Origin of the sequence: Paenibacillus sp. FSL K6-2859 (genome assembly GCF_038008265.1) — a bacterium.
Classification (GTDB): Bacteria; Bacillota; Bacilli; order Paenibacillales; family Paenibacillaceae; genus Paenibacillus_AQ; species Paenibacillus_AQ nitricinens.
Genome location: NZ_JBBOYU010000001.1, coordinates 4,666,509 through 4,781,851, shown reverse-complemented (window position 1 = coordinate 4,781,851; position 115,343 = coordinate 4,666,509). Strand labels below are relative to the sequence as shown.

Below are 115,343 nucleotides of genomic sequence, written 5' to 3'. Positions count from 1 at the left end.
GCATGGGGTCTTGGACTTGCCGCTGTAATGCTGGTAGTTGATTATTTATTGACTCATATTGTACCTGAAGAAAGTATGGATGACGGGGGAATAAACGACCTATTATTTCGAAATAGGCCCGTATGGCACATTGTTGTAATTGCAGCTATGGTATCAATCTGTGAAGAGCTTCTGTTCAGAGGAGCCATACAGTATTCCATTGGTCCTTATTGGACGAGTATTTTGTTTGCTCTTATTCATGTTCGCTATTTGCGCCACTTTGTACCTACCGGATGGGTTTTCTTAAGCAGCTATGGTCTTGGGTATATATACATTCAATCAGGAAGCCTATGGGCACCTATACTATGTCATTTCTTCATCGACCTTTTCTCTGGTCTGGTGATCCGCTACAGGAGGGAATCATGAGTGAGGAATTGAGCCGGTTGAAGTCTCGTCAGAAAAAGCGCAGTGGCGAAGGCAAAACTTCTGGCAAAAGTAAAAAAACGAATCCGCGATCGGAGGGGGCTCCTAGAAAGAGCAATCCATCCCAGACAACAACGGCAACTTTATCAAGGAAAGCGCGCCGTCCGGCAGCTTCTGCAAAAGGATCTAACGCTGGAAACAATGAGCAGGAAGAATCTGTTCCATCACGTTCGAATACGTATTCATCAGAACGTGTTCGGCTTAGTAAAATGTTTGTTAACTCTCTGATTTTCATTTTTGTAATATTGCTGGTAGCGCTCCTATGGTGGGGAATCGAAGGGGCGCCGCCTTTGAGTACTTTATGGTGATTTTTTGGATTTGTGGATTAGTTGTGGTTGTGCTTTTGATTACGCTAATCATTGCAGTGATTATGTTGAGTAACGCCTTTCGAAATAGAATTATTACCGAGGAAATATTTTTGAAGTCACTCCCAGATGAGTTTGATGGATTTCGTCTCTTATTTATAACCGACATCCATCGCCGCCGCCTTCCAACAGCACTGCTGACTCCGTTAAAGGGAAAGGTGGGTGCTGTATTATTAGGCGGTGATCTGACGGAAAAAAACAGTCCTCTGGATCGACTGACTGATAATATGACTTTAGTTACTTCTATTGCTCCAACCTATGTAGTACATGGCAATCATGATTATCGAGCTGATATTTCACTAGTTGATCAGATTATTCGGAGCAGTGGTGCAAAGCTGTTAATGGATGAGAATGTGCGTATTGAACGTGAGGGGGCTTCTCTTTGGTTAACGGGAGTGGATTTTCCGAAAAAGGGTGGCAACACTTCTTATCGTCCATTACCAGGATTAACGTCACGTGCTTCTTCAATAAATAACACTTGTCGTATCATTCTTGTTCACGATCCGCTCTGGTTGTCCAAACGCCAAAGTGTGCCAGCAGATCTGATATTAGCAGGTCACACGCATGGAGGGCAGGTCATTCTTCCTTTTTTGGGACAAAGGCATGTGGAAAATTTTTATCATAAATATGATGCAGGAATGTTTCATTGGCCAAGAAGAGATGGGACAGGAAGGGATGCGAAGCTGCTGATTAGCAGAGGGTTTGGAACCTCTCACTTGCCAATCCGCTGGGGAAGTCCTGCTGAGATGCACATTCTAACGCTCCGTAAAGAGAAACATTAGAAAGCTGTCCTTCTACATTTGAATGGGTGGACAAAAAAAACAGGTAATCTCCTTTGCATCAAGGGGATTACCTGTTTTTATTTATCCTAAATAGGAATTAGCGCATCTTAAGCTCGATGCTGCGAGGGTCTACGAAGCTATAGCCCTTGCCTTCAAGAGTAGTAAGCAGTTTATCCAACGCTTCAACTGTCCAAGGTAGTTCATGCATCAGAATATTACTGCCAGAATGCAATTGATCCGTCACATTTTTGATTAACTTATCTGTTTTTCCGGTTTCTTTCTCTTTCATTTCCCAGTCCAGTGATCCATTGGACCAGGTCATATACAACATCCCATTCTCAGCGGAAATCTTCTTGCCTACATCTCCGCCAGCACCATGTGGGGGACGGAAAAACTGAGGGACTTCACCGATAATCTCCTTGACCGCATTTTGAACGTCTTCGATTTGCTTTTTGACCTCAGTGTAAGACTTGTCCTTCAACACAATATGATCCCAGCTATGGTTACCGATAATTCCTCCGCGGTTATGAATTAACTCTAGAAGCTCGGGATGGGCTTTAACGCGGTATCCATTTACGAAGAAGATCGCTTTGGCCTGATGTTTGTCCAGAACATCCATTAACGGATTGATCATATCCGCATCTTTGGGACCGTCATCAAAAGTGAGCAACACGACTTTTTTATTTGTAGTTTCCTCATTTGGGACAATGTCGTAATTTTTGTTCATATGGTACAGCAGTGGGATTTTAGCGGAGGCTTCATCCTTACTGGCTGTATTATCACTACCTGTAGTTCCTCCATCTGCTGATGCTTCAGGGGTAGGGCTGGCTGTAACCTCAGGCGAAGGCGCTGTAGTTGCTGCGCTCTGTGTAGCTGCCGCCGTAGGCGTATTCTTTGTGGTGTTTGTATCCTCGGCTGTCTTTCCATTTGCACCGCTGTTGCTACAGGCTGTCAGCAGTAAGGTAGCCAGTAGGAGCACTGATGTCATTTTACCCACTTTTTTCAACTCACTTTCTTCTTATTAGGTTGCATGAGCGGCAATCTTTCCGCGAACACTAAACATGATTTTACCATACAAGGAGGCTGGAAATATGAATACTTCGTCATTTTTATGTGGGGTGCTGATGGGCGTTGCAGCCAGTATGATTATGTCCAAAAAGCGGAATTCTCTAATGTCATCGCTGGGGCAATCGGGCGGTTCCATGAGTGGAGCTGCAGATAAAGCAAAAGAAAAAATAATTGGTATGGCTACGACAGGGTTTGGAAACACTGCTGCTTCAAGCAGCAATGCAAGCAGTAATACAAGCAGCAATGCTCAAAGTAATGGTTCGAACAGCGGAACCTCTGAGCATAAATCGGAATCACCGGTTAAATCAAAAGAATCCAATCTCAAATTACTGAAGGATTTCATTCGTAACAATCCTGAAGTGAAGAGCGAAGTGGAGCAAATTCTTAAAGAAACGCATACTGCCATACCGGGATTGTAACCGTAAAGGACTCCTTCAGAATCATTTTGAGGATGAAATATTCCGCAGAATGATTCTTTTTTATATTCAAGGGCTTGAAAATGGTTTATGAATTAGAATAAGCTCTTCAGTAGTAGCAATGCTTTAAGAGGATTTTATATATTTATTTTCGTGCATTTATCTCTGCAAAATGATAACATACATACATAGTAACCATTTTTGGCTCATTACTCGGGACTCATCATACATTATAATAAATGAGCTTGCAAAAGGAGGATCCTGTCATGAGAATAGAGCGATTAAGTCAAGATAAGATACGGATTTTCCTCACTTTTGACGACCTGAGCGAGCGGGGCATCCAGAAGGAAGACATGTGGCAGGAAGTTCCCAAGGTTCATGACCTGTTTACGGAGATGATGGACCAAGCATATAGTGAACTAGGTTTTGATGCTACCGGTCCGCTTGCCGTAGAAGTTTTCGCATTGCCCGCCCAAGGCATGGTCGTTATAGTGACCCGAGGAAAATATGATCACCATCAGTACGGTGCGTCCGGGGAAGAAGAATTGCCAGAAGAGATTTACGAAATGGAAGTTACTCTTGAACAAAGCGACTCCATTGTATATGCATTCCGCGATTTCGAGGTTCTTGTTGAAGCGGCTCATGTGCTCATTGGTAATATTACTTCCCAGGGGAAACTGTATTCTTATAACAATAAATGGTATCTGTATTTCGATCCTAAGGAATTTGAAGAAACAGCGTTGTCAGGTCTTGTTGGCGTACTAGCTGAGTTTGGAGATTCCTCGCCGGTTACTGAAGCTGTTCTCGATGAATACGGGAAGACAGTAATGCCGGAGAATGCAGTCCAGTTATTGTGCACTCATTTTAAGCGTCAGGATTAAATAACATGATAGGGCTGATATGCATTATTTTAGCTGTTTAGCCCTATTCTTGTTCTTGATGGTATGGCGGTCATTCTTGAATTAAAGCTGTAATCTGCCTTGCTGTAATCAGCAGAATAAGGCGCTAGGGATATAGGGAGGTTATTCGGTGCTCGTGTTATCGGTTATTTCGTCGGCAGTAGCGCCGGGACTTGCTCTGCTGACCTTTTTTTATTTGAAAGATAAGTATGATCAAGAACCGCTTCATATCGTTATTAAGGTGTTCCTGCTAGGCCTTCTGATTGTATTCCCTGTTATGATCATTCAGAGAGGACTAATGCTGGGACTGAATGGCGGTCCTTATGTGGAGTCGTTTCTCATATCTGCTGGCGTGGAAGAATGTTTAAAATGGTTTGTGCTTTACCATATGATTTACAATCACACCGAATTTGACGAGCCATATGATGGGATACTATACGCCGTAGCGATTTCGCTCGGCTTCGCAACAATAGAAAATATAATGTACGCTTGGTATAGCAATGCATCAATCGGTTCCATGTTCCTGAGAGCCTTGCTTCCGGTTTCTGGACACGCTATGTTTGGTGTAATCATGGGCTATCATTTAGGGAGAGCCAAGTTCTCAAAAGGAGCTAAAACAAAAGGGATTCTGTTAATCTCTATCTTGCTGCCATGGTTGTGGCATGGGATTTATGACTTTATTTTGAGTACGACAGCTAACTACTGGATATGGTTTATTGTTCCTCTGATGGCTATTCTATGGTACGGAGGGATGGGGAAAGTGGATAGGGCGAATAGCCGCTCCCCTTTCCGCTTTCTGAAACGAGAAGAAGAGGTTAACCTATAATCGAGATGGACACACTTATATTCAAAGGATTGTTCCTTAGCGGGAGATTCCAGAGAGGAGAGAGGTGTCTTTTTTTGCGTATAAAAGTCCGTATACTTTGCAAACAATGCGGTGAGACCTACATATTAAGAGGGATAAAAGAGCAGGGTGTGATTCAAACCGGCTTTAAGCAATGCCTTTGTAGTAATAGCAGTGGCTTTGAAATTGAAGAGAGAGCATAAGCGCTATGCTATGCAAATTTGGAGTGAAATCCCTCTATCCAAACACTTTGGTCATATTCTGTTACAGAAGGGTGCATAAGACTCCTAGTTTATTGTCAAACTAACGCCAATAAGCTATCGAAAGGAGTCTTGTAGCCCTATGTACAAAAGATTAAGTGCTGTAATGTTCCCGCTGACTGCGCTGCTGTTAATTGGAGCGCTCGTGTGGGGTTATCAGGAGAATCAGGAGAAGAATGCGATCTTAATTAAGGCGGAGAACCAATATCAGCGTGCCTTTCATGATTTGTCTTACCACGTGGAGCGTCTTCATGGAGAGCTGGGAAACACACTAGCTGTTAACTCCGCTTCTAACGGGATGCACCGCAAAGGACTTGTTAATGTGTGGCGGATGACCAGTGAGGCACAAAATGAAATTAATCAGTTGCCACTCACATTACTGCCTTTTAGCAAAACGGAGGAGTTTCTGTCCAAAATCTCAAACTTTTCTTATAAAGCTGGGATTCGTGATTTCACTAAGAAGCCTTTGACAGATGGTGAATTGAGCAATTTAAAAGCATTGTATAAGAGCTCTGGAGAAATCTCAAAAGATTTGCAAGATGTTCAGAATAAAGTGATTGGTAGCCGCTTGCGCTGGATGGATGTTGAAACCGCATTGGCTACAGAGAATAAGGCAGAAGATAATTCGATTATTGACGGCTTCAAGTCGGTGGACAAACGTGTCGAAGGTTACCCTGACCTGGATTGGGGTCCTTCAGTTGCTAGCATTTACGATAAACGCTCTGTAAAAATGCTCGGAGGTACCCCTGTTTCAGTTGAAGATATTAAACGTAAAGCCATTAAGTTTGCTAACGCAGGCTCGAATGCTAAGGTAGACGTTAAAGAAAACGGCAAAAATACGAAGTGGCCTTCTTATACGGCTACAGTCAGTGGTTCGGATAATAAGCAGATGACCAGTATGGATTTCACTAAAAATGGTGGTTTACTGATCTCTTATTACGATAACCGAGAGATAGGACCTGCTAAGGTAACCCTAGAAGAAGCAGTTACCAAGGCGGAGCAGTTTCTTAAGAAAAAAGGATATCCTCATATGACTGCGGTTAATGCTGACCGTTATGATAATATCGGGAATTTAATCTTTGTAACGAGCCAAAATGATGTCTTGATTTATCCTGAGAAAATGACGATCCGTATTGGACTTGATACTGGGACAGCGGTTGGATTTGAGGCTAGCGAATATGTCAATGAGCATAAGGACAATCGCAAGATTCCAAAGCCAAAGCTGACCCTTGCAGAAGCGAAAAAATTTCTGAATTCGGATTTCAATGAGAATTACCATCGCATGGCTTGGATTAAAAATGATGACTCCGTAGAAGTCTTGACTTACGAATTTGGCGGAGAGGTAAATGGTACTCAGTATCGTATTTATCTTAATGCGGACGATGGCATCGAAGAGTCCGTGGAAGAAATCAGGCCTTCTTCAGGCCTAGAACAAAAATGAGCAAACAGGGCGCATCCATTATTTGGATGCGCCCTGTTTGCTTTTTAAAATTCAAAATAATATTTATCTCATTGGGTGATATTCCCATGCTATAATCATTGTTAACTATACTGATTTGGCGGTGACATCTTTGTATCCTAAAATTAATGAATATCTATACATACAGGTTGCTTCCAGTGACGCTGCTGAAGCAGAAGTTGAATATAGATCGAGAATTGCAGAGACGGAGGACGACGCATTCCTCATTGAAATTCCTATGTTGGAGAGTAACGGTCGTCTGAAACGACTTTTTATGGGGGACGAGCTTTCGGTTTATTTTATTACTGAGGGTGGCATTAAAAATTACTTTAATACACATGTTCTGGGGTTTAAAGAAGATGTAATTCGTATGGTCCGGATACAAAAACCAGAGGCGGATTCTATTTTCAAAATTCAGAGACGAAGCTTTTTTCGGGTAAATGCAGATCTTGAATTAGCTGTGAAGGATAACTTTGGAAAAAGATTCCTTGTACGTACAGATGATATCGGTGGCGGAGGAACGTCTTTCTTGGTGGATCACCAAGTGAAGCTCGAGGTGGGAGCGAAATTATCCTGCTGGGTTCTAGTACCTTATCGAAATGGTAGTATTGAGCATGTGGACTTTGAAGGTGAAATAGTTCGGATTAAAAAGCTTGAAAACGGGCGCCAATTGGCCATGCTGAAATTTGTGGCTATTACGGATAATGAGCGTCAGAAAATAATACGTTACTGCTTTGAACGGCAGTTTGATTTCCGCAACCGATAGGCATTTTTCTTAGCTCTATTAAGCGTTCTGATTTTGCACTGAAGTATAAACTGTGGTATAATTTTATAAGTCGCAGGCAATGCCTGCTTTTTTCTTGATAATATCATCAAGCATATCCATTTGTATGTGCTCCTTGATATTGCAGGAACGAACTTGACATCGCTAGATGCTTTTCTTATGAAAGAGTGTTTGAGGAGGAATGCCCCGTTGGATAGGCAGGGTACACATACTTACGACAGAATTAACGTCGCCATCGACGGACCTGCCGGGGCAGGCAAGAGTACTGTAGCCCGATTGGTAGCCCAGAAGTTGTCTTATATTTATGTCGATACAGGCGCAATGTACCGGGCAATCACCTGGTATATGATCCGAGAAGGCATAGAACCGGAAGATCAGAATCAAGTGAACCAGAAAGTTCACGATATGGTTATTGAGCTTATTCCGGAAAAAGACATCCAGAAGGTGCTGATTAATGGGGAAGACGTAACGCCGCATATTCGGAGTCTTCAGGTTAGCGGCCTTGTGTCGCAGTATTCGAAGATCGAAGGTGTAAGGTCCAGACTGAGTCATTTGCAGCGTCAGATGGCGCTTCGCAAAGGCGTTGTAATGGATGGCCGCGATATCGGTACGACCGTGCTGCCCGATGCCGAAGTAAAGATTTTTATGACGGCAAGTGTGGAAGAAAGAGCTCTCCGTCGTTATAAGGAATTGAGAGGCGCGGAATCGGTGACGCTTCAGCAGCTTGAACATGATATTGCACAGCGGGATCGTCTGGATGAAGGACGGGAAATTTCACCGCTGCGCCGTGCGGAAGATGCAATTCTTCTGGACACGACCTTTATGGATATCGATCAAGTTGTGGAGGCCATTGTATCCCATTGTAGATCTCATGTTGACGGGGAGAGAAATCATTTATGATTTATGTATTTTGCCGAGGATTGCTTCGCTTGATTTACGCAATTGTTTTCCCGCTTAAGATTGTGGGGGAAGAGAATGTGCCAAAGGAGGGCGGGGTGCTGCTCTGTGCCAACCATATTAGTTTGCTGGATCCGATGACTATCGGGATTAAGTTAGACCGTCAGGTAAAGTATATGGCTAAGGCAGAACTTTTTAAGGTTCCTGTGCTTGGCTGGCTCATTAACAAATTGGGTGCTTTTCCGGTTAAACGTGGTGGCGTAAGCAAAGAATCCATTAAAACGGCCCTTAACACACTTCGTGGTGGTAATGTCATGGGTATCTTCCCGGAGGGTACGCGTAACTCTGATGCCGGAGTTGCCAAGAAAGGTGCTGCAAGCTTTGCACTTCGAAGCGGTGCTGCAGTTGTTCCAGCCGCAATTGTCGGTGAGTACAAACCCTTTCGACGGATGGTTGTAGTCTATGGGGCTCCTATAGATCTCAGTCAATTTGCCGGTGCAGGAAGTGAATCTCTCGAGGCTGTTACCGATGTCATTATGGAACGCATCAATGAGATGAAGAAGTCGGGTATACCAACCGTTGGTTAAGGGATAAACGGAATCACAAATTTCGTCCTGTGCTATGATTAAATAACGGCATAGTCGCTATTTTTTGGAACATACTATCTTCAAGTGTAATTTGTAATACCAAGCAATGCTTGTTTTGAACTCTGCTATACGCAGGTTTAAATAAATGGGGTTTTGAATCGAGGAGGCTAATCACATGTCTGAAGAAATTAAAAATCAGGAAGCTACGGAGAGTAATGAAACCGTAGAAGCGGTGGAATCCGCTGTGACAGAAAATAACGGAGCTGTAGAAGAAGTTGCTGCCGTTAACGAAGAAGAAGTGACTAACCAAGCTGACTTGGAAATCATTTCTTTGAAAAAAGGCGATACCGTGAAAGGAACAATCGTCAAAATCGAAGATAACCAAGCTTATGTAAGCATTGGATATAAATACGACGGTGTGATTCCAATTCGCGAATTGTCCGCAGTACAACTGGACAACGCTGCTGCAGCAGTAGAAGTTGGACAGGAAGTAGAATGTAAAGTTGTTAGCATCAACGACAACAAGGAAAGCCTTGTTCTTTCCAAACGTGCTGTTGACAGCGAAAAATCATGGGAAGATCTTGAGAAGTACTTTGCTTCCCAAGAAGCTTTCGAAGTTACTGTGGCTGACGTTGTTAAAGGCGGTCTAGTAGCTGATGTTGGAGCACGTGGATTTATTCCAGCTTCCATGGTTGAGCGTCACTTCGTTGAAGATTTCAGCGATTACAAAGGCCGTACCCTTCGCGTTAAAGTGAAAGAACTTGACCGTGAGAACAGCAAAGTAATCTTGTCCGCTAAAGAAGTTCTCGAAGAAGAGTTCGAAGCTAACAAGCTTAAAATTATGGCTGAACTGTCTGAAGGTCAAATCATTGAAGGTACTGTACAACGTCTGACCCAATTCGGCGCATTTGTTGATGTTGGCGGAGTTGACGGTCTTGTGCACGTATCCGAAATCGCCTGGAATCACGTAGAGAAGCCTTCTGATGTAGTTTCTGAAGGTGATAAAGTACGTGTTAAAGTACTTAAGGTTGATCCTGAAAAAGGAAAAATCAGCCTGAGCATTAAAGCTGCTGCTCCAGGTCCTTGGGACTCTGCTGCTGGCGAAATCAACATCGGTGATGTTGTAACAGGCGTTGTAAAACGTCTTGTGAACTTCGGAGCATTCGTTGAATTGCTTCCAGGTGTGGAAGGTCTTGTGCACATTTCACAAATCTCCCACAAACACATTGCTACTCCACACGAAGTATTGAAAGAAGGACAAGAAGTACAAGTGAAAGTACTGGACTTCAATCCATCCGAGAAACGTGTTAGCCTGAGCATCAAAGAAACTGAAGAAGCTCCAGCACCTACTGCTAGACCTGAACGCAGCAACAGCAGAGACAGAGCTCCTAAAGAAGTATTGAATAACCCTAACGTTTCTCTAAGTAACGAAGGCCTTAGCTTTACGCTTGCTGAACGTTTTGGAGACAAGTTGGACAAATTCAAGGGTAATAACTAATCCTGCTTTTTGAATATACGGGTAAAGTAATCGGCGAGCCCTCGATACGGGGGTTCGCCGATTCTCTTTTTCCAGCGACAGAAAGATTTATTGGAACTAACATGAGTGTTAGCCAATTTTAATGTTTTTTGCTATGATGAGTATCGTAAGGATGACAGGAGGAATGAATATGGCAAGACCCGTTGTGGCAATCGTTGGGAGGCCTAACGTCGGGAAATCGACGATTTTTAATCGGCTGATTGGCGATAGATTGGCCATTGTAGAAGATAAACCGGGGATTACACGTGACCGGATTTATGGTATTTCAGATTGGAACGGTAAGTCGTTCAGTGTGATTGATACCGGAGGTATTGAAATTGATGGAGATGACACGATTCTGAAATCCATCCGCGTTCAAGCGGAGCTGGCGATTGAAGAAGCAGATGTTATTGTATTTATGTGTGAGGCGAAGAGTGGTGTGACGAATTCAGATGAAGAGGTAGCTCAGATTCTGTTCCGTTCAGGTAAACCGATCGTTCTTGCCATCAATAAAGTGGATAATATGAAGCGTGCAGATGATATTTATGAGTTCTATAGCCTGGGCTTTGGAGATCCAATCGGAATTTCCGGTAGTCATGGTACAGGACTCGGTGACTTATTGGACGCTGTTGTAGAACGTCTGCCGGAAAAAATAGATGATGAGTATGATGATGATGTCATTCGTGTAGCTTTGATTGGCCGTCCGAATGTAGGTAAATCCTCTTTAGTTAACGCAATTCTGGGTGAAGAACGCGTTATTGTTAGTGATATTGCAGGTACTACTCGAGATGCTATTGATACGCCTTTTGAACGTGATGGACAACGTTATGTGCTTATCGATACTGCAGGTATGCGCAAAAAAGGCAAGGTATATGAGAACATTGAGAAATACAGTGTTATGCGTGCTATGCGGGCGATTGAACGGGCTGATGTGGTTCTCGTTGTAATTAACGGTGAAGAGGGCATTATCGACCAGGACAAGCATATTGCTGGTTATGCACATGAAGCTGGTAAAGCATCTATTTTTGTTGTGAATAAATGGGATGCCATTGAGAAAGACGACAAGACTATGCAAAACTTCGAGTCTAAGATTCGTGACCATTTCTTGTTTATGAGTTACGCACCGGTTGTCTTCTTGTCGGCTTTAACTAAACAGCGCCTGCAAAAACTGCTTCCAGTGGTTCAGCATGTATCTCAACAACATGCACTACGCATTACTACGCATCTGGTGAACGATGTTGTATCGGATGCCATTGCAATTAACCCTCCTCCAACTGACAAAGGCCGCCGCTTACGTATTAACTACGTAACGCAGGTTGCGGTGAAGCCACCGACGATCGTGGTGTTCGTAAATGACCCATCGCTGATGCACTTCTCCTATGAACGTTACTTGGAGAATAAAATCCGCGCGGCGTTTAATTTCGAGGGAACGCCAATCCGTCTCTTTACACGGCGCAAATCCGAAAACGAAGGTTAGGGGAGAAGAAGTGTGGCGCTTGAACTTCTGGTTATCGTTGTAAGCTATTTGCTTGGTTCTGTCAGCTTTAGTGTGCTGTTCGCCAAGCTGCTAAAGGGAATTGATATCCGTCAATATGGGAGCGGCAATGCGGGGGCTACCAATACACTGCGTGTACTGGGAAAAGGCCCTGCGATAGCTGTGCTAGTTCTGGATGTACTGAAGGGTGTTGCCGCAGTTTGGTTAGGAACTTGGGTAGGCGGCTGGGGAACCTGGGTTGCTGCTCTTTGCGGAATCGCTGCCATTGTCGGACATAACTGGCCGCTTTACTTTCGTTTCCGTGGGGGAAAGGGCATCGCTACTACGATCGGTGTTATGGCCACACTGTGTTTATGGCCTGCACTGCTCGCTGGTGCTATCGCCATAGGATCTATCTTTATCACTCGTTACGTATCACTTGGCTCGTTGATTTTTGTCGCGCTGACACCAGTCTTTCTATTGTTGACAGGATTTACACAGCCTGTGCTCTGGACCAGTATTATCATCGCGGTTTTTGCCTTCTGGCGGCACCGGACGAACATTGTTAAGATTGTAGAGGGCCGTGAGAACAAGATAGGCTCAAAAGTAAAAGGAGGGAATCGTGTTGTCTGATAAAGTAACCGTACTAGTAGCGGGGAGCTGGGGAACTGCGCTGGCAAGTGTGCTGGCTGCGAATCACTCGGAAGTTTATCTGTGGACACGTAACTCTGATCAAGCTGCCGAGATCAATGGTTCTCATATCAATAATAAGTATTTACCTGGGATTTCCCTGCCCGCAAACATCATTGCAACCACCGATATGGAGACCGCAGTTTCCGGTTCTAAAGCGGTTGTAATTGTAGCCCCATCTTCAGGTATGCGACAGGTTGCTCGCAGTCTGAAGCCGTTCTGGAAGGATGAAATGCTATGCGTTCATGCTACGAAGGGCTTTGAGACTGAAAGCAAGAAACGGATGTCGATCGTTATTGCTGAAGAACTCGGCTGTGACGAAGGGCAGATTGTCGTTCTCTCCGGACCGAGTCATGCAGAGGAAGTAGTTCGCCTGTGTCCTACTACAGTTGTTGTGGCTTCACCTGATGATAAGCGTACTGCTGAAGCACAGGAATTGTTCATAAACAATGATTTTCGTGTATATACGAACCGTGATCAGGTAGGAGTAGAGCTTGCCGGCGCACTAAAGAATATTATTGCACTCGGTGCAGGTCTATCCGATGGTCTTGGATTTGGGGATAACGCTAAGGCGGCGCTTCTGACACGTGGTCTGGCCGAGATTTCCCGGGTAGGAGTCGAGCTTGGAGCGAATCCATTGACCTTTGCAGGGCTTGCAGGTGTTGGCGATCTTGTAGTGACTGCTACGAGCCAGCACAGCCGTAACTGGCGTGCTGGCTTTATGCTCGGGCAAGGAAAACCACTGGATGAGGTGCTGGAGTCGATGGGAATGGTTGTCGAAGGTATTCGTACCACGGAGGCTGCTTATGCCATTTCCATCAAGCTAGGGGTCCAAATGCCTATTACAGATCAAATTTATCATGTTCTTTTTAAAGGTAGAAGTCCACGTAGTGCTGTTGAAGCTCTGATGGGCCGTGATCGTAAACCTGAGCTTGAGGCGATTTCTCAGGAAACTTGGGAGCAGTGGCATTCCTGATCCTGTTCACCTTTTTCCGCAAATTCTCATATGTTGTATTGGGGATTGACGGAGGAGGGATGAAAAGTGAGCAGAGATTTTTCCAAGGATGCATTGAACGCCATTAACAAAAAGGCGGGCAAGAACATTACGGAAAGTGCCGTCAAAAAGCTAGCCAGTACGGTCAAACCAGGAACTACGCAGAATGAAGCCCAGCTCCGCCAGTTAATTAAGCAGGTGTCATCGATGGCGAAAGTGCCGGTCAGTGAAGCTACTGTGCAGGAAATTGTTAATGCCGTCAAAAAAGGCGGTGCAGGTTCCGGCACAATGGAGTCTTTAATGAAAATGATGCTTAAAAAATAGCTTTAGGTTGGGTGAGCAAAAGATTCAGAATCCATGAGATTCTGTTATCTTTTGCTCTTTTTTTATTTATTGGTAAACTCTCACAGCTAAAATATCTTAATAATAATATATAAAAAATGATGTTTTTTTACAGAATAGGATAAGGTCATGATATAATAATCCCTAATATATTACAGGCGAATGGGGGCTTTGACCTTGGATCCGATGACAAAAATGTGGTTGTCCCTGATTGCAATGCTGATTATGGGACTGTCTGTATTTCTAATAACTTTTGCTCGGAGCAAAACAAAGGGACTGCTTAAAGCACTGCTGTCTATCCTTGCGTTTATCATCATGTTAGTTGGCCTATTGGGCGGAGTTGTTTCGATTATGTAAGCAGTTACATAATGTTAAGGAAGGAAGTAACATCATGAAATCGCAAAATGGCGTCACCGTTATATTTCAACCTGAAGGTCGTAAAGCTGTGGTAAATCGCGGTATCTCGTTACTGGAAGCAGCTCGTAAAGCCGGAGTGACGATAACCACACGCTGTGGAGGAAAAGCAGGCTGTCTGATGTGCAAGGTTAAAATTGCGAATGAAGAGGCCACAGCGCTGAGACCGCCAGGAGATATTGAACGACGTAAGCTTGGAACTACGTTAGAAGAAGGAGTGCGTCTGGCCTGTCAGGCTACCGTATGGAGCGATGTGACCGTTCAGGTGCCAGAAGATCCACTTAAGGCTGCTGTACGCCGTAAGCTTGAAGCTGCGCGGCGTGGGGAAGAAGATGAGCTGTGGTAGTGTTAGATTGTCACCGTGGGAGGGACTCGGTTGGAGTTTATACGCAGAAAGAAGAAACTAAAGGCAGGAGCAAGACTTTTTCTAGTAGTGGTGTCAATCACTCTTACTCTTTCGGGATGTCTGTATCCCGGAGAAGAAAAGCGTGCTAGCGTTAATTATCGAGAAAGTGTTAAGCGGATACAAGCCGCCGTTGATGATTTTCAACAGGAGGAAGGTGTGCTTCCGATCCTTAATGCGGATGAAGCCACTCCAAGATATGAGAAGTTCCGGATAGACCTAGGCAAGCTGAACAATAAGGGATATTTGGATGATATTCCGGCTACGGCTTTTGAACAGGGCGGAAGTGCTTATTTTCTTATATTGAATGAGGAAAGCGATCCTGTTGTTAAAGTTATGGATCTTGTTACCGTCCAGAAGGTGAATGATGTGCAGCGTCAGATAAATCGTTATAAATCAGCTCATGACGGCTCTTTGCCCGTACTTGATGAGCTATATCCAGGAGTTTACACCATTGATCATAAGAAGGCAGGTACAAGCTCCATATCATTAACTAGCGTCTATTCCGGTCAGAATCTTGATTTCATTATGGATAAGGCTGGAACGGTCTACGTAGATTATGTCTTTGATATTATAGCTGCCATCGAAAAGAATGGTGGAGAACATGACGAGAAAAAGGACCTGCGACTGGATTTGGAGGAAGCTTCGTATTACGTGCCCGTGAAGTCTTTACCGTATCTATGGATTAACAATCAGCCGGTTCCGCAGCCTCCTAGCTAAAGTTAAAGAACGCCTAATACTTCGGATATTTTCGGAAGTATTAGGCGTTTTTTTGTGTCTTAACAGAAGCTTAACGGTCTGTTATAAATCGCAGATGGAATTAAGGCTAAGTTCAATAGCACGTAAGACTCGAATGCTAGAATGAAGGTAAGAAAGGAGATTCAGTTCAGGCTAGAGATCAATCATGAAAAATTCGTAATCATTCAAAATTAGTGAAAAAGGATGTTGATGACATGAAAAAAAGATTCATATGGACGCTTTCAGCGGCATTACTCCTGACCCAGCTTATTCCAATAGGCGCGATGGCTTCCAACAGCGTAGTTGCGGTTTCTTCTAAACCGCTAGAGAAGCTCGCTTCTGAGAAAGCAGCGCTTCTAACTGAACAATATGGGATAACCAGCGTGCAGTATGCCTTGATCGACAATGGAGTGATCAAAGTATCGGGACAATCAGGAATTAACGACATAGAAGGAAAAATCCCTTTAACGAAGGAAACCATCTATGGTATTGGCTCTACGAGCAAAATGTTTACCGCCTCAGCAGTCATGAAATTAGTGGATGAAGGTAAAATCAATCTCGATACACCCGTTGTACAATATATTACGGATTTCGTGATGGAAGATGATCGTTACAAAAAGATTACTCCGCGCATGTTGTTGAATCATTCATCAGGTTTTCAAGGTTCGACTTTAGCTAGTGCATTTCTATTTGATGATCCAGATACTTACGTACACGATACGCTGCTAGAGCACTTGTCTACACAGAAATTAAAGGCAGAACCGGGAGCTTTTTCAGTGTATTGCAATGATGGGTTTACCCTCGCAGAAATTCTTGTAGAAAGAGTCAGTAAAATGACTTTCACGGAATTCATTCATCATAATTTTGCTGTACCTATGGGTATGAACCATACCATGACGCCACAAGACAAGGTAGATTCAAGCAAATTTGCAGGTCTTTACTCTCCTGCCTTCGAGGGCCAGCTCCCGACGGAGACGACCAATGCTATTGGTACAGGCGGAATCTACTCTACTGCTGAGGATTTAGTCCGATTCTCGGAAATCTTTACTGGGAAGCGAGCAGATGTACTCTCAACCAAATCAGTACAGGCCATGGAGCAAGAAGAGTATAGAAAGGGATTTTGGCCCAAAGATGACGGGGATAATTCTGCTGACTACGGACTTGGTTGGGACAGTGTACGATTATTCCCTTTTAACGATTATGGTATAAAAGCCCTTGTTAAAGGAGGAGACACACAGATGTATCATTCCTCCCTCGTCGTGCTTCCAGAACAGAATATGGCTGCAGCAGTCATTTCCTCGGGGGGGAGCTCCGTAATTAATCAGCTGCTGGCAAGTGAACTGCTCCTTCAGGCGATGAAAGAGAAGGGCGCAATTAAAGAAATCAAGCCAGATAAATCATTTGGCAAGCCAGTTAAGGCTGACATGCCAAAAGACCTTGTGAAGTTCGCAGGTTATTACAGTGCGCTTAGCAGCCAATGGAAGGTAACTATTAAAAACGGGGAACTTTTTTTATCAGGAACGACTGCCCCGGAACAAAAATTTATTTACACCACAGATGGAACTTTTGTTGATGAGGAAGGCAGCACAAAGATTAATTTTGTTAAGGAAAGTAACGGACGGACTTATTTGTGGATGAGTCAGTATATTTCGGTTCCTGAATTAGGCCAGCTTGCATTTTCTGAATACAAGGCGGAGAAATTGGAAGTTGCAGCACTGAATAAAGAAACCGCAGATGCGTGGGCAAAAAGAGAAGGTAAGTCATACTATCCAGTCAGTGAGAAATTCAGTTCCATCACCTATATGAACATGATTAGGCCAACAATACAGACAAGCGAAGGTTATTTCAGAGATATGAAGATAACAGGTCCAAATACGGCTCAGAGCCAGCACCAAATTCCTGGCATCGCGGGCCGAGATACATTGGATATTCTTTTCTATGCAAAAGAAGGCACAGAGTACTTTAATGCGGCTGGAACCTTGTATATGAGTGAGGACGGCGTGAAGCCGCTGTATAAAGGCAAATCGTCGATAACTACGATACAGGCGGATGGTTATGCTAGATGGTTCAGCGTTCCTGAAACAGCAGCTGGAAAGAAAATGGTAGTCAAGATGCCAGCAAAAGGGGCTTTTACGGTATACGATGAAAAGGGTGCCCTCGTAAATAACACGGTCATAAGCAGTAAAAATGAAGTTGTACTGCCTGTGAAGGGCTATATTGTATTTGCCGGGAATGCCGGATCTTCTTTTGGTATTACCCTAGTGAAGTAGTGAGTAGAATGAAAGCATTCTAAGCTTCCAAATATTCTATAATTTTCTTCATGCATATCCACTAAAATAGTTCTATCAATGAATCCTACCTCATATGATGAATGAGTAAGCTTCCGGGCGTCCGACGCCTTGCGGCGCGCACACTTAACTTTTTTGAAATTACATTGCAAATTGCGCGATTATGGGTCATAAATTCGTTCCGGATACATATGATGATACTAGTCCAAATGCATGTCCGAGCATTCGGAGTTTAGCGCGGGGCCAGTACGTCCCGGTCGAAAGCAGCTAGGCTTCGGGCGGGCATACGATAAGTCCGGTGGATGTCCTGCAAGGGTCAGATTACCGGCGGAACGCGAAGTCGATGCTCTTCAGGCATTTTTTCTTCGGAGTAATATGAGGAGGGGATCTCTTTTGGAAAAAGTGGATATTTTCAAGGACATTGCCGAGCGTACCGGCGGAGACATTTATCTTGGCGTCGTCGGCGCGGTTCGCACGGGGAAATCGACATTTATCAAGCGCTTCATGGAAACAATTGTCCTGCCTAACATCACGAATGAGGCAGATCGGGTAAGAGCTGTGGATGAGCTTCCGCAAAGCGCAGCAGGCAAAACAATTATGACCACTGAACCTAAGTTCGTGCCTAACAGCGCAGTCCAAATCAAGGTTGCGGAAGGGCTTGAGGTTAATGTTCGACTGGTAGACTGTGTGGGTTACGCTGTAGAAGGCGCTAAAGGCTACGAGGATGAGAATGGACCAAGAATGATCTCTACACCTTGGTTTGAGGAGCCAATTCCTTTTCAGGAAGCGGCAGAGATCGGGACCCGTAAGGTCATCCAGGAGCATTCAACGCTTGGTGTTGTAGTAACAACAGATGGTACGATTGCAGAAATTCCGCGGAACTCGTACGTGGACTCTGAAGAACGCGTCATTGCAGAGCTGAAGGAAGTGGGTAAGCCATTTGTGCTGGTCATTAACTCGACTCGGCCGCGCAGTGAGGAAGCACAGCAGCTCCGCAGTGAGCTAGCCATCAAATACGATATCCCTGTCATGACGCTCAGCGCAGCAAACATGACTGAAGAGGACGTAACCGGTGTACTTCGTGAAGTATTATACGAATTCCCTGTTCATGAAGTGAATGTGAACTTGCCGAGCTGGGTCATGGTGCTTGGAGAGAATCATTGGCTGCGTAGTAGCTATGAAAACTCCGTTCGCGATACGGTAAAAGACATTCGCCGCTTGCGGGATGTTGACCGGCTCGTATCTCAGTTCACAGAGTATGATTTTATCGATAAAGCTGGCCTAAGTGGTATGAACATGGGTCAGGGTGTAGCAGAGATCGATCTGTATGCCCCAGAAGAGCTGTATGATCAGGTTCTGATGGAGGTAGTAGGGGTTGAAATCCGCGGTAAGGATCACTTGCTCCAGCTGATGCAGGAATTCTCACACGCGAAAAGAGAGTACGACCGTTTCTCGGAAGCTTTAGAAATGGTCAAGACTACCGGTTATGGTATTGCTGCTCCTTCGCTAGCTGAAATGGCGCTAGATGAACCAGAGCTGATTCGTCAAGGCTCTCGCTTCGGGGTTCGCTTAAAGGCCACCGCGCCATCAATTCATATGATTCGTGTTGATGTTGAATCTGAATTCTCACCAATCATTGGTACAGAGAAACAAAGTGAAGAGTTGGTTCGTTATCTGATGCAGGATTTCGAGAACGACCCGATTAAGATTTGGGAATCCGATATTTTTGGGCGCTCCTTGCATTCCATTGTGAGGGAAGGTATACAAGGCAAGATCGCGATGATGCCGGATAATGCACGCTACAAATTGCAAGAAACGCTTGGCCGGATCATCAATGAAGGCTCAGGCGGGCTTATTGCAATTATTCTCTAACTTAAATTTAAGCAGATTGGAAGAGTGGGAGAGATCCCACTCTTTTTATGTGTAAAAATAATGAAACTTGATTCCTAGTTCCTATAATAACGGTGAATCTGACTCAATTTATTTCTGAAAAGAAGAATTAACCTGGTCTTATAGGTCTATAAAATTAGATAGCAATTGGATGTTTATGCAAGTGTAGATGATAATTTCTACTCCTTTTTTGTCTAACTGCTTGAATTTATGGATGGGCTGTATTACTATAAGTTTGTTGCGCTTCAAGGTCTATGGGCGCCAGTGTTCAGTAATAAACGGGATTATCACGTATATTTTACGTTTAAACGGAAACAGTGTATGATACCGGAAATTTACTCAGGGAGGTGAGAAAACATGAATAAATCTGATTTGATCAATGTAGTTACAGAAGCAACTGAACTTCCCAAGAAGGATGCTACTAAAGCTGTAGATGCGGTTTTCGAAGCAATTACAGAAGCGCTGCAAAGCGGTGATAAAGTACAACTGGTTGGATTCGGAAACTTTGAAGTGCGCGAACGTTCCGCACGTAAAGGCCGTAACCCACAAACTGGTGAAGAAATCGAAATTCCTGCAAGCAAGGTACCGGCATTCAAACCTGGTAAAGCGCTGAAAGACGGAATCAAATAAAGATTTCTACATATCAATCCCATAGTCTTTTTAAGTAACAACTATGCCGCCCTCCAAGGCGGCATTTGTTTTTTGGAATAGCATGGGTTGTACATTAGGTTTAGAGGAGGATCAGCGATGACGGATAAAAATACGAGCGAAAATCCGCTTCCGACAGGTAGCGACTATATTGTGGTGAAGGCTAAAGAAAATGGCGTTCAAGTCATTGGGCTAACTAGAGGTACGGATACACGCTTTCATCATACAGAGAAGCTAGACAAGGGTGAGGTGTTGATTGCCCAGTTTACCGATCATACCTCAGCAATGAAAATTCGCGGAAAAGCTGAGATTTTAACGAAACACGGACAATTGGAAAGCGAAAGCTGAAAAGCAGGCATAGCCTGCTTTTTTTCAAAATATAGTAAGGGTGAATGATCATATCCACAAAAAAGTGGGTACTATGGATAAGGGGGGCGTGTCCATGAACAAAGCCTGGTTGATTGGTGCCGTATTACTCTTGACTGCGACCTCTGCTATTATTTTGCCGAAACTGGCAGACTTAGACTCATCCGTACAGCAGAGAAATGGGACAGTGGAGACTTTTACCGGCAACCATAACACAGTGCTTGACAACGACAATCTTGTTGATGTTCTGGGCGCTCTTCCGTTGACCTTACCCATAGATAGCGTAGGCTGGGAAGATCATGTTCTGTCACTGGATCTGAAAGTGAGCGGGAACGATCATGAACCTGAGGAACTCTATCAAAATATGGCTCAGGCTATATCCTTTGCCATTCAAGAAACCTCGAATGTGGATCAACTTCTACTTCGCATTGTGGTAGAAGATAAATGGCTTGGTAGCCGCCGGCTGCTGTTAGCCGGGGATATCAGACGTTCTGAGTGGTCTTATACGCTGCAAGATGAACTTCAGTCTGCGGGTAATCATCCTATATCGGATCGTCTCAAAACGGACTTCCGCATTAGTGAAACCGAGCTCTGGAAGAAACAGTTCATTTATCCTTGAATGGATTAAAAGAAACTCAGGCGTACCACAGTGCGTGACAAAAAAACATGTGATATAATAGACAAGATTGTGAACAAAATGAATTATTATTATGTCAATGGCTTCGGAGGCTGAAATGAAACCGTACTGCATACCGCAACTGGCTAAACCCTACACCGACTACGACATGATTCAGAAGCATACGGATTTGCCGCCGTTTTCTGATGGCCGGGGTCATTTGTTATATATTTTTCTAAATCATGCTTCTTCTGCAAAAGGAAGTGCCGGAGAGTTGTACACGCTTGTGACAGCGCTTGTTCAACTAGGTCTGGATACGCATGAGGTCATTGACCGTTCGAATGATAGACGGGGGGGAGACCCTATGCGTTCCCGTCAATTGAAGGTACTGGCTGGCGATTACTTCAGTAGCTGGTTTTACCATTTGCTTGCAAAGAGTGATCAGATCGAGATGATTGGAATCTTGAGTAAGGCGATTGCAGATTACAATGTCTTGAAAGCGAATCTCTACGTGAAGATGAGAGGCATACGTCTTTCGGCTGAACAATACTTGCGGCACATGGTACAGCTGAATATGCGGCTGTTCCTTTCTTTTACGCCTATGATTGAGAACTCCTTAGTGGAGTTGTGGGAGAAACTGCTGGCAGAATTCAGTCAGTGTGAGACCGTTGCTATTGAGCTTCTTCGTAGTGATAATCCTGCGAATGCAGGGAATGGTTATTGCTACTGGAAGATGATGGAGACTGCAACGGAGGAAGAACGCAAGCAACTTCAAGACCTGAACCTTGATCAGAAGGAATGGAAGATGCTGAAAATGAAATATAAATGTGATTCGCAACTGACGGACAAGCTTCATCAATCGCTTCAGTCTATTCAGGGACTATTGCAAAGCGTTAATGACGAGAGTTTACTTAGAGAGCTAGAGATCGCGCTGGATCGTTTTCTCCTGCAGATGAAGGTCACAGGACAAGCAGCCGTGGAGGGTTAAGGGATGACTATGGAAAAAACGACAACTGCTGTAGGTGACAACAGCAAACCAAAAGAGCAGTTTGTACATTCCGTATTTGAGAGTATTGCTGGAAAATACGATTTGATGAATGACATCCTAAGCTTTCGCCGCCACAAGGCATGGCGTAAATTCACGATGAAGAAGATGGGGATGAAGCGCGGGGATTCGGCCGTTGACCTATGTTGTGGAACCTGTGATTGGAGCATCGCTTTGGCGGAAGCCTCGCAGACTGGCAATGTAATCGGACTGGATTTCAGCGCAGGTATGCTTGAAGTAGGTCGCCGCAAAGTGGAAGAGCGCAAGCTTCAGGATCGTATTTCCCTGGTGCAGGGCAATGCTATGGAACTGCCTTTTGAAGACAATGCATTTGATTATGCAACGATTGGATTCGGACTACGCAATGTGCCAGATCCTGTTCAAGTGCTTAACGAAATGAAGCGGGTAGTAAAACCTGGTGGAATGGTTGTATGTTTGGAGCTATCCAAGCCGATGAAACAGCCGTTTAAAGGTGTATATTTCTTTTATTTCCAGCGTGTGCTTCCATTGCTTGGTAAGTTATTCGCGAAAAGGTACGAGCAATACAAATGGCTGCCAGAATCGTTGGCAATGTTCCCAGACCGGGAGCAACTGGCCACTATTTTCCGTGAAACCGGACTTCAAAAAGTGGAATCCTTTCCCTTGACCGGAGGCATCGCGGCATTACATATTGGGCTCAAGGAGAACGGGAATGTTTAAGAAAATCGGTATCTTTTTACAAATGATTAAGTTTGAACATACGGTATTTGCTTTACCCTTTGCCTTTATGGGTGCTTTACTGGGATCCGTTGTCATGAATGATAGCCTCCCATCCTGGAGTCAAATTGGCTGGATTGTAATCGCTATGTTTGGAGCACGCAGTGCAGCTATGGGATTGAATCGATTGATAGACCGAATCAGTGATGCCAAGAATCCACGCACAGCGGGAAGAGCGATTCCTGCGGGGTTACTTAAGATCGGTGAAGTTGTCATTTTTATAGGCATTTCGTTTTTCTTGCTCTTTTGGGCAGCCTTTAAATTAAATCCTTTGTCAGCTAAACTGTTACCTATCGCTGTATTTCTTCTTGTTATCTATTCATTCACTAAGCGCTTTACATGGGCATGCCATCTTATCCTCGGCCTCACCATTGCGCTTGCACCGCTGGGCGGCTGGGTAGCTGTGACCGGTAGTGTGAATTGGACTTCAATGGTATTTTACTTCACAATAGTGTTTTGGACGGCTGGTTTTGATGTTATATACTCTTGTCAGGATGTTGAGTTTGATCTTAAAGAGGGCTTGAAATCCATTCCGGTGCGGTTTGGGGTTCAGGGCGCGCTAGTTATTGCTCGCGTGTTTCACATTCTCACGGCGATTGGATTCGTATCGCTGTTGTTTTTGACGGATTTAAGCTGGTGGTATGTAGCAGGTATGATCCTCGCTTATATTATTCTTTTTTATGAGCATTATATCGTATCTCCGAGTGATCTCAGTCGGTTACAGACAGCTTTTTTCACTATGAACGGCGTGCTGAGCATCGTGGTGTTCTCTTTCACTTTGATTGACTTGGTGGTGCATTTCAAAAAATGACGCTTACTAAACCGAAAAACTTCGTGGTTGGAATTACAGGGGCAAGCGGTGCTATCTATGGTATTCGTCTGATCGAAACGTTGCTATCGCTGGGCTACTCCGTTCATTTGGTCGTAAGTAATGCGGGCTGGCGCGTTTTTAAAGAAGAACTAGGTTATATCGCATCAGACCGGGAAGGCTTTTTGAACGAAAAGTTCAAAGGCTATCCCGGTTCTCTACTTTATCATCCTGTCGCTGATATCGGTGCGTCTATTGCAAGCGGTTCGTTTCGTGTGGAAGGGATGATTATTATGCCTTGTTCCATGGGAACATTGTCTGCGGTTGCTAATGGAACCTCCGACAATCTGATGACTCGTGCTGCTGATGTTATGCTTAAGGAAGGGCGTCCGCTGGTCCTTGTTCCTCGTGAGACACCTCTGCATGCTATTCATCTTGAGAATATGTTGAAGCTGTCCCGTCTGGGGGTTCGGATCATTCCGGCAATGCCGGCGTTTTACTTTGGGCCACAAAGTATGGATGATCTGATTAATTTCATGGTGGGTAAAGTGCTTGACAGCTTTAATATTGAACATCAATTATTTCGCAGATGGGGGGATTGAAAGGATGGAGAATAACAGCCACACCATCATAGGCAAAATCAGCTATACTAACTCATGGCCGGTATTTCACAATTTTCATCCCTCTGCACTGAAATATCCGGCAGAGATGGTGAGTGAGGTACCTGCCATTCTTAATCAGGGGATGAGTCGTGGAACGATTCATGTGGGTGCATTATCCTCTTTTGCGTATGCTGAAGCCAGCGATAAGTTATTGCTGTTACCTGATTTATCGGTAAGTGCGGACGGTCCTGTGAGGTCAATATTTCTTTTTTCTCGGGTGCCTCTTGCACAGATAGGTTCCGGCACGATGGCTGTTACGAACACTTCTGCAACATCGGTAAATTTGCTGAAAATTTTAATGGAAAAGGCTTTTGGCAATAAACCAGAATATATTAGTGCTAATCCTGATTTGAATGCCATGATGCATCAAGCAGATGCCTGCTTACTCATTGGTGATCATGCGATTAAAGCCTCTTGGCAGGATCAAGGGTATATCGTTACGGATCTGGCGGAGCTTTGGAAAGAATGGACGGGCTTAGGGATGACCTTTGCAGTCTGGGCAGTGAATCGAAAAGCTGCGAATGATAAACCGGAAGCCATTGCGGAGATTGCAGAAGCTTTTGCTGAGAGTAAACTGCGGGGGCTAAGTGATTTAGATCCTATAGTACTTGCAGCCTGTACGACAATTGGAGGGACTAAGTCTTATTGGGAAGGGTACTTTCGCAATTTATGCTATGATTTTGGAGAAAGGCAGCAGAAAGGTCTGAACCTCTATTTCCGCTATGCCTATGAGATGGGTCTGCTGCCGCAGGCAGTGAAGATGGAGATTTGGAGTCATAAACTGTTGACACGGGTGAAAGAATGAAACGACTGCAAATATTCGGATTACTGAACAGAGACATGGATCAGATTGAAAAAGATTTGTACCGTAGCGTACAGGGTGATGACGACCTACTAACTGAGACTTCTCTGCATTTATTAAAAGCTGGCGGTAAAAGATTGCGTCCCGTATTCGTTTTGATGGGTGGGAAATTTGGTAAGTATGATCTTGAGAAGCTGAAACGTGTGGCGATACCGCTAGAACTCATTCATAGCGCTTCACTAGTTCACGATGATGTCATTGACGATGCAGAACTGCGCCGAGGTGAACTTACTGTTAAGGCCAAATGGGGCGATAAAATTGCCATGTACACCGGTGACTACATATATGCGAAAGCACTGGTGATGACGACGGAGCTGAAGAATCCGCGAATTCATCAGATTTTGTCCAAGGCCATGATTGAAATGTCGATCGGAGAGATGGAGCAGATTCGTGACTTCTTCAACAGTGAGCAAAGTGTGCGTCATTACCTGCGGCGGATTCGCCGCAAAACAGCGCTGTTGATTGCAGTCAGCTGCCAATTGGGTGCACTTGCTGCTGAAGCTGAACCAGAGGTGGCTCGTCTACTTTATAATTATGGATATAATGTAGGGATGGCCTTCCAGATTCGGGATGATTTACTTGACCTCTCAGGCACCGAGAAGCAAATCGGTAAACCTCCAGGTAGTGATATGCGGCAAGGGAACATCACCCTCCCTGTCATTTATAGCCTGGAAGATGAAAGATTGCGAGCTCCGCTTCTTGAGGAGTTGAAGTCTATTCGTGAAGGGCACAGTACAGTAGGGCGTGCTATTGATCTTATTCTTTCTGGAGACGGAATTGCCCGTTCTGAGGAGTTGGCTTCGCGTTATATCGCGAAGGCACTTGCTGCGCTAGATCAGTTGCCTAACAACAAGACTAAGCGTAATCTGCGCGATATTGCCTTTTTTGTAACAGGCAGAGCTTATTAGTATTTTGGTGATCGTGAAATTAAACGTTTCCAGAAGGCGCGGTTTCTGTTAAGATAGCGTCAAAACAACCCAGCTAATGGGAAATTGGAGAGTGCCTCTATGGAAAAGACGTATCTGATGGTCAAACCGGATGGAGTACAACGTGGATTAATTGGGCGTATTGTCTCACGCTTTGAAGATAAGGGCTTTAAGCTGGTCGCTGCAAAGCTGATTACAGTCAGTGAAGACCAAGCAAAAAGACATTATGCGGAGCATGCTGGCAAGGACTTTTTTGCAGAGTTGGTTTCTTTTATAACTTCAGGTCCTGTGTTTGCAATGGTATGGGAAGGTGATGATGTTGTAGCATTATCCCGTACGCTCATTGGTAAGACGAAGGTAGGAGAAGCCTTGCCGGGTACGATTCGAGGCGACTTTGCCAGCCATACACCGCTTAATTTAATTCATGGATCTGACTCGCCTGAAAGTGCAGAACGAGAAATTGCTAATTTCTTTACTCCAGATGAATTGAATCTTTATAACAAAGAGATCGCAGTCTGGATGTAGGAGCCAAGCGGGAGGCGGGGGATTAACATGTCTGATCGTAATGTTGCAGCATTAACAGCAGATTCAGATTACATCGGGTTTATTCATCATGTTAAGCAAAGCACCGGAATTGATCTGGCTCAGTATAAAGAAGCGCAGATGAAGCGGCGTTTAACGACTCTTCGTGTGAAGAATGGATATCAAACCTTTAGTGATTTTTTTGCCGCAATGATGAAGGACAAGGAATTATTTTATGAATTTTTGGACCGAATGACGATTAATGTTTCCGAGTTTTGGCGGAATCCGAATCGGTGGGAAGTACTGCGAGATATCATTCTTCCTGATTTGCAACAATCTGGCCGCAGATTGAAACTGTGGAGCGCTGCATGTTCCACTGGAGAAGAGCCCTATACGCTGGCTATGATTTTATCGGATAAGAATTTATTGGGACAGACTGGCATTCTGGCTACGGATATTGACGACGGTGCGCTTTCTAAAGCAAAGCAAGGTTTGTATCTGGAACGTTCTTTGAAGGATGTGCCTAATGATGTTGCTGCGCGTTATTTTAAACCCGAGGGTCCATTATTCAAGGTTAGCGACACACTTAAGAAAAACATAGATTTCCGTAAACAGAACCTACTGCTGGACAAGTTCGATGAGGGTTTTGATCTTATCATTTGTCGCAATGTAATGATCTATTTTACTGAAGAGGCGAAGAATAAGCTCTACCATAAGTTTTCGGCTAGTTTACGTCCAGGCGGGTATTTGTTTGTAGGCAGTACAGAGCAGATCTTTACGCCAGCGCAATATGGCTTTGAATCGACGGAAACCTTTTTCTATCGTAAAAAATAAATACTTCTTGCTCCTTCATCTGTGTACTTTTTTAGGTATACTTTCGCTATCGTTCAGTGATACTGGGTAGTAGAATCTGTAAGCTAAGCGAAAGGATCGTTAAACTGATGGACAAAAGCAAGGTCATTGCCGCGTACAAACGAGGCTTTATTACCGTTCGTGAGTGCGGGCAAATTCTCGGTGTAGAAGAAATGCAATTGAAGCGCCTTCTGCAACTGGAAGAGCGTAAGTCTACATTTCCTTCAACAAGTCAGCGGATCGGAAGCTAACAATTGCCGGACCGAGCCGAGGAGCGCCATTTATACTCTATTGAGTATGAATGGCGCTTTTTCTTTAAGTCAAAGCGCATTCATTTTGCCGCGAATGGAGTCATTTTGGGAAGATCCCTTTCTTGTCAAAGAGGATTGCCTATACTATAATGAGCAAAGATCATTAGGATTTTAGCGGTTTACAGTTTAAAAGTATAAAAGGGGGAACGCAGCATGAGTTTGCGCTATTTAACAGCGGGGGAAACGCACGGCCCCCAGCTTACGGCCATTATTGAGGGATTGCCAAGTAATTTGACATTGGATTTTGAAGAGCTTAATTTTCAATTACAGCGTCGACAAAAGGGTTATGGACGCGGACGTCGCATGCAGATTGAGAAAGATACGGCACAAATTGTAGGTGGAGTGCGTCATGGCTATACTACAGGTGCTCCAGTAGCCTTGATAGTAGAGAATAAAGACTGGACTCACTGGAAGAACATCATGAATATCGAGCCTATTCCTGGCAGTGACGAAGAAAAACGCCGCGTAAATCGGCCGCGTCCTGGCCATGCAGACCTGAATGGCGGATTGAAGTACAACCATACGGATCTTCGTAACGTACTGGAACGCTCCAGTGCTCGCGAAACAGCAGCCAGAGTCGCATGTGGCGCTGTAGCGAGACAGCTGCTTGCAGCTTTTGGCGTGAAGGTAGCAGGGCAAGTTATTCGTATCGGTGAAATTGAAGCGCCTGCTAACGATCTGCCTATCGATGAGCTGATTGAGCGGACAGAACAGTCCTCTGTCAGAGTTGTCGACAAAGAAACAGAACAGAAGATGGAGGCTTACATAGATCAGATTAAGGAAGAGGGCGACTCCATCGGTGGAATCGTTGAATGTATCGTCGAAGGACTTCCTGTCGGACTTGGCAGTTATGTACAGTCTGACCGGAAGCTTGACGGAGCAATCGCTGGGGCGGTAATGTCGATTAATGCATTCAAAGGCGTTGAAATTGGCATTGGGTTTGAAGCTGGCAAATTGCGTGGATCGCAAGTCCATGATGAAATTATGTATGAAGCTTCTAAAGGATACTACCGTGCAAGTAATCGCTTAGGTGGTTTTGAAGGTGGTATGACTAACGGCATGCCTGTTGTAGTTCGCGGTGTCATGAAGCCGATCCCTACCCTTTATAAACCGCTTCAAAGTGTGGATATCGACACCAAAGAACCATTTACAGCGCAAGTCGAGCGTTCGGACGCTTGTGCGGTTCCAGCGGCATGTGTTGTTCTGGAGAACGTAGTGGCTTGGGAAATCGCAAAAGCATTCCTTGATAAGTTCGGTGGCGACTCCCTGGAAGAAATTAAAGCGAACTATGAAAATTACCTATCACAGCTGGAGAGTTACTAATTATGCGTACAATTAATGTAGATTTAGGTGACCGTTCGTATCCTATTCTTATCGGTAGTGGATTACTAAAGGACATTGCCCATTATTGTGCTGAGGCCGGATTTTCGGAGCGTAGTCCACTGTTAGTAGTGAGTGATACTGAAGTAGCACCAAGGTACCTGCCAGCTCTTGAAGAAGCTTTGCGTTCTCACGGTTATACAGTGGTTAGTCACATAATGACGGCAGGTGAAGCCTCTAAATCATTAGCCGTGTATGAAGAAGTTATGACAACCGCGATTCAAGCTGGATTAGACCGCAATTCAGCGGTTTTAGCTTTAGGCGGCGGAGTGGTTGGCGATTTAGCAGGATTTGTAGCAGCAACCTATATGCGTGGAATCGGGTTTTTGCAAATTCCGACGACGATTCTAGCTCATGATAGTAGTGTGGGTGGTAAAGTGGCTGTCAATCATCCATTAGCCAAAAATATGATAGGGGCCTTCTATCAACCGTCAATGGTACTCTACGATTTGGACACACTACGTACTCTTCCAGCACGGCAAGTTTCATCAGGTCTGGCTGAAGTGGTAAAGCACGGTCTCCTCGTGGACAAAGAGTTCGCCTATTGGTGTCGTGATCATGCCGAAGAGCTGCTAGCGCTGAATGTCGAAGCCTTAGGTTATGCTTTAGAGCGTGGCTGTGCAATTAAGGCAGATGTAGTGGCGAATGATGAGCGTGAGCATGGACTTCGGGCGATATTGAACCTTGGACATACGATCGGACATGCCATTGAAGCCGTTGGTGGGTACGGTGTGTTTCTGCATGGAGAAGCGATTGCGATTGGGATGGCGGGTTCAGCGCTATTGGCTGCGAAGCTTGGGCGGGATGCTTCTATTTATGAGGATACTGTATCTATGCTGACCGCGTTGTCACTGCCTGTACGGCTTCCTTCCGAGTATGATGAAGATGAACTGATGGACGCTATGATGCATGATAAGAAATTCAAGGAAGGCAAGATGACCTTTATCGTGCCTGATGCCATAGGCTCTGTAAGCATTGTGAACGATGTGCAGGAGTCGCTTGTGCGAGAGGTTCTCGCAGAGCTTAAGAAGGAGGGAAGACCGTGGTAAACCGAGGAATTCGCGGAGCAACAACCGTGACTAAGAACGAAGAGGCAGAGATTTTACGTGAGACCGTTATACTGCTGCGGGAGATCGTAGAACGTAATGATGTTATCGCTGAGAATATAAGCAATGTCTGGATTACGATGACCAATGATCTGGATGCTACATTTCCTGCAAGAGCTATTCGTGAGATTGAGGGCTGGGAAATGGTTCCACTTATGTGTTCAACGGAAATCCCGGTTAAAGGAAGCTTGCCGATGTGTATCCGGTTGATGGTACAGATTAATACAGATAAATCGCAGCGTGAGATTCGCCACGTTTATCTGAATGAGGCTCAGAAGCTACGTCCGGATTTATCAGAGAGTAAGTCTTAAATTGTAGTTGTGGGTTGTCAATGACCCTTGTCATCATGTATAGTGTAGTTAGCCGAGTATAGAAGAGTTTAGTTTAGTTGAGATGAGTATAGTTGAGCAGAGTGCGAGAATTTTTTTTAGATTAGCATGTACCGTGTAAGCAGAGTCTTTATTTTGATATGCACTGAAGTCATTTATCATCAGTGAAATATCTTATTTAGGGATAAGTCTGTAGACACTACATAATAATGCTGATCTATGCTCAAAAACATATACTTACTAACACAAACCCTCTACTTCGGTAGAGGGTTTTTTTGTATTTCGGAACCATTCATATATCTAAGGGGGCATCTAACAATGACGAATCCAAGTGTTCAAGAGGTGATAAAGCTATCGCGGGATTATAATCTGATTCCTGTTGTAAAGCGACTGCTCGCGGATATGGAAACACCTATCCGGTTATTCCAACGTTTCGCTGAACGTGATCGCGCGTTCTTGCTCGAAAGTGTAGAGGGTGGAAAACAATGGGCACGGTATTCGTTCATCGGTAGCGATCCCTTTTTGATGATATCCGGTAAAAAGGGTGCAATTAACGTAGAAGTCGGCGGAGAGAAGAAGCAACTATACGGAAAGCCGATTGAGGAGCTTAAAGCGTTACTCCGTTCATACCGTAGTCCTAAGCTTGACGAAATGCCTCCATTTACTGGAGGGGCTATCGGATTTTTCGGATATGATCTGCTTCAGTATTATGAGAAGTTACCTCAGCATCCTGTGGATGATCTCCAAATGGATGATATAAGATTTATGTTTTGCGATCGGATCATTGTTTTTGACCATGTGAAGCAACAGATTCTGCTTGTTGGTAACCTGCATGTAAAAGACGGAGATACAGATTCGGATATCCGATCCAATTATGAAAGCCTGAGTCGTAAGCTGGAGGCAATGGCCGAAGATCTGCAAAAAGAAGGCCCTAAGGAAAATGTGAATCGCCGCAGCATTCCGCAGGATATCGAGCTTGGAGAGATTCATTCTAACCTCACTAAAGAGCAGTACATCAACAATGTAGAACAGGCGAAAGAATATATTCGCTCAGGCGATATTTTTCAAGTGGTATTGTCACAGCGGTTGCATATTGAAACGGAAGTTTCTCCATTGCATGTATACCGGATGCTCAGAACTCTTAACCCCTCTCCTTATATGTACTATTTGAAAATGGACGAGGAGATTATTGTTGGCACATCACCTGAAGCGCTCGTAAAGGTGGATGGAAATCGTGTGGAAACAAGGCCGATTGCTGGAACTAGACCAAGGGGTGACAGTGAAGCATCAGACCGGGCGTATGCTGCCGAGCTCTTGGAGGATGAAAAAGAACGTGCGGAACATTTGATGCTTGTTGATCTGGGTCGTAATGATCTAGGGAGAGTATCCAAATTTGGTTCAGTAAAATGTGATTCCTTTATGGAGATTGAAAGATACTCCCATGTCATGCACATGGTCTCGAATGTGTCAGGCACGCTCAGTGAGGATAAAGATTTCTTTGATGCTTTCCTCTCCTGTCTGCCAGCCGGTACCGTCTCAGGTGCTCCTAAGCTGCGGGCCATGGAGATTATCGCTGAACTTGAACAAGAGGCACGTGGTGCTTACGCTGGGGCTATTGGCTATCTGGGATTCTCAGGAAATATGGATTCATGTATCACCATTCGTACCATCATCTTCCGGAAAGGTCGTGCGTACGTACAGGCCGGAGCAGGTATCGTTTGGGATTCGGTTCCCGAGAAAGAGTATGAAGAAACGGTGAATAAGGCGAAGGGCATGCTGAAAGCTATTCGTATGGCAGAAGCTATGTTTCCATCCGAAGTGAAAGAGAAACAAGTTATCAACCAAGATTATATGTACGAATATACCCCTGAACAAGTGGTTTGATTTATATAGTAACTCATTAAGGCTGGGAGGAAGAACATTATGGATAGAGCGAAATTAATTCAATCAGGAATCGCCGGACTAATCGAAGGCAAGAATCTTACACGTACAGAAGCACGGGATATAATGGGTGCTATAATGCAAGGAGATGCTTCACAAGCGCAAATCGGTTCACTGCTGACCGCTTTACGAATTAAAGGAGAAACCGTGGAGGAGATTACGGGTTTTGCAGAAGCTATGAGAGGGTTCGGCACATCCGTACTGACTGATCGCGCACGCTTGTTAGATACTTGTGGTACGGGCGGTTCCGGCATCCATAAATTTAATATTTCAACCGCCTCAGCGATTATTTCATCAGCGGCTTCTGTAAGAGTTGCCAAGCATGGAAATCGCTCTGCTTCAGGCAGAGCGGGAAGTGCGGATGTACTTGAAGCCCTTGGCGTAAACATTCATCTGAATGCAGACCAAGCCCGGGAATGTCTGGACCGTATCGGGATTTGCTTTTTATTCGCCCAAATTTATCATCCTTCGATGCGGCATGCCGCAGCTCCTCGTAAAGAGCTTGGTGTACGTACGATCTTCAATATGCTGGGTCCTCTTACGAACCCCGCTGGAGCTGACCGTCAGCTCCTAGGGATTTATGACCGGAATAAGACGGAGACGGTGGCGAATGTACTGAAGGAGCTGGGTTCCAAGCGTGCAATGGTTGTAAGCAGTTCGGATGGTCTGGACGAGATCAGCATCTCAGCCTCTACATTAGTGTCTGAACTAAAAGAGGGTGTAGTGACCACTTATGAAATTACTCCGGAGGGATTAGGTCTTAACAGACATCCACTTGAAGCTATTTTGGGTGGAGATGCAGCTGAGAACGCAGCAATTATTACCTCTGTGCTCCAAGGTGAGATCAATCCCTACCGAGATATCGTGTTAGCTAATGCAGGAGCATGTATATATGTTGCGGGTCTGGCAGATACCATGGCCGAAGGCGTCGAGAAAGCTAAAGAAGTAGTGGATTCGGGTAAGGCATTATCCAAGCTGAAACAGCTTGTTGTGATGACGGAGGAGCTTAATTATGTATCTTGATAAAATTGTCGCTACAAAGATCAAAGAGGTGGAGGCGCTCAGTGATAGTTTTTCTCTAGCTCAAGCTGAACGTGATATAGCAGCACTCCCTCAGACTAGAGGCTTTCGTAAGGCTCTGACCCAAGGGAAGAACAGGGATTTGGGTTTGATTGCAGAGGTAAAGAAGGCATCCCCTTCAAAAGGGCTGATTCGTGAAGATTTCGATCCTGTTTCCATTGCAAAAGGTTATGAAGCAGGTGGCGCTGATTGTTTATCTGTTTTGACGGATACGGATTATTTTCAGGGCAGCGCTGCTTACTTGCAGCAAGTGAAGGAAGCTGTAAATCTGCCGCTGCTTCGTAAAGATTTTATTATCGATGAGAAACAGATTTATGAAGCGCGTATTCTTGGAGCAGATGCGGTGTTGTTAATCGTTGCTATTTTGACACCGGATAAACTGTCTCATTTCATAGAAATAGCTACTGGGCTTGGAATGGATGTATTAATCGAAGTCCATGACCGGAATGAGCTTGCGGTGGTATTAAGTACAGACAAGATAACACATCCTAATATTCTGCTGGGTATTAATAATCGTAATCTGCGTACCTTTGAGACATCCCTAGAGACAACGGCAGAGCTGGCAGCGCTAGTACCTCAAGGGGTTCCTGTGATCAGTGAAAGCGGAATTGCAGGGCCAAGTGATATTGACTACTTAAGAACGACTGGCGCTCACGGGGTACTCGTAGGGGAATATTTAATGCGTCAAGCAAATGTAGAAGAAGCGGTAAATGGATTGCTAGGAATGCTTCCAAATGGAAAGGACCGTGTCCGGCATGGCTGAGACATTGGTAAAAATCTGTGGACTTCAGGACGTTGAAGTGCTAAAATCTATGTTACACTTACCACTAGATTATATTGGATTTGTATTCGCTCCTAGTCGTCGCAGGGTTACTCTGGAGCGTGCTTCCGTACTGATCGCTGAACTTCCGCAATGGAAGACTAGTGAAAAACCTAAAGCTGCTGGGGTTTTTGTTAATCCAGAGCTGGATGAGCTGAGCGAACTGCTCTCTGTTGTGTCACTAGATGTCATTCAGCTACATGGAGAGGAAAGTCCAGCCTTTTGTCAAAAGGTTCGGCAAGCTTTCCCACAGGTTCAGGTGTGGAAGGCATTGTCTGTTGCTGATAAAGAGCGTGATGACGCTGATAACAAATATACATTGGAACAATACGCAGGCTTCGTTGATGCTGTATTGTTAGATACTTATGATCCTCAGCAGAGCGGCGGCTCAGGGCGCACGTTCGCTTGGGAGAGGTTGCCTCATTATCAGGAAATCGCACTACGAAATGGTTTGCCGTTATTTGTGGCTGGCGGACTTCATCCTAATAACGTAGGAGAGTTGCTAGATACTTATTCTCCGTACGGAGTAGACGTATCTAGTGGAGTAGAGAGTGAAGGCGATAAAGATATTATTAAAATGACAGCTTTTGTGGAAAGGGTGAAGCAATCATGACACAAGTACCGGACCAGCATGGACGTTTCGGTTCATTCGGAGGGCGCTTCGTGCCCGAAACTTTGATGACTGCATTGATTGAGCTGGAGGAAGCCTATGAGAAGTATTCGGCAGACCCTGCTTTTCAAGAAGAAATAGATTATCTTTTAAAGCAATATTCCGGACGGGAGACCCCACTGTATTATGCGGAGCGCCTAAGTAAACATCTGGGAGAAGCAAAAATATATTTGAAGCGTGAAGATTTGAATCATACGGGTGCTCATAAGATTAACAATGCCATTGGTCAGGGAATTCTGGCTAAAATGATGGGTAAAACCAAGGTGATCGCTGAGACTGGAGCTGGTCAGCATGGTGTAGCTACGGCTACGGTTGCAGCCCTACTTGGTATGGAATGTAAGGTGTTTATGGGGGAAGAGGATACTCGTCGCCAGGCACTCAATGTATTCCGTATGAAGCTGCTTGGTGCTGAAGTGATTCCGGTTACATCCGGATCGCGCACCTTAAAAGATGCCGGCAACGAAGCGCTTCGCTACTGGGTTAGCAATGTGGAAGATACTTTTTACATTCTCGGTTCTGCCGTAGGCCCACATCCTTATCCGATGATGGTTCGTAACTTTCAGCGGGTTATTGGTGATGAAACGCGGCGCCAGATTCTGGAGGCTGAAGGAAGACTGCCGGATGTGCTTGTTGCTGCTGTAGGTGGCGGCAGTAATGCTATCGGTATGTTCTATCCATTCGTAGAGGATAAAGGCGTCGGTATGATTGGTGTTGAGGCAGCAGGCAAAGGAATTGATACACCATTTCATGCGGCGACGATGAGTAAAGGGACTCATGGCGTATTCCAGGGTTCGATGAGTTATCTACTACAGGATGAGCATGGTCAAGTAACAGAGGCTCATTCCATCTCCGCAGGTCTGGATTATCCTGGTGTAGGTCCTGAACACTCCTATTTAAAAGATATCGAACGCGCAAAATATGTTCCGATTACGGATGCAGAGGCGCTCGATGCACTGAAGCTGCTATGTGTAACGGAAGGTATTATTCCAGCTTTGGAGTCTGCACATGCGATAGCCCATGTTGTGAAGATGGGTCCAACCCTTACCAAGGATGATATTGTTGTTATCTGCCTGTCAGGCCGGGGAGACAAAGATGTGGAATCGATCATGGCGTACACAGAAGGGAAGGGAAACGAATGACAACCGAAACTACAAACCGAATGGATTTGGTATTCCGGAAGCTTAAAGCTGAAGAGCGGACGGCATTAATTCCTTTTCTGACGGTTGGAGACCCTGATCTGGAGACTACGCTTGCCATCATCGCAGAACTGGAGACGGCAGGTGCAGATATTCTGGAGCTAGGAGTACCTTACTCTGATCCGCTAGCAGATGGTCCTGTTATTCAGCGAGCGTCTGCACGAGCTCTGCGGGGGGAGGTTCACCTGCGTACCTGTATGGAGACCGCGTTAAAAGCTCGTCAAGCCGGAAGCGGCTTGCCCTTTATTTTGTTTTCCTATTACAATCCTATCCTGCAAATGGGGCTGGATACATTTTTCGCAGAACTGAATGCTCATGAGATTAGTGGACTTATTATTCCAGATCTTCCTGTCGAGGAATCAGAGGAGATGCGCCGCCGCAGTAGTGAGGTTGGCGTTAATCTCATTCCACTAGTTGCACCGACCTCAAGTGAACGTATTGCGAAGATTGTCTCAGGTGCGAGTGGGTTTATCTATTGTGTATCCTCGTTAGGTGTGACAGGGGAACGATCCACTTTCCATGCTGATGTAGAGGCATTTATAGACTCCGTGCGTCAAGCAACGGATCTGCCAGTAGCTGTAGGATTTGGGATCTCAACTGGCGAACAGGTTGCCCGTTTTGCTCAGATTTGCGATGGTGTGGTGGTAGGTAGTGCCATTGTTCGCAAAATAGAAGAGGTCATTCCGTTGCTCGATAATCCCGCTACACGGAATGAAGGGCTGTTGCAAATTCGAGAATTTGTGGCACAATTAAAAAGACCATAACAGTGTCATTTTGACCTGTGTATAGTGGAGTAATCAACTATGGAGAGCGAGGACTATTCATGAATCCAAAACCGAATATAGTTAATCTCCCTGTCTACAAACCAGGGAAACCTATAGACGAAGTTAAGAAAGAGCTCGGCTTAAGTGAGGTTATTAAGCTTGCATCCAATGAGAACCCGTATGGAGCTTCCCCGAGTGCTAAAGAGGCTATTCTAGCAGAGCTTGATAATCTTTATCTATATCCAGATGGATCGGCCGTTGAGTTGACGGCAGCACTTGCCAGCCGTCTTGGTGTGAATAGCGATAATATTATTTTTGGCTGTGGCTCTGATGAGATTATTGCACTTATTGCTCGCGCCTTCTTCTTGCCGGGTGATGAGACACTCATGGCTGATCAGACCTTCTCTGTTTATAAGAGTAACGCAGATATCGAAGGTGCCGTGTCCATCGAGGTACCACTTGTAAAGGGTACACATGATCTGGATGGGATGCTGGCCCGTATTACGGACCGTACGAAGGTTATCTGGATCTGTAATCCAAATAACCCAACGGGTACAATTGTACCCGAGGAAGCCTTGATTTCTTTCCTTGATGCTGTTCCTTCCCATGTAATGGTTGTCCTTGATGAAGCGTACTGTGAGTACGTAACAGATCTTTCTTACTCAAACGGTATCCAATTATTAAATCGTTATGCGAATCTGGTTGTGCTTCGTACATTCTCCAAAATTTATGGCTTAGCTGCATTGCGTATTGGTTATGGTGTTGCTAGTCCTGAAATTATTTCATTGATCAACAAGGTACGCGAGCCTTTCAATACCTCTCGTCTTGCGCAAGCGGCGGCTCTGGCTGCCTTGAATGACCAAGAATACGTAGAGGAATGCCGTCGCCTTAATAGCGCGGGTATTGTCCAATTACAAGCTGAATTCAAACGTCTGGGCCTAGAATCCTTCCCTGCACACGGGAACTTCATTATGGTAGATGTTCGTAAGCCAGCTACAGAGGTTTTCGATGCTTTGATGCGTAAAGGAATCATAGTAAGAGCAGGTCATCAAGTTTACCCTACTTATATTCGTGTTACTGTTGGGTCGGCAGAGCAGAATACAGCGTTTATAACCGCTCTGGAACAAATTCTTATAGAGTATGGTGTGCGCGCCTAGTAGTAAACAGCATGACTAGACTAAAAAAGGCAGGTAGTTCAAAGAACATGACGACAAAAATAGCTATATTCGGTGTCGGTCTGATCGGAGGCTCACTGGCCCTTTGCTTTAAAGGCAAGGAGGGCCTGACCGTCGTAGGGCATGCCCACCGTCCTGAATTCGTAAGTAAATATATAAGCAGAGGTGTGGTAGACCATGCCACGCTTTCTGTTGAAGAAGCAGCACTTGATGCTGATTTCATTTTTTTGTGTGTACCGGTAGGGATGTTAGAGGATTATCTGCAGCAATTAAGTAAATTGCCTCTAAAACCCGGCTGCATTATTACAGATGTAGGAAGCACGAAAGCTAGTATTGCCGCATGTGCGGTCTCCTTAGAAATTCCTGGAGTACATTTTATCGGCGGACACCCAATGGCAGGATCAGAGCGATCAGGTGTTGAGGCAGCTTCATCATTGCTATTTGAGAATGCCTATTATGTGTTGACGCCTCCTCCAGGCGTACCAGACGAGGCTTATCATGCACTGGAGTCTTTACTACACCACACAAGAGCGCAGATTGTACGCCTTGATCCAGAACGCCATGATGAGATTGTAGGTGCCATTAGTCATTTACCGCATATTATTGCTGTTGCTTTGGTAAATCAAATTCGTGCCTATGACGATACTGACTCCTTATATAGTACGCTAGCTGCAGGAGGCTTTCGGGATATCACTCGGATTGCTTCCAGTGATCCTATAATTTGGCGAGACATTTTGCTGAACAATCGTTCCGTAATGCTTCGTTTATTGAAGGATTGGAACGAGGAAGTTTCTTCTTTTGTTCGTCTACTGGAAAGTGAAGATGGCGTAGGAATTGAAGAGGCCTTCCAAGAAGCGAATGGCTTCCGCAGTCAGTTGCCTGAACGGCGTAAAGGCATGATAGCACCTTTATTTGACCTACATATTGATGTACCGGATCATCCGGGGATTATCGGACGTATTGCTACTGAGCTGGGGGACCAAGGCATTAACCTTAGCAACGTACAAATCATCGAGAGTCGTGAAGATGTGCCGGGTATTATGCGCCTATCTTTTCGTCAGGAGCACGATATGGAACGTGCGAAGGTGCTTCTGCAGCAGCACGATTATACCGTATATGTGTAGTATTAAGGTTCGCTCCGGGTCATTTTCAAATCGTAATAAACAGCAAAAACAGCGATTCTCATGTTATTAGAGAATCGCTGTTTTGTTATTCTGGCTTGTTGGTTGCTAGCTTCAACATGCCGCCGTCAGTATCGTCATCAGTACCACCTTTGAGGCAGTCTTTCGGACTCCACTGACGCTATTTCATTTGGAGAGGTTAATATTGGGTGTTTTTCTTGCCAATTGCTATGCGGTCCGTTAACATCCCAAAAGTGGAATAATGCTGCGCTGAAGGTCAACTGTGTCCGATAGCGTCTTCGTACGTGCCAAATGTTATTGGATCAACGATGAAAAGAAAGGGGTATTAGCCAATGTAACTTGAGTTTATTTCGTCGTAACTATTTCGGCTATCTACAAAACGATTTCTTGCTGCTCCTATACCGACTAAAAAGAGAAAGACCGAAGCTCCAATTAGAATGAAAAGAGGCAGGTTCCAACTATTTGTCGCATCATGGAGATATCCTATAAGGGCAGGGCCGATTGCGGCAAGCAGATATCCGATCGATTGTGCCATACCAGACAGTTCCGCCGCTTGCTGCGCATTTTTAGTACGTAAACCGAAAAACATCATGGACAAGCTAAAGGCGCAGCCTCCACCAATTCCGAGTATGATGATCCACAACAGAATGATATTGGAGCTTCCGTAAAGCAGTCCGAGCGTTCCCGTCAAAAGCAAAAGGGTTGTGATGACCACTAACGAACGTTGACTTGACATTCGCCCAGCAATAACGGGGACAATAAAGGTAAAGGGAAGTAGCGCTAACTGCATTATTGAGAGATACCATCCTGATTGGCTGGAGTCAATGCCTTGCTGCTTTAAAATTTCAGGCAACCATGCGATCAGCACATAGAAAATCATGGACTGCATACCCATAAACAAGGTTACTTGCCAGGCGAGAGGGGAACGCCAAACATTAACATTATTGCAGGCCATCTGTTGACTCGTCGAGGTTGTTTGCTTCGTATGTTTCCTTAATTGAGGCAACCAGCAGAGGATCGATACAAAGCTTAGGATCCCCCATATTCCCAACGCTCCCTGCCATTTTATACCTACGTTTGCGGCTAGCGGTACACTAATTCCCGATGCGATCGCTCCAGATAAACTCATAGAAATTCCAAAGATACCAGTCATGGCACCGATTTTATTAGGAAAATCACGTTTGATTAAACTTGGCATTAATACATTACAAACGGCAATTGCAAATCCAAGAATTGCAGTTCCAATATACAGATTTGCAGCGCCAGATAAAGAACGTATTACAATACCAACAGTCAAAAAGATCAGGGCAAACAAAATTAAAAGTTCTACTCCATACCTGCGTCCTAGTTTTGGTACTACAGGCGATAATAAAGCAAAGGTAAGTAAAGGGACCGTTGTTATCAGGCCTGCAAAAGTATTGGAGATATGAACGTCTTCCCTTATAAGACCCACTAAAGGACCGACCGAGGTTAAGGGAGCACGTAAATTTGCGGCAATAATAATAATGCCGAGTATTAGCAGCCCTATTGATGATGATAAGATTTTTTTATTCGGCATTCTTCATTTCCCCTTCCAGAATTAATGTGTACTATTGGTTTTCTGCTGATTGGAAAGCTATGAAATAATATCCGCGCGGACAAAGAAAGTATATTATAGTATACTAAAATTAACAATAAGTATTTTATAGTTAACTTTATGAAGAGTATCCTATCACTTGAAGTGCTTATATTAGTAAAAAAAACAACTCTGAGTTTCCATAAATAATGGAAACTCAGAGTTGCATTTTATAAGTAAAATTTTTGGCTTTTAGAAACCATATTTTAAGGAGATATGGAGCACTGTTTCGCTATTCGTATGATTGGTATAAGAGTGAGGGCGATCAGCACGAAAACTGATCGTATCATATTGATTCAATATGTACATCTCACCATTGACTTGAATTTCAATGGAACCAGTCATTACTGTCGCAATTTCAGTTGTATTCACATGATGACCTTCAGGGTGATATGAACTATTTGGCTGTAAGTAAGCCCGACACATTTCAATATCGTTGCTTACGTTTTTAAAGACGGGTTCAATGATCCAATTCTTTTGATCATTAGAAAACCGAAGACCTTCGCCTGCTCGATACAAACTAACAGGGTCTTCAGATTTGAACAAAGCTAATAGGGGTAAAGATAGGCCTTTTGAAATTTTCCATATAATCGCCAAAGTTGGATTTGTCTCACCGCGTTCGATATTCCCCAGAGTAAGTTTACTTACGCCCGTTAATTCTGCTAAGTCATCTAAGTTCATGTTTTTTTCTTTTCTGTACTTTTTCAAGGCACCGCCGATTTGTAGTACAAGTTGTTTTGATTCATCGATTTCATTCATTTCATATTCACCTCAACAAATAACTTTATAGCTAGTATATTGTTTATCTTGACTCTTTTCCATACTTCTTCAAGTGGACGCAGACGGGGTAATAGATGACTGTGGGGATTTGTGGAAGCTAATTCGCTGGCTATAGTAAATAACCTATTATAGATCATCTAACAAAAGGTAGAGCGCTTTCAGAACAAAAAAAGACCGCTTACAAAGTAAGCGGCTACAGTTCACAATAAATTGGAACCGTCTAGTATTTGGATAGGAGTGGAGAGAAACCATACTGTACTTTTATTATATGTATACGTTTACATTTTGTCAACAGTTTATTAAAAAGAGATTAAAGTCATATTACAGTGATCAAAGTCTTATTGACGGAGTTAATGTTCGTTTATAATCTGTTGTCAGGTCTTGCTGACGAGATTACTGCTCTGAAGTCTATTAATGTCATCCTATGAGAATCTGTGATACAATAGATCTGGTATATTTCTAGATTCGTTATAAAATTTATATGCTCTAAGAAATATGCCATTTTTCTTTTTATATTCATCACAATCATCATGCCTTAATTATTGGGTGTTTGAATATACATAGGTGTATTTCAAAATTGAAGAACGGATAAGTTGCACGTCATATATTTTCCCTAAAATTCCCACAAGGAACGTTTGTCTTACATAAAAGGTCGACAATATCGTTTCTTCTTGTAATAAACTAAAAAGTTGCAGTAAACCAGCGCAACTTTTAAAGCCCAAACCGGTATAATAAGTACGGACCGGACGGGAAAAGACGTGCAAGGGCGAGGAGGGCCAATCTCACCATGACGGATTCCCAGTTGATCCAGGAAATCAAACAAGGTAACACAGAATTATATTCAGAATTAATGCGTCGTTATCAACGAAAAATATTGGCATTTGTATATCATATGCTTAGAAACTCACAAATGGAGCTAATTGCAGAGGACCTTTGTTCGGAGACTTTCTACAAGGCATTCCGTAGCTTGCATTCCTTTCGAGAGGTAGATGCTTCCTTTTCAACGTGGTTGTACACTATTGCTCGTAATACCGTGCTAAGTGAGCTTCGTAAGAATCGTGCCGGAAATGTATCCCTAGAAGAGAGTGGATATACTCCAGTTGCACCGTTTGAAGTAGCGCCTGAGCAGGCTGCATTGCGTAAAGAACGGATGAACTTGGTTCGTGAGGCAATTAATAATCTTCCGGAGAAACAACGCTCTGCGCTAATCCTGCGTGAATACGATCAGATGGATTATCAAGAAATTGCAGAAATTTTAGATCAGAGTGTAAGCTCCGTGAAATCATTGTTGTTTCGTGCCAGAAGTAGTGTGAAGCTTCAACTCGAATCCTATTTCAATGAGCCTGAAGTTGAAGAGCAGGTTGAGAGGGTGTAAGGCGAATGAATTGCAGGGAAGCGCAAGAATGTATTCCGCTCTTGTGGGACGCTCCCCCCACACATCCTAGGCGGATTTTGCTCGAACAACATATTGCAACTTGTCCTTACTGCGCTGCTGAGTGGTCTCTGTGGCAAGAGAGTAGCCAGCTTATGCATGATTTGAAAGAAGAGATTAGTGAAGAGCGTGCAGAAGTTATAAATGTTAAAGTTATGGAGCGGATTTATCTAGAGAGTCCTTGGTTAATGCCAGGGGATGGGAAATCCGCAGGGACATCTGCCATTGTTCGTCATAGGCTTAGTCTCTGGATCGCTTGCTTCCTGGCGGTATTTTTGTCCAGTGTTCTTTACTTTACTATGTTTAGAACACCTGCTGATATCACTGTGGCTCAAAGTGGAATTGTAGAGACAGGCGTTGCTGGCTCTATGGAATGGACATCCACTTATCCCATTTTAGGCTCTGAAGGTGGGATTATTGAACCGCTTGTGGTAAATATGGGACCTACTCATCCTCAATATTGGATGATGTTATCCATGCTTGGCGTGGGTTTTGCAGTGTTTTCATTAACCCGGCTGAATCGATATCGCAGATCATAAAGGGTCTATTGATGTATGACTTAGCTATTGCAGTATATAATAGTGTTAAGAACGATGTAGGAGTCCCTTTATGTAAAGATAAGGGGATTTTTTGTATTATAATACGCATAAAAGAAGACTTTTTATTTCATCCATGTTACATTAAGAGACAAATACTTGGGTGAAAAGGGGGAGGCAATATGCTAATCGGCTTGATACGCCATGGATTGACGGACTGGAACGCAATTGGAAAGATACAGGGGCAAAGTGATATTCCGCTTAATGATGAAGGACGGATGCAAGCTGCTATGCTTGCTGACCGCTTATTACAAGAGCCGTATCGCTGGGATTATTGCATTACAAGTAACCTTTCCCGGGCAGCAGAGACAGGTAGGATTATCGCAGATAAATTAAATGTACCGTTACTTGATCCGGATGATCGGATCCGGGAACGTGCCTACGGACAGGTTGAAGGACTTACTGCCGCTGAGCGTGAAGAGAAGTGGGGGAAAGATTGGAGTCAGCTTTCGCTTGGTCAAGAAACTGACGAACAGCTTCAAGCGCGTGCACTTGCCTTTATGGAGGATATTTCTGCGCAGCATCCCAATCGCAACATACTAGTCATATCTCATGGAGGGTTCCTCGCTCAACTGTATACTGCATTTTACAAAGATAAGTATTCTGAGCGGATTGGGAATTTGTCCCTGACGATTTTGGAGAAGAAAGAACGGGAATGGAACCCTATTCTTTATAATTGTACTCGCCATATCCTGCAAAATCAGCGTTAACCCGTGCATCGGGTTATTTTTTTTGCGCAAAGGGGAATAAAAAGGGCTGTATTTCCCATAATGGTAGTAAAACGGTGAGGCGATAAAACATGAATCTGGCGGATATGCTCACTTATGCAGATATTGGACAGCTGACCGCCATAGCGGGACGCTACCGGTGTGAATGCAAGCAGAATTCCAAACATGACTTGATCCAGAGTATTTTGATTATGCTTGGAAGCAGAAGTTTTATGGAGTCTCATATCCGGGAATGTGCTCCGGAGGATCTACGGTTTCTGAATACATTACTTTTTGATGAACGCAGCTACTTTAGTCTGGAAGATTTGTTGGCAGTAGCTAGGCAAGCTTCTTTTGATACCCAAGAAGGAAAGACCGGGGGTATCCGAGAAATGGTTTCTCGTTTCAAAAGCGGAGGCTGGCTCTTTAGCGGTTCTTCCCAGCAAACGAGATATTTGTTCCAAGTGCCCAAAGACTTGAAAGAGCGCTTTCGTGAGACGATGAGCGCACATATCAAGGATAAGGTTACGGTTAGCTCTGAACCAGCCATGTATCGAAATGAAGGAGAATTGTTATTAAGTGATCTGGTTATGCTTCTGAGATATATCAAGGAAAATGAGCCAGAGCTTAATCAGGAAGGGGCAATGTATAGGCGGTATCAGCAAGGAGTGATGAATGCACTTCATATTCCGGAGGATCTGCTTAGCAAAGGCGGCTGGAGATTTGGTTATGGTAGGGCATGTGAGCATTATCCACCTAGATTAGCGCTCCTGTATGATTATGTTCGTCACCGCCGCTGGATCACTGAAGAAGGTTTTCGGTTAAGGCTCACGGCGACAGGAGAGGCAGTGTTGGCCGATGGGAAATGTGACTCGTTGATGCAGATATTCTCTTTTTGGTTAAAACTATATAAGGGGGCTGTACCAAACCTGCCTTCACTGGTGTATTGGGTAAGCATTAGTGCTGGGAATTGGGTGAGCGTACCTTCATTAGTGGATGGTATAGGGTGGTTAATTAAACCTTTCTATTATGACAATGCTGCCTCTATTCTGGAGCAACGAATTATTAGGATGATGGTGCACCTTGGGATGCTGAAATTAGGGGAGACCACCACTGGTCTCGCTGTGATGATGACGCCGTGGGGGATGGAGATAGCCGTGCCTAAACATCTATAGCAGTATGGAGGCATCAAGCCAATGCTTATGGGGATTACATATGTAGATGTGGACTGTACTTTGGTTGTTGATAGGACAATAAATGAAGTATTGATCAGAATGGGTAAATATGTAGAACGTAGACAGGATTGTTGAATATGATTTAGTAGGTGCCGTCACTTTTGAAAACGAAAACAAAATCATCTTGATGGATATCAAAATATTAAAGCAATAAGGATCTCTTAAACAGCGGAGGTGTATCGAATGGACAAAATGAAGGCTACGTACGAAGTGATGCTAGGACTTGCGGCAGAAATGGTGTGGGATGAAGCGCTGCGAAAGCGTCGCTCCGACATCTTGCACCGTGAGATTGACACGGCGCTGGCTACAGGAGATAAATTAGCTTTCCGAAATCTTACAGAAGAACTTAAAAGTTTGGCATAAAGAAATGCGCTTAGCGCATTTCTTTTTTTATGTGCGCCCAGCATGGGCGCTATCTATAGGGTTGAAGTCCCGAATGGCGAAGGCAGTAGTAGCCATTAGTCTAAGGCAAGGGTGTCCACCGTGAGGTGGAATCTGAAGGAATCCGGCGGCAAATCTCCGGTCTGAGGAACACGAACTTCATACAAGGCTAACGTAGGCTGGATGAGGTTGCATAACAAACCAAAGTCCATACTGTCAAAGGCATACGAGAGTAAATGAAGCAGATAGATGGAGAGGAAGATAGCGTCCTTACCTGGGGAGATCTGTGCGGTAGGCGAAGCCACTTCGTAACCCTGCTTGTGAGAGCAGGCTGAACGCACAGAAGTCAGCAGACGCCATAGTACGCAAGCTGTTGCAACAGCTGCGGAAGGGCTGAACATGAAGTAGGTATTTGTACATCAAGGCGTTCAAGATGAGTATTGAAAGCAGAAAAAAAATCCGAAAGGACCTGACTGAGGAAGGGAGCGGTGAATCCCGTGAGGAGCTTCGGCAGGGCAGAATTCATCTCTGGCACAAGAGGAAGATACAAATCACGTAAAGAGAGGTAAAAAAATGTTGGAGCAACTGTTGTCACGGGAAAATCTTCTGCAAGCCTTAAAGCGTGTTGAAGCGAATAAAGGAAGTCATGGCGTAGATGGGATGTCCGTAAAATCCTTACGAGAACACATCGTACAAAACTGGCAAACCTTGCGGCAATCGATAGAAGAAGGAACCTATGAACCGAGCCCTGTGCGCCGAGTCGAAATCCCGAAACCCGGTGGCGGAGGCGTTAGGTTATTAGGAATACCTACCGTGACAGACCGAATGATTCAACAAGCAATCGCTCAGGTACTAACCCCATTATTTGATCCAGAGTTTTCTGACCACAGTTATGGATTTCGTCCGGGAAGGCGAGGACATGAGGCGGTAAGGAAAGCTAGAGAATTCATGAAAGAAGGCTATCGATACGTCGTTGACCTGGACTTGGAGAAATTCTTTGATCGCGTCAACCATGACTGACTGATGATGAAGATTTCGGCTAAAGTGAAGGACAAGAAAGTTCTCCTGCTGATTCGAAAATATCTTCAGTCAGGAGTGATGGAGAACGGGTTAGTAAAACCGACAACAGAAGGGACACCGCAAGGTGGTCCACTCAGTCCGTTATTATCTAACATCGTCTTGGATGAGCTCGACAAGGAACTCGAGAAACGTGGACACCGCTTCGTTCGTTATGCGGATGATTGCAATATTTACGTGAAAACGCCAAGAGCAGGAGAACGAGTGAAGGCATCTGTCACCGTATTTATCGAGACGAGGCTAAAACTAAAGGTGAACCAAGCGAAGAGTGCGGTGGACCGCCCCTGGAGACGAAAATTTCTTGGGTTTAGCTTTAGTCACGATAAAGAGCCCAAGGTGAGGATAGCGAAGCAGTCCTTGCAGAGAGCGAAAACTCGAATTCGGGAGATCACGTCCCGGAAGAAAGCGATGCGAATGGAAGAGAGAATCCAGGAGCTCAATCGATACTTGATGGGATGGCAGGGATATTTCTGTCTGGCGGATACGCCAAGTGTCTTAAAAGCGATGGATATGTGGATTCGAAGGAGATTGCGAATGTGTCTCTGGAAGCAATGGAAGAACCCGAGAACCAAGGTCAAAAGGCTTATATCTTTAGGCGTGCCTAAGGACATAGCATATGAGTGGGGAAATACTCGGAAAGGGTACTGGCGAATTGCAGGGAGTCCAATTCTGCAACGTGCATTGAATAACCAATATTGGGAATCCAATGGATTAAAGAGTGTATTGGACAGATACAACTCCTTACGGAATATTTCATGAACCGCCGTATACCGAACGGTACGTACGGTGGTGTGAGAGGCCGGGGGCTCGCCGCCCCCTCCTACTCGATTGTTTAGGAAATTATACAATACAAAAAAATGTGGATAACTCCGAAGAAAGAGGGGAGTGATGAACGTGAAGAAGCAGGAGACTGGAAAAAACGAGAGTCGCCGTCAGATTCTAAAAAACCGAGCGGACCTTATATCCTCCGAAATGCATGTTTTAGTCGAGCTTACGGACAAATGTATGCAAAAAACCGAATACAATGTGCCACCGGTAACGTAAACGAGCCAAATGTATGCGAAAAACCGAATGCAATGTGCCATCGGTAACGTAAACAGCTAAATGTATGCGAAAAAACGAATACAATGTGTCACCGGTAACGCAAACGAGCCAAATATATGCGAAAAACCGAATACAATGTGTCACCGGTAACGTAAACGAGCCAAATGTATGCGAAAAACCGAATACAATGTGTCACCGGTAACGTAAACGAGCCAAATGTATGCGAAAAACCGAATACAATGTGCAATTGGTAACGTAAACGAGCCAGCGCTGTTATTCGCACCAAATCACCCGGGAAGGGGCTTGTTATTAGGGAATAAGTGCAATACGGTCCGTCCCTAATATATGTGCTCATTTAATCGAAATTAAGGCCATACGGTCCGTTAGCGGAACCTCACTACGAAGGTGTATATAGAACGTGTATGGAATTACGGATGTACTCAGCTTGTAACTCTACCTCCAAGAACGCGACCAGGCGTCTTTCTTGTTATACGCTGTGATTTTTCTAATGGAGTAATGAAGCTTTCTGTATCAATTAGAGGTGAAGGAAAACCTATGAAAATCTAAATATAGACGTTCGTCCCCCTCTTTCAATATAATGGGATTTATAACTTCGGGCAAATTTGTGAAATGTGAAAGTAACGAAGGATCGTAAATAAGGAGATGGACATAAATGAAATTCAGTGATTTTGAAGTTGAGCAGTGGAAAGAAAATCGAAAGTTCTATGATACATGTCTCATACCTTTTACAGGATTAAGCGGGGCTGAAAGTCCTCCTGAGACGGTTCAAGCTTTAGAAAGATTACGTGATTTTATGGATTTGGTGGAAATACCGTTTAAGGGACGGATTGTAACTTATCCAGCGATTCAGTATGGAGGGGAAGGATATGTTGACCTAATTAATGAGGTTTGCCAAAAAGTCAAATCCAGTGGTTTCCAGTATGCTGTGGTGTTGACAGCAGATAGAGCACTTCTGGAACAAGAAATTTTTGAAAGCGATTTAGTACTCTCTCTGCCTATCATTGAGGGTTCTCTGGAAGGTAAGATTAATAGTGATATTGGTATGAAAATTCAAGAGATGTGGCGACGGTGAGTCCCTTTTAAATGTGACAGAAAATCAACAATTATAAGTTAAAATCACTTTTTGGCCTGTCACAAATTAGACAATATTCTTGACGGGTTTTGGTGCCTAAGCTATTATTAGGTTGAATCGAAATGGTATGTGATGTATTTCATTGAAAAGATTTGAAAACGGATTATTTATAGTAAGGCATCTCTGATCGGACACCTTAGATACTTTCTTATATCTTGAGAAGGGGGTTATATAACAGTATGAGCAGCCATAATGATCAACAGGATATTTGGCCTGAACAACCACCCAGCCGTAAAGAGATGTCGCGCAGGCAATTTTTGACCTACACGCTAGGTGGCGCTACTGCTTTTATGGGGGCAGGTACAATTCTCCCAATGGTCCGTTTTGTCGTGGACCCAATATTACATAAGAAGGGCGCGGGTGATTTTATAAAGGTTGCTGAAATTAGCAAAATCACCGAAGAGCCCCAAGAGTTTACGTTTGAATTGAAACAGAAAGACGGATGGTACGACAGCACAGCGACGCTGACTGCGTGGATCCGTAAAGACGCAAAGGGTGATATTTATGCGCTTTCACCCATTTGTAAACATTTAGGATGTACGGTCGGATGGAACAATGATAAGGCATATCCGGACGAGTATCACTGTCCTTGCCACGGTGCACGTTATACCAAACTCGGCAAAAATCTCGAAGTAGCTCCAAAACCGCTGGACCAGTATAAAACGAAATTTGATAACGGGTGGGTTCTTTTGGGTGATATTGTGCCTAATACAGTAGCTAGTGAGGAGGCGTAGGTTCTAATGTTTAAAAATGTCTATAACTGGATTGACGAACGTTTGGATGTTACGCCAATTTGGAGAGACGTGGCCGACCACGAGGTTCCTGAGCATGTTAACCCGGCCCATCACTTCTCTGCGTTTGTGTATTGTTTTGGCGGACTGACCTTTTTTATTACAGTGATTCAGATCTTATCGGGTATGTTCTTAACGATGTATTATGTTCCAGATATTATCAATGCTTATGCAAGTGTTGAGTATTTACAATCTAGTGTTGCCTTTGGACAAATCGTTCGCGGAATGCATCACTGGGGTGCTAGTCTTGTCATTGTTATGATGTTCCTTCATACGATGCGCGTCTTCTTTACAGGCTCTTATAAAGCTCCACGTGAGATGAACTGGGTAGTTGGAATGCTCATCTTCTTCGTAATGTTGGGGCTCGGTTTAACGGGTTACTTATTGCCTTGGGACAATAAAGCTTACTTTGCGACTAAGGTAACACTCGAAATTGCTAACTCGGTTCCAGTGATGGGACCCGTATTGAAAGAACTTATGCAAGGCGGTACGATTGTTGGTGCAGAAACGTTGACTCGGTTCTTCGCACTACATGTATTCTTCCTCCCAGCGGTGCTTCTTAGTCTGCTCGTAGGACACTTTATTATGATCCGCAGACAAGGGATTTCTGGACCGTTGTAAGTTAATCTGAGAGAGGAGGAATATGGATGGCACATGGAAACAATTCTAAGGAAAAGGTTGTATATGTCGGTGATACCAGAGTTCGTAAAGGCAATGGATTTATCACACCTCCAGACTATTCAGCCTATCCTGGTAAATCGGAAGCCTTTATCCCTAACTTTCTACTAAAAGAATGGATGGTTGGCGTCGTTGTACTTGTAGGAATATTAGTGCTTACTATTTCAGAGCCAGCGCCGCTAGGGTTTCCAGCGAATGCGAGTGCTACGGTTATCCCAATTCCTGACTGGTATTTCTTGTTTCTCTATCAGTATTTGAAGCTTCCTTATGCTTCAGGTGATTATATCGTACTGGGTACATTAGGAGTAACCGGTGTAGCTTTTGGTTCACTTCTTTTAGCTCCATTTCTTGACACGGGCAGAGAACGTCGCTTCTACCGTAGACCGATCGCTTCATCTTTGATGTTCTTATCGCTAGCGGCGATTGTGTACCTAACAAATACCGCTTGGACTGAATACAAACATGAAATGGCTGAAACTGGTCAAATTCCTGAAGATGTTCAACGGGAAGAGAAGGCGGCAGAGAATAGGGCGAAGGGGCTTCCAACCTCTAGTGCAGTTAAGGCGAAGGAAGTAGCGATTGTAGATAAGGATGATCCAGCTATGGGGCTATTTAAGCAAGCTACTTGCATCTCTTGTCATGCAGCGGATTTGAAAGGGGCAGGCGGACCTTCACTTCGCGGCGTTGGGGACACCCATGATAAAGAAGCAATCCTTACTATTATAAAAGAGGGTCAAGGGCAGATGCCGAAGATGTATGATACTGCTCTGGGAGCAGGGCTTTCTGATCAAGACATTGATGCCTTGGCAGACTGGCTTGCCAAACAAAAAAGCGAACAGTAAAATAATAATAACGCAAAACCTGATCGAAACTGCGGTCAGGTTTTTGTATGTCTAAATGTAAAGTTGCCACTACTTGGGAGGTTAATGATCTGTATGTCCGTTCTTGATAAACTGTTTAAGCACCGAGGAATCATTTGGTTGTTATTCATTGTGAATCTTCTCGGTACCATTTATGGCTACATATGGTATGGCAATCAATTGGAGTTCACGGCGGCTAACTTTCCGCTTTGGTTGCTCCCGTTTGTTCCAGATAGTCCAACCGCGAGCTTGTTCTTTACCTTGGCGCTGTTGCTAATGCTCTTTCCTCCAAAAGGCTATACGGGAAACAATGTAAGGGAGCTTATTGAGGCGTTAGCGGTTGTGACGTCTGTGAAGTATGGGATTTGGGCAGTAAGTATGATTTTTGCTGGAGGTTATCAAGGAGATATTCTAGTCTGGAAAGATTGGATGCTGGTGATCTCTCATTTGGGGATGGCAGTAGAAGCTTTGATCTATGCACGATTCTTTTCTTTCCGCAAAATGATTCCGCTAGCGCTGTTCTGGACCCTTGCAAATGATATGCTGGACTATTCCTACGGAATATACCCGTGGCTACCTTCTGTACTGAATGATGATGTCACACAGGTGCAATATTTCACGATGGCGCTTACAGTGTTTAGTGTGATTGTTGCTTGGTTGTTTAGTAGTAGACAAAGACCAGTAGACTCTATCTATCAATTTAAGAATAGGTTCTAGTAAGCAGTTCTAACCCTTGTCCCCCTGCCATACATTTAGAATTATAAGAAGTATGAGTTTTATACTATGCTTAATCCTTATAATTTTACGAGAAACGAATATCGTCTTTAAAAGATGACAACGTCGTTTCTTCTTAAGTAGGAGGGGGTATTTCATGCTCCGAGGGAGATATTATGTGTTGGTTATTCTAGTATTTTGCTGGTTGCTGACCAGCATGAATGTTGAAAAAGCTTCGGCAGCGCAAGGGAATGCTGGTGAAGGCTCTGGCAAGGCTTCGAAGCAAAGCGCCGACGTTAGTTCGGGCAACGGCTTGACAGTGATGAGCGGAAAGACCGGAGCACAGTTGCTAGAACAAGCCGCTGAGGCATTGTATGGGTATGTCTTGGAAGGGGATGTGATGAAGGTCCGACAAGAGACTGAAGAGATCTCTAGGATCATAGTGTCCTCTTCTTTTGAAGGAATGACCTCTGTAGAGGGCATTAATGCTTTATCAGGGGTCATTATGGACCTGAAGGCTGCTGTGGCAAGCGCAAAAGTATCTCAGCAGCAATTGGAGGCTACAGCGGCCAAATTACGGTTAGCTGCCAATAGTCTAAATCAACCCGGACAACCCATTTGGCTTCAGTATTATAAGCTAATCCGCGAGGATTTAAATGCGATGGAGCAAAGTGGTGCTACAAATGATCTGGCGGGATGGAAAACGGCTGTAGAGAGGCTACAGGGCAGGTACGAAAATATCCGGCCAGCGGTGATCGTCTCTCGGCAACCTGAAGTTGTAAATGCTTTTGATTCCTGGCTCTCTTATGCCGCAGGCATTTCTTCTTCCTCACAAAAAATCGAACGGGCCCGGTTGCTTGAAATTGTGTCTTATGGTCAGGATACTGTGCGGGTAATGTTCGGAAAAGAGAAGGATGAGCCGGCTTTGTCAGTACCCTTGGCCTCACAAGAATTTGGGATTTGGGGAGGACTAGCCGCAGGTTTTATTATCGCTGTATTAGCTTATGCGGGTTATCGTAAGTACCGTGGAGAGAATCAGAACTTCAAACCCATTTAGTGGAATGTTTATATAACCAAAAGGAGCGGGGAAGAGTCCCCCGCTCCTATTTTTAACGAATTAGAAATTATTTATTTGGGGCCCCCGCAAAGTACCTGAGTACGCATCGAAGCAAGGCCACACTTTGTGGGGATATTTTATGTTTCTCTGAATCCCTCGCCTTGTACGTCGTGCACATCGCTAATAATTACAAACGCATGCGGATCAATCGATTTAACCAGTAAACTAAGACGGCGAATTTCCTGCCTTGAAACTACACAATACACCATATGTTTGGCTTGCTTAGAATACGCACCGATTGCAGGAATGAGTGTTACCCCTCGTTCTAGTTCAGCAGTGATTAGATCAGCAATTTGTGGTGCCTCATCACTAATGATTGTAAAAGCTTTGGCGGCATAAGCGCCCTCCTGGATAAAATCGATGACACGCGATGCGATGAACACAGCAACGAGTGTGTATAGAATTTTTTCTTTGGGGATATAGAAGATGGAAGAGCCGATAATGAAAATGTCGATGGCCAGAATAATCTGCCCCATGCTCCAGCCGAAATTCCGTCCCAGAATTCTTGCCACAATGTCTACGCCACCTGTAGTGCCACCAAAACGGAACACAATCCCAAGCCCGGTTCCGAGTGTTACCCCTGCGTATAGCGCAGCAAGAATAAAGTCATGTTCGGTACTGAAAGGAACAATCCATCCAGCAGAGATCAATCTTTCGAAGATCCACAAGAAAAGGGACAAAGATCCGATTCCTACACCTGTGTATACAATTTGGCGGCCGCCTAGGACTTTCCAACCGAGCAGAAACAATGGGAGATTGATTAGCAGTGTTGTTAAAAAGATTGGAATGTCAAAGGCATAATTAAGCAGCAGTGTGATTCCCGTTACGCCGCCTTCCATGAGTTGACTGGGAATGATGAAATACAGTAGTCCGAATGCATATACTGCGGTTCCGAGCATGATAGGGGCAACTGTTTTGCTGATTGAAATTACCTTGTTTGAATTCATGGAATCCCTCGTTAGGCCTTGTTAAGGCAGTTTTTCTTTTCCTATAATAAGTATACCTTTTCTTACAGGTGTTAAAATATTCAAAAAAGATTTGTCTTCAAAACGTCTTTACGATAACATAGGGGCAAACAGAAGGCAAGATATACAGAGGGGGCTAAGATACATTTTATGGACAAAAGTCTTGGTGACATTCAGCGTGAAGTAGACGCTTATATATCGCAATTTAAAGAAGGATACTTCAGTCCGCTGTCTATGTTAGCCCGCATGTCCGAGGAAGTCGGAGAGTTGGCGCGGGAAGTCAATCATGAATTCGGTGAGAAGCCGAAGAAATCTGATGAAGCAGAGAATTCTATAGAGCTTGAACTGGGAGATATTTTGTTTATTACCGTTTGTTTTGCAAATTCTCTTGGGATTGATCTGACTGAAGCACATAATAAGGTCATGCATAAGTTTAATACCCGAGATGCTGGGCGCTGGACACCAAAAGACACCGATTAGGCCTCTATAACATATGCTGTACCAAACGAACGGGATTTAGCCGTGAGGATGGTGAGGATATGGATCAAAGGGATTATGTAAGAGAAGCCTACCGCTCAATATTGCGTAGTGACTTTGCGGAAGCTATTGTTTGCTTTGAGGCTGCGATTGCAGCAAGTCCTGCTGATGCTGAAGTCAGATATCGTTGTTCCATAACATATGCCCGCAGTGGTATGCTAGATAAAGCTTTAGTTCATGCTCAGGCGGCTATGAAGTTAGATGGCAGCAAACCTGAGTATAGTCTGCATCTACAGCATCTTCAAGCTATGATGCATGTACAGGAAGCTAAGCGGTTGATAGAAGATGAAGAAAACAAAACTCGTAACCCGTACCATCCGATTACGCTACTTAAAGAGGCCATCGCCTTGGATCCATTATACGGGGATGCTTATGTATGGCTTGCCATCGCACATAGTCGGGTGAATGAACATATGCAGGCTATGGCCGCCTTAAAAGAAGTGATTTCTTTACATCCGGATGATTCTGGCTTGCGAGAATTGATGGTAGACCTTCAGAAATCCATACAATCGTATATGCAATAACTATATAACTAGTGAAAGCGAGGATGAAAAGATATGAGCAACAAGATCAGAGTTATCGTATCCGGCGCAGGCGGGAGAATGGGTAAAGAGGTTGTTAAACTTGTGCTGCAAGACGAAGAGTTGGAGCTAGCGGCTGCGGTAGATCGTTCATCGATGGATATAGATGCAGGCCGTCTAGTAGGTCTGGAAGACTCAGGAATTATTGTAACTTCAGATTTTGAGGCTGCTCTCGCAGGAAGCAACGGAGATGTTGTGGTCGATTTCACTACACCGCAATCAGCGTATACGAATACAGTGTTAGCCATTAAATATGGCGTGCGTCCGGTTATCGGTACAACCGGATTCACACCGGAGCAAATTGTGGAACTGGACAAGCAGTGTCAAGACCAGGGGATAGGTGGACTTATTGCTCCGAACTTCTCCATAGGGGCTATTCTGTTGATGAGATTTGCGGCTCAAGCTTCAAAATACTTTCCACATCTGGAGATTATCGAGTATCATGGTGACCAAAAACTGGATGCTCCATCCGGAACTGCAGTCAAAACAGCAGAGATGATTTCAGAAGTCCGGGAAGAGCTTCGTCAAGGAAACCCTAAAGAAGAAGAAACGATTGAGGGTGCGCGTGGGGGTTACTATAATGGATTCCGGATACATAGTGTCCGTCTTCCTGGTGTGTTTGCCCAAGAAGAAGTGATTTTTGGTGGGTTCGGACAATCCTTAAAAATCCGGCATGATTCTTATGAGCGAGCAGGCTATATGCCAGGCGTTAAGATGGGTATTCAAAAGGTAATGGGATACACTGGCTTGATCTATGGATTTGAGCACTTTATAGAATAGACAGGGGAGAACACCATGTTAAAGATCGCATTTATTGCACATGATCGTAAAAAAGATGAAATCGTAAATTTTGTATTAGCCTATGAGCATGTATTTGTAGGTCATGAACTATTTTCTACGGGGACTACTGGCCAACGGATCATGGATGTGACTAGCTTGAAGATTCATCGCTATATGTCAGGACCATTGGGTGGAGATCAGCAAATTGGGGCAATGGTAGCCCAAGATGAATTGGATCTTATTATTTTCTTGCGCGACCCATTAATGGCACAGCCACATGAACCAGATATTACAGCTTTACTTCGTCTATGTGACGTATATGGTATCCCTGTAGCAACGAATATCGCAACAGCTGAGGTGCTTGTGAAGGCGATTGATCGTGGTGACTTTGCTTGGCGAGAACTCGTCCATAAATACAAACCAGGTGTTGATGAATGAAGCTGGACATTCTTGTATTTGGGGCTCATGCGGATGATGCGGAGATCGGAATGGCAGGTACGATTGCGAAGCATACCGCTGCAGGACTAAAAGTAGGTCTGTGCGATTTAACAGCTGCGGAAATGTCCTCGAACGGTACTGTAGAGCTACGCAAGGAAGAGGCACAGCTAGCTGCTGATCTACTTGGCGTGTCTGTGCGGACGAATTTGGGCTTATCTGACAGAGGGCTGTTTATAACAGAAGAGCATGTGGCCGCTGTGACAGCAGAAATTCGCCGGTTTGCTCCTGCGATTGTTTTTGCTCCTTATTGGGAAGATCGTCATCCGGATCATATTGCGTGCAGTAAGCTGGTAGAGGAAGCTGTGTTTAATGCCAAACTACGTAAATACATGTCGGACAAGCCGGCAGTTCCGGCTCCACAGCTGTTTTTTTATTTTATAAATGATCTAGGACGTACGGATCTTATTGTAGATGTTACTAAACAATATGGGCTGAAAGAACAGGCGTTGTCCTGCTATCGCTCCCAGTTCACCAAGCCGCTCGGTGCCGATGCTGTATCCACACCGCTGACAGAAGGTTACATTGAACGTGTTCGTTCCAGAGACATGTTGCTTGGACAGCGGAGACTCATTCCCTATGCGGAAGGGTTTGCAACAAAAGTGCCTTATGCAGTAGATTTGTTTACTGCAGGGGATCAAACTATATAAGGTATAGAAGGGGACGGAATATGGATCGTTTGAAAATAGGCATCACTTGTTATCCGTCTCTTGGCGGCTCAGGCGTAGTAGCGACTGAATTAGGAAAACTCTTGGCCGAAAAGGGACATGAAGTTCATTTTATTACACACAGCATTCCGTTTCGGTTAGGGAAATTCCAGAAAAATATATTTTACCATGAGGTAGAGGTTAATGATTATTATGTATTCAAATATCCTCCTTATGATTTAGCGCTCGCTACGAAAATGGCTCAGGTTGCCAAAATGCAGAATTTGGATTTGTTTCATGTTCATTACGCTGTTCCGCATGCTGTTTGTGCTTTCCTTGCTAAGCAGATGCTTGGTAATGATATAAAAGTTGTAACGACCTTGCATGGTACGGATATCACGGTACTTGGACAAGATGAATCTCTAAAAGATCTAATCCGTCTTGGGATTAATGAAAGTGATGCAGTAACAGCTGTATCGAAGGATCTCATTAGAGAAACTCGAGAAGTGCTGGATATCACGCGCGAGATCGACCTTACTTATAATTTTGTTGACCATCGTGTCTATTACCCACGGGATGTTTCGAATCTACGGGATGATTTTGCTTCCCCTGAGGAGAAGATCTTGATGCACATCAGTAACTTCCGCCCAGTTAAAAGGGTAAGTGATGTTGTGGATATCTTTGCTAAAGTGAATCGTGAAATCCCTTCACGTTTGCTGCTTGTTGGCGAAGGGCCAGATCTTCCTAAGATTCAAGCTAAGATTAGTGAAATGGGTCTGGATGATAAAGTCCGCTTCTTAGGAAGACAGGATGAGATTGCTCAAGTTATATCGTTGGCTGATCTTCTTCTGTTACCTTCTGAAAAGGAAAGCTTTGGACTGGTGGCTCTGGAAGCGATGGCATGTGGCGTTCCGACTATAGGTTCTCAAACCGGAGGCATTCCAGAGCTCATAGAACACGGCAAGACAGGATTCATTGCTCCAATTGGGGATACAGAAACTATGGCGAAATATGCAATCAAACTCCTTTCGGATGATCGCATGGTGGAGCAGTTCAGACAAGCTTGTCTGGAAACGGCCTGCAAAGACTTCTGTAAGGATTCGATTACAAGTCAGTATGAGGATATATATTACCGTGTGCTCGGGCGCAAGGTCCCTAGACTGGATACAGTCAGGGGGTAAGGAGTTCGTAATGAAATGGAAAATGGCGCCATCTGCTATGGCTGTTGCAGCGGAAAATGTAGTTTCTGAGCTAACTCAAAACGGCTATGAGGCTTTTTGGGTCGGAGGCTGCATTCGCGATGAGCTATTGGGTAGGCCAGTGCATGATATGGATATTACAACTTCAGCAGTGCCGGAGGAAGTAATAGCCATCTTCGCACGCAGTATTCCAACAGGGCTAGCACATGGGACGGTCACCGTGCTTCAGGATGGGCATGGATTTGAGGTGACGACATATCGAACTGAAAGCGGCTATGTCGATCACCGTCGTCCGGACCATGTTGAATTTGTTAGCGATGTGAAGGAAGATCTTCGTCGTCGTGATTTTACGATTAATGCGATATGCTGCGGGCTGGGTGGAGATTTGATTGATCCCTTCGGAGGCGAGAAGGATCTGGCTCTCCGTGTGATCCGCTGTGTGGGTGATGCAGAGGAACGGTTCGATGAGGATGCGCTTCGCATGCTTCGCTGCATTCGTTTCGCATCGGTGTTAGATTTCTCCATCGCTAAGAATACGTGGAGGGGGCTACTGCGCCAGCGAGATAAGCTGGCGCATATTGCTGTGGAGCGTGTCCGCGCGGAGCTGGACCGCATCATAGAGGGGCCGCATCCTCGGCGCGGCCTTGCTATGCTAGCGCGCTGTGAGCTGCTAGCGCGCGGCAAAGCCCCGTTCCCCTGGACCGGAACCGATATGGCGGCAGCTGCCGCCTTAACGGCTGGGATAGGGGAACTGAGAGCGCCCACCTGCGGTGGGCGCTTCTCCTCCATGCCCTGAAGCAGTCGGCCCAGGAGGCCGACGAGCTGCTGCGGGCATGGACGTTCTCTGGGGCGACGCGCGTAAGCGTCGTCCGGGTGCTGCGGGTCCGCGAAGCTTGGACCGCTGCCCTTGAGGCAGTGCCGCCGGGGGAAGTGGGCGGCACGGATCTACTGCGGCGGCGCTGGATCGCCGCCGTGCTGACCTTCGGCGTAGAAGCCGCCGAAGGTTGGCTCTCGCTGCTGGCGAGCTTGCCAGCAGCAGCCCTTCCCGCTGCGAGCTTGCCAGCGGGCTCGAAAGACTCGCGCGCTGTCACTACTCCAGCGGCGCCAGATCTTGTAAATGGTCTGATCTATTTACAAGCTGCAAGAGAGTGGATCGCACAAATGCCGCTGCAGAGCCTCTCAGAGCTTGCTGTTACAGGGAATGAGTTGGCGGAAGCGCTTGAGAAACGTCCGGGGCCTTGGCTGGGTAATATGCTTAGTGCTCTGCTGCAAGCGACTGCTGCGGGTGATCTGTTAAACAATAAACGAGAATTGTTGCTTGAAGCAAAAAGGATGGATGGACATGAGCTATGATAAGGCATTGTCTCTAACCGAATTGAAGCAGGAAGCTTCTGATTCGAATTGGATAGACAGCGTTCAGCTCCTGGAGTCTGTCGCATCTACTCAGGAGGAAGCCAAACGATTGGCAGAAAGCGGTGCGCCAGAGGGAACAACCGTAATCGCTGAAGAACAAACCGGAGGTAGAGGCAGAATAGGTAGGAAATGGTACTCACCGCGTGGCAAAGGGATTTGGATGAGTATAGTACTGCGGCCGAATTTACCCCTGTTACAGACCCCTCAGTTAACACTGCTTGCTGGAGTTGCTGTTTGTAAGGCCATTCGCCAGGTAACCGGAGTAGATGCCGGGATTAAATGGCCGAATGATCTGCTTGCGGGCGATCGTAAGATATGCGGGATTTTGCTTGAGTCTTCTCTAAGAGAAGGAGAGCTTCATTATTGCATCGCCGGGATTGGAATTTCTGCGAACATGACTGAAGACGATTATCCTGATCATCTGAAAGAAGTAGCGACCTCCCTGCGAATTCAGCGGGGCGGTGTCCCTGTTGACCGTTCCGAGCTGGTAAGAGCTGTAATGGATGAGCTGGAGAGGCATTACATTCTATACATGAATCAAGGGTTTAAACCTATCAAAGAGCTGTGGGAGTCGATGTCAGTTACTTTGGGGCGCCAAATCGCTCTGAATAGCCCTCAGGGACGCTCTGAAGGAGTTGTAGTAGGTCTGGATGAATTAGGTGGACTACTACTTAAAAATAGTTCTGGAGAGATTTCTAGCGTGTGCTCTGGTGAAATCGAGCTTTTATAAATCCTTTGTGAGTCTTTTCAATATGGCAGGGTGTCATCCCCTGTCATATTTTTTTCGTGTATTTCCGTGTCCTTTTTGTTATACTATGGGGCAGAGGCGGTATCGTTTTGCGAACTGTACTCTTGATTTGATGAACTTATAATGGTTTTATTATTGGAATCACCTTCATAACTGCGTTAGACGGTTACGTTGGATTCTGCTCTGAGCCGTAAGGACCGAGACAGAAGGGACGATCGCGAGTGACTCTTTTTTGCCCTTCGGACCTTTTTAGCAAATTATTGCTAAAGGGTTTTTTTGTTGCGATTTTTACGGGGATGTAATTTCAAAAAGGAGGACGAAGAGAGAAATGGCAAACAAACAAGCACTTAATATTGTGAAAATGAAAAAAATGAAAGCAGATGGGGTGCGGTTAAGTATGTTGACCGCTTATGATTACCCGTCGGCATTACTTGCTGAAGAAGCCGGTATCGACCTTATCCTGGTGGGTGACTCCTTAGGAAACGTGGTACTTGGATATGATACAACTTTACCTGTTACAATTGAAGATATGGTTTATCACACTCGTTCAGTAACCCGGGGTGCACAGAATACGTTCATTGTGGCAGATATGCCATTTATGACCTATCACGGAAGTATAGATGAAACTCTGCGTGGTGTGCGCAGACTAATGCAGGAAGGGCGGGCTCATGCCGTCAAAATGGAAGGTGGTATCGAAATTTGTGAGACAGTCACTGCGGTTGTAGCTGCAGGCGTTCCTGTGCTCGGACATATTGGGCTTACACCACAATCGGTCAATATGATTGGTGGCTACCGTATTCAAGGTAAGGATGCCAAAGATGCAAAACGTCTGATGGATGAGGCTAAAGCGCTTGAAGCCGCCGGTGCTTTTGCAGTGGTACTGGAACTAGTGACTGAAGAAGTAGCACAAGCGATTTCTGAGGCACTGAGCATACCGACCATTGGGATTGGTGCAGGTCGTTATTGTGATGGACAGGTATTGGTTTTCCATGATTTGTTGCGTTATGCCTCACCCTACCGTGAGAAACGTTTTGTCAAAACTTACGCGGATGTGGGTAGTCTGATTCGTGAGGGTATCAGTCAATATGTGAAAGAAGTGAAGGATCGCTCGTACCCAGATGAAGGTCATGTTTTTAAAGCGGATGAAACCGTTCTGGAATCTTTATACGGCAGTGCCGGAAAGGATGGGGAATAAGATGAGAGTCGTCAGAAGCATTAAGCAACTGCGCGAAGCTTTGGAATATATGAGACAAGGTGGGCACACTCCAATTGGGTTTGTTCCAACGATGGGATACCTGCATGAAGGACATGCCAGTCTGCTTCGGCGGGCAGGCGAAATGAGCAACACGGTCGTTATGAGCATATTTGTGAACCCGCTGCAGTTCGGACCGAATGAGGATTATGATTCCTATCCGCGCGATGAAGAGCGTGATTTGGAGCTTGCGGAACGCGAAGGAGTCGATATTGTATTTATCCCCAGTGTGGAAGAAATGTATCCGCAGCCTACCCGGACTACAGTCTCGGTATCTGAGCTTACCACTCGACTCTGTGGGGCATCACGTCCAGGACATTTTAATGGGGTAACGACAGTCGTTAATAAACTATTCAATATTGTACAGCCTGATTATGCCTTCTTCGGACTAAAGGATGCTCAGCAAGTAGCAGTGCTCCGCCGAATGGTGTCTGATCTAAATATGAATGTTGAAATTGTTCCTTGCCCTATCGTTCGTGAAGGAGATGGACTTGCACTTAGCTCACGTAACGTATTCCTATCTCCGGAGGAACGTAGCCAGGCTCTGGTGTTATCTCGTTCCCTGCGTGAAGCGCGTGAGGCCATCGAAGAAGGAAAGGTAAGAACTATAGCTGAAGTTCGGGATTTGTTGACATCCGTTATTTCTAGCTCACCTTTGGCGGTTATTGATTATGCGGAAATCCTGACCTTTCCTAATCTGGAAGGCTTGCGGAACGAAGTTGTATTAACGGATGTAGATGGGGAAATGATTATAGCGCTTGCCGTGAAGTTTGGCAGAACGCGCTTAATTGACAATAATGTATTTATTCCAAAGGAGGTTGCCGCTCTTGTTTAGACATATGATGAAGTCCAAAATTCACCGCGCGACGGTGACAGAAGCGAATTTGAATTATGTAGGAAGTATTACCATTGATGAGAACTTAATGGAAGCGGCAGATATTCTTGAGAATGAAAAAGTGCAGATCGTCGATAACAATAATGGTTCCCGGTTAGAAACTTATGTTATTCCTGGGCCTCGCGGCAGTGGTGTGATCTGTCTGAATGGTGCAGCTGCTCGTCTGGTTCAGCCGGGAGATACAGTAATTATCATTTCGTATGCAATGCTGTCCTCAGAAGAATTGGAGTCGCATAAGCCAACAGTGGTATTCGTGGATGAGAACAACAAACCCGTGAAGCTGGCCGATCACGAACTGCATGCTACAATCGCTTAAAGGATGGACTTACGCCATGTAATGAATGGCAGGGATGAAAGACCCCGATCTCGCAGAAAATGAAGTCAGGCAAGCTGAACTGATTTCATCTTCAGTAAGGGGGGATAGCCCATGTTTCAACATTTGTTTGCTGAAATGAACAAGGTGCTTCAGGAGATCGTTACAGATTACCCTACAGCGGAGGGTGCCCGCCGGAATGAGCTTTTATGCAATTATAATATGCTGCATCGACTTAGCGATAAAGTCATGGATGAATGGCTGGCCTTTGCAGAGAAGCTAAGCCACTTTCGTGAAAGTGTAGATTTTACGACTGTGGTCGAAGAGGAAGTGCCAGAGCAGGAAGCACCCGAGCTGTGCATGGATACTTTTGTCAGAGGTCAGGGGTATTATAAGCTCTTGATGTATGGAAAATGTATTGAGCAGTTTAAGGAAGTTATTGTGCAATATCCGGATAGCCTGGCTGCTCGATTATATTTAGCCATCTCTTACCTGCAAGAAGGGGAAGGGGAGGCTGCTTGGAGTCATCTGAACCATATGCTCGGTTTGATAAGGGAAACCAAGCTCAAAGCCATGGTGTATAATGCTTTAGGCTGTATCCGGGCCTCACAGGAACGTTTCAATGAAGCGCAGGAGCTGTTTGGCCTTTCTTTGCAACTTGACCCGGCTCTTCCTGAACCGACTGTGAATTTGGAGGTTTGCCGCCGTAGAGGAGGTAAGCTTCATTTCGGAAATCAGCTTGTTTCATTATTGTAAATTATTACGTTTACGGTTTATTATTCCGCATTTTCATTCAAGCGATGCATCCCCTGAACCAGTGGTGTGCATCGCCTTTTTTCGCAACTTCTGTTATGCTGATTAAGAGTCTCAATTGAAAGGGAATAGAATTATAATGAAATTTGCCGTGCTTGATTTTGAAACAACGGGAACCCAATCCGTGGGTGAAATCATCCAGGTTGGCCTTGCAATTATAGAAGAAGACCGGTCCATCTCCCGGGTATATGGTTCCTACGTCAAGCCCGGAACGCCGATACCTCCTTTTATAACTGGTCTAACGGGGATTACCGACGATGATGTAAAGGATGCACCTGAGCTGGATGAGATGATGATGGAGCTTGTTCCACTCTTGGATGATGTTGTGCTTGTAGGGCATAATGTCGCATTCGATTTCCATTTTTTGCAAAATGCTTTAGACCGATGTGGGTATTTACCATTTCAAGGACGGATTTTAGATACGATTGATTTTCTGAAAATCTGCTTTCCTTCCCTCACATCCTATCAACTAGGATCAGTTAGTGCACATTTTGGTGTGACGCATGAGCGTCCGCATCAGGCAGACAGTGATGCACTCGCAACTGCTCTTGTATTGCTGAAATGTCTGGAGGAGCTCTACGATTTGCCTCTGCTGACGATCCAGAGACTCTGTGAGCTGTTTACGGAAGAGGATAGTGATCTTGGTTGGTATTTCGATGGTCTGCTGCGTGAACGGGAAGCGGAGACGCTTCAGCCCGAAGGTGATCTGACTTTTTATCGTCAATTAGCGCTTGCTGTAGGAGACTGGAACGAATTAGCTCCACCTCGAGACGAGCATGCTGAGAATCCGCTACAGAATTTATCTTTTACAGATTATATGGATGAAGTAACGAAACGACTTAAAGAAACTTTGCCGCAGTATGAAAGCCGAGAAGCTCAGGATATTATGATCAATGAGGTGATGACGGCACTTGCCGAAGACAAACATCTATTGATCGAAGCAGGGACAGGAACCGGCAAATCACTTGGTTATTTGTTGCCTGCCATATACCAAAGCGTTCGCACGAATGAAAAAGTTATGGTCAGCACTCATACTATTAATCTGCAGGATCAATTGCGTGAGCGGGATATTCCTTTATTAACACAGGTAGTTCCATTTCCATTTAAAGCTTCAATTTTTAAGGGCAGAGGGCATTATTTGTGTCTTCGTAAGTTCGAACATAAAATTAATAAAAAAGACTTTGTCAGTCCGAGGGAAGATGCGCTTACTGCGGCTCAGATGATCGTTTGGCTGACGCAAAGCGAATCAGGAGATGACGAAGAGCTCAACTTAAGCGGTCGTGGAGGAGATTTCTGGGAGACGGTGGCTAGCGATACCGATTCTTGTCTGGGGCGCTCCTGTCCTTGGTTCCGTAAGTGTTATTACCATCGGGCAAAGCATGAAGCTGGTATTGCAGACGTAGTCATTACGAACCACTCTAAGCTTTTCGCAGATGTTAAGGCTGGGCACCAGCTACTTCCGGCTTATGAACATCTTGTAATTGATGAGGCCCATCATCTGGAGGACGTGGCTGGCAAGCATTTAGGCATGCATATGAAGCATTTCACGGTGGCACATACACTATCGCGTCTTTATAAGGATAGTCGAAATGGCCAACTTCCTACGCTTCGCCAAATGCTTCAGTCATCAGGCAGTGAGGAAGCTTCTGAATGGAGCGGAGTGATCGATAGAATCTATCCGGACCTGCTTACCATAAAAGAAACCTGGGATCTGCTTAGTGATAAACTATTCAGCCTCTTGCCGGAACGCAGCGATGCAGCAGCGGGAGAAGCTGGCCAGTTAGTCATGCGGCTACTTCCTACCCGTAAACCGAAAGATTGGGATGAATTGGTTGCTTTAGAGAATACTATGAATCTGACATTAAGCGAAATTATCCGTAAAGGTGATAAAATGCTTAATGAAATGCGAGATCAAGAAGGTCAATCTTCCTCAGATAGTCTAGTTACCGATATTAGCGGCTTATTTAAGGATTTAGCTTCAATACGTGAGCAAGTACGGTTTTTTATGGGATTAAACGATGAGAATGTAGTATATTGGCTGGAGGCGAATGGAAATTATCGCAGTAAATCGCTACAGCTGTATGCCGTTCCTGTTGATGTCAGTACTCAGCTTAAGGAGCTGTTTTTCGACAAAAAGAAAAGTATCGTGCTAACTTCGGCGACACTCTCTGTTGATAAATCGTTCCAGTTTATGATTGATAATCTCGGACTTAATGAAGCTGCGGAAGAGGGGCGTCTGATGACATCACTCCTGCCTTCTCCTTTTAAGTATCGGGAGCAGGCGCTGTTAGTTATTCCACGGGATTTCCCTAGTGTGAAGGGCAGTGTGGGCGATGCCCGATTTGTTGATACACTCGTACAATCACTAGCAGAAGCAGCGACTACAACACGCGGGCGGATGCTTGTCCTGTTTACTTCTTACAAGATGCTACGCCAGGTTTACGATCCTTTGAAAGAGGCTCTAGCCTCACAAGAGATCACGGTGCTGGGTCAAGGCGTGGAGGGGGGCAGCCGTAGCAAGCTGATCCGCCGTTTTCAGGACAGTGCAGCCTCTGTACTGTTAGGAACAAGCAGTTTTTGGGAGGGTGTTGATATTCCGGGTGAAGCATTAACATGCTTGGCCATCGTGAGGCTCCCGTTTCAACCGCCAAACCATCCCCTAGCGGAAGCGAAGTCTGAGTTATTACAAGCCCAGAAAAAGAATCCGTTCATGAAGTTGTCTGTTCCTCAGGCGGTTATTCGCTTTAAGCAAGGATTTGGAAGGCTGGTGCGGACAGCGCAAGATCGGGGTATTGTTATTGTGTATGACACCAGGGTGATCGAATCTCACTATGGGAAATATTTCCTCTATTCGTTGCCTGGCCCAAAAATGGAGCATATGCTTACGGATCAAATGGTTCCTCGTATAGCGGAGTGGTTGGAAGACGGAGGCGTTTCTTAAAAAGAACGTCATCGATCATATTAATCACTCTACAATGAAGGGCGGTATAAGAATACCGCTCTTCATTGAGACGAGGTACACGAATTAGTATAAGGTTAGTAAAGAATATTACTTACATTAGGAGGTAAATTATGAAATCGGAAAAAATATCAGAAGCCGTTGTTCGCAGACTTCCTGTGTACTTACGTTTCCTAAATGATCTACAGAAACGTGAAATATTAACCGTTTCCTCTCAAGAGCTAGGACAGAAACTTGATTTGAATCCCGCTCAAATTCGCAAAGATTTAGCTTATTTTGGAGATTTCGGCAGAAAAGGTATCGGGTATGACGTAACTTATCTTATTGAGAAAATCCGTCATATTCTGAAGCTGGATCAACAACTGAATGTGGCTTTAGTGGGTGCCGGTAACCTTGGACATGCATTATCTAATTATAATGCTTATTTGAAAGATACTATGAAGATTACCGCTATATTTGATTCCTATGCGCCTAAGGTAGGGCGGAAAATCAACTCACTTACCGTTCAACCGATGGAGGAGCTTGGTCAGACGGTTCGTGAGCAAGGTATTCGAATTGGGATAATTACAGTACCTGATTCAGAAGCGCAGAATGTAGCGGATATTCTCATTGAGTCTGGCATTGAGGCGATTTTAAATTTTGCACCAGTGATTCTAAAAACACCATCGAATATCCGGGTTCATGCTGCTGATTTTACAACAGATTTGCAAAGCCTTGCTTATTATTTGAAGGATGGAAAGGAAGAAAGCAGAAATGAAGAGCAATAAAACGATTATCAAGGGCGGGCGTTTTCTTACTCCGGGAACGGATGAGCCGGTTCTTAGTGGATATATGACTATTGAAGATGATTTGATCACTTACATAGGAAAAGAAGAGCCTTTAATAGAAGACGATGTGCAAGTTGTTGATGGCAGTCGTCTGTTGTTTATGCCAGGTCTGGTAAACACGCATGGCCATGCCGCAATGTCATTGCTTCGTGGTTATGGAGATGACTTAGCGCTTCAGGTGTGGCTTCAGGAGAAGATGTGGCCGATGGAAGAGAAGTTCACCGGAGAAGATGTATACTGGGGAACCTCCTTGTCTGTACTTGAAATGCTGAAAGGTGGCACTACAACCTTCCTGGATATGTATGATCATATGGACCGAGTAGCGGAGGTCGTCGAATTATCAGGTATTCGTTCCGTATTAATGAGAGGCGTAATCGGTCTATGTCCAGAAGAAGTACAAAATCAGAAGCTTGCGGAAGCGGTTTCTTTTGCGCGTAACTGGCATGGTAAGGCTGAAGGTAGAATTACGACAATGATCTCGCCACATGCCCCATATACATGCCCACCAGACTTCTTTGTTAAGTTTGTGCAGGCGGCTCATGATTTGAATTTACCGATGCATACCCATATGTCCGAAACGAAACGCGAAGTGGAGCAGAATGTGGTGGATTACGGACTGCGGCCAGTAGCGCATTTAGAGAAGCTTGGAATGTTCACACGTCCGTCTATAATCGCTCATGGTGTTCATTTGAATGATGAAGAGATCGAGATACTGGCTCGTCATGATGTAGGTGTATCCCATAACCCTGGAAGCAATCTTAAGCTGGCTAGTGGAGTTGCTCGAGTTACGGATCTTCTAAAGGCCGGAGTGAAGGTGTCACTGGGTACAGATGGAGCGGCAAGTAATAATAATTTGGATATGTTTGAAGAAATGCGTCTTGCAGCACTCATCCATAAAGGTGTAAGTGGTGATCCTACGGCTGTTCCGGCTCCGGAAGCTCTACGTATGGCTACGGAGTATGGCGCGAAGTCTATCTTTTTAAATGATGTGGGTAGACTCGCTGTAGGTATGAAAGCTGACTTTATTGCTATTGATATAGACCAGCCGCATTTGCTCCCACACACAGATCTGTTGTCTCACGCTGTTTATTCTGCCAGTGCCAAGGATGTTGAGCATGTATGGGTGAATGGTAAACAGGTTGTTAAACATGGACAATGTGTAACGCTAGATGAGGAAGCCATCCGTCGTAAGGCGCAAGAAGCCTTTGATGGACTGCTAAAACGATAGTCTAAATCATAACAAATAACTGAAAGGCTGTGACTTTCTGCAATTGCAAAGTTACAGCCTTTTGTGTTTCTGATCATTAGATCATTGAACGAGATATGAAACTTTGGATAAACACACGGGTGTGTTATATAATCAAAAAAGATATATTACTAGAAAGGGAGCTGTACCTTGAAGAAAAGGAAAAAATGGATCCTCCTGGGGTCAGTTCTGATTCTGCTCCTTCTGTTCGGACTCATCCAGTTCTATGCTTATATTATGAAAGATCAATGGAACGAGCGAGATATCGCTAAGGATGTCGCCAAAACCAGCGCGGGTCTAACAGAGGTAACTAAAGCACAGAAATCCGTGTGGGATGAAAATGCAGTCTACTGGGTCTTAACAGGGAAGAATGAATCCGGGACTGAGTTGATGGTTTGGGTACGCTTTACTGTAGATGGGAAGTTTGCCGAAGGCGCCGACGCAGTATTCGCCGAGGAACTAAGTAAAGGGACCTCTGAAGAAAAAATGCGTAGTCTTATAAAAGCCGATCTCCCGGATATTAGCATTGAACGGTTGTTACCGGGGGTGTATAACGGAGAGTATGCTTGGCAGCTTTTTTATAAACAAAGCGGTCGGTATTATTATCAATTTTATCGGTTCTCAGATGGGGCTCGAATGGGTGAAGGATACAGTTTACCTAGCCGCTAAGTTAAACAAAATTACTTTAGGAGAAACAAGCGGACTATTTATGGTTCGCTTGTTTTTATATAACATATTAGATTGATACACTAAAAGTATACGTAATGTGATATACTATAAGAGTAGTTTTTTTATATTGTCGTCAAAGCCGCATACGAAAATAGGCCTGTTCATTAGAGATAAAGGCCTGTTTTTGTCGAAATAAATCAATATTTTTGATGAAATGGAAATATTTAAAAAATAAAATTTTAAATATATTCACACTTTTTATCATTTTCGTATATACACCTGTGATATACTACTGTTTGTAATTAGAAGAGTAGTAGTAGAACGTTAGGCTCTGATGAGCATTAACGGCTGTGATTTTGGATCATCCTGTTTATCGTTTTGTCATCTTTGAGAGGAGGACGTTTCTTGAAATTACGTCTTGTACCTGTACTGATAACGTCTCTACTGTCCGCTACGCTATTATTCGGAGGATTCTTTTTATATCGTCAGTTTGCTTTACAGGAACCACTCCAAAAGATAGTATCAGGCTATGAAGGAGTGAATACTTCACATATTAGTATTAACCGTGATGAGGTCACTTTGAAACTTGAATTACAGCCGGGCACGAATTTACGTGATCTGGTATCGTATGTTTCCAAAGAAGGAAAATCAGTGATTGAGGGACGTAAACTTAAACTGGATGTGGAGCAAAACTCCAGTGAATTATTGGATAATTACTGGGATAAAGCGTTGTTCTCTGTAGCTGAAGCGATGGAGAGCCGTAAATATACTCTTATACCTGCTGAACTTGATAGATTGAAAGAGCAGAATACCGACTATAAAGATGTGATAGCAACAACTGAAATCGACGACACAAACGTGTATGTAAGCTTGAGCAACGGGAAAGAAAGCAAATTTATAATTTTACCACGCAAACCTGCGACCTTGGGGGTATGGAATAATGCCTAAATACCTTAAAGAAATTTTAATCGGATTTATTCCTGTACTGTTTATTTTCATGGCTTTTTTAGGTATTAATATATTCCCTATAGTTATAGCAGCTGGGATGCTTACTGCACTACTTATCATTGCTCATTTACGTGGCGGGCTTACGGTGAACGCCGGTGCTGGAAAGAAACGCAAGAAGGAAGGACCTTCAAAACTCACTTTTGAAGAAATTGGTGGGCAAGACAATGCAAAGCAGGAGCTCCGTGAAGCACTCGATTTCTTGATCCGGCATGAGGAAATCAGTAAATTTGGGATTCGTCCTTTGAAAGGGATTCTGCTTACAGGCCCTCCAGGAACAGGTAAGACCCTTATGGCTAGAGCGGCAGCCCATTATACAAACTCAGTATTCGTAGCTGCATCAGGCAGTGAATTTGTGGAAATGTATGTAGGTGTCGGTGCTGGCCGTATTCGTGACTTGTTTAAGGATGCACGTACCCGTGCTGCTAAAGAGAACAAACAAAGCGCTATTATTTTCATAGACGAAATTGACGTAATTGGCGGTAAGCGTGAAGGTGGGCAGCAGCGTGAATATGATCAGACCTTAAATCAACTGCTGACCGAGATGGATGGTATTTATAATAACGAAACACCGCGTATTTTACTGGTAGCTGCAACAAACCGTAAAGAGATGCTGGATTCGGCATTGCTACGTCCAGGACGGTTTGATCGTCATATACAAGTGGATATGCCTGACAAGAAGGGCCGCAAATCGATTCTAGAATTGCATGCTAAGAATAAACCTCTTCATGAAGAAGTGAGTCTCGACAAAATCGCAGAAGAAGCCTATGGCTTTTCCGGCGCTCAGCTTGAAAGTGTCATGAATGAGGCTGCGATTTATATGATGCGAGAGGAATTGACGAAAGTTGAGCAGCGGCATCTGTCGATGGCGATTGACAAGGTAATGATGGGTGAAAAAACGGATCGAGAAACCAATCACGAAGAGAAAAAGCGGGTCGCCATTCATGAATTGGGACATGCCATTATGGCAGAGCTCCTGCGTCCCGGAAGCGTCAGTCAGGTTACATTGACTCCGCGTGGACAAGCCCTTGGATATGTGCGACACAATCCTCAGCAAGAGCAGTATTTGTACACCAAAGATTATTTGGAAGATCAGATTATGATAGCACTTGGTGGAGCTGCGGCTGAAGAGATGTATTATGGCGGTCGAAGCACAGGTTCACGGGGCGATTTCGATCAGGCCCTAAATATTGTGGAAACGATGATGAAGTCAGGGTTAACTTCACTCGGTATCGCTAAGATGGAAATGGTTACCATTGAAGAGCTTATGAAGGAAAATAGTAAGATATTGGATGAACTGATGGTTCGTACTCATGAGCACCTTGAAAAGCAACGAAATGTATTTGATTACTCTCTTGACATTTTAATGAAGGAAGAAGTACTCTCTGGAGAGCAATTTCGATGTCAATTTCGTGACAGCGTCCTTTTACCAGCATAAATATTTATGCTGGTTATTTTTTTTTACTTTTCAGGCATGCTAAGATATCATTATATGTCGGGCTTTATAAATTTTTGCGACAGACAAGGTACAATACAAAAGTATAGATACCTGAAAGGATGGAGACTTTTTTATGAATTTCAAAAAAATAGGTGTCATCGGCGGTGGCACAATGGGACAAGGTATTGCTGAAATGTTAGCAGCCAAAGGCCTGGATGTATTGCTGGTGGAGAAAACCGCAGAGAAACTGGACTACTCTTACGAAATGATCGAGACAAGTCTAGATAAGCAACTGGAGAAATGGGCGATCACTCAAGCTGAGAAGAAGTTGATTCTTAGCCGCATTCAAAAAGTGACACATTTCGCGGAGCTTAGCTCTTGTGACATGGTTATCGAAACAATCGTTGAGGATTTGGAAGAAAAGAAAAAGATTTTGAATCAACTGGATCAAGTATGTCCAAACCACATTATTCTTGCCAGCAATACGTCAACACTTAGCTTGACTGAACTTGCAAGTTCTACAATGTATCCGGAACGCGTTATCGGTATGCATTTCATATATCCTGTAGCTAAAGTAGATCTTGTTGAAATTGTACGCGGTCTGAAAACCTCAGATGCTACTTTTGAAGATACAAAAGCCTTTGTTGATGAGATTGTTGAGAAAAAAGGTGTAATGATTTATGAATCCCCAGGATTTGTAACATCACGCCTCATTTGCTTGTTCATCAATGAAGCTATGCATGTGCTGCAAGAAGGCGTTGCCTCTGCACAGGATATTGACGATGCTATGCGTATTGGTTATCAATTCCAATATGGACCGCTTGAAATGGCTGACAGATTCGGCCTGGATTCGGTACTTGCTGCACTCGAAAATATGTTCCGTGAATACGGAGAACTGAAATACCGTCCTTCTACTATTCTTAAAAAGATGGTACGTGCAGGACAACTGGGTATGAAATCAGGAGAAGGCTTCTTCAAGTACGACAAGGATGGTGACCGTGTATGAATATTCTAGTTATTAACTCAGGTAGTTCTTCATTGAAATATCAGCTGTATAACATGACTGATGAATCGGTTTTGGCTAAAGGTCTGGTTGAACGTATTGGAATGGATTCCTCCATTCTGAATCATAAACCGACTGGCAAAGCGGAAGTGACAGAAGTAAGCGAAATTCTGGAACATAATACTGCAATCCGTAAAGTCATTGCCTGTCTTACAGACAAAGAGCATGGTGTTATTGAATCCATTAAAGAAATTGATGCTGTAGGTCACCGTGTAGTGCATGGTGGTGAGTTCTTCAAGGCCTCCGCTCTTGTGGATGCTGACGCAAAAACGAAAATTCGTCAATTGTTTGACCTTGCACCACTGCATAACCCGGCAGCAATGATGGGGATTACGGCTTCTGAAGTAAATATGCCGGGTGTACCGCAGGTTGTTGTATTCGATACTGCATTCCACCAAACTATGCCTGAAAAAGCTTATATGTACGCTATTCCTAGAGTACTGTACAATAAATATAAAGTTCGTCGTTATGGCGCACACGGTACATCACACGACTTCGTAAGCAAGGCTGCTGCGGAGTACTTGGAGCGTCCGCTGGAAGATCTGAAGATCATTACTTGTCATATTGGTAACGGCGGTAGTGTAACTGCAGTTCAAGGTGGAGTGTCCGTGGATACTTCCATGGGTATGACCCCTCTGGAAGGTTTGATGATGGGTACTCGTAGTGGTGATCTTGACCCAGCAATTGTCCCTTACGTGATGAACAAGGAAGAATTGTCCGTAGGTGAAGTGAACTCCATGTTGAATAAACATAGTGGTCTCTTAGCCATTTCGGGCGTAAGCAGTGACATGCGTGATATTATTGATGGTATGGAAAAAGGTGAGCCTAATTCCACGCTAGCTTTTGAAATGTATGAGTACCGCTTGCGCAAGTATATCGGTTCATATACGGCTGCGATGAACGGTGTAGATGCGATCATATTTACTGCCGGTGTTGGTGAAAATGCTTCATTGCTTCGTGAGAAACTGCTAAATAACCTTACTTTCTTGGGTATTGAGTTGGATGCTGAAGCTAACAAAGTTCGTTCCGGCGATCCACGTCGTATCTCTACGGTAGATTCTAAGGTACAAGTGCTAGTAGTTCCGACAAACGAAGAACTTGTCATTGCACGTGATACACACCGTATTGTGCAAGGAATTAACGGCTAAATTAGAGGAGAGATTGAAGGCATGGCTAACAAGAGTGTAATTAAGAACGTGAATGAACATGTTGGAGAGAGTGTTGTTATCGGTTGTTGGGTAAACAACAAGCGCTCCAGTGGTAAAATTCAGTTCCTGCAGCTTCGTGATGGTACAGGTTATATTCAGGGAGTTGTAGTGAAATCTGAAGTACCTGAAGAGGTATGGGATGCAGCTAAGAGCCTTACACAAGAAAGTTCTTTGTATGTGACCGGAATTATTCGCGAGGAACCTCGCAGTCAATCAGGTTTTGAAATGACTGTAACTGGAATTGAAGTCCTGCATCTTACAGAGAATTATCCAATTACTCCGAAAGAGCATGGCGTAGATTTCTTGATGGATCACCGTCACCTCTGGCTACGTGCCTCGAAGCAACGGGCTGTTCTGGTAATTCGCGCGGAAATTATTCGTGCAATTCAACAGTTCTTCAACGAGAGTGGATTTACAAAGGTGGATCCTCCGATTCTGACGCCAACGTCAGCAGAAGGAACTACTAACTTGTTCCACACGAAGTACTTCGATGAGGATGCCTATCTAACACAAAGCGGACAGTTGTATATGGAAGCTGCGGCAATGGCCCTGGGCCGTGTCTATTCCTTTGGACCCACTTTCCGTGCGGAGAAATCAAAGACTCGCCGCCACTTAATCGAGTTCTGGATGATCGAGCCAGAAATGGCTTTTACAGATCACGAAGAAAGCTTGAAAGTTCAGGAAGAGTTCATTAGCTTCGTAGTGCAATCCGTATTGAAGAATTGCCGTGCAGAGTTGGAAACGGTAGGTCGCGATATTTCCAAACTGGAGAATATTAAAGCCCCATTCCCACGTATTACTTACGACGATGCAATTAAGTTCTTGAACGATAAAGGCTTTGAAGATATCGCTTGGGGCGATGATTTCGGTGCACCACACGAAACAGCAATCGCAGAAGCATACGATAAACCTGTATTTATCACTCATTACCCTGCTTCTTTCAAAGCGTTCTACATGAAGCCAGATCCAAATCGTCCGGAAGTCGTGCTGTGTGCGGATATGATCGCTCCAGAAGGCTACGGTGAGATTATTGGTGGTTCTCAGCGGATCGATGATCCTGCACTGCTTGAAGAGCGTTATAAAGAGCATAACTTGTCAATGGACTCTTACAAATGGTACATGGATCTGCGTACTTACGGATCAGTACCTCACTCTGGTTTTGGACTTGGACTTGAGCGTACTGTAGCATGGATCTGTGGTCTTGACCATGTACGTGAGACTATTCCATTCCCGCGTACACTGTACCGTCTCTACCCATAATTTATATTTAAAGGGGGACGTTCATGGACGGCAAAGGATGGACTACCTGGGGCGAAGGCGTCTCCTTCGGTCTGGAGAACGGAATGGCCGTCATACCTTACGCATTACTGAAGTATTACCGGAAGCTCAATTTAAGCGGAAGTGAAGCGATGCTGCTGATACATCTGCTTTCTTTCAGGCAGGTGGAAGGGATTGATTTCCCTTCTCTTGAGGAGCTTCAGGTTGTAACAGGCCGTAGCATTTCTGTTCTAGCAGGAGAATTGCAGAAGCTTATGAAGGAAGGTTTTATTAGCATCGATGGAGACAACGATGAGCTAAGAGACATCCATTATGAACGCTACAATTTCTCAGGGTTATACGGAAAGCTTGGTGCTTATCTAGCGACAGTTGTTCAAGAACATGAGCAAGATAAGCACGCAGGTGGCTATGCAACGTCGGCACCGCGGGCTGCTTCAGGGGGCGGATTCGGAACGCCTCCCTCATCTCCTTCTCAACTTGGAGCTGAAGAGGAAAGCCGAAATCTGTTCAGTATTTTCGAAAAGGAATTCGGTCGTCCGTTATCTCCGATGGAGTGTGAGACGATATCTAGTTGGGTGGATCAAGACCGGTATCCCGAGGAGCTGATTCTGTTAGCACTGAAGGAATCTGTATTTGCTGGAAAGGTTCATTTCCGTTATATTGATCGAATATTGCTGGAATGGGCCCGTAACCGGGTCAAGAACGCTCAGGATGTTAAGGACTATACACAAAAGTTCCGCAATGGCGGAAGATAGATCATTTTGGAGAGAACCGTATTGCTTTAGCCCATCGCTAAAGTCAGTACGGTTCTTTTTAATATTTTATAAAAAAAGTGCAGGGGTAGTTATAATTGAGAGCGTCTATTGCTGTGGGAAGGAGGGGAGAGTCATTGAAGATGAGTTATTGATCAAGCGAATTTGCCAAGGAGACGAAGAGGCCTTCCGCCAATTTGTGAATACATACAGTCAGCAAATATACAAAGTTACTTATTCTGTATTACGCGATGTCAGGATGGCTGAAGATGCTGCTCAGGAAGCTTTTTTACAGATGTACAAATCTCTCCCTGACTACCGTTATCAAGGCTTGAAGTCATGGATTACACGGATCGCCTTAAATAAGGCAATAGATGCTAAGCGTAAACGAGATCGACTCAGAGAACTACCCGTTGACTATGAGCTTGTACTGAGCCAGACCGCTTCCAACGAGGAGGATGTGTTGTCAGGTGTTATACGCCGTGATCGGATGGATCGGCTGCTCGGTGAAATCAATAGCCTGCCTGAAACTCATCGTGAAATTATGGTGGCTTATTATCTGGAACATAAAAAATATGATCAGATTGCTGCAGAGCAGGGAATTAGCCTGAAGACGGTAGAGTCCAGATTATATAGGGCAAGACAATGGATTCGAAATCATTGGAAGGAGGACGAATGGCTATGATGAAGCATGGAGACGATCCAATCCAACGGGAACAAGCAAAAGCTTATATTGAAGGTCATATGGAAGAGGCGGTGAGAGAAGATTGGGAACAGCTACTGCTGGAAGATGAAGAAAGTCTTACTTCATATATGGAAATGTTGGATGAGCTACAAGAGGAACTGCCTTTATTGGAGAATTCGTCTGCTTTTACAGAGAGAGTGATGGGAGATTGGGCTAAAATGGCGGAATCTTCAGCAGCTTTCGAACAGGTGGCAGTTGAAGAAGGGGGCCGGCGGTATCGCTGGTATGAAAAAACAATCTTTCATTATGCTGTTGCCGCGTCACTTACGCTGTTGATCATGTCTTCTGGCATGTTTGATAAGCTGCACACAGGTCAAATGGAGCTTATGATCCCTAAAAAAGATAGTTCACCGTCATTTAGCGAGCAAGTCATACAGGCAACTAGCGGATGGTTGGATCAGCTAATGGGCAGCAGAAAGTGATGAGAGGAGAAATGAAATATGCAACAGCAGCGTAGTAGAATAAAGGCGCTTTTTCTTAATTTAATTCCTGGAGCAGGTCATTATTATATGGGAAAACGACCTCAAGGCATTGTTTATCTTCTGTTAAGCTTTGGCATCTTATTTATGTCCTTCTTAATAGCCGTGGCTGAAGGTGCTGAGGAGTTTCTAATAGTAGGTGTGATAGGGTTCTTTCTCATTTGGATGATTTCGATGGTGCATTTGGTAGTTAAAATGCTACAGATGCCTGCTCCGAGCATAGCTCCTGATGGATCGAGCATTGTTTTTTCTTCGGTGCCCGTTAAAACAGAGGATAATGAGCGTGTCCATGTAATCTTATTATCGTTCATTCCAGGCTTGGGTCATTTTCATATGGGACTGATGCAGCGAGGGCTATCCTTCCTCATTTCTTTCTTCGGTTTCATGACCGTGATGTTATTCTTGGCTGGGATTACGTCAAGTGACGCTTTCCTTCTCTTGTTTGGCGTCTTACCCGTCATCTGGTTGTATTGCATGTTTGATGCGGTTCAGTTAATCCATCGCAAGCAAGCTGGAGGAGAGATGGTAGATCGGACTTTATTCGAAGAGATGGAGGCGGGTCGTGAGGAGGGGCGCCGCAGCAAAGTTTTGGCAACGCTGCTTTCTGCTTTTCCAGGTGCTGGACAAATGTATCTAGGGCTGCAAAAAAGAGGTTTACAGCTCATGCTGCTATTCCTGGGAAGTATTTATGTCATGGATCTACTGCGATTAACATTGCTCTTCTTCCTGATCCCAGTCATTTGGTTCTACAGTTTGTTCGATGGCTTACAGCTTGTCAGCCGACATGGTCGGGAGCCCTTGCAGGATAAGCCAGTTATCGAAGGATTCTTAAATCATCAAGGGTGGCTTGGAGCTGCATTATTGTGTCTAGGATTGTATTACATTGTAGTGAATGTCGCAGTTCCTGCGCTTGATATCAGATTTCCTGAATGGCATTTGGAGTATATAGTCAATGAATATTTCAGAACCATTATCGTATCTGTGCTATTAATTGGCGGTGGTTTGAAGCTGATGGCGGGAAGTAAGAACAATAAAGGGAGAAAAGGGACAGGTGGTCATTCTTGAATAATCCGACTGAATTACAGCAGGGAGTCATTGTTCCAAGCGAGCGTCCAGTCACTGAAGATAAATCAAGACGCTGGCGTGTAGGGACATTATCGATGGGACTGAGCCTTTTATTTCTGGGGGCTTTAATTATGGTCTCGCAGTGGAAGGGAGCGGAAGTGTTTGAGACGACGCTTGCTTGGTGGCCGGTCATTTTTATATTGTTAGGTTTGGAAATAGTGATATACACTTTATGGTTTCGTGGAAAAGGAAAAATGTATTATGACGTGTTAAGTATTCTTTTCGTAGGGTTTATATCTGTATGTTGTCTGATTTTTGCGGGATTTAGTTCCTTAGGATTAACTCAGGAATTTCGCCGTACCGTCTCAGCTGTGGAGGAAAGTTATACATTACCTGATTGGCAGGGAACCGTTCCAGACGGCGTTAGTACCATCATTGTCCAAGCTGCCGAGCCTTACGGGATTAAAGTGGATCAAACGGGTGGGCACGAGCTGAATGTATTTGGAAGTTATTCTACAAATAAAGGGAAGCTAAAAGAAGCACAAGAGCAACAGCTGCTTCAGACTAAGCATGTCGGGAATACGCTATACATCATTTTAGGGGAAACTCCTAGAGATTTGCTATTTGATAATTCTGGGAACAACCTTGACGTGACTGTTGGGGCTCCGGCTAATGTTAAAGTGATTGTTCGAGATACTTATGGAAATGTTGTATCGGGCAAATCCTAGCTTAACTTCAAAAAAAGATCGCTTCCTGACCAAGTTGGTCTGGGAAGCGATCTTTTTTGAAAGATAAGGAATTTTAGGTTACGAATGCAGCTCTTTTTCAAGCGCCGCGCCCATTTCGCGGGAACGTTCGGCACATCGGTTGACTGCCGCAATGACAGTTTCAAAGAATTCTCCGTGCTCCAGCACTTCTATTGCTGCTTGTGTAGAGCCATTCGGGGATGTGACCTTCTTACGAAGTGCAGCTGGCTCCTCACCCGTTTGTTGTACCATTCTGGCAGCGCCTAGCACTGTTTGGACAGTTAGCTGTGTGCTTTGTTCAAGCGGCAATCCACCACGGATACCTGCGGCGATCATTGCTTCCATCATGTAATAAATATAGGCAGGTCCACTGCCGGAGATACCTGTCAAGGTTTCCATGCGTTCTTCATCAATGACGGTTGTAAGTCCAACAGCTTCAAAGATGTTGAGTGCAAGGCGTCGGCCTTTCTCATCAACTTCTTTGGAGAAGGCTATGCCAGTGGCCCCGAGACCAATGGAACTGGAAGTATTCGGCATTGTACGGACGATAGGTTGCTCTTTGCCAAGCAGTCCTTGCATCGTTCGAATAGACAATCCAGCGATTACAGAGACTATGATCTGATCAGGAGAAAGAAGAGGACCTATTCCTCGTAGCGCTTCTGCAGCGTCTTTTGGTTTCATAGCTAACACGATTACTGGTGAATTCTTTAGATAATCTATTTTTTGCTCAGGATCATTTGTACCCATTACACCGTATCGGCTTCTTAATTCTGCCAGGCGTTCACTACTGCTGCGATTAAGCATAATAACATGATCGGATTTCACGATACTGCGGCTAATCATCCCGCGAACGATGGCTTCTGCCATGGAGCCTGCGCCATAAAATACAATATTATGATTCATAAGTGGAATGGAAGGTTGCTGACACATGGCTAAAATCCTCCTAAAAGTTGTGAGATTGAAAACAGAAGCGTGGACACTAACCCCGAATTTGACCTGTTCCGTAAATCTTATACTTAGTTGAAGTAAGGGCAGGCAGACCCATCGGTCCACGGGCATGTAGTTTCTGTGTACTAATGCCGATCTCTGCACCGAATCCAAATTCAAAGCCATCTGTGAAACGGGTTGAGGCATTGTGATAAACAGCCGCAGCATCAATTTCTTGTAAGAAGCGTGCAGCATTTCCTTGATCTTCTGTTACGATACATTCCGAATGTTTTGTTCCATACTTAGCAACATGCAACATGGCTTCGTCCAAATTGCTGACAATTTTGATATTCAAGATATAATCGTTATATTCTGTGGCATAGTCTTCTAAGGTTGCAGGTAATGCCCATGGGACAAAGGATAATGTTTCCTGGCAGCCACGCAATTCAACATTAACATCACGGAAAGCTTCGGCCAAAGAAAGCAGATACTCGTTTGCGTAATCCCGATGAACGAGCAGTGTCTCCATAGAATTACATACTGAAGGTCGCTGTGCTTTGGCATTCAAGCTTATGTTCTTTGCCATTTCTGGCAAGGCACTTGCATCGAGATAGGTATGGCAGATGCCTGCTCCCGTTTCAATGACGGGTACTGTTGCGTTAAGCACTACATTTTGAATAAGTGAGCTGCCTCCGCGTGGAATGATCACATCCAAAAGTCCGTTCAGCTTTAGCATTTCATCTACCGAAGAACGATTAGGGTCTTCAATCAGCTGAAGGGCATTAGGTGGCATTGAGGTCTCAGCAAGAGCGCTGTGCAGAACCTCGACAATCTTACGGTTGGAGGATAGGGCAGAGGAGCCACCGCGCAGCACTACGGCGTTGCCTGTCTTGAGACATAGACCAGCAGCATCTACAGTCACATTTGGACGTGCTTCATAGATAATGCCGATCACACCAAGCGGAACGCGAAGCTTCTGGATGCTAAGGCCGTTAGGGCGTTCTATGCTTTCTAGTGTATCACCGATAGGATCAGGTAATACTGCGATTTGTTGCAGACCTTCAGCAATGCCGTTAATTCGGCTTACATCTAACGCGAGACGGTCAAGCATGGACTCAGGGGTCCCGTTAAGTCTTCCTTGTTCCAGATCCTCCACGTTGGCTTCGATAATGGCGGGAGCTTCACGGCGTAGTGCATCAGCCATAATTAGGAGTGCTTCATTTTTTTGGCCAGTTGTTAGACTAGCTAATATTCCGGTGGTTTCTTTGGCTAATTTTGCTTTATTAACAACTTCACTCATGACGATTCCTCCTTAAATTTATATGGACAAGATTTCTTACCTCAGGGTAATCCATTCGTCACGGTGAATGACCTCCAGCCGGTGAACTTCGCCCAGCTTCGGTACAATCTGACCGCTTGGCAAACCTTGAATACTGCGCAGCTGAGCATCATCGTAATTCACAATCCCGCGTCCAAGTAATTTGGAGTCTGGACCTAGAACCTCTACAACATCACCTGCATGAAAGTTACCTTCGGTCTGCTTGACGCCGACAGGCAGTAGACTATGGCCGCCATGGAGCAGCGCTTCAACAGCTCCTTCGTCTATATACAGAGAGCCCAGTGGGGTGGACATGAAGCCAAGCCATTGCTTTTTGACTGGGAGTGACGATAACTTGGTTGCAAAATAAGTACCTCTACCAGTTCCAGCGGCCGCGAGCTGCAAATCTCCCGGTTCGGTAGCTCTCCCAACAAAGACAGGTACACCGCCTCGCGTAGCGATCTTGGCAGCATCGATTTTTGAACGCATGCCACCTGTTCCCACGCTAGATCCAGCACCACCAGCAATCGCGTAAATCTCCGGCGTAATATCATCTACGAACTGATAGCGAACAGCATCGGGATGTTTCCGAGGATCTCCACTATACAAGCCATCCATGTCAGTTAAGACGAGCAATCTAGACGCTTTTAGCAGGTTAGCCACAAGCGCGGACAACGTATCGTTATCGCCGAATTTCAACTCATCTACGGAGACGGTATCATTCTCGTTAAATACGGGCACCGCTCCTTGACGAAGCAGCTCTTCTACCGTCATCATAGCGTTGTTCATCGCTCTGCGACTACAAAAGTCGGTACGGGTTAGCAGGATTTGTGCTGTGGTTATTCCATGCTCGGCAAAAGCTTCCTGATACGCCTGCATGAGCAGTACTTGGCCTACAGCTGCTGCTGCTTGCTTCTCATGCAGCAGCTTCGGACGTGTAGGATAACCGATACTGCGAAAGCCTGCGGCTACAGCACCGGAGGTTACTAATAACACCTCGCAGCCGTTTCTCTTCAATTCGGCAATCTCTGAAGCAAAGAAGGACACGGCTTCGCGATTCAATCCGCCTTCCGTTCCAGTCAGTGAGCTGCTGCCTATTTTGACTACGATTCGTGCCGTCATATCTGTTCACTTCCTCAGTATTTTTATAGATGCTGAAAACGACAAAAAGCCCCCATCCTTAGACTTAGCAAAGGACGAAAGCTTGTAAACTTCCGCGGTACCACCTTCATTGATGAGGGATCATCCGACTTCATTCTCGTAACGGGAGGATCCGTCCTGCTTAGCACAGGCCGCTCGGGGGTAGGATTCGGAACGAAAACCGCGGTAAATTCTTTCAGCCTGTCGGAATTCACTCTCTAGGCGCGGTTTGACTCATTCTTACTGGTCCCGTCTGCACGTTTCACTTATTTTCAATAGAATACCATGGAGATGGTTGCTTTGCAAAGGAAAAACAAAGGAACTATTTCACCCATTAGAAAGCTTTGATTATTCTGTTTAACCTCTAAGCAAGGGGTCGGAATACTTATAATCTGTTGCCAAGAGGTGGATTTAATTGACGAAAGACAACAATCCTGAGCAGATGCAGAATCAAGACCTAAACGAAAAAGCAGAGATCCAGAATAGTGTGACTCGGGAATTTTTGGGATATCATACTGGGAATCCGAACAATAATAGGCCAGTTAATGAAAGTGCGGCTCGGGTGTCAGATGATCAGAACAGCCTTCCACGGGTCTATTCTTCGGTTAATTCAGATACCGTAGATTTAAAGGTTTCAACAAAAGCCTTAGCGGCTTTAGATAAATAACGTCCACGTCGATAGGCTACGACAAGTGTTCGGCTAGGGGCAGGATCAGTGAGCGGTAAGTAGACAGGGACGAATTCACTCCGCGGTGCACGGGCAATAAAATGAGGCACAAGAGTTACACCCATTCCAGTGGCGACCAGAGACTGAACTGTTTCCATGTTATTGCTCTCAAAAACAATTTTTGGCTCGAAGCCAGCGTTTCGGCAAAGATCCATAGTCATTTTACGGAAGCCTTGACCTTCTTTAAGTACGATAAATGGCTCGTCCTTTAGTTCTTCCAAAGAGGTCTTAGTTCCATCTAAGCTACGTTTAGCTAGCGGGTGTTCGGGTGGAACTGCAAGATCGATCCTTTCCTCACCCAGTTCTTCGTAAGCAAGAGCCGGGATTTCGAGCGGCAATGAGAGCAGACTTAAATCAGTCTGACCACTCGCAGTGAGCTTTTCTAGGTTCATGGAGGAGTCTTCGAGCAGTGTGATTTCTACTTCCGGGTAATTTTGTTTAAAAACCGGAAGCACATGCGGTAGTAAATGTGCACCAGTGATCGGCATACTGCCTACAACGACGCGCCCGGTACGCAGTTCAGAAATATCAGACATTTCTTGTCGCAGCAGTTCTACGCCATCAATGATGATTTGGGCTTGCTCTACAAATTTAGATCCAGCATAAGTCAGTTCAACAGAGCTGGTGTTTCGCTGGAACAGCATTACACCGAGCTCTTTTTCCAGCTTGGAAAGCTGCTGGCTGAGTGATGGTTGGGCAATGTGCAGCTTGTCCGCTGCACGGGAGAAGTTTTTTTCGGCTGCGATCTGCAGTACATATTGTAGTTGTCTCAGTTCCATGTATAAACTCCTTTGGGAGATTGTTTTTACTTATAAGTATAACCTATGAAACTGGAGTTTTATATAGGTTTGAATGTAAGTTCGTACACGAACGCACTGACCGGCAAATAGGAAGGTGTGGTTTACCAGTATCCGCTGGAGTCCTTTATGTTTGCCGGTCTAATTTCGATGCTACCCTATTACGTCTTACTATACTTTGCGGGCTGGAGAGATGCTTTGAGGGTTGTTAAATATATTTCCCGGGTCATATTTAGCTTTGACTCTCCGTAATCTAGGATAGTTCGCTCCATAATATACTGGTCCGGAATTTTTAATTCCCTGGTCTGGAACGTTGATGTAGCTCCCCACGATAAATGGCTGCAGCTTCCGACGTGTATTTCGTACTAGGAATATATTTCTGGCAGCTTCCGATTTCTTGATCCATGAGCTATTCCACTCTACATAAAATTTCGCTTTACGCCAGTAAAAGGCTGTTGATTTGGGTGACTTACGGCTCACAGCTCCACCCCAGTTGAGGAAAAAGAAACCTGCGAACTCTCCCTCCACTTTTTCTAAAAATTCACGCATGGACTTAATTGCCTTGTCCGGGAAGGGTTTTCTTACGAAACCGCTGGAGAACTGGTTGCTGACTCTTTGAGTTAGCACTGGATCGGGCGCTAACATAAAACTCACTACTTTTGTATAGGGCAAAGAGCGGATGATTTGATTCGTAGGCGTTCCAATGCTCGTAACGGGCTTTAAGAGGCGGGAAGCCTCTGCTTTTGACCCGAGGAACAGCCCCGTCATAGTGACATTACCGCCTTTTTTCGGACCAATGGATAATTCACTGCCCAATTTGGTATTCACGGAAGGAGCCCAGAGTTGCCAAGCTTTGAATACCTTCTCGAACTGATTCCAAGGCCAGGTGATACGAAAAACGGTAGCCGAAGCTGGAGCTGGACGTACTTTGAATTTGTAACTGGTGTAAACTCCGAAATTACCCCCGCCACCTCCGCGGGAAGCCCAGAGAAGATCAGAGTTACTATTCTTATTGGCATGAATAATTCTCCCTTTGGCATCAACCATTTCGAGTCCGATTAGATTATCACTAACAAGGCCCACGGTTCGCTGGAGCGGCCCGATACCCCCGCCTAGGGTGATGCCTCCGATTCCAACCGTAGGGCTATCGCCGAATGGAGCCATATATCCTCGCCCAGCAAGCGTGTGTGCAATTCTCCCCACTGTATTTCCGGTACCTACAACAACAGTTCCAGATTTTTTATTTAGTTTGATTTCCTTCATTTCACTCACATCGATGACAATACCTCCGGTGATTTGTGAAAGATTAACCTCCAAAGAATGTCTGCCGCTTCTTGCACGGATGGGGACTTTATTCTCGTTAGCCCATTTTATGGCGTTCGCAACATCTTGTGTTTTTTGTGCAAAGACAAACACTTTCGGGAATTTGTCAGTATGCGGATCCCAATTCTTGCGTGCCGTTTCATACCCTTGATCACCTTTGAAAATAACTCGCCCGGTAAGTCTCGTTCCTGACTTCAATTGTTCCAACTCCTTCTGAGATAACAAATGCACTGCATTTCAACAACCAGGACCCGATATAGTATGAAGGACATTCGTCTAAGGAGTGGGCTGACTAGGGTCTCAGCAAAAAAATCGTCTTCAATCTTATAGGTTAAACCTATCAGTTCTATAGATATCATATCTTGGAATTATAAAGACGGTGATGTTATATTTAGATCATTCAAGAGAGACTCCACGCTCTCTTCCAATGAACGATTCTATTAATGAGGTGAAATTATGAGCAACAAGACAATGTTTGAGAAGATTTGGGATAATCATGTTATTCATCAAGAGGAAGGTAAACCTAGCATTATTTATATCGATCTGCATTTGGTTCATGAAGTAACTTCTCCACAAGCTTTCGAAGGACTTCGCCTTAGTAATCGGAAGGTTCGCCGTCCTGAGCTGACTTTCGCTACAATGGATCACAACGTTCCTACCAAGGATCGTTTTAACATTAAAGATCCAATTTCCAAACAACAAATTGATACACTTTCTAAAAACTGTGCTGATTTTGGTGTTAGATTGTTCGACCTGAATGATATCGATCAAGGCGTTGTACACGTAATGGGACCTGAGATCGGCTTGACGCATCCTGGTAAAACTATCGTTTGCGGCGACAGCCATACCTCCACACATGGAGCATTTGGTGCGCTGGCTTTTGGTATCGGAACTAGTGAAGTTGAACATGTAATGGCTACCCAATGTTTGCAGCAATCCAAAGCTAAGACTATGGAAGTTCGTTTCACAGGTAAACGCAATCCTGGTGTAACAGCAAAGGATATGATCCTTGGTGTTATTGCTAAGTATGGTACTGATTTTGCCACAGGTTATGTAATTGAGTACACAGGTGAAGCTATTCGTGAGCTGTCGATGGAAGAACGTATGACCGTCTGCAACATGTCGATCGAAGGCGGAGCAAGAGCAGGCTTGATCGCTCCTGACGAAACTACTTTTAACTATCTGCGTGGACGTCAATATGTGCCGCAAGGGGAAGCTTATGACGCTGCTGTTGAAGGATGGAAGAGTCTTGTTAGTGATGAAGGTGCTCTGTATGATACGGTAGTTGAATTCGATGTGGAGACATTGATTCCACAAGTGACTTGGGGCACTAGCCCGGGCATGGGTACAGATATCAACTCTAGCGTGCCAAATCCGGCTGACTTCACCACTGAAAATGAACGCAAAGCTGCTGAAAAAGCACTTGAATATATGGATTTGACTCCTGGAACACTTATTTCTGAAATTCCAATCGATTATGTATTTATCGGATCTTGTACTAACGGACGGATCGAGGATTTGAGAGCAGCAGCTGTGGTAGCAAAAGGCCATAAGGTCTCTGACAAGGTTACTGCCATTGTTGTTCCTGGATCTGGTCGTGTTAAAATGCAGGCTGAGAAGGAAGGGCTTGATAAAGTCTTTACTGACGCGGGTTTTGAATGGCGCGAAGCGGGATGCAGCATGTGCCTTGCAATGAACCCTGATGTACTGCAACCTGGGCAACGCTGTGCATCTACCTCGAACCGTAACTTTGAAGGACGGCAAGGTCGCGGTGGACGCACGCATCTGGTATCCCCAGCTATGGCTGCTGCAGCTGCGATAAAAGGCCGTTTCACTGATGTACGTGATTGGAACTATAAGACGGAAGCTGTCAGCTCATAGAACTAGAGAGAACACGGGAGGATAAAACTATGGATGCTTTTAAAAAATTAACAGGAATTGTTGCACCAGTAGATCGGGTGAATGTAGATACGGATGCAATTATCCCAAAGCAGTTCTTGAAACGGATTGAACGGACGGGATTTGGACAATTTTTGTTCTATGAATGGCGTTTTGATGAAGCGGGTAACGATAACGCAGCTTTTGAAATGAATAAACCACGCTATCAAGGTGCTTCTGTCTTGATTTCACGTGCTAACTTTGGATGCGGTTCTTCACGGGAGCATGCACCTTGGGCGATTATGGATTATGGGTTTAAAGTTGTCATTGCACCTTCCTATGCAGATATCTTCTACAATAATTGCTTTAAGAACGGCATTTTGCCAATCAAGCTATCGGAAGAGCAAGTGGATGAACTGTTCAACCGGACAGCACAGCACGATGGCTACCAGTTGACTGTAGATCTGGAGAGCAACACACTCCATGATGAATATGGACTGAGCATCAGCTTTGAGCTGGATGAGCACCGTCGACAGTTCTTGCTGCAAGGTCTGGATGATATCGGATTAACCCTTCAGCATGCAGATGAAATTGCTGCGTATGAAGAGCGTCATGCAGCTAAGTTATTCTCTTAATAATAGGATATAAGTGGTTTCATTCTTAAATTTTACAAAAAATACGCAAAACTTCTATTTCCGGGTGTCGGAAATAGAAGTTTTTTTGCTATAATCGAAATATTGATTGGTGATAAAGGAAACATTTGGTGATTTCTGTCGTCTTAGTATTTATCTAGATCTATTACTTGCAGAAGGAGCGGGAAAATGAGAAGAGTTGGGTATCGAAAGTTGCTGCTATTGTTGCTGCCATTATTATTACTATCCTTTACTGGACGTGAAGCTGCCGCGGCTGGTAGCAGCTCAGGCAGAATTATTATGGACAATCAAGAACTTGCTTTACCAAAAGGAATTAAACTTGAGAACGTCAATGGTAGCGTTATGATTCCCGTCAGAGTGGTAGTGGAGAATCTTGGATTTGAGGTATTATGGGAGCAGCAGGCCCGCAAAGTAACGGTTCACCAAGATGGAAAAAGCATTGAGCTGGCTGTAGGAAAAAAAACAGCTGATGCGGATGGAGTAACGTTTGATTTAAACGCAGCACCCAAGCAAAGCGGTGGTACAGTTCTCGTTCCGATCCGTTTCGTAAGTGAGCAGTTCGGTCTAAAGGTTGGCTGGGATAATAGCGATAAAACGGTCTATTTGACGGGTGGACAAGCTTCGGTGGCTACACCTGAGGGAACCGTTACTAGTCCAACAGCAACAAGTACACCTTCTCCAACTCCAATGACTACACCCGGCATGGATAATGGCACAAGCGCTGGAAGTGTTTTACCCTCTCAGACACCACAATCATCCTCAGTACCAGGAAGCACTGGTGTGAATGCAGCAGGTCCGCTTGTAAATGGGGCAGTCTTTACTGAGAATCGATTAATCATCGCTGTTTCTGGAGCTCTTAAACCTAGCATCACAAAAATGAGTAGTCCAGATCGAATCGTTGTAGATTTTCCCGGTGCAGCTTTTGCTCCTGATTTCGTAGGCGGCCTACCGAGTATTACCACAAACGGAACTCCGCAAGGCAAGCTGGATGTTACTGGTTACCCTCTAGTTTCTGAGATCCGGTATGCGTTGTTCAGTGTAAGTCCTTCTACTGTTAGGTTCGTGATTCAAACGATCGGTAGCCAGCCTTATCAATTAAGTACGGATGAAAGTACTGGACTGGTGACACTAGATTTGAATGTTACAGGCAGTGAAGGGAACCCCTCAGGTGGTAGTGGAATGACAGGAAAGCCAGTTGTAGTTCTCGACGCGGGTCATGGAGGGACGCAATCAGGAGCAGTCAGTCTCACGGGTAAGCTGGAAAAAGACTTCAATCTGGCAGTTATCCGTAAAGTACAAACACTACTTATGCAGGAAGCTTTAGTTGACGTTGTATTTACTAGAACTGAAGATATTACGCTGGGACTTCAGGATCGAGTAAATATCGCAGAAGCGGCAAAGGCTAATCTATTTATCTCAGTGCATGGAAATTCACTGGAGCTGGGTTATCCGAATAGAGACAAAATAAATGGCAGTGAAACGTACTATTCGCGTAGTGGGAGTCTGCCGCTTGCTCAGATCATGCACAAACATCTGATTGCAGGTACTGGATTTAAGGACAACGGAGTAAGAACGAAAAGTCTGCATGTGACAAGAGAAACTAGTATGCCTGCAGTGCTTCTGGAAGTGGGGTATCTTACTAATTCAGGAAATGAATCAGGGATGTATAATGAGCAGCTTCAAGACAAATTAGCGAGGGAAATTGTAGCCGGTATTAAGGAATATCTAGGCCTTTAATGCTTGATGTTGGTGAGATTTCTCAATTTTTATGGAATATATTCGCAACCTTTATAGATTATTAGCGTCTAATAGAGGTCTGAGGTTGACGTAGACAGGCCATCACGATCGCCATTCACAGGCGAATACTAGATTTAGAGGTGAAGAATGAAGAAATTCAGTTTGATGTTGTTTTTGTTGCTCTTAGTATTTGTTTTGCCTGAAAACGGACATGCTGCTGCCGGAAATAGCAAGATTTATCTGGACGGCAAGGAGCTGACCGCAGGGCAAAATGTCCCGGTTGAAAATGTGAATGATACAATCATGGTGCCGTTAAGGTTGATCTCTGAAAGCCTTGGATATAACGTGGGTTGGGATCAGAAGAGCAAGACGGTAACGATTGAACAGCAAGGAAAGGTCATCAAACTGGTTGTGAATCAAAAGATAGCCTCCGTTGATGACAAGACAGTAACACTTACCACAGCACCTGTCCTTCGTAGTAATACGACACTTGTACCGATTCGGTTCATTAGTGAACAGTTTGGATTAAATGTCTCGTGGGACAACGTGAAGAAGAGTGTGTATCTTATTACCCCAGGATCCTCAAATGATAACGGTAGTTCAGGTGGAAATACTGAAAATGGTGGATCTGAGGTTGTACCGCCGGTAGATCCTTCTAAGAATTTAACGATGGTAAATGGTGTGAGCTTTAGTGAAAATCGTTTGAGCATTGCCATGGAGGGTAGTTCAGTACCAAAAGTGACAGTGATGACTGGGCCGAATCGGTTAGTTGTTGATTTACCTAATGCCACCTTCTCAGACCTATTTGGCACAGGACAGATCCTTGATCCTGACCTAAACGGTAGCTTGGAAGTGAAAGATTATCCCGATGTATCAGGAGTACGTTACTCCCTTTATAGCACGAATCCTTATACAGTACGTTTTGTAATCGATTTGAACTATGCTAAGAATTACAACGTTACCGTAACTGGAGACGATTCTAAGCTGGTTGTAATCGATCTAAATGCGGAAAGTACTGATGATACTACAACACAACCGGGGAATAACGGCAGAAAGCTAGTAGTATTAGATGCAGGGCATGGAGCTAAAGATTCGGGAGCAGTGGGTGTTACAGGTAAATACGAGAAGAATTTTAATTTGGCCATCGTACTTAAGACAGCTGAATTGCTGAAAAAAGAAAGCAATATTGACGTTGTGCTGACACGTAGTAATGATACTTTCTTGGAGCTCAAGGATAGAGCAGCTATGGCTAATAATCTAAAAGCTGATATATTCATATCTGTACACGCCAATAGCTCAGGATCCTCTGCGGCTAGTGGAACAGAAACGTATTATCAACGGGAAGCCAGTAAAGCTTTGGCGAACGTGATGCATAAATATCTTGTTCAAGCTACAGGACTTAGCGATCGCGGTGTACGTTATGGGAATTTCCATGTTATCCGCGAAACGAAAATGCCTGCAGTATTACTTGAAGTGGGATACCTTAGCAATAAAAAAGATGAGGCATTGCTTTTTACAGATGCACTTCAAAACAAAGTTGCGGCTTCAATAGTGAGTGGGATTAAGGAATATTTGGGTATAAAATAACAGACCAGTGGCAGACGAGCGCCGCAAAGTCAGCTTTCTGCTTTTATTTTAAAAGGCAAGAAGTGGTTTTGCGGTACCTGTCTGCCCGTATTCATCTAGAGGAGGCGTTTATTAATGATGAAACAAAAATGGAGTACAATTGGAATCGCTACACTGCTTCTGCTAGTGATTGCTGGCTGTGGAGACAAGCCTACTGCGGCTCCAGCAAATGGTGTGGAGCAAGAACCTTCAAATGTTGTAAGTGGTGCGGGAGAAAGTACACCGGCTCCAAGCGATGAATCAGGAAACGAAGTGGCTAGCACTCCGCAACCGACAGCAGATAACAGCAACACAGAAACTCAGGCAACTGCAAAGCCAGTAGCAGATGAGAAACAAAAACAGAGCCAGAGTATCGATGCATATTATACGGATTCACAAGTTATGGATTTGATTCCTGCTAAGACTAGCATCAGCTTCTCTGACGATGCCCAGAAATATACAGAGACGTTCAAAGCATTGCAGAGCAACGAGAATACGGACCTTGTATCGTTATGGGGCAAGATTGAACTGAAATCGTTAAAGTTTGTTGATGGTCAAATTGTAATGGATATTCATAAACCGGATGAAGCACAGCTGGGTGCTGGTGGGGAGTCCTTAGCGATTTCATCACTTGCCAAAACCTATTTTCAATTTGAAGAAGTAAAAAGCATCGAAGTTTTGGTGGATGGTGAAAAGGTTGAAAGCTTGATGGGTCATGTTGACCTAATGCATCCTATGACTAGAGATAATAGCTAATTGTTATTACAACAAAGGATAAAAGCATCTAACTGACGAACTTTAAACTATACTATTTATTTGAGTCATAGAGAGGGGAATAATCTATTGTCCGCGCAAAAAAGGTCAAAACGTCCATTGAAGGCTTATTCTACTAAAGCAGTATCGGCTGTTATGGCTGGAACCATGATTTTTAGTGGCGCAAGCGCAGTGTTTGCAGATACAGCAGCTACAGCAGCAACAACTACTACACAATCTGTTGGCATCTTTAGCGATGTGAAGACAGGCTTTTGGGCTGAAAAGCATATTTATAAATTAGCATCACAAGGAATTGTAGTTGGTAATAATGGTTTGTTCCGCCCTGGGGATTCTGTCACTCAACAGGAAGCTGTGCTTATGGCATTACGTTTTATGAAGTTGCAGGATAAAGTGGATACTTCTTCAACGGTTGCCTTACCTAATGATTTTAAGGTTACGAATTATTACAAGGATTATGTAGTGTTGGCCTTTCAACAAGGCCTACTTGATAAGGCAACTGAAATGGCTCCAGATAATCTGAAGACTTCTTGGGGAGAGCGTAAAGCCTCCCGCGAATGGATTTCTGAACTCTTAATTCGTGCACTAGGAAAAAGTGCAGATGCTGCTGTAGCAGCTAGTGCGCCGACAGGCTTTGCGGATGATGCTAAAGTGTCTGCAAACAAAAGAGGGTATATCAACGTTGCTGTTGATCTGAAATTAGCTAATGGTCTTGACGGTAATCGCTTTGATCCACAAGGGGCTGTGACCCGTGCTCAATTGGCGACTTTTTTCAGCCGTGCGGAAGCACACAATACGGTTGAATACGACAACACGGTATCAGGAACAATCAGTCAATTAGCAGATGGGAAACTATCCGTTTATAACAATGGCAAGACTTCTACATATACCCTGGGAGCGAGCACCGCTTATTACACAAGCGCTTCTGAAAGTAGAATAAATCTAAGTGATGTCCAACCTTATACAAAGGTTACTGTAATTGGAGCGACATATAACGCAGCCTATGTTGAAGTGACTGATCCTACACAACAAGTGGAGAGCCTTTCCGGAAGCTTCGCAATGGTAGCACCTGGTAATAAGCTATGGCTCAAATCAGCTACTGGGTTCACTGAGTATTATTATGATGAAACGACTACCTTTGTAGATGCAAACGGGACATCAATTGAACCTGCTTCCCTGGTAGCAGACAGTGTAGTTACTTTGCAACGTGAGACTTACAGTGGATCACACAGAGTGGTCAGTGTTCAAGTGACTTCAGGGGTAGTTAACAAAACGACAACAGGTACCGTTCAAAGCATAGATCTTACCGGGAAAAGCATTACGTTTAAAAATGCTGCTGGTACGGTGGAAACCTTTAAATGGGAAGATGGAACTTCATTATTCAGCTCGCAATCATCAGTGCTGCAGCCAGCAGATTTAAAGACAGGTGCTGCTGTTAAATATACGATTAAGGAAAATGTGATACGTACTGTAGAAGTGACAGAAGGTGTTGAACGGACAGTTCAAGGTGTACTTACCGAACTGAGCAATTCAACAGTTGTGTATAAAAAAACGGACGGAACACGTGAAGTTAAACTGTTAGGCACGAAGCCGGTGATTGTTATTCCTAATATGAATAGCGCTGTGGCTGATGACCTTATAGCTGATGCAATAGGTGGGGACAAAATTCAGCTTACGTTGAACAGCAGTGATCAAGTCATAAAGATTGAAGTGTTAAGCCGTCAAATTGAGCAGTATAGTGGAGCGACGGTTATTGACTATAATAATAAAACGCAACTATTGACAGTTATGGATACTGATAAAAAGGCACATGTCGTTCAGTTGGATGAAAAAACAAAATTGTTGATTGAAGGCGTACTCCCTAATTTAAGTAATGTCGGTACGAAACTTGTTGAGAACCGTAAAGTGAATTTAACGGCAATAGGTCAACGGGCTCTGTCTTTGGAAATTGTCACAAAGTATGAAGGAACCCTGTCTGCTGTTAATTCTTCTTTTAAAACAATTGTATTGAAGCTTAAGGACAGTGGGCAAACTATAACAATGCCTTATCCACAATTAGTTGATTTTTTTGGGAAGACTAATCCAACCTTAAGTGATGTTCCTGTTGGTAGTAATGTGACAGCCTCACTGACAACTAGTCAGGATCTAATAGCAGTATTGAAAGTAAAGACCGTTCTTCAGGTTGAAGCAGCAACCGTTAATTCTGGAACAAACCGTATAAGTATTAAATGGAATGGGGGGACCAGTGAGATTAATACTGCGGCGCTCCCAATAACAAATGAAGCCGGTGAGAGCATTAAGCTAACCGCTTTGAAATCGGGAGATTATCTGAATGTGACTTTTGATGGAAGCACACCGCTCGCTATTCAGGCAGTTAAGCTTACAACGGGTCAGATTAGTTCAGTAGGAGCAGCAACGAATAGCTTAATTGTGAAGGAGTATGCTGGAGCAGCACAAAACTTTACTGTAAGCGGTGGGGTTAGAATCATACGTGATGGCGCCACAACAACTGCTCTTAGTAACTTAACAACAGCGGACAGAGTGGAGATTCGTAAAGACACGGATGGAGTTACAGTCATTCGTGTGTTACCACAGTTAACTCGTTCATTCTCTCGCTATGACAGTTCGACGAACTCATTGGTGACTAAGAGAGCTAATCTGAACGATAAGTATCAGTTCACGCTTGCTTCAAATGTATATATTCATCAAGGAGATACGACATTGTCCGTGCAATCTCTGAAAGAAAATGATAATATTATAATGTATTTCAATAATGATATCGTGGTTGAAATTGTGAAACAATAGTAGCAATGGTGGATTTCTGAGTGAATCACCGTCTTGACACAGGAGCTTTGCCTGCGTCAAGACGTTTTTTTTGAAATATAAGAAAGTATAAGAGTTGTATTTTCTTGAAATGTATGAAACCATACGTTATAATACAGACTTTGCTTATATTTCTTTACATTAGAGAGGACACGCTCATGTGAGTTTTAATGAGCGTAATCGCTCCGTGGAGGGGACACTATGAAAGTTGCAGAGGTCCGCCACATTTTGGATACGATTGGAGACTTGTTCCCTGATGCTCATTGCGAGTTAAATCATAGTAACGCTTTTGAATTAACGATAGCGGTACTGTTATCAGCCCAATGTACGGATGCAACGGTGAACAAAGTGACCGTGGACCTGTTCCAAAAGTACAAAGCCCCCATCGATTATATTTCTGTACCGCTGGAGGAATTGGAGGGGGATATCCGGCGCATCGGCCTATATCGTAACAAAGCTAAGCATATCCAAAGCCTATGCTCTATACTCATAGAACAGTATGGTGGCGAGGTGCCTGAGGCTCATGACTTGCTTGTAACTTTACCCGGTGTAGGTCGTAAAACTGCAAATGTAGTAGTATCCAATGCTTTTGGAGTTCCTGCCATTGCAGTGGACACGCATGTGGAGAGGGTTGCTAAACGACTTGCATTAGCAGGCTGGAAAGATTCTGTGCTGGAAGTGGAAAAGAAGCTGATGAAGGCTGTGCCACGTGACGAATGGACGATCACTCATCACCGGCTTATCTTTTTCGGACGATATCACTGCAAGGCACAGAACCCAAAATGTCAAGTTTGCCCGCTCCTTGATGTATGTCGAGAGGGCAAAAAACGTATGAAAACAGCTGTTGTCAGGAAAGCTAAAGGTCATACGCCAAAAAGTTAGAGTTGAAGAAGAGGATGGGATAGAGATGAAATGCATTTCTGTATACACAGATAATTTTGAAGTGTTCTCGGATATTTTTGACCGCGTAGTGGAAAGCCCACTCGAAGAGAACGAAGAGCAAGAAGTAGAAGGAATCACGATCAGTCATTCCGGTGACGTTCCTGAACACTATTTTGAGCGTATGTCAGTGAAACCTGAAGTTGTTGTAATGAGAGATAAATCTCGTGGTTTGACTATTCTGCAACACGGAAAAGTATTCGAAATTCTGTTGCCTGTTTCGGAAACTGCATAAATTTAGAAGTGATAAAAGGAGTCGGCCCTAGGGCTGGCTCCTTTTTTGCTTCTGACTTTTCTAGCGATAATAGCAGAAAGATGTTTGAATAACCTCATTTCGTAAGAGATGATAGGTTATTTTGTAAGTAGTGTGTATTTAATTTGTGTCAAACTGGTGATAAACTGTAATTATTATTTATAAAAAAAGGTTCTGCGTGACATCAAAGAAATTACACCTGTATAAACATTGCATAAGCATAAACGTCTACGGATCAAAGCATGATTAGATGGTAACAGTGGAGGTGGAGAGTCAGTGAGAGCGGAACAGGTTAGAATCGAGAAAGAGACATTAAGTGAAACGGCATCGCTGCTTTTCCAGTTGCGTGGATTAATGCATCGCTGGGGTGATGAAGGCTCTGAACGTATATATGAAGATTTACAACATAAAGAGGGTGGGAATGAGCTGACCCTTGCTTTTTGCGGACATTTTTCGGCAGGGAAATCCAGTATGATCAATCTTCTTTGCGGCAGTTCAGTGCTGCCTTATGGACCTGTGCCGACTAGTGCGAATATTGTCTCTATTCGCAGTGGAGTACCACGAGTGCTTATTTATCCTAGAGTTGAAGGAAGTAAAAATGATCCTGCTCCTATAGAGACAACTCCAGAAAGATTACAGGAATACTGTCGGAATGGTGGTGAATATTCCGCAATTGAAGTGTGGAATGAGATACCATTGCTAGGCAAGGATGGCGTACTATTGGATACACCTGGTGTAGATTCGACGGATGATGGTCATCAGGCGGCGACCCGCTCCGCGCTGCATTTAGCTGATGTCGTATTTTATGTAATGGATTATAACCATGTACAGTCAGAGAATAATTTGGCCTTTGCCAAAAATCTTAGTGACTGGGGTAAACCTTTGTATCTGATTGTGAATCAGATCGACAAGCACAGGGAACAAGAGATTTCCATTGAGGAATATAAACGTCAGCTTGAAAATGCTTTTGAACAATGGGGGATTCATTGTGCGGGAATTCTATTCACCTCTCTCAAAAAGAAAGAGCATCCTCTTAATCATTGGGATCAGCTACTCAGCCTTATAACCGAACTGTTGGAACAAAAGGAACAGCTACTTCAATATAGCTTGTCTCGCTCTATTCATCATACAGCGGATTCTTCTCTAACTGCATTCCGTGAAGATCAGCAGGAGGAAAGAGCGGCTCTCCTTGAAGAACTAGAAGGTACGAATGCAGAGACTGTGACGAATGAACTGAAGTCACTCGAAGAAGAGAAGGAACGACTTGAGGCGTTGCCTCAGAAGTCACGGGCGAGCTTGCGAACTGGCCTAGACACCTTACTTAATAATGCTAATCTAATGCCTGCAGATGTAAGAGAGGCGTCGGGAAGCTACATGGAAAGTGCCAGCCCTACGTTTCGGTTAGGGTTATTCTCTACGGCTGCACGGCGGGAGAAGGAACAAAGTAAACGACTGGCAGTCTGGCAAGGACTGTTGACCCGAGAGGTTTCCGCCCAGCTGGAATGGCATTTGATTCAACTGGTACGTGATTGGGCGGAGAATCTCGGGCTGTGGAAGGAGGAGGCGGAGACGACTCTGAAGCAAGGGTTCCCGGCGGTGAGCCAGGAGTGGCTGGCGGCTGCAGTTAAGCCGGGAACGGGGTATAGCGGCGAGGCGCTGCTCAATTTCTGCCGCACACTTGCGGCTGATATTAAGAGCCAGTTCCGCCGTGCCGCGTTAGCGGTGAGCGATGATCTGTTAGCGAAGCTGCCACCGCTCATGGATGAGCAGCGTGCCGAACTCCAGCGCCGCGAACAGGCGCTTTCGCGGCAGTCGCGCGCCGTTGACGCGCTAGCTGCGCTGGACCGCGCGGCAGACGCCCGCGCGCACGAGCTCGCGGCGCTGCTGCCGCCGCGCCGGCCCCTCACCCCCGGCATCCTGCCGGAGGTGAGGGTCACCTCGCGTGCGGCTGCGCAGAGCGCCGCACCGCGGGAGGCTCAGCCGCTGCAAAGCGTCGCGGCTGGAAGTGCCGCCGCCGCAAGCTGGGCGGCGGGCACGGCTTCGCCGGCGGGAGGCCGCCGCCGGCTATCGGCAGCCGCTGACGCGCTGGCGGCTGCGGCAGAGCTGCTGCGCCGCGAGCCAGCGATGGCATCGGCGGCGCGGAGCTTGGCCGCACGGGCGGAGGATCTCGCCGGCGGCCGTTTTACCCTTGCGCTGTTCGGTGCATTCAGCGCGGGTAAATCTTCCTTCGCCAACGCTTTGCTCGGCGAAGAAGTGCTGCCCGTGTCTCCACATCCCGCCACGGCTGCGGTCAACCGCATATTGGCGCCGGAAGGTGACTTCCGCCATGCCACCGCGGTTGTCACAATGAAGACCATGGCAGATTTCTGGGATGACATCTGCCATTCCTTCAGTGTGCTGCAACTAGGCGAACCACAGCAAAACTCATGGACAACAGTTCTGGCAAGTTTGCCAGCACGGGGAGTTCATCCCTCTGCGTTGCCACACGCTGGATTTCTAAGAGCAGCAGCGGCTGGCTGGGCAGAAGCTGAGCCCTTGCTGGGAACGGTGCGAACTGTTGATTTAGAAGAATACCGGGGCCTTGTAGCGGAGGAGACCCGGGCCTGTTTTGTGCAGGGGATTGATTTGTATTATGCCTGTCCATTGACCGAAAGCGGAATTGTACTCGTGGATACACCAGGAGCCGACTCATTGCATGCTCGTCATACCGGCGTAACCTTTAATTACATGAAAAATGCAGACGCGATTTGTTTTGTTACCTATTACAACCACGCCTTTTCAAAAGCAGACCGAGGTCTGCTTGCGCAGCTGGGGCGAATTAAAGATAGCTTTGCACTTGATAAAATGTTCTTTATTATCAATGCTTCCGATCTTGCTTCAGGCGAAGATGAACTGGAAGAGGTTCGAGAGCATGTTGCTCAAAATTTACGTGCAGGTGGCTTACGCTCGCCGAGAATTTATGCACTCTCTAGCTTGCTTGCTTTGGAAGGCAAAACTCAGCATGATTATGATCGCTATGAGGCTTCCCGTTTCCATCATTTTGAGCAAGCCTTATCAAGTTTTGCGGGAGATGAACTTCCTCAGCTTTCACTTAACGCAGCAGCAGAGAGCATCGCATCTGTTCGCCGCAGGGCGGAAGAGTGGCAGAATCTCGCTTCCATGGCGGCAAACGAGCGTGAAGCAGGATTAAAAGAAATGCAAGAACGTCGTCAGCTAGCTATGAAGAGACTTTCCCTATTAGAGACAGAAGAACGTCCTAGCAGAGATCTTGTTCATGAAGGTGAGGAGCTGATCTATCATGTCTGTCAACGGATTAGCTTCTCCTTCACCAGAAATTTTCAGGAATCTTTCCACCCCTCATCATTACGTGAGGACGCAGGGAATTTAAAAGCTATCTTCGCTGCGTGTGGTGCAGAGCTGATGCGTACCACTAAGCGTGAATTGGAGCAAGAGCTATGGGCGACAACGCTGCGACTAGAAAGTACCGGGCGCAGACTTGTTCATGAAGCGGCTGAAGCGGCGGCTACTGAGCTGTTTTTCTCTACTCAAGAGTTTCATCTGACGGAGAATGAAGAAGCAGCATGGCCTTCTCCTAGTGAGCTGGAATGCCAGCTTCAGGGCGTGGAATGGTCAACCTTATGGGGACATTTCAAATCTCCTCGCTATTTCTTTGAGGGGGCCGGTCGGGAGCAAGTCAAAGGTGCGGCCGAGCCTCTTGTGAAAGAAGCTGTTAATGTTGCGGCGGCAGAGCAGAAGAAAAAATTGCTTGCGCATTATGTCGATTGCATAGCCAGAGAATTAAAGGTTGCTGCAGTTCGCCTACAAGAAGGGTTAGCGGAGCAAGAGAAAGCGATGTTAGATCTCCTTAAAGGGGGTGAATCCGCAGATCATTGGGGTCAACTAGGTCACCAATTATCTATCTTGGAACAATCTTTCGTTGATAGATTAGACAAAAATCTTTGAAATTTGTAGGAAATTGTCGAAGAACACTTGCAATCTGGCGTATGATGGATGAAAATAAAGAAGCCTGAAAATATACAATGAAACTGTTTTGTTTTCAGAAATTTATGGAAACGAGATAGTCAATTTGCCGAAAGAGGTTGAAATCGACAATGTGGGGAGCTCCTTTTTCAGCTCAAAGCCGCAAGCTGCTGCTACTGGGCAGCGGGGAACTGGGTAAGGAAGTCATAATCGAAGCTCAACGTCTTGGCGTAGAGACCGTAGCTGTAGACCGTTATAGCGATGCACCAGCGATGGGTGTAGCTCATCGTTCACATGTTATTGATATGCTGGATGCAGAAGCGCTTAAAACGCTTATTCGCTCAGAGAAACCGGATGTTATTGTTCCGGAGATTGAAGCAATCGCTACTCATGCCCTTCAAGAGCTTGAAGAGGAAGGTTTCTTCGTTGTTCCGACCGCACGAGCGGCTCGTTTAACCATGGACAGAGAAGGCATTCGCCGACTTGCTGCTGAAGAACTTGGATTGCCAACAGCGGATTATCGTTTTGCAGATAGTCTGGAAGAACTTCGTCAAGCCGTTGCAGAACTAGGTACTCCTTGTGTCATCAAGCCGATTATGAGTTCTTCCGGCAAAGGTCAGAGTGTTTGCAAAAGACCGGAGGATGCGGAAGAATGCTGGAACACTGCTTTGGATGGAGCGAGAGCTAAAGGGACTCGTGTTATCGTAGAGGCATTCGTTACCTTTGAAAGCGAGATTACACTTTTGACGGTGCGGTCCGTGGCTGGCACGATATTTTGTCCACCTATTGGGCATATTCAGAAGGATGGGGATTATGTCGAATCATGGCAGCCTCACTTTATGAAGGCGGAACTTCTTGATGAAGCTCAGTCTATTGCCAAAGCAGTTACCGATCAGCTCGGAGGTTTCGGTATTTTTGGAGTGGAGCTTTTCTTGACGGATCGAGGCGTATTGTTTAGTGAAGTGTCCCCTAGGCCTCATGATACGGGGATGGTAACGATGGCCACGCAGGATTTATCTCAATTTGCAGTGCATGTCAGAGCTATTCTTGGTTTTCCAGTCCAGTCAGTACAATTATTGACACCAGGTGCCTCAGCTACGCTGAAGGCTGAAGGAGAAGGACGAGCTTTTGTTGTGACCGGAATTGGTGAAGCTTTGGAACTACCTAGGACTCAGGTTCGGGTGTTTGGTAAACCAGAAGTCCGTCCAGGGCGGCGGATGGCTGTAGCGTTAAGTGCGGCGGAAAATGTGGAAATCGCGCGGACGGTAGCCAAGCAGGCAGCGTCTATGCTAAAAGTGGAGGTAAATGAGGATGAACAGTAGTACCATGGCACCTGTACTGGAAATTCGCAAATGCGGCTTGAATGATCTGGAGAGAGTGACAGCGCTTCTGCGTGAATTCGGCTATCCAACAACGCTTAGCGTGATGAAAGAGAGACTTGAAAGCATGGAGAATAACCATCTCCAATGCACGCTTGTTGCAGAACTAAACAATGAAGTTGTGGGAATGGTCGGTCTTAGACAGGTAATCTCGTATTACAAACAGACAGATTGTATCACTGAGATTACTGCACTTATCGTATCAGAAGAACTCAGAGGAAACGGACTCGGTAAAAGACTTGTGGCCGCAGCTGAAGAATGGGCACGTGAGCAAGGTTGCTGTCAGCTCTTCTTGAGAAGTGGTAACCGCGTAGAGCGCGCACCGGCACATTCCTTTTATCGTCATCTAGGTTTCGAAAAGACAGCAGGCTATCGCTTTAACAAAGCGTTGCTATAATACTTATAGGTTCCGATCATCCCCATCCCAGCTACGGCGGGATGGTTTTTTTTATGTAAATATAAGGAACGATCAAGGATATGAGCCGAGAACATAATCCCTCTAATCTTCATACCCAGTATTTATATCCATACGACGCTATCTTTCATGTCGCTTTTATTCCGGATTTCCGCGCTCTTATACTCCGAATTTTATAATCCTCTGACTGCCTTATGCAGTTAATAGACCAATTCTTTTAATTTATAATAAATCGATCTAAATAACTAACCATAGATGGAATAGTTTGAATCATATAGAATGAATTTTATGACAGTTAAATAAATCGTTTTCAAAGAGGGATGAGAGATGTACAAGTTAATTCTTGCTGAAGATGAAGAAGATGTAAGGGAAGGGGTCATCAGTCAGATTGATTGGGAGCACTTTGGCTTCGAAATTGTAGAACAGGCGGAGAATGGACGAGAGGCAGCGGATGCGATAGATCGTTTGCTCCCGGATGTAGTGGTGACTGATATTCAAATGCCTTTTATGAACGGGCTGCAGCTGGCGGAATGGATTCGCGAGCGGCATCCTAATACCAAGATCATTATTTTGACAGGGTATGATGAATTTGAATATGCACAGAAGGCGATTAAACTGCAAATCGATGAATATATTTTGAAACCGTTTTCTTCACAGGAGTTGATTGATGTTCTGCTAAAGGTCAGGGGCACTATAGAGGCTGAAATCGCAGAGAAAGAGAATGTTTTTGTACTCAGTGAGCATTATCGAAAAAGTCTGCCTGTGCTGCGTGAGCAGTTTTTATCTTCACTAGTTTCACGCAAGTTACGAATGAATGAAATAAACGAGAAAAGTTCGGAATACGGAATAGATCTACATGGGAAATGGTTCCAAGCCTCGGTAATTAGTGTGGATTATATTCGTCCAGAACGGGAAACCGTTAACCTTACCGGAGGTAAGCAAATTTCTTTGCGAGATACGGGAGAGAGAAATTTACAGCTCTTCGCTGTGCTGAATATTGCGGAAGAATTATGTAATAAGCATAATTTGGGCAGGGTGTTTATCCATCGTGATGAGGTAGTGCTTCTTTCCATTTGTGATGCAGGAGAAGAAACTGAAATCACGGGGAGAACTTTTGAAATTCTAGAAGAAATCCGCCACAATGTGCAGCGGTTTCTTAAGCTAACGGTTACCGCTGGTTCTGGAACGGTTTGTCACTCGCCTGCTATGCTATTTAACTCCTTTGGAGATGCCATGCAAGCGTTAGATTATCGCCTCATTCTTGGCAATAACAGAGTCATTTGGATCGAGGATGTGGAGTCACGTTCGAATACACTCTTGGCCTATGATGAATTGACCCAGCAGTCCTTAATCCGAACGATTAAGATGGGAACCGTACAGGAGCTTAAGGAGGTCGTGGAGGAGTTATTTGGCGGATTGAATGCTGAGCAGGTATCTACTCAGGATTATCAGATTTTTTTGCTGGAGATTATTACATCTATCCTGCGTGTAGCCAAAGAGTCCGGTAGTGATGCTGCTAAGTTCGTTGGATCTGGCATTTCCTCATTAACTGAGATGAATAAATTCAATAGTATGAGTGAAGCCAAGCAGTGGATTATTACCATCTGCAGCCGGCTAATGGACTCCATTGCTTTAGAACGCCAATCTAGCTATAAGCTGCTCATTGATGAAGCTAAAGATTACATCCGTAGCCATTATGAGGAATCGGATATTTCTATCGGAAAGGTCTGTCAGCATTTACATATCAGTACAGGCTATTTTAGCAGCATTTTTAAGAAGGAAATGAAGATGACTTTTGTTAGTTATCTCTTGCAAATCCGATTAGAGGCAGCAAAGGAACTTTTACGCTCCACGGAACTTAAGGCTTTTGAAATCGCCGAGAAAATTGGCTTTGCTGATCCTAACTATTTCAGCTTCTGCTTCCGTAAAAAATATGGTCAGTCTCCCAAAGAGTATAAAAATAGCTCCAGAGGAGGGTAGTTATGCGGCAAGAAAAGCCCTATTCTTTTCGACTGCGGCCGCAGCATTCAAAAGGGGGGAAACGTCGATTGTCCTCTAAGCTGCGTAGTATTCAAGTAACGATTACGCTCACTTTTACATCCGTTGCCGTTCTTGTAGCCGTCGTTGTCAGCCTTATGCTGTATAACAAGTTTGCGAAGACAGCAGAAGAGAATGCCAATATGAATATGCAGCAGATTATTGAGCAAGTGAACTACAATTTGGAGCTTTATGTTAAAGGAATGCGAAATATTTTTGAAACTGCAGAAGATCAAATTACGAATAGTCCCTCTGTAGACTCTGCTTTATTGATGGAAAGAATGGCCATGTTAATGGGAAGTAGAGAGGATCTGGTTTCTGCAGCGGTTTTTACACCACAGGGGAAATACGTCGTGGGTACAGCAGGACAGAAACTGCGCAGCAACACACAGTTAGAAACCCAGAGCTGGTTTACAACGGCCAAAAGAACATCTGAGATCTCCTATTCGGCGCCCCATATTCAGAACTTGTTTAAAGGTCAATATATTTGGGTCGTGTCGATCAGTAAACTCATTCAATATCAGGAGAAGGGAGTACTAAAAACGGGTATCCTTCTTATGGATTTTAACTTTCGCACTATAGATGAGCTGAGTAAGCAGGTTAAGCTTGGTAAAAGAGGATACGCTTACATCCTCGATCAATTAGGCAACATCGTGTATCATCCGCAGCAGCAGCTTATTTATGCTGGTTTAAAGTATGAGAATGTGGAGCCGGTATTGGAATATGCTTATCGTAGTTATTTGGATGAATCTACAGGTGAAAAACGATTTATTACAGTACGAACGCTAAAACAGACTGGGTGGAAAATAGTAGGTGTTGCTTATTATGACGAGATCGTGACCACCAAGCGTGATCTGAACACCTTTTTATCCTGGTTCTTAGCGGTAGTTATTTTATGTGTAATTATCGTATCTGTCTTTTTGTCTGCGCGGATTGCCCGCCCGATCCGTAAGCTGGAACGGACACTTCAGCAGGTAGGAGAAGGGGATCTTAATACTCGAATCGATGTAAGTGGCGCCTATGAGGTAGAACAGTTGTCTAAACGCTTTAACCTCATGCTGCAGCGTATTCGTCAATTGATGGATCAAATTATTTATGAACAAGAGACGAAACGTAAGGGTGAGCTTGAAGTTCTGCAATCCCAGATTAATCCACACTTTTTGTACAATACCTTGAACTCTGTGATCCGGCTTGCTGAGCGTGGTAAGACGGAGGAGGTCGTTACAATGATTCAGTCTTTATCTAAGTTTTTCCGGATTAGTCTAAGCAAAGGGAATAATATGATTACCGTGCAGGAAGAGCTTGATCATATTCGTCATTATCTCGTCATTCAGAGCTTTCGTTTTAAAAATAAATTCCGCTACGAGATCATTGCACAGGATGAGGTACTGCAGTGTCAGACGATTAAGCTGATTTTGCAGCCTATTGTAGAGAATGCCTTGTATCACGGAATAGAAATGATGCCTGATGAAGGTTTTATCTCTATCCAAGCAGAACTGAAGGACAATCTTGTCATCATACGGATTAGTGATAATGGATTAGGAATGTCCAAGGAGACTATGAAGGTTATTTTGACAGGCGGCAGTAAGAGTATGAGTGGTTCCGGGGTAGGCGTAAGAAATGTGAACGAGCGTATTGAGTTGTACTATGGCCGTGAATATGGACTTTCTTTTGAAAGTGAAATTGAAGAAGGCACTACGGTTACCTTTATCTTCCCGGCATTAGCAAAAGTCGAAGGCAGTGAAGGGCTTAAGGAGGATGAGACATCGTCATGAAAACCTTTCGTTTTTGGCTAACTTTGTTAATGTGTGCGGTGTTATGGACTACAGTTACCTCTTGTTTTAATTCAGCACCCAATTACATCAATACAAATAAGACCCGTAATATTCATCTCATTGTGAAAATGAACAGGGGCGATTACTGGAATACGGTTAAATTGGGAGCAGAAGCTGCAGCACAGGAATTCAACGTTAAATTAACCTTTAAAGCCCCGGACTCTGAGAGTGACATCACAGAACAGGTGAAAATGGTGCAGGACTCCATTAAAGAAAAAGCAGACGTGATTATTTTAGCTGCAAGTAGTTACATGGGGCTTGCTCAGGTTGTAGATCAGGCTGCTTATTCTAAAATCCCTGTGATATCCGTAGATGCGGAAGTAGGTTCAGCAAGAGTAAGGACATATATTGGCTCGAACGGCTATGAGGCGGGTCAAAAATCTGCAGAACGGCTGATCAAGCTGTTAAAAGGTTACGGCGAGGTGGGCATTATTAACTTCACCAATTCAACGCAGAGTGAGAAGCTGGAGTCTTCTAACGGCATTGAGTATGGGGCAAGAGACGCGGAGGAGCGGGAGAAGGGATTTTTAAATTACACTGCGCGTTATCCGAATATACAGGTGGTTGAGATTTCATACACGACCTCCAGTATTAAGGATGCAGAAGATCTTACACAACTGATGCTGCTGAAGCATCCGAATCTTCGAGGAATTGCGAGCCTGAATGAAACTGCTTCACAAGGGGCTGCAATGGCTATCCAAAGTCGGGGGCTGCAAAATATTAAAATGGTAGCCTTTGATAGCTCTCCTTCTATGATGGAATTGCTGCAGGACGGTACTGTTCAAGCAACAGTGATACAGAATCCTTTTAGCAACGGGTATTTGGCTGTAAAACATGCCGTTGAAGTGATCGAAGGAATTGATGTACCAGAACGCGTCGATACAGGAACAAAGCTAATTGATTTGGACAATATGTTGTGGCCTGAGAATCAAAAGCTGTTATTTCCATTTGTTAGATAGATGCTGATTTAACGTGAAACGGATACCATCCTTGAATGGGGCGGTATTCGTTTTTTATTTTAGAAGATAAGAAAGTATAAATTTTAAATGAAAATCATCCTTATATTTCTTCTTGGGTTCATTAGAATTTTTATAGTAATGAGTAGGATTTTATATTCGCAAGCGTTTTCAGGTGTTGCATAATATGGATGTACCCGAGACGATCAGGGGCAAATAAAAAAGAAGTATAAATAGGAGGTCAATGAATAATGAAAAAAATCACTTCCGTTCTATTAGCTAGTGCTTTGCTGGGTGCTGCTCTGACAGGCTGTGGTGGCAACAACAAAACTACAGATAGTGCTGCAGACAAGGCAACTAACGCTCCAAAGACTGAGAACTCGGGCACTACAACAGAAACGCCTAAAGTTGGGGTCGCCATTTACAAATTTGACGATACTTTTATGACAGGTGTTCGTAACGCTATCGATAGTGCTGCTAAAGGCATCGCTACAGTAGATATCGTAGATAGCCAAAATTCACAACCAACACAAAATGATAAGGTTGACTTATTCATCACTAAAAAATATAACGGAATGCTGATTAACCCAGTTGACCGTACAGCTGCTGGCGTCATTATCGAAAAAGCAAAAACAGCAAACATTCCAGTGGTATTCCTTAACCGCGAACCGCTTCCTGAAGATATGAAGAAATGGGATAAGGTTTATTATGTAGGTGCGAAAGCAGAAGAGTCTGGTACAATGTCCGGCCAACTGATTGTTGACTACTGGAAAGCGCATCCTGAAGCGGACAAGAACGGCGACGGAGTTCTCCAATATGTAATGCTGAAAGGCGAACCAGGACACCAAGATGCTGAGCTTCGTACTACTTACTCTATTCAAGCTATCGAAGATGCAGGAATCAAGGTGGAGAAACTGGCTGAAGATACAGCAATGTGGGATCGCGTAAAAGGACAAGAAAAAATGGCTGCATTCCTTGGCTCCCACGGCGACAAAATTGAAGCTGTTCTTGCTAACAACGATGATATGGCCCTCGGTGCAATCGAAGCTCTGAAAGCTTCAGGTTACTTTACAGGTGACAAATTTATGCCGGTAGTAGGTGTGGATGCAACTGCTCCTGCGATTCAAGCGCTGGAAGATGGAACAATGCTTGGAACGGTGCTGAATGATGCGAATAACCAAGGTAAGGCTGCTATCACAGTTGCCGCTCTGCTTGCTAAAGGCGAAACGCCTACGAAAGATAATGTAGGTTTTGATATTACTGATAACCAATACGTATGGATTTCCTACAAAAAGATTACGAAAGACAACATAGCTGACGCTAAGTAATTAACCTCGGCTACAGAGTTACTCATGATCATATGACAGCACGGGGAGCGGATAACCGCTCCTCGGTATTTCTTTTAGGCAGGGAACAGGATGGAACCGCTGTGCCTCTCATAAAAAAGAAAAAAAGCGTAGGGGGCGTAACAACATGGAAAAAGCTGAGTTTTTGCTGGAAATGAACAATATTACGAAAGAATTCCCCGGCGTCAAAGCGCTGGATGATGTTAGTTTAAAGGTCAGACCGGGTTCGGTGCATGCCCTTATGGGCGAGAATGGTGCAGGTAAGTCTACACTTATGAAATGTCTCTTTGGTATTTATTCACCGGATGCCGGTGAGATCTTTTTGGATGGCGAGAAGGCATCCATCAGCAGTTCAAATGATGCGTTAAAAAGCGGTATATCGATGATTCACCAGGAGCTGCATCCCGTGCCGTTCCGAAGTGTTATGGAGAATATCTGGCTAGGACGTTTTCCAACGAAGGGAATCGGCCCCATTCAGTTTATCGACCATAAGAAAATGTTCACTGACACGGAAAATTTGTTTAAAGATCTGGATATCGATCTGAATCCCGAAACATTAGTGGGTAAGCTTTCCGTATCCAAAATCCAATCCATTGAAATTGCGAAGGCTGTCTCTTTTCACTCCCGAGTTATTGTAATGGATGAACCCACTTCTTCCCTAACCAGTGTGGAGGTGGAACATTTATTCCGGATCATACGGGATCTCAGAAGTAGAGGCGTAGCTATTATCTATATATCTCACAAAATGGAAGAGATTCTTGCCATCTCTGATGAAGTTACTATTATGCGTGACGGTAAAAAAATCGGAACCTGGCCAGCAGCGGAATTAACTACAGATATTATCATTTCCAAAATGGTGGGCCGCGATTTGACTAGCCGTTTCCCTGAGCGCTTCAACGTACCTGGTGAAGTATACATGAAGGTGGAAGGCTTAACCTCCCCTGAGGAAAGATCATTTAAAGATGTGTCTTTCGAATTAAGACGTGGAGAGGTCCTTGGTATTGGGGGTCTGGTAGGTGCCCAGAGAACTGAGGTCATTGAGGCGTTGTTCGGTCTGCGAGCCTTGAAATCCGGAACGATCTCTATTAAAGGCAAGGAGGTTACTATCAATTCTCCGAAGGATGCTAAGAAACACGGAATGGCTTTGCTTACCGAAGAACGTCGTGTAACAGGTATTTTCCCAGTTTTATCTGTCCATGAGAATGGTGCGATTGCTAATCTACATCGTTACCAAAAACCGTACCTCCTGCTGAATAGCAAGAAGAAAAAAGTTGAAGTAGATAAAATGATTGAAAAATTACGAACTAAAACACCTACAACCAAAACGCTAATCATGAATCTTTCTGGTGGTAATCAGCAAAAGGTGCTGCTCGCCAGATGGTTGCTTACTGAGCCCGAAATCCTGCTTCTGGACGAGCCGACTCGCGGTATCGACGTAGGGGCTAAATTCGAGATTTACTCCATAATTGCTGACTTGGCTCAGCAAGGGAAGAGTATCATTATGATCTCCTCTGAAATGCCGGAGCTGCTCGGAATGTCTGACCGTGTAATGGTCATGTCGGAAGGACGGCTTACAGGAATATTAGAAGGCGAGCAAGCTACGGAAACCGAAGTTATGCGTCTCGCTGCACAGCATTAAGGAGTAAGGATAGGAGAATATGCTTGCGTAATTTTAAGGGGGATCACTACAAATGAACGTAAAAAAAGCTCAATCCTTTGTGACTCAAAACGCGATTTACATCGTGCTGGTACTGCTGATTATGGGGATCATCATATACGATCCAAACTTTATGTCCATCAACACCTTGCGTGACGTACTGATTCAGTCGTCTACACGCGTTATCATCGCGCTTGGGGTTGCCTTTATCCTTATTACGGCAGGTACTGACTTGTCCGCCGGACGGGTGGTTGGTTTTACGGCGGTTATCTCCGCTTCGATGCTGCAAATCCCAGACTATTCCCGTCGTTTTTTTCCAGATCTTCCGCAAGTGGAAGTAATCCTTCCTATAGCAATTGCTATCATTGCTGGTCTTCTCTGTGGACTTATCAATGGTATTGTCGTTTCCAAGCTTCACGTTCCGCCATTTATAGCTACCCTGGGTACAATGCTCATCGTGTACGGGCTGAACTCCCTGTACTTCGATATGGACCCGAACCAATCCCAGCCAATCGGCGGTCTGCGTCCTGATTTTACCAAAATCGGGTCCGGCTTCATCGGGAGCGGCAAATATTCAGTACCATACATTGTTCTCATAGCCCTGGCGGTCGCCGCCATTGTTTGGGTGGTATTCAATAAAACCAAGCTGGGTAAGAACATGTACGCTATTGGCGGAAATATGCAGGCGGCTAAAGTATCCGGTATCGATGTTTCCAAGAACCTGATTTATATCTATGCTATTGCTGGTGCGCTATATGGTCTGGCAGGCGTTCTGGAAGCTGCTAGAACAGGTGGAGCAACTAATAACTACGGTAACATGTATGAACTTGATGCCATTGCAGCTTGTGTAGTCGGTGGCGTATCTACAACCGGGGGCATTGGTACTGTGCCGGGTGTTCTAGTGGGGGTTATCATCTTTACTCTCATTAACTACGGTCTGACCTTTATCGGCATTAGCCCGTACTATCAGTTAATTATCAAAGGTTTGATCATTATAGCCGCAGTCGCATTTGATATGCGGAAGTACTCTTCGAAGAAGTAGTCATGGTCGCGGGGTGATTAAGGGCTAACTCCGGGAAATATTGGGCTTACGATCGCTGTTATTCTCAGATTCCTTGATTGATACCGCGTTAGCGGCTGGAATCTGAGAACAAAGGTGACCCATTTGTTTCTACAGCTCCAAAGTTCCTCTCTGTTCTCATTATCACCTCGCTGGGGTAAGACAGAAGAAGCGTTTGCTAGTTACCGCAAACGCTTTTTGGCATGTCTCTTTCAATGGCTTTGCACTGTCACAACCAATATCGCTACAACAACATCGCACAAACATTATCGCCTACTGCCGCCGATAGTCCTACCCCGACTTCCACGGTTAAGACCAACCTATATTATACGCAGACACTGCACTCGTTTTTGTTTGAAATGTAGTAAATGAACGGTATCAATCCCGGATAATCGACTGAATTGAGCTAAATGAAGTGTAATAGTTTTTGTTCCCGCCTAATACCCACCGTGCAACCAGTATCGACACATCTAACTCGCTTGATGCGTTTTCAACTTCATCAACATCTAAAAGATCAAAATCACATAAATCAACATTCTCCCATATTCTATAGGCAAATGCCTTTGTTAAAGGGGAGCGACTGGATGTTAAGGATTAGATTGAATGAGCTGGGGAAAGGGAATGACAATGGTCCGTTGCAAGCGGATGTATGGAGATGGGACGGCATTGGCTGGAACGAATATATTACGCAGCAAGAAGAAGATTTCATACGTACAGAAGAGGAGCTGTTCGTTACGATCCCAGCAGAGGCAGGATTATATCGTGTAGACTACTCTAATAAGCCTTATGAGACGCCGTATGTATTACCGGAGTGGGTTGACGACGAATTAAGAAATACTGGGCTGCATCCGGCGCCCTTTAATCTTAAAGAGGGTACGCTTTGGGGATATATTAACGACGAAGGTCGTGTTCAGATTGAACCTAGATACGAATATGCTGAGGATTTTCAGAAAAATGGGCTAGCAATTGTACAACGAAAAAACAGTAGCGGACTGATCGACAGCTCTGGACGGGAGCGGGTGAAGCCCATTTACTCGTTTATTGCCCCTTTTTCGGAAGGACGCGCAGTAGTATCAGATGCGAAAGGGTACACATTTATTGATGAAAAAGGTAAAGAGGTGACTCCAGCCCGTTATGATTATCTAAACTCATTACATGAGGGACTTGCATTATTTTCGAAACAAAACACAACGGGTGGTCAATCCCTATACGGGTATGTAGATGCGCAAGGCAAAGAGGTTTTGCCTGCAATTTATTTGGATGCCAATGATTTCATGAATGGTGTGGCTTTAGTCAAGATTAAAGAGGGGGAGTACGCACTCATTGATCCTGAAGGGAAGATTCTGCATACGTACAATCATCCATTCGTAGGGAGTCCGGGTGATGGGCTGCTCTCCTATCAAGCGACTGAGAACGGTAAGTACGGTTACTTAAACACTGATGGAACAGTAGCTATTCAGCCACAATTCACTTCTGCCTTACCTTTTTCGGAGGGGCGTGCAGTGGTGAACACCGCGGAGAACTATGGCAACGCCTATGGGCTGATTGATAAACAAGGAAAAATGATCATCCCTGCGAAATATTATGAAGTCCTGCAGCTTGGTGAGGGCAGAGCAGCCATAGGAACACCAATATTCCCTAGTCAACCTTATCGAGGCTCACGGTACGTTATCGCTGATGCAGAGACAGGAGCGATTCTGAGCAATCATACCCTGCTTGGTGTGAATAATTATCAGGACGGACTGGCGTCTGTGTATGATGCTAAGGAGACTTTTTTTATAGATCGAACTGGAAAAAGAGCAGCTCAGCCTCCAGTTATTCAAGGGACGGGAACACTTACCCTCAGTGGGCGCCTAATTAGAGCAGATATAGATCAACGTACAGCATATTATGATCGTCAAGGGAAACAGATTTGGAGGCAAAATGGAGTCATCCCACTGAGACCGCCATATTCCGTAGTAGAGAAGAAGTACAAACCGAACAGGGATTATCTGGTTTACTATCCGGTTGTTGAGGGAATTGCAAGTGCGGAAGTTTCTAGAGAGGTTAATGATAAATTACGGAAGCTTTCGCTAGTTGAAGACCCAGGTAGTAATGGAGCAACACAGGATTTCAGTTACAATGGTGATTTTTCAGTGTCCTTTTTCCGCAAAAACCTTCTAGTGCTGGAATTAACGGGTTATCGATATCCTTTTGGAGCAGCCCACGGTATGCCTACCAAAATCTATACCCATACTAATTTGCGAAATGGAAGGTTCTATAAGCTGGGTGATCTGTTCAAGCCAGGAAGCAGATATGTGGAGAAGCTAAGTAAAATCGTCGGAAAGCAGATTGAGAATGACCCTCAATACTCTTATGTTTTTCCGGATACGTATAAAGGAATTACCTCGGATCAGCCTTTCTTTGTAGATAATGAAGCGTTGTATCTTTATTTTGCTCCTTATGAGATTGCTCCTTATGTTGCGGGTTTTCCCACTTTCCGTATTCCATACGCAGAAATTATGGGACTTATCTCTACTGAGGGAGACTTTTGGCAGTCGTTTCACTAGTTACCTCATATCCATTAGCACTTAGAAGTTGCTATTCTCTCGAGAATGGCGACTTTTTTTGTTTTTTATCGTGAAAATCTAATGCATTCAGACTCAGAAAACTTACAGTCAAGACTATTAAATGTTAAAAATTAGAAGAGCACAGCTGATAGAATTATGCTACAATGACTGAGGAACAAATTACAACTTTGTAACATTTGTAGCTGGTCACTCTAAGCAGAAACATATATTACACACAAGAAAGAGGAGATGGCAGAATGAAGAACAAGAGATTAAGAGCAATTATTGGTGGTAGTGTAGCAGCTGTTATGGCCCTTAGTATTTCACTTCCACTCGAAGCGAATGCGGCCTCAACTGAAGTAACAGTAATTAAATCAGGTACTAGCTATGAGCAAGTTTTACAATATCTAAAACAAGCCAAACTACAGGGATTCCCTATTTTTAATAGCACAATCGTGGTGTCCAAGCCTCAAACAGGAACGGTTCCAAATAAAGATACATCTACCGCAACTCCGGTTACTAAGCCTTCGGATACGACTACTGTAACTAAGCCTGTAACTAAACCTTCGGATACGACTACTGTAACTAAGCCTGTAACTAAACCTACAGAAACTACACCTAGTACAGGTGCTGCGAGCAATAAAGGAACTTATGTTCAACAGATCGTAACGCTGGTAAATAAAGAGCGTGCAGCAGCTGGTCTGAAACCTGTTTCTGGATTGGACAGCCTTCATAAAGTAGCAGCTACAAAAGCTACGGATATGCGTACTAATAACTATTTTTCACATACTTCACCTACGTATGGTTCACCATTCGATATGATGAAATCCTTTGGGATCACGTATAACGCCGCAGGCGAGAACATTGCTATGGGTCAAAAAACACCAGAAGAAGTAATGAAAGCATGGATGAATAGTCCTGGTCATAAAGCTAATATTTTGAATGCTAATTTCAATTATATCGGTGTAGGTTATGACAATAACTATTGGGTTCAAGAATTTATTGGTAAATAATTGAAAATATCATTACTGAAATCAACGTTCTCCGATGAAAATCGGGGGACGTTTTTTTGTGCCCAAACTTTAATCGCTGAATTTTTTTGAGAATTTTCGTATTCATATTTGGGTTAAATAAGCGGAGCAGCTGGATTTATTTCTGTTCTAGACATTTGCAAAACCGGTATGGAAGATTTATGTTTATGTACATAGTTAAGATCTTTGTAAATTGTGGAACAATACATAATAGAACGGCACACGGAGGGATGGCTTTGAATGATTCAAAGTGGACATGGCGCAGCGTTAGCCTGATTTCCATAGTAACAACCATAATTCTAATTGTAGGTTTAGTTTATGCGGTCAGAGACATTATCTATCCGGTTGGAGAAGCCGCA

General features: G+C 44.5%; 112 protein-coding genes and 1 pseudogene (2 of these 113 cut by a window edge). 103 read left to right on the top strand and 10 right to left on the bottom strand.

Annotated features, from left to right (window positions below):
- The 3 genes in view from MHB64_RS21450 to MHB64_RS21440 are tightly spaced (each overlapping or abutting the next) and all read left to right on the top strand, a layout consistent with a single transcriptional unit that may run on beyond the window.
- On the top strand, positions 1-405 hold the 3' portion of the coding sequence (locus tag MHB64_RS21450) for a CPBP family intramembrane glutamic endopeptidase (RefSeq protein WP_042190233.1). 189 nt of this gene lie to the left of the window's left edge; only the last 405 of its 594 coding nucleotides appear in the window; its start codon lies beyond the left edge, outside the window; it ends in the stop codon at positions 403-405.
- On the top strand, positions 402-770 hold the full coding sequence (locus tag MHB64_RS21445) for a hypothetical protein (RefSeq protein WP_094870078.1): 369 nt from the start codon (positions 402-404) through the stop codon (positions 768-770). Before MHB64_RS21450 ends, MHB64_RS21445 begins: the two co-directional genes overlap by 4 nt.
- Entirely contained in the window at positions 764-1,609 is an 846-nt protein-coding gene (locus MHB64_RS21440; protein WP_218832592.1) for a metallophosphoesterase, read from the top strand. The genes MHB64_RS21445 and MHB64_RS21440 overlap by 7 nt, the downstream gene beginning before the upstream one ends.
- A 97-nt stretch (positions 1,610-1,706) precedes the next feature.
- On the opposite strand, the gene MHB64_RS21435 is transcribed toward MHB64_RS21440, so the two are convergent.
- On the bottom strand, positions 1,707-2,597 hold the full coding sequence (locus tag MHB64_RS21435; protein WP_445671618.1) for a polysaccharide deacetylase family protein: 891 nt from the start codon (positions 2,595-2,597) through the stop codon (positions 1,707-1,709).
- 103 nt (positions 2,598-2,700) lie between these two features.
- Between MHB64_RS21435 and MHB64_RS21430 the strand changes: the two genes are divergently transcribed.
- The 40 genes from MHB64_RS21430 to MHB64_RS21235 all read left to right on the top strand — a co-directional run bounded on the left by MHB64_RS21430 (position 2,701) and on the right by MHB64_RS21235 (position 39,531).
- On the top strand, positions 2,701-3,096 hold the full coding sequence (locus tag MHB64_RS21430; RefSeq protein WP_094870076.1) for a hypothetical protein: 396 nt from the start codon (positions 2,701-2,703) through the stop codon (positions 3,094-3,096).
- A gap of 263 nt (positions 3,097-3,359) precedes the next feature.
- A complete protein-coding gene (locus tag MHB64_RS21425) occupies positions 3,360-3,974 on the top strand; it encodes a genetic competence negative regulator (protein WP_042190227.1) in 615 nt (204 codons plus the stop codon).
- A 148-nt stretch (positions 3,975-4,122) separates the two neighbouring features.
- Entirely contained in the window at positions 4,123-4,818 is a 696-nt protein-coding gene (gene prsW / locus MHB64_RS21420) for a glutamic-type intramembrane protease PrsW (RefSeq protein ID WP_042129603.1), read from the top strand.
- A gap of 360 nt (positions 4,819-5,178) precedes the next feature.
- Positions 5,179-6,537 carry a germination protein YpeB gene (ypeB, locus tag MHB64_RS21415; RefSeq protein WP_341135334.1) on the top strand — a complete coding sequence of 453 codons (1,359 nt, stop codon included), beginning with the start codon at positions 5,179-5,181 and terminating at the stop codon, positions 6,535-6,537.
- A 130-nt stretch (positions 6,538-6,667) separates the two neighbouring features.
- Positions 6,668-7,321 carry a flagellar brake protein gene (locus MHB64_RS21410; RefSeq protein ID WP_094870074.1) on the top strand — a complete coding sequence of 218 codons (654 nt, stop codon included), beginning with the start codon at positions 6,668-6,670 and terminating at the stop codon, positions 7,319-7,321.
- A gap of 207 nt (positions 7,322-7,528) precedes the next feature.
- Entirely contained in the window at positions 7,529-8,239 is a 711-nt protein-coding gene (gene cmk, locus MHB64_RS21405; RefSeq protein WP_280786601.1) for a (d)CMP kinase, read from the top strand.
- Positions 8,236-8,823 (top strand): lysophospholipid acyltransferase family protein, encoded by a 588-nt coding sequence (locus tag MHB64_RS21400; protein ID WP_094870073.1) that lies wholly within the window; start codon positions 8,236-8,238, stop codon positions 8,821-8,823. Before cmk ends, MHB64_RS21400 begins: the two co-directional genes overlap by 4 nt.
- Positions 8,824-8,998: 175 nt before the next feature.
- Positions 8,999-10,321, top strand: a complete 1,323-nt coding sequence (gene rpsA, locus MHB64_RS21395) for a 30S ribosomal protein S1 (RefSeq protein ID WP_170880310.1) — start codon at positions 8,999-9,001, stop codon at positions 10,319-10,321.
- 169 nt (positions 10,322-10,490) lie between these two features.
- Positions 10,491-11,816 carry a ribosome biogenesis GTPase Der gene (gene der / locus MHB64_RS21390; RefSeq protein ID WP_042190218.1) on the top strand — a complete coding sequence of 442 codons (1,326 nt, stop codon included), beginning with the start codon at positions 10,491-10,493 and terminating at the stop codon, positions 11,814-11,816.
- A 12-nt stretch (positions 11,817-11,828) separates the two neighbouring features.
- Positions 11,829-12,446: a glycerol-3-phosphate 1-O-acyltransferase PlsY gene (gene plsY / locus MHB64_RS21385; RefSeq protein WP_094870072.1), complete on the top strand. Its 618-nt coding sequence runs from the start codon at positions 11,829-11,831 to the stop codon at positions 12,444-12,446.
- Positions 12,439-13,479 carry an NAD(P)H-dependent glycerol-3-phosphate dehydrogenase gene (locus MHB64_RS21380; RefSeq protein WP_094870071.1) on the top strand — a complete coding sequence of 347 codons (1,041 nt, stop codon included), beginning with the start codon at positions 12,439-12,441 and terminating at the stop codon, positions 13,477-13,479. Before plsY ends, MHB64_RS21380 begins: the two co-directional genes overlap by 8 nt.
- A gap of 66 nt (positions 13,480-13,545) precedes the next feature.
- Entirely contained in the window at positions 13,546-13,821 is a 276-nt protein-coding gene (locus MHB64_RS21375; protein WP_076284557.1) for a stage VI sporulation protein F, read from the top strand.
- 195 nt (positions 13,822-14,016) lie between these two features.
- A complete protein-coding gene (locus MHB64_RS21370; RefSeq protein ID WP_094870070.1) occupies positions 14,017-14,196 on the top strand; it encodes a DUF2768 family protein in 180 nt (59 codons plus the stop codon).
- A gap of 34 nt (positions 14,197-14,230) precedes the next feature.
- Positions 14,231-14,599, top strand: coding sequence for a 2Fe-2S iron-sulfur cluster-binding protein (locus MHB64_RS21365; RefSeq protein WP_341135333.1), 369 nt, complete (start codon positions 14,231-14,233; stop codon positions 14,597-14,599).
- 30 nt (positions 14,600-14,629) lie between these two features.
- Positions 14,630-15,376 carry a hypothetical protein gene (locus MHB64_RS21360; RefSeq protein WP_256989803.1) on the top strand — a complete coding sequence of 249 codons (747 nt, stop codon included), beginning with the start codon at positions 14,630-14,632 and terminating at the stop codon, positions 15,374-15,376.
- Positions 15,377-15,609: 233 nt separating this feature from the next.
- Entirely contained in the window at positions 15,610-17,664 is a 2,055-nt protein-coding gene (locus tag MHB64_RS21355; protein ID WP_341135332.1) for a serine hydrolase domain-containing protein, read from the top strand.
- Between the two features lie 411 nt (positions 17,665-18,075).
- Positions 18,076-19,554, top strand: a complete 1,479-nt coding sequence (gene spoIVA / locus MHB64_RS21350; RefSeq protein WP_094870067.1) for a stage IV sporulation protein A — start codon at positions 18,076-18,078, stop codon at positions 19,552-19,554.
- 375 nt (positions 19,555-19,929) lie between these two features.
- Positions 19,930-20,202, top strand: a complete 273-nt coding sequence (locus tag MHB64_RS21345; protein ID WP_036676223.1) for an HU family DNA-binding protein — start codon at positions 19,930-19,932, stop codon at positions 20,200-20,202.
- 117 nt (positions 20,203-20,319) lie between these two features.
- Complete coding sequence (mtrB, locus tag MHB64_RS21340; RefSeq protein ID WP_042190204.1) at positions 20,320-20,568, top strand: trp RNA-binding attenuation protein MtrB; 249 nt, start codon at positions 20,320-20,322, stop codon at positions 20,566-20,568.
- A 94-nt stretch (positions 20,569-20,662) separates the two neighbouring features.
- On the top strand, positions 20,663-21,205 hold the full coding sequence (locus MHB64_RS21335; protein WP_341135331.1) for a hypothetical protein: 543 nt from the start codon (positions 20,663-20,665) through the stop codon (positions 21,203-21,205).
- Between the two features lie 91 nt (positions 21,206-21,296).
- Entirely contained in the window at positions 21,297-22,190 is an 894-nt protein-coding gene (locus MHB64_RS21330) for a heptaprenyl diphosphate synthase component 1 (RefSeq protein ID WP_341135330.1), read from the top strand.
- A 3-nt stretch (positions 22,191-22,193) separates the two neighbouring features.
- Positions 22,194-22,946, top strand: a complete 753-nt coding sequence (locus MHB64_RS21325; protein WP_094870064.1) for a demethylmenaquinone methyltransferase — start codon at positions 22,194-22,196, stop codon at positions 22,944-22,946.
- Entirely contained in the window at positions 22,939-23,814 is an 876-nt protein-coding gene (locus MHB64_RS21320; RefSeq protein WP_042190197.1) for a UbiA-like polyprenyltransferase, read from the top strand. The genes MHB64_RS21325 and MHB64_RS21320 overlap by 8 nt, the downstream gene beginning before the upstream one ends.
- On the top strand, positions 23,811-24,413 hold the full coding sequence (locus tag MHB64_RS21315; RefSeq protein WP_042190195.1) for a UbiX family flavin prenyltransferase: 603 nt from the start codon (positions 23,811-23,813) through the stop codon (positions 24,411-24,413). The genes MHB64_RS21320 and MHB64_RS21315 overlap by 4 nt, the downstream gene beginning before the upstream one ends.
- A gap of 4 nt (positions 24,414-24,417) precedes the next feature.
- Complete coding sequence (locus MHB64_RS21310) at positions 24,418-25,278, top strand: menaquinone biosynthetic enzyme MqnA/MqnD family protein (protein ID WP_341135329.1); 861 nt, start codon at positions 24,418-24,420, stop codon at positions 25,276-25,278.
- Positions 25,275-26,243 (top strand): polyprenyl synthetase family protein, encoded by a 969-nt coding sequence (locus MHB64_RS21305; RefSeq protein ID WP_094876383.1) that lies wholly within the window; start codon positions 25,275-25,277, stop codon positions 26,241-26,243. Before MHB64_RS21310 ends, MHB64_RS21305 begins: the two co-directional genes overlap by 4 nt.
- A gap of 99 nt (positions 26,244-26,342) precedes the next feature.
- Complete coding sequence (gene ndk, locus MHB64_RS21300; RefSeq protein WP_094870061.1) at positions 26,343-26,786, top strand: nucleoside-diphosphate kinase; 444 nt, start codon at positions 26,343-26,345, stop codon at positions 26,784-26,786.
- 27 nt (positions 26,787-26,813) lie between these two features.
- Entirely contained in the window at positions 26,814-27,617 is an 804-nt protein-coding gene (locus MHB64_RS21295; protein WP_094870060.1) for a CheR family methyltransferase, read from the top strand.
- A gap of 107 nt (positions 27,618-27,724) precedes the next feature.
- On the top strand, positions 27,725-27,886 hold the full coding sequence (locus MHB64_RS21290; protein ID WP_170880309.1) for a hypothetical protein: 162 nt from the start codon (positions 27,725-27,727) through the stop codon (positions 27,884-27,886).
- A gap of 213 nt (positions 27,887-28,099) precedes the next feature.
- Positions 28,100-29,269, top strand: coding sequence for a chorismate synthase (gene aroC, locus MHB64_RS21285; RefSeq protein WP_094870059.1), 1,170 nt, complete (start codon positions 28,100-28,102; stop codon positions 29,267-29,269).
- A gap of 2 nt (positions 29,270-29,271) precedes the next feature.
- Entirely contained in the window at positions 29,272-30,375 is a 1,104-nt protein-coding gene (gene aroB / locus MHB64_RS21280) for a 3-dehydroquinate synthase (protein WP_094870058.1), read from the top strand.
- Positions 30,369-30,743 (top strand): chorismate mutase, encoded by a 375-nt coding sequence (gene aroH / locus MHB64_RS21275; RefSeq protein WP_042190180.1) that lies wholly within the window; start codon positions 30,369-30,371, stop codon positions 30,741-30,743. The genes aroB and aroH overlap by 7 nt, the downstream gene beginning before the upstream one ends.
- Before the next feature lie 336 nt (positions 30,744-31,079).
- A complete protein-coding gene (gene trpE, locus MHB64_RS21270; protein ID WP_280786594.1) occupies positions 31,080-32,645 on the top strand; it encodes an anthranilate synthase component I in 1,566 nt (521 codons plus the stop codon).
- A gap of 39 nt (positions 32,646-32,684) precedes the next feature.
- A complete protein-coding gene (trpD, locus tag MHB64_RS21265; protein ID WP_094870055.1) occupies positions 32,685-33,725 on the top strand; it encodes an anthranilate phosphoribosyltransferase in 1,041 nt (346 codons plus the stop codon).
- On the top strand, positions 33,715-34,545 hold the full coding sequence (trpC, locus tag MHB64_RS21260; RefSeq protein ID WP_094870054.1) for an indole-3-glycerol phosphate synthase TrpC: 831 nt from the start codon (positions 33,715-33,717) through the stop codon (positions 34,543-34,545). Before trpD ends, trpC begins: the two co-directional genes overlap by 11 nt.
- Entirely contained in the window at positions 34,538-35,215 is a 678-nt protein-coding gene (locus MHB64_RS21255; protein WP_341136108.1) for a phosphoribosylanthranilate isomerase, read from the top strand. Before trpC ends, MHB64_RS21255 begins: the two co-directional genes overlap by 8 nt.
- Positions 35,212-36,411 carry a tryptophan synthase subunit beta gene (trpB, locus tag MHB64_RS21250; RefSeq protein ID WP_042190170.1) on the top strand — a complete coding sequence of 400 codons (1,200 nt, stop codon included), beginning with the start codon at positions 35,212-35,214 and terminating at the stop codon, positions 36,409-36,411. The genes MHB64_RS21255 and trpB overlap by 4 nt, the downstream gene beginning before the upstream one ends.
- Positions 36,408-37,232 (top strand): tryptophan synthase subunit alpha, encoded by an 825-nt coding sequence (gene trpA / locus MHB64_RS21245; RefSeq protein WP_341135328.1) that lies wholly within the window; start codon positions 36,408-36,410, stop codon positions 37,230-37,232. Before trpB ends, trpA begins: the two co-directional genes overlap by 4 nt.
- A 59-nt stretch (positions 37,233-37,291) precedes the next feature.
- On the top strand, positions 37,292-38,389 hold the full coding sequence (gene hisC, locus MHB64_RS21240; protein WP_094870051.1) for a histidinol-phosphate transaminase: 1,098 nt from the start codon (positions 37,292-37,294) through the stop codon (positions 38,387-38,389).
- Positions 38,390-38,436: 47 nt separating this feature from the next.
- The gene (locus MHB64_RS21235) at positions 38,437-39,531 is read left to right on the top strand and encodes a prephenate dehydrogenase (protein ID WP_094870050.1); all 1,095 of its coding nucleotides are present in this window, start codon (positions 38,437-38,439) and stop codon (positions 39,529-39,531) included.
- 343 nt (positions 39,532-39,874) lie between these two features.
- On the opposite strand, the gene MHB64_RS21230 is transcribed toward MHB64_RS21235, so the two are convergent.
- Both MHB64_RS21230 and MHB64_RS21225 read right to left on the bottom strand, forming a co-directional pair.
- A complete protein-coding gene (locus MHB64_RS21230; RefSeq protein WP_094870049.1) occupies positions 39,875-41,107 on the bottom strand; it encodes a CynX/NimT family MFS transporter in 1,233 nt (410 codons plus the stop codon).
- 249 nt (positions 41,108-41,356) lie between these two features.
- Positions 41,357-41,923, bottom strand: a complete 567-nt coding sequence (locus MHB64_RS21225; protein WP_094870048.1) for a helix-turn-helix domain-containing protein — start codon at positions 41,921-41,923, stop codon at positions 41,357-41,359.
- Positions 41,924-42,731: 808 nt separating this feature from the next.
- Here MHB64_RS21225 and MHB64_RS21220 point away from each other — a divergent pair.
- From MHB64_RS21220 to MHB64_RS21200, 5 genes are all read left to right on the top strand, one after another.
- Positions 42,732-43,319, top strand: coding sequence for an RNA polymerase sigma factor (locus MHB64_RS21220; RefSeq protein WP_042190156.1), 588 nt, complete (start codon positions 42,732-42,734; stop codon positions 43,317-43,319).
- Between the two features lie 5 nt (positions 43,320-43,324).
- A complete protein-coding gene (locus MHB64_RS21215) occupies positions 43,325-43,915 on the top strand; it encodes an anti-sigma factor family protein (RefSeq protein ID WP_143812129.1) in 591 nt (196 codons plus the stop codon).
- A gap of 179 nt (positions 43,916-44,094) precedes the next feature.
- Entirely contained in the window at positions 44,095-44,682 is a 588-nt protein-coding gene (locus MHB64_RS21210; protein WP_094870047.1) for a histidine phosphatase family protein, read from the top strand.
- A gap of 89 nt (positions 44,683-44,771) precedes the next feature.
- Positions 44,772-45,854, top strand: coding sequence for a hypothetical protein (locus tag MHB64_RS21205; RefSeq protein ID WP_341135327.1), 1,083 nt, complete (start codon positions 44,772-44,774; stop codon positions 45,852-45,854).
- Between the two features lie 243 nt (positions 45,855-46,097).
- Positions 46,098-46,277, top strand: coding sequence for an IDEAL domain-containing protein (locus tag MHB64_RS21200; protein ID WP_042129535.1), 180 nt, complete (start codon positions 46,098-46,100; stop codon positions 46,275-46,277).
- Between the two features lie 95 nt (positions 46,278-46,372).
- On the opposite strand, the gene MHB64_RS21195 is transcribed toward MHB64_RS21200, so the two are convergent.
- The gene (locus MHB64_RS21195) at positions 46,373-46,696 is read right to left on the bottom strand and encodes a hypothetical protein (protein ID WP_341135326.1); all 324 of its coding nucleotides are present in this window, start codon (positions 46,694-46,696) and stop codon (positions 46,373-46,375) included.
- A 172-nt stretch (positions 46,697-46,868) separates the two neighbouring features.
- Here MHB64_RS21195 and ltrA point away from each other — a divergent pair.
- The 8 genes and pseudogenes from ltrA to MHB64_RS21155 all read left to right on the top strand — a co-directional run bounded on the left by ltrA (position 46,869) and on the right by MHB64_RS21155 (position 53,669).
- A pseudogene (gene ltrA, locus MHB64_RS21190) lies at positions 46,869-48,131 on the top strand (group II intron reverse transcriptase/maturase).
- A 129-nt stretch (positions 48,132-48,260) separates the two neighbouring features.
- On the top strand, positions 48,261-48,416 hold the full coding sequence (locus MHB64_RS21185) for a hypothetical protein (RefSeq protein ID WP_280786584.1): 156 nt from the start codon (positions 48,261-48,263) through the stop codon (positions 48,414-48,416).
- Positions 48,417-49,089: 673 nt separating this feature from the next.
- Positions 49,090-49,509 (top strand): DUF2487 family protein, encoded by a 420-nt coding sequence (locus MHB64_RS21180; RefSeq protein ID WP_341135325.1) that lies wholly within the window; start codon positions 49,090-49,092, stop codon positions 49,507-49,509.
- Between the two features lie 239 nt (positions 49,510-49,748).
- On the top strand, positions 49,749-50,303 hold the full coding sequence (locus MHB64_RS21175; protein WP_094874664.1) for a QcrA and Rieske domain-containing protein: 555 nt from the start codon (positions 49,749-49,751) through the stop codon (positions 50,301-50,303).
- Between the two features lie 6 nt (positions 50,304-50,309).
- The gene (gene qcrB, locus MHB64_RS21170) at positions 50,310-50,981 is read left to right on the top strand and encodes a menaquinol-cytochrome c reductase cytochrome b subunit (RefSeq protein WP_042129529.1); all 672 of its coding nucleotides are present in this window, start codon (positions 50,310-50,312) and stop codon (positions 50,979-50,981) included.
- Between the two features lie 26 nt (positions 50,982-51,007).
- Entirely contained in the window at positions 51,008-51,880 is an 873-nt protein-coding gene (locus tag MHB64_RS21165; RefSeq protein ID WP_094874665.1) for a menaquinol-cytochrome c reductase cytochrome b/c subunit, read from the top strand.
- A 93-nt stretch (positions 51,881-51,973) separates the two neighbouring features.
- Positions 51,974-52,615 carry a DUF1405 domain-containing protein gene (locus MHB64_RS21160; protein ID WP_256990515.1) on the top strand — a complete coding sequence of 214 codons (642 nt, stop codon included), beginning with the start codon at positions 51,974-51,976 and terminating at the stop codon, positions 52,613-52,615.
- Between the two features lie 154 nt (positions 52,616-52,769).
- Positions 52,770-53,669, top strand: coding sequence for a sporulation protein YpjB (locus MHB64_RS21155; RefSeq protein ID WP_094874666.1), 900 nt, complete (start codon positions 52,770-52,772; stop codon positions 53,667-53,669).
- Between the two features lie 137 nt (positions 53,670-53,806).
- Here the strand turns inward: MHB64_RS21155 and MHB64_RS21150 are convergent, their stop codons facing one another.
- Positions 53,807-54,676, bottom strand: coding sequence for a YitT family protein (locus tag MHB64_RS21150; RefSeq protein ID WP_042190138.1), 870 nt, complete (start codon positions 54,674-54,676; stop codon positions 53,807-53,809).
- Positions 54,677-54,844: 168 nt separating this feature from the next.
- Between MHB64_RS21150 and MHB64_RS21145 the strand changes: the two genes are divergently transcribed.
- From MHB64_RS21145 to MHB64_RS21015, 27 genes are all read left to right on the top strand, one after another.
- Positions 54,845-55,174, top strand: a complete 330-nt coding sequence (locus MHB64_RS21145) for a nucleotide pyrophosphohydrolase (RefSeq protein WP_036676271.1) — start codon at positions 54,845-54,847, stop codon at positions 55,172-55,174.
- Between the two features lie 59 nt (positions 55,175-55,233).
- A complete protein-coding gene (locus MHB64_RS21140) occupies positions 55,234-55,755 on the top strand; it encodes a tetratricopeptide repeat protein (RefSeq protein WP_280786581.1) in 522 nt (173 codons plus the stop codon).
- 33 nt (positions 55,756-55,788) lie between these two features.
- The gene (gene dapB, locus MHB64_RS21135; RefSeq protein WP_094874669.1) at positions 55,789-56,592 is read left to right on the top strand and encodes a 4-hydroxy-tetrahydrodipicolinate reductase; all 804 of its coding nucleotides are present in this window, start codon (positions 55,789-55,791) and stop codon (positions 56,590-56,592) included.
- A 15-nt stretch (positions 56,593-56,607) separates the two neighbouring features.
- A complete protein-coding gene (locus tag MHB64_RS21130; RefSeq protein WP_042129517.1) occupies positions 56,608-57,030 on the top strand; it encodes a methylglyoxal synthase in 423 nt (140 codons plus the stop codon).
- Complete coding sequence (gene bshB1, locus MHB64_RS21125; protein WP_341135324.1) at positions 57,027-57,737, top strand: bacillithiol biosynthesis deacetylase BshB1; 711 nt, start codon at positions 57,027-57,029, stop codon at positions 57,735-57,737. The genes MHB64_RS21130 and bshB1 overlap by 4 nt, the downstream gene beginning before the upstream one ends.
- Before the next feature lie 20 nt (positions 57,738-57,757).
- Complete coding sequence (gene bshA, locus MHB64_RS21120; RefSeq protein ID WP_094874670.1) at positions 57,758-58,915, top strand: N-acetyl-alpha-D-glucosaminyl L-malate synthase BshA; 1,158 nt, start codon at positions 57,758-57,760, stop codon at positions 58,913-58,915.
- A gap of 10 nt (positions 58,916-58,925) precedes the next feature.
- The gene (locus MHB64_RS21115) at positions 58,926-59,729 is read left to right on the top strand and encodes a CCA tRNA nucleotidyltransferase (protein ID WP_341135323.1); all 804 of its coding nucleotides are present in this window, start codon (positions 58,926-58,928) and stop codon (positions 59,727-59,729) included.
- Between the two features lie 77 nt (positions 59,730-59,806).
- The gene (locus tag MHB64_RS21110; protein ID WP_341135322.1) at positions 59,807-60,286 is read left to right on the top strand and encodes a hypothetical protein; all 480 of its coding nucleotides are present in this window, start codon (positions 59,807-59,809) and stop codon (positions 60,284-60,286) included.
- Complete coding sequence (locus MHB64_RS21105) at positions 60,276-61,076, top strand: biotin--[acetyl-CoA-carboxylase] ligase (protein ID WP_094877089.1); 801 nt, start codon at positions 60,276-60,278, stop codon at positions 61,074-61,076. Before MHB64_RS21110 ends, MHB64_RS21105 begins: the two co-directional genes overlap by 11 nt.
- Before the next feature lie 346 nt (positions 61,077-61,422).
- Positions 61,423-62,289: a 3-methyl-2-oxobutanoate hydroxymethyltransferase gene (gene panB / locus MHB64_RS21100; protein ID WP_341135321.1), complete on the top strand. Its 867-nt coding sequence runs from the start codon at positions 61,423-61,425 to the stop codon at positions 62,287-62,289.
- A gap of 1 nt (position 62,290) precedes the next feature.
- Entirely contained in the window at positions 62,291-63,181 is an 891-nt protein-coding gene (gene panC / locus MHB64_RS21095; protein WP_341135320.1) for a pantoate--beta-alanine ligase, read from the top strand.
- Positions 63,174-63,557 (top strand): aspartate 1-decarboxylase, encoded by a 384-nt coding sequence (gene panD, locus MHB64_RS21090; RefSeq protein WP_094872553.1) that lies wholly within the window; start codon positions 63,174-63,176, stop codon positions 63,555-63,557. Before panC ends, panD begins: the two co-directional genes overlap by 8 nt.
- 111 nt (positions 63,558-63,668) lie before the next feature.
- A complete protein-coding gene (locus MHB64_RS21085; protein ID WP_042190119.1) occupies positions 63,669-64,310 on the top strand; it encodes a tetratricopeptide repeat protein in 642 nt (213 codons plus the stop codon).
- Positions 64,311-64,446: 136 nt separating this feature from the next.
- Positions 64,447-67,308 (top strand): ATP-dependent DNA helicase DinG, encoded by a 2,862-nt coding sequence (dinG, locus tag MHB64_RS21080; protein WP_341135319.1) that lies wholly within the window; start codon positions 64,447-64,449, stop codon positions 67,306-67,308.
- A 131-nt stretch (positions 67,309-67,439) separates the two neighbouring features.
- On the top strand, positions 67,440-68,093 hold the full coding sequence (locus MHB64_RS21075) for a redox-sensing transcriptional repressor Rex (protein ID WP_094872557.1): 654 nt from the start codon (positions 67,440-67,442) through the stop codon (positions 68,091-68,093).
- The gene (locus MHB64_RS21070) at positions 68,080-69,381 is read left to right on the top strand and encodes an amidohydrolase (RefSeq protein ID WP_094872559.1); all 1,302 of its coding nucleotides are present in this window, start codon (positions 68,080-68,082) and stop codon (positions 69,379-69,381) included. Before MHB64_RS21075 ends, MHB64_RS21070 begins: the two co-directional genes overlap by 14 nt.
- Before the next feature lie 168 nt (positions 69,382-69,549).
- A complete protein-coding gene (locus tag MHB64_RS21065; protein ID WP_094872560.1) occupies positions 69,550-70,068 on the top strand; it encodes a cell wall elongation regulator TseB-like domain-containing protein in 519 nt (172 codons plus the stop codon).
- A gap of 405 nt (positions 70,069-70,473) precedes the next feature.
- The gene (locus MHB64_RS21060) at positions 70,474-71,016 is read left to right on the top strand and encodes a hypothetical protein (protein WP_094872562.1); all 543 of its coding nucleotides are present in this window, start codon (positions 70,474-70,476) and stop codon (positions 71,014-71,016) included.
- On the top strand, positions 71,009-72,511 hold the full coding sequence (locus MHB64_RS21055; RefSeq protein ID WP_341135318.1) for an AAA family ATPase: 1,503 nt from the start codon (positions 71,009-71,011) through the stop codon (positions 72,509-72,511). Before MHB64_RS21060 ends, MHB64_RS21055 begins: the two co-directional genes overlap by 8 nt.
- 133 nt (positions 72,512-72,644) lie before the next feature.
- Positions 72,645-73,517, top strand: coding sequence for a 3-hydroxyacyl-CoA dehydrogenase family protein (locus tag MHB64_RS21050; RefSeq protein ID WP_094872565.1), 873 nt, complete (start codon positions 72,645-72,647; stop codon positions 73,515-73,517).
- On the top strand, positions 73,514-74,722 hold the full coding sequence (locus tag MHB64_RS21045; protein ID WP_094872567.1) for an acetate/propionate family kinase: 1,209 nt from the start codon (positions 73,514-73,516) through the stop codon (positions 74,720-74,722). The genes MHB64_RS21050 and MHB64_RS21045 overlap by 4 nt, the downstream gene beginning before the upstream one ends.
- Positions 74,723-74,743: 21 nt before the next feature.
- On the top strand, positions 74,744-76,042 hold the full coding sequence (asnS, locus tag MHB64_RS21040) for an asparagine--tRNA ligase (RefSeq protein ID WP_341135317.1): 1,299 nt from the start codon (positions 74,744-74,746) through the stop codon (positions 76,040-76,042).
- A 23-nt stretch (positions 76,043-76,065) separates the two neighbouring features.
- On the top strand, positions 76,066-76,815 hold the full coding sequence (locus tag MHB64_RS21035) for a DnaD domain-containing protein (protein ID WP_341135316.1): 750 nt from the start codon (positions 76,066-76,068) through the stop codon (positions 76,813-76,815).
- 148 nt (positions 76,816-76,963) lie between these two features.
- Positions 76,964-77,497, top strand: a complete 534-nt coding sequence (locus MHB64_RS21030; protein ID WP_094872572.1) for an RNA polymerase sigma factor — start codon at positions 76,964-76,966, stop codon at positions 77,495-77,497.
- Entirely contained in the window at positions 77,494-77,979 is a 486-nt protein-coding gene (locus MHB64_RS21025) for a hypothetical protein (protein ID WP_341135315.1), read from the top strand. The genes MHB64_RS21030 and MHB64_RS21025 overlap by 4 nt, the downstream gene beginning before the upstream one ends.
- Positions 77,980-77,997: 18 nt before the next feature.
- Entirely contained in the window at positions 77,998-79,101 is a 1,104-nt protein-coding gene (locus tag MHB64_RS21020) for a hypothetical protein (protein WP_341135314.1), read from the top strand.
- Positions 79,098-79,829, top strand: a complete 732-nt coding sequence (locus tag MHB64_RS21015; RefSeq protein ID WP_341135313.1) for a hypothetical protein — start codon at positions 79,098-79,100, stop codon at positions 79,827-79,829. Before MHB64_RS21020 ends, MHB64_RS21015 begins: the two co-directional genes overlap by 4 nt.
- A 78-nt stretch (positions 79,830-79,907) precedes the next feature.
- Here MHB64_RS21015 and proC read toward each other — a convergent pair whose 3' ends face one another.
- From proC to MHB64_RS20990, 5 genes are all read right to left on the bottom strand, one after another.
- On the bottom strand, positions 79,908-80,777 hold the full coding sequence (gene proC / locus MHB64_RS21010; protein WP_094872578.1) for a pyrroline-5-carboxylate reductase: 870 nt from the start codon (positions 80,775-80,777) through the stop codon (positions 79,908-79,910).
- A gap of 49 nt (positions 80,778-80,826) precedes the next feature.
- On the bottom strand, positions 80,827-82,074 hold the full coding sequence (locus tag MHB64_RS21005; RefSeq protein ID WP_341135312.1) for a glutamate-5-semialdehyde dehydrogenase: 1,248 nt from the start codon (positions 82,072-82,074) through the stop codon (positions 80,827-80,829).
- A 36-nt stretch (positions 82,075-82,110) separates the two neighbouring features.
- The gene (gene proB / locus MHB64_RS21000) at positions 82,111-83,214 is read right to left on the bottom strand and encodes a glutamate 5-kinase (RefSeq protein WP_094872581.1); all 1,104 of its coding nucleotides are present in this window, start codon (positions 83,212-83,214) and stop codon (positions 82,111-82,113) included.
- Between the two features lie 612 nt (positions 83,215-83,826).
- Entirely contained in the window at positions 83,827-84,738 is a 912-nt protein-coding gene (locus MHB64_RS20995) for a LysR family transcriptional regulator (RefSeq protein WP_076284590.1), read from the bottom strand.
- A 189-nt stretch (positions 84,739-84,927) separates the two neighbouring features.
- A complete protein-coding gene (locus MHB64_RS20990) occupies positions 84,928-86,277 on the bottom strand; it encodes an FAD-binding oxidoreductase (protein WP_341135311.1) in 1,350 nt (449 codons plus the stop codon).
- Between the two features lie 258 nt (positions 86,278-86,535).
- On the opposite strand from MHB64_RS20990, the gene leuC reads away from it, so the two are divergent.
- The 20 genes from leuC to MHB64_RS20890 form a co-directional block, all read left to right on the top strand.
- On the top strand, positions 86,536-87,960 hold the full coding sequence (gene leuC / locus MHB64_RS20985) for a 3-isopropylmalate dehydratase large subunit (protein WP_341135310.1): 1,425 nt from the start codon (positions 86,536-86,538) through the stop codon (positions 87,958-87,960).
- Positions 87,961-87,989: 29 nt separating this feature from the next.
- A complete protein-coding gene (leuD, locus tag MHB64_RS20980; RefSeq protein WP_094872585.1) occupies positions 87,990-88,592 on the top strand; it encodes a 3-isopropylmalate dehydratase small subunit in 603 nt (200 codons plus the stop codon).
- 186 nt (positions 88,593-88,778) lie between these two features.
- Positions 88,779-90,347, top strand: coding sequence for an N-acetylmuramoyl-L-alanine amidase family protein (locus MHB64_RS20975; protein ID WP_280786569.1), 1,569 nt, complete (start codon positions 88,779-88,781; stop codon positions 90,345-90,347).
- Positions 90,348-90,494: 147 nt separating this feature from the next.
- A complete protein-coding gene (locus tag MHB64_RS20970) occupies positions 90,495-91,934 on the top strand; it encodes an N-acetylmuramoyl-L-alanine amidase family protein (RefSeq protein ID WP_094872588.1) in 1,440 nt (479 codons plus the stop codon).
- A 114-nt stretch (positions 91,935-92,048) separates the two neighbouring features.
- On the top strand, positions 92,049-92,708 hold the full coding sequence (locus MHB64_RS20965; RefSeq protein ID WP_094877075.1) for a GerMN domain-containing protein: 660 nt from the start codon (positions 92,049-92,051) through the stop codon (positions 92,706-92,708).
- Between the two features lie 87 nt (positions 92,709-92,795).
- Positions 92,796-95,528, top strand: a complete 2,733-nt coding sequence (locus MHB64_RS20960) for an S-layer homology domain-containing protein (protein ID WP_341135309.1) — start codon at positions 92,796-92,798, stop codon at positions 95,526-95,528.
- A gap of 219 nt (positions 95,529-95,747) precedes the next feature.
- Positions 95,748-96,428: an endonuclease III gene (gene nth / locus MHB64_RS20955; protein ID WP_341135308.1), complete on the top strand. Its 681-nt coding sequence runs from the start codon at positions 95,748-95,750 to the stop codon at positions 96,426-96,428.
- Positions 96,429-96,453: 25 nt separating this feature from the next.
- A complete protein-coding gene (locus MHB64_RS20950; protein ID WP_042129455.1) occupies positions 96,454-96,720 on the top strand; it encodes a hypothetical protein in 267 nt (88 codons plus the stop codon).
- A gap of 294 nt (positions 96,721-97,014) precedes the next feature.
- Positions 97,015-100,701 carry a dynamin family protein gene (locus MHB64_RS20945; RefSeq protein WP_341135307.1) on the top strand — a complete coding sequence of 1,229 codons (3,687 nt, stop codon included), beginning with the start codon at positions 97,015-97,017 and terminating at the stop codon, positions 100,699-100,701.
- Positions 100,702-100,850: 149 nt separating this feature from the next.
- Positions 100,851-102,041, top strand: coding sequence for a formate-dependent phosphoribosylglycinamide formyltransferase (gene purT, locus MHB64_RS20940; protein WP_094872595.1), 1,191 nt, complete (start codon positions 100,851-100,853; stop codon positions 102,039-102,041).
- Positions 102,031-102,495: a GNAT family N-acetyltransferase gene (locus MHB64_RS20935; protein WP_256989949.1), complete on the top strand. Its 465-nt coding sequence runs from the start codon at positions 102,031-102,033 to the stop codon at positions 102,493-102,495. The genes purT and MHB64_RS20935 overlap by 11 nt, the downstream gene beginning before the upstream one ends.
- A 345-nt stretch (positions 102,496-102,840) precedes the next feature.
- A complete protein-coding gene (locus MHB64_RS20930) occupies positions 102,841-104,493 on the top strand; it encodes a response regulator (RefSeq protein ID WP_094872597.1) in 1,653 nt (550 codons plus the stop codon).
- 2 nt (positions 104,494-104,495) lie between these two features.
- Positions 104,496-106,325, top strand: coding sequence for a sensor histidine kinase (locus MHB64_RS20925; RefSeq protein WP_094872598.1), 1,830 nt, complete (start codon positions 104,496-104,498; stop codon positions 106,323-106,325).
- Positions 106,322-107,344 carry a substrate-binding domain-containing protein gene (locus tag MHB64_RS20920; RefSeq protein ID WP_076284597.1) on the top strand — a complete coding sequence of 341 codons (1,023 nt, stop codon included), beginning with the start codon at positions 106,322-106,324 and terminating at the stop codon, positions 107,342-107,344. The genes MHB64_RS20925 and MHB64_RS20920 overlap by 4 nt, the downstream gene beginning before the upstream one ends.
- Before the next feature lie 248 nt (positions 107,345-107,592).
- Positions 107,593-108,669 (top strand): galactose ABC transporter substrate-binding protein, encoded by a 1,077-nt coding sequence (locus tag MHB64_RS20915; protein ID WP_094872599.1) that lies wholly within the window; start codon positions 107,593-107,595, stop codon positions 108,667-108,669.
- Positions 108,670-108,814: 145 nt separating this feature from the next.
- Positions 108,815-110,326: a sugar ABC transporter ATP-binding protein gene (locus MHB64_RS20910; protein ID WP_341135306.1), complete on the top strand. Its 1,512-nt coding sequence runs from the start codon at positions 108,815-108,817 to the stop codon at positions 110,324-110,326.
- Between the two features lie 52 nt (positions 110,327-110,378).
- Positions 110,379-111,386 carry a galactose/methyl galactoside ABC transporter permease MglC gene (gene mglC / locus MHB64_RS20905; RefSeq protein ID WP_094872601.1) on the top strand — a complete coding sequence of 336 codons (1,008 nt, stop codon included), beginning with the start codon at positions 110,379-110,381 and terminating at the stop codon, positions 111,384-111,386.
- 602 nt (positions 111,387-111,988) lie between these two features.
- Positions 111,989-113,953, top strand: a complete 1,965-nt coding sequence (locus MHB64_RS20900) for a WG repeat-containing protein (RefSeq protein WP_341135305.1) — start codon at positions 111,989-111,991, stop codon at positions 113,951-113,953.
- A 257-nt stretch (positions 113,954-114,210) separates the two neighbouring features.
- Positions 114,211-114,966 carry a CAP domain-containing protein gene (locus MHB64_RS20895; RefSeq protein ID WP_341135304.1) on the top strand — a complete coding sequence of 252 codons (756 nt, stop codon included), beginning with the start codon at positions 114,211-114,213 and terminating at the stop codon, positions 114,964-114,966.
- Between the two features lie 248 nt (positions 114,967-115,214).
- Positions 115,215-115,343 carry the start of a GDSL-type esterase/lipase family protein gene (locus MHB64_RS20890; RefSeq protein WP_341135303.1) on the top strand. 708 nt of this gene lie beyond the right edge of the window, so only the first 129 of its 837 coding nucleotides appear in the window; its start codon is at positions 115,215-115,217; the stop codon falls past the right edge of the window.

Bases quoted from the DNA above. Each gene is read 5' to 3' on its own strand.
- MHB64_RS21445 (WP_094870078.1), top strand. From the start codon at position 402: ATGAGTGAGGAATTGAGCCGGTTGAAGTCTCGTCAGAAAAAGCGCAGT.
- MHB64_RS21440 (WP_218832592.1), top strand. From the start codon at position 764: ATGGTGATTTTTTGGATTTGTGGATTAGTTGTGGTTGTGCTTTTGATT.
- MHB64_RS21435 (WP_445671618.1), bottom strand. From the start codon at position 2,597: ATGACATCAGTGCTCCTACTGGCTACCTTACTGCTGACAGCCTGTAGC.
- MHB64_RS21430 (WP_094870076.1), top strand. From the start codon at position 2,701: ATGAATACTTCGTCATTTTTATGTGGGGTGCTGATGGGCGTTGCAGCC.
- MHB64_RS21425 (WP_042190227.1), top strand. From the start codon at position 3,360: ATGAGAATAGAGCGATTAAGTCAAGATAAGATACGGATTTTCCTCACT.
- ypeB (WP_341135334.1), top strand. From the start codon at position 5,179: ATGTACAAAAGATTAAGTGCTGTAATGTTCCCGCTGACTGCGCTGCTG.
- MHB64_RS21400 (WP_094870073.1), top strand. From the start codon at position 8,236: ATGATTTATGTATTTTGCCGAGGATTGCTTCGCTTGATTTACGCAATT.
- rpsA (WP_170880310.1), top strand. From the start codon at position 8,999: ATGTCTGAAGAAATTAAAAATCAGGAAGCTACGGAGAGTAATGAAACC.
- der (WP_042190218.1), top strand. From the start codon at position 10,491: ATGGCAAGACCCGTTGTGGCAATCGTTGGGAGGCCTAACGTCGGGAAA.
- MHB64_RS21365 (WP_341135333.1), top strand. From the start codon at position 14,231: ATGAAATCGCAAAATGGCGTCACCGTTATATTTCAACCTGAAGGTCGT.
- MHB64_RS21355 (WP_341135332.1), top strand. From the start codon at position 15,610: ATGAAAAAAAGATTCATATGGACGCTTTCAGCGGCATTACTCCTGACC.
- MHB64_RS21345 (WP_036676223.1), top strand. From the start codon at position 19,930: ATGAATAAATCTGATTTGATCAATGTAGTTACAGAAGCAACTGAACTT.
- mtrB (WP_042190204.1), top strand. From the start codon at position 20,320: ATGACGGATAAAAATACGAGCGAAAATCCGCTTCCGACAGGTAGCGAC.
- MHB64_RS21335 (WP_341135331.1), top strand. From the start codon at position 20,663: ATGAACAAAGCCTGGTTGATTGGTGCCGTATTACTCTTGACTGCGACC.
- MHB64_RS21330 (WP_341135330.1), top strand. From the start codon at position 21,297: ATGTCAATGGCTTCGGAGGCTGAAATGAAACCGTACTGCATACCGCAA.
- MHB64_RS21325 (WP_094870064.1), top strand. From the start codon at position 22,194: ATGACTATGGAAAAAACGACAACTGCTGTAGGTGACAACAGCAAACCA.
- MHB64_RS21320 (WP_042190197.1), top strand. From the start codon at position 22,939: ATGTTTAAGAAAATCGGTATCTTTTTACAAATGATTAAGTTTGAACAT.
- MHB64_RS21315 (WP_042190195.1), top strand. From the start codon at position 23,811: ATGACGCTTACTAAACCGAAAAACTTCGTGGTTGGAATTACAGGGGCA.
- MHB64_RS21310 (WP_341135329.1), top strand. From the start codon at position 24,418: ATGGAGAATAACAGCCACACCATCATAGGCAAAATCAGCTATACTAAC.
- MHB64_RS21305 (WP_094876383.1), top strand. From the start codon at position 25,275: ATGAAACGACTGCAAATATTCGGATTACTGAACAGAGACATGGATCAG.
- ndk (WP_094870061.1), top strand. From the start codon at position 26,343: ATGGAAAAGACGTATCTGATGGTCAAACCGGATGGAGTACAACGTGGA.
- MHB64_RS21295 (WP_094870060.1), top strand. From the start codon at position 26,814: ATGTCTGATCGTAATGTTGCAGCATTAACAGCAGATTCAGATTACATC.
- MHB64_RS21290 (WP_170880309.1), top strand. From the start codon at position 27,725: ATGGACAAAAGCAAGGTCATTGCCGCGTACAAACGAGGCTTTATTACC.
- aroC (WP_094870059.1), top strand. From the start codon at position 28,100: ATGAGTTTGCGCTATTTAACAGCGGGGGAAACGCACGGCCCCCAGCTT.
- aroB (WP_094870058.1), top strand. From the start codon at position 29,272: ATGCGTACAATTAATGTAGATTTAGGTGACCGTTCGTATCCTATTCTT.
- trpE (WP_280786594.1), top strand. From the start codon at position 31,080: ATGACGAATCCAAGTGTTCAAGAGGTGATAAAGCTATCGCGGGATTAT.
- trpD (WP_094870055.1), top strand. From the start codon at position 32,685: ATGGATAGAGCGAAATTAATTCAATCAGGAATCGCCGGACTAATCGAA.
- trpC (WP_094870054.1), top strand. From the start codon at position 33,715: ATGTATCTTGATAAAATTGTCGCTACAAAGATCAAAGAGGTGGAGGCG.
- MHB64_RS21255 (WP_341136108.1), top strand. From the start codon at position 34,538: ATGGCTGAGACATTGGTAAAAATCTGTGGACTTCAGGACGTTGAAGTG.
- trpB (WP_042190170.1), top strand. From the start codon at position 35,212: ATGACACAAGTACCGGACCAGCATGGACGTTTCGGTTCATTCGGAGGG.
- trpA (WP_341135328.1), top strand. From the start codon at position 36,408: ATGACAACCGAAACTACAAACCGAATGGATTTGGTATTCCGGAAGCTT.
- hisC (WP_094870051.1), top strand. From the start codon at position 37,292: ATGAATCCAAAACCGAATATAGTTAATCTCCCTGTCTACAAACCAGGG.
- MHB64_RS21235 (WP_094870050.1), top strand. From the start codon at position 38,437: ATGACGACAAAAATAGCTATATTCGGTGTCGGTCTGATCGGAGGCTCA.
- MHB64_RS21230 (WP_094870049.1), bottom strand. From the start codon at position 41,107: ATGCCGAATAAAAAAATCTTATCATCATCAATAGGGCTGCTAATACTC.
- MHB64_RS21225 (WP_094870048.1), bottom strand. From the start codon at position 41,923: ATGAATGAAATCGATGAATCAAAACAACTTGTACTACAAATCGGCGGT.
- MHB64_RS21220 (WP_042190156.1), top strand. From the start codon at position 42,732: ATGACGGATTCCCAGTTGATCCAGGAAATCAAACAAGGTAACACAGAA.
- MHB64_RS21215 (WP_143812129.1), top strand. From the start codon at position 43,325: ATGAATTGCAGGGAAGCGCAAGAATGTATTCCGCTCTTGTGGGACGCT.
- MHB64_RS21210 (WP_094870047.1), top strand. From the start codon at position 44,095: ATGCTAATCGGCTTGATACGCCATGGATTGACGGACTGGAACGCAATT.
- MHB64_RS21205 (WP_341135327.1), top strand. From the start codon at position 44,772: ATGAATCTGGCGGATATGCTCACTTATGCAGATATTGGACAGCTGACC.
- MHB64_RS21200 (WP_042129535.1), top strand. From the start codon at position 46,098: ATGGACAAAATGAAGGCTACGTACGAAGTGATGCTAGGACTTGCGGCA.
- MHB64_RS21195 (WP_341135326.1), bottom strand. From the start codon at position 46,696: ATGTTCAGCCCTTCCGCAGCTGTTGCAACAGCTTGCGTACTATGGCGT.
- MHB64_RS21185 (WP_280786584.1), top strand. From the start codon at position 48,261: ATGAACGTGAAGAAGCAGGAGACTGGAAAAAACGAGAGTCGCCGTCAG.
- MHB64_RS21180 (WP_341135325.1), top strand. From the start codon at position 49,090: ATGAAATTCAGTGATTTTGAAGTTGAGCAGTGGAAAGAAAATCGAAAG.
- MHB64_RS21175 (WP_094874664.1), top strand. From the start codon at position 49,749: ATGAGCAGCCATAATGATCAACAGGATATTTGGCCTGAACAACCACCC.
- qcrB (WP_042129529.1), top strand. From the start codon at position 50,310: ATGTTTAAAAATGTCTATAACTGGATTGACGAACGTTTGGATGTTACG.
- MHB64_RS21165 (WP_094874665.1), top strand. From the start codon at position 51,008: ATGGCACATGGAAACAATTCTAAGGAAAAGGTTGTATATGTCGGTGAT.
- MHB64_RS21160 (WP_256990515.1), top strand. From the start codon at position 51,974: ATGTCCGTTCTTGATAAACTGTTTAAGCACCGAGGAATCATTTGGTTG.
- MHB64_RS21155 (WP_094874666.1), top strand. From the start codon at position 52,770: ATGCTCCGAGGGAGATATTATGTGTTGGTTATTCTAGTATTTTGCTGG.
- MHB64_RS21150 (WP_042190138.1), bottom strand. From the start codon at position 54,676: ATGAATTCAAACAAGGTAATTTCAATCAGCAAAACAGTTGCCCCTATC.
- MHB64_RS21145 (WP_036676271.1), top strand. From the start codon at position 54,845: ATGGACAAAAGTCTTGGTGACATTCAGCGTGAAGTAGACGCTTATATA.
- MHB64_RS21140 (WP_280786581.1), top strand. From the start codon at position 55,234: ATGGATCAAAGGGATTATGTAAGAGAAGCCTACCGCTCAATATTGCGT.
- dapB (WP_094874669.1), top strand. From the start codon at position 55,789: ATGAGCAACAAGATCAGAGTTATCGTATCCGGCGCAGGCGGGAGAATG.
- MHB64_RS21130 (WP_042129517.1), top strand. From the start codon at position 56,608: ATGTTAAAGATCGCATTTATTGCACATGATCGTAAAAAAGATGAAATC.
- bshB1 (WP_341135324.1), top strand. From the start codon at position 57,027: ATGAAGCTGGACATTCTTGTATTTGGGGCTCATGCGGATGATGCGGAG.
- bshA (WP_094874670.1), top strand. From the start codon at position 57,758: ATGGATCGTTTGAAAATAGGCATCACTTGTTATCCGTCTCTTGGCGGC.
- MHB64_RS21115 (WP_341135323.1), top strand. From the start codon at position 58,926: ATGAAATGGAAAATGGCGCCATCTGCTATGGCTGTTGCAGCGGAAAAT.
- MHB64_RS21105 (WP_094877089.1), top strand. From the start codon at position 60,276: ATGAGCTATGATAAGGCATTGTCTCTAACCGAATTGAAGCAGGAAGCT.
- panB (WP_341135321.1), top strand. From the start codon at position 61,423: ATGGCAAACAAACAAGCACTTAATATTGTGAAAATGAAAAAAATGAAA.
- panC (WP_341135320.1), top strand. From the start codon at position 62,291: ATGAGAGTCGTCAGAAGCATTAAGCAACTGCGCGAAGCTTTGGAATAT.
- MHB64_RS21085 (WP_042190119.1), top strand. From the start codon at position 63,669: ATGTTTCAACATTTGTTTGCTGAAATGAACAAGGTGCTTCAGGAGATC.
- dinG (WP_341135319.1), top strand. From the start codon at position 64,447: ATGAAATTTGCCGTGCTTGATTTTGAAACAACGGGAACCCAATCCGTG.
- MHB64_RS21075 (WP_094872557.1), top strand. From the start codon at position 67,440: ATGAAATCGGAAAAAATATCAGAAGCCGTTGTTCGCAGACTTCCTGTG.
- MHB64_RS21070 (WP_094872559.1), top strand. From the start codon at position 68,080: ATGAAGAGCAATAAAACGATTATCAAGGGCGGGCGTTTTCTTACTCCG.
- MHB64_RS21055 (WP_341135318.1), top strand. From the start codon at position 71,009: ATGCCTAAATACCTTAAAGAAATTTTAATCGGATTTATTCCTGTACTG.
- MHB64_RS21050 (WP_094872565.1), top strand. From the start codon at position 72,645: ATGAATTTCAAAAAAATAGGTGTCATCGGCGGTGGCACAATGGGACAA.
- MHB64_RS21045 (WP_094872567.1), top strand. From the start codon at position 73,514: ATGAATATTCTAGTTATTAACTCAGGTAGTTCTTCATTGAAATATCAG.
- asnS (WP_341135317.1), top strand. From the start codon at position 74,744: ATGGCTAACAAGAGTGTAATTAAGAACGTGAATGAACATGTTGGAGAG.
- MHB64_RS21035 (WP_341135316.1), top strand. From the start codon at position 76,066: ATGGACGGCAAAGGATGGACTACCTGGGGCGAAGGCGTCTCCTTCGGT.
- MHB64_RS21025 (WP_341135315.1), top strand. From the start codon at position 77,494: ATGATGAAGCATGGAGACGATCCAATCCAACGGGAACAAGCAAAAGCT.
- MHB64_RS21020 (WP_341135314.1), top strand. From the start codon at position 77,998: ATGCAACAGCAGCGTAGTAGAATAAAGGCGCTTTTTCTTAATTTAATT.
- proC (WP_094872578.1), bottom strand. From the start codon at position 80,777: ATGTGTCAGCAACCTTCCATTCCACTTATGAATCATAATATTGTATTT.
- MHB64_RS21005 (WP_341135312.1), bottom strand. From the start codon at position 82,074: ATGAGTGAAGTTGTTAATAAAGCAAAATTAGCCAAAGAAACCACCGGA.
- proB (WP_094872581.1), bottom strand. From the start codon at position 83,214: ATGACGGCACGAATCGTAGTCAAAATAGGCAGCAGCTCACTGACTGGA.
- MHB64_RS20995 (WP_076284590.1), bottom strand. From the start codon at position 84,738: ATGGAACTGAGACAACTACAATATGTACTGCAGATCGCAGCCGAAAAA.
- leuC (WP_341135310.1), top strand. From the start codon at position 86,536: ATGAGCAACAAGACAATGTTTGAGAAGATTTGGGATAATCATGTTATT.
- leuD (WP_094872585.1), top strand. From the start codon at position 87,990: ATGGATGCTTTTAAAAAATTAACAGGAATTGTTGCACCAGTAGATCGG.
- MHB64_RS20975 (WP_280786569.1), top strand. From the start codon at position 88,779: ATGAGAAGAGTTGGGTATCGAAAGTTGCTGCTATTGTTGCTGCCATTA.
- MHB64_RS20970 (WP_094872588.1), top strand. From the start codon at position 90,495: ATGAAGAAATTCAGTTTGATGTTGTTTTTGTTGCTCTTAGTATTTGTT.
- MHB64_RS20965 (WP_094877075.1), top strand. From the start codon at position 92,049: ATGATGAAACAAAAATGGAGTACAATTGGAATCGCTACACTGCTTCTG.
- nth (WP_341135308.1), top strand. From the start codon at position 95,748: ATGAAAGTTGCAGAGGTCCGCCACATTTTGGATACGATTGGAGACTTG.
- MHB64_RS20950 (WP_042129455.1), top strand. From the start codon at position 96,454: ATGAAATGCATTTCTGTATACACAGATAATTTTGAAGTGTTCTCGGAT.
- purT (WP_094872595.1), top strand. From the start codon at position 100,851: ATGTGGGGAGCTCCTTTTTCAGCTCAAAGCCGCAAGCTGCTGCTACTG.
- MHB64_RS20935 (WP_256989949.1), top strand. From the start codon at position 102,031: ATGAACAGTAGTACCATGGCACCTGTACTGGAAATTCGCAAATGCGGC.
- MHB64_RS20930 (WP_094872597.1), top strand. From the start codon at position 102,841: ATGTACAAGTTAATTCTTGCTGAAGATGAAGAAGATGTAAGGGAAGGG.
- MHB64_RS20925 (WP_094872598.1), top strand. From the start codon at position 104,496: ATGCGGCAAGAAAAGCCCTATTCTTTTCGACTGCGGCCGCAGCATTCA.
- MHB64_RS20920 (WP_076284597.1), top strand. From the start codon at position 106,322: ATGAAAACCTTTCGTTTTTGGCTAACTTTGTTAATGTGTGCGGTGTTA.
- MHB64_RS20915 (WP_094872599.1), top strand. From the start codon at position 107,593: ATGAAAAAAATCACTTCCGTTCTATTAGCTAGTGCTTTGCTGGGTGCT.
- MHB64_RS20910 (WP_341135306.1), top strand. From the start codon at position 108,815: ATGGAAAAAGCTGAGTTTTTGCTGGAAATGAACAATATTACGAAAGAA.
- mglC (WP_094872601.1), top strand. From the start codon at position 110,379: ATGAACGTAAAAAAAGCTCAATCCTTTGTGACTCAAAACGCGATTTAC.
- MHB64_RS20900 (WP_341135305.1), top strand. From the start codon at position 111,989: ATGTTAAGGATTAGATTGAATGAGCTGGGGAAAGGGAATGACAATGGT.
- MHB64_RS20895 (WP_341135304.1), top strand. From the start codon at position 114,211: ATGAAGAACAAGAGATTAAGAGCAATTATTGGTGGTAGTGTAGCAGCT.